The sequence below is a fragment of the Nonomuraea sp. NPDC049419 genome, from assembly GCF_040676995.1.
GTDB classification, from domain to species: Bacteria; Actinomycetota; Actinomycetes; order Streptosporangiales; family Streptosporangiaceae; genus Nonomuraea; species Nonomuraea salmonea.
Map to the genome: position 1 here is coordinate 1 of NZ_JBFAQB010000008.1, position 113,378 is coordinate 113,378.

Annotated in this window: 100 protein-coding genes and 3 tRNA genes (1 of these 103 running past the window's edge); 56 read left to right on the top strand and 47 right to left on the bottom strand. The window is 70.4% G+C overall.

Annotated elements, in window-relative coordinates; genetic code table 11:
• Positions 1-66 precede the first annotated feature (66 nt).
• Complete coding sequence (locus tag AB0K12_RS23690; RefSeq protein ID WP_364565037.1) at positions 67-3,090, bottom strand: ADP-ribosylglycohydrolase family protein; 3,024 nt, start codon at positions 3,088-3,090, stop codon at positions 67-69.
• A gap of 258 nt (positions 3,091-3,348) precedes the next feature.
• A complete protein-coding gene (locus tag AB0K12_RS23695) occupies positions 3,349-5,220 on the bottom strand; it encodes a DNA/RNA helicase domain-containing protein (protein WP_364565040.1) in 1,872 nt (623 codons plus the stop codon).
• Between the two features lie 297 nt (positions 5,221-5,517).
• Here AB0K12_RS23695 and AB0K12_RS23700 point away from each other — a divergent pair, with 297 nt between their 5' ends.
• Positions 5,518-6,063, top strand: a complete 546-nt coding sequence (locus tag AB0K12_RS23700) for a GIY-YIG nuclease family protein (protein WP_364565042.1) — start codon at positions 5,518-5,520, stop codon at positions 6,061-6,063.
• 139 nt (positions 6,064-6,202) lie between these two features.
• On the opposite strand, the gene AB0K12_RS23705 is transcribed toward AB0K12_RS23700, so the two are convergent.
• Complete coding sequence (locus AB0K12_RS23705) at positions 6,203-6,499, bottom strand: hypothetical protein (protein ID WP_364565045.1); 297 nt, start codon at positions 6,497-6,499, stop codon at positions 6,203-6,205.
• Positions 6,500-7,303: 804 nt separating this feature from the next.
• On the opposite strand from AB0K12_RS23705, the gene AB0K12_RS23710 reads away from it, so the two are divergent.
• The 3 genes from AB0K12_RS23710 to AB0K12_RS23720 are packed head-to-tail and all read left to right on the top strand — an operon-like array spanning position 7,304 to position 10,113.
• A complete protein-coding gene (locus tag AB0K12_RS23710; RefSeq protein ID WP_364565048.1) occupies positions 7,304-9,229 on the top strand; it encodes a hypothetical protein in 1,926 nt (641 codons plus the stop codon).
• Between the two features lie 25 nt (positions 9,230-9,254).
• Positions 9,255-9,809 carry a hypothetical protein gene (locus AB0K12_RS23715; protein ID WP_364565051.1) on the top strand — a complete coding sequence of 185 codons (555 nt, stop codon included), beginning with the start codon at positions 9,255-9,257 and terminating at the stop codon, positions 9,807-9,809.
• A 4-nt stretch (positions 9,810-9,813) separates the two neighbouring features.
• Positions 9,814-10,113, top strand: coding sequence for a hypothetical protein (locus AB0K12_RS23720; protein ID WP_364565053.1), 300 nt, complete (start codon positions 9,814-9,816; stop codon positions 10,111-10,113).
• 494 nt (positions 10,114-10,607) lie between these two features.
• Here AB0K12_RS23720 and AB0K12_RS23725 read toward each other — a convergent pair.
• A tRNA-Arg gene (locus AB0K12_RS23725) sits at positions 10,608-10,680 on the bottom strand.
• 986 nt (positions 10,681-11,666) lie between these two features.
• Between AB0K12_RS23725 and AB0K12_RS23730 the strand changes: the two genes are divergently transcribed.
• A complete protein-coding gene (locus AB0K12_RS23730; protein WP_364565056.1) occupies positions 11,667-12,647 on the top strand; it encodes a D-alanyl-D-alanine carboxypeptidase family protein in 981 nt (326 codons plus the stop codon).
• A 2-nt stretch (positions 12,648-12,649) separates the two neighbouring features.
• On the opposite strand, the gene mscL is transcribed toward AB0K12_RS23730, so the two are convergent.
• From mscL to AB0K12_RS23760, 6 genes are all read right to left on the bottom strand, one after another.
• Entirely contained in the window at positions 12,650-13,048 is a 399-nt protein-coding gene (gene mscL, locus AB0K12_RS23735; RefSeq protein WP_364565059.1) for a large conductance mechanosensitive channel protein MscL, read from the bottom strand.
• Positions 13,049-13,071: 23 nt separating this feature from the next.
• Positions 13,072-13,662, bottom strand: a complete 591-nt coding sequence (locus tag AB0K12_RS23740; protein WP_364565062.1) for a flagellar biosynthesis protein FlgA — start codon at positions 13,660-13,662, stop codon at positions 13,072-13,074.
• Entirely contained in the window at positions 13,659-14,465 is an 807-nt protein-coding gene (locus tag AB0K12_RS23745) for an S-methyl-5'-thioadenosine phosphorylase (protein ID WP_364565065.1), read from the bottom strand. The genes AB0K12_RS23740 and AB0K12_RS23745 overlap by 4 nt, the downstream gene beginning before the upstream one ends.
• A gap of 449 nt (positions 14,466-14,914) precedes the next feature.
• Entirely contained in the window at positions 14,915-15,244 is a 330-nt protein-coding gene (locus tag AB0K12_RS23750; RefSeq protein ID WP_364565068.1) for an FmdB family zinc ribbon protein, read from the bottom strand.
• A 69-nt stretch (positions 15,245-15,313) separates the two neighbouring features.
• Positions 15,314-16,819 (bottom strand): potassium/proton antiporter, encoded by a 1,506-nt coding sequence (locus tag AB0K12_RS23755; protein ID WP_364565071.1) that lies wholly within the window; start codon positions 16,817-16,819, stop codon positions 15,314-15,316.
• Positions 16,820-16,844: 25 nt separating this feature from the next.
• Positions 16,845-17,414, bottom strand: a complete 570-nt coding sequence (locus tag AB0K12_RS23760) for a 5-formyltetrahydrofolate cyclo-ligase (RefSeq protein ID WP_364565074.1) — start codon at positions 17,412-17,414, stop codon at positions 16,845-16,847.
• 25 nt (positions 17,415-17,439) lie between these two features.
• Here AB0K12_RS23760 and galU point away from each other — a divergent pair, with 25 nt between their 5' ends.
• From galU to AB0K12_RS23795, 7 genes are all read left to right on the top strand, one after another.
• Positions 17,440-18,342, top strand: a complete 903-nt coding sequence (gene galU / locus AB0K12_RS23765; RefSeq protein ID WP_364565077.1) for a UTP--glucose-1-phosphate uridylyltransferase GalU — start codon at positions 17,440-17,442, stop codon at positions 18,340-18,342.
• On the top strand, positions 18,329-19,516 hold the full coding sequence (gene glp / locus AB0K12_RS23770; protein ID WP_364565080.1) for a gephyrin-like molybdotransferase Glp: 1,188 nt from the start codon (positions 18,329-18,331) through the stop codon (positions 19,514-19,516). The genes galU and glp overlap by 14 nt, the downstream gene beginning before the upstream one ends.
• Entirely contained in the window at positions 19,513-19,989 is a 477-nt protein-coding gene (gene moaC, locus AB0K12_RS23775; RefSeq protein WP_364565083.1) for a cyclic pyranopterin monophosphate synthase MoaC, read from the top strand. Before glp ends, moaC begins: the two co-directional genes overlap by 4 nt.
• Positions 19,989-20,465, top strand: coding sequence for a MogA/MoaB family molybdenum cofactor biosynthesis protein (locus AB0K12_RS23780; RefSeq protein WP_364565936.1), 477 nt, complete (start codon positions 19,989-19,991; stop codon positions 20,463-20,465). Before moaC ends, AB0K12_RS23780 begins: the two co-directional genes overlap by 1 nt.
• A 51-nt stretch (positions 20,466-20,516) precedes the next feature.
• Positions 20,517-21,170, top strand: coding sequence for a GNAT family protein (locus AB0K12_RS23785; RefSeq protein WP_364565938.1), 654 nt, complete (start codon positions 20,517-20,519; stop codon positions 21,168-21,170).
• 127 nt (positions 21,171-21,297) lie between these two features.
• On the top strand, positions 21,298-21,882 hold the full coding sequence (locus AB0K12_RS23790) for a hypothetical protein (protein ID WP_364565086.1): 585 nt from the start codon (positions 21,298-21,300) through the stop codon (positions 21,880-21,882).
• A 49-nt stretch (positions 21,883-21,931) separates the two neighbouring features.
• Positions 21,932-22,005, top strand: a tRNA-Ala gene (locus tag AB0K12_RS23795).
• Positions 22,006-22,011: 6 nt separating this feature from the next.
• Here the strand turns inward: AB0K12_RS23795 and AB0K12_RS23800 are convergent.
• The 4 genes from AB0K12_RS23800 to AB0K12_RS23815 all read right to left on the bottom strand — a co-directional run bounded on the left by AB0K12_RS23800 (position 22,012) and on the right by AB0K12_RS23815 (position 24,038).
• Positions 22,012-22,989, bottom strand: a complete 978-nt coding sequence (locus AB0K12_RS23800) for a hypothetical protein (RefSeq protein ID WP_364565089.1) — start codon at positions 22,987-22,989, stop codon at positions 22,012-22,014.
• Positions 22,990-23,062: 73 nt separating this feature from the next.
• Positions 23,063-23,359 (bottom strand): hypothetical protein, encoded by a 297-nt coding sequence (locus AB0K12_RS23805; protein WP_364565092.1) that lies wholly within the window; start codon positions 23,357-23,359, stop codon positions 23,063-23,065.
• A gap of 131 nt (positions 23,360-23,490) precedes the next feature.
• The gene (locus tag AB0K12_RS23810; protein WP_364565094.1) at positions 23,491-23,688 is read right to left on the bottom strand and encodes a hypothetical protein; all 198 of its coding nucleotides are present in this window, start codon (positions 23,686-23,688) and stop codon (positions 23,491-23,493) included.
• Between the two features lie 80 nt (positions 23,689-23,768).
• Positions 23,769-24,038 (bottom strand): hypothetical protein, encoded by a 270-nt coding sequence (locus tag AB0K12_RS23815; protein WP_364565097.1) that lies wholly within the window; start codon positions 24,036-24,038, stop codon positions 23,769-23,771.
• 166 nt (positions 24,039-24,204) lie between these two features.
• Here AB0K12_RS23815 and AB0K12_RS23820 point away from each other — a divergent pair, with 166 nt between their 5' ends.
• Together AB0K12_RS23820 and AB0K12_RS23825 are read left to right on the top strand one after the other, a co-directional pair.
• The gene (locus tag AB0K12_RS23820; RefSeq protein WP_364565100.1) at positions 24,205-25,635 is read left to right on the top strand and encodes an XRE family transcriptional regulator; all 1,431 of its coding nucleotides are present in this window, start codon (positions 24,205-24,207) and stop codon (positions 25,633-25,635) included.
• 23 nt (positions 25,636-25,658) lie between these two features.
• The gene (locus tag AB0K12_RS23825) at positions 25,659-26,141 is read left to right on the top strand and encodes a hypothetical protein (protein WP_364565103.1); all 483 of its coding nucleotides are present in this window, start codon (positions 25,659-25,661) and stop codon (positions 26,139-26,141) included.
• A 486-nt stretch (positions 26,142-26,627) separates the two neighbouring features.
• Here AB0K12_RS23825 and AB0K12_RS23830 read toward each other — a convergent pair whose 3' ends face one another.
• Both AB0K12_RS23830 and AB0K12_RS23835 read right to left on the bottom strand, forming a co-directional pair.
• Positions 26,628-26,948 (bottom strand): hypothetical protein, encoded by a 321-nt coding sequence (locus AB0K12_RS23830; RefSeq protein WP_364565106.1) that lies wholly within the window; start codon positions 26,946-26,948, stop codon positions 26,628-26,630.
• Between the two features lie 36 nt (positions 26,949-26,984).
• The gene (locus AB0K12_RS23835) at positions 26,985-27,533 is read right to left on the bottom strand and encodes a hypothetical protein (protein WP_364565108.1); all 549 of its coding nucleotides are present in this window, start codon (positions 27,531-27,533) and stop codon (positions 26,985-26,987) included.
• Positions 27,534-27,763: 230 nt separating this feature from the next.
• On the opposite strand from AB0K12_RS23835, the gene AB0K12_RS23840 reads away from it, so the two are divergent.
• Entirely contained in the window at positions 27,764-28,318 is a 555-nt protein-coding gene (locus tag AB0K12_RS23840) for an RNA polymerase sigma factor (RefSeq protein ID WP_364565111.1), read from the top strand.
• Positions 28,315-28,905 carry a hypothetical protein gene (locus tag AB0K12_RS23845; RefSeq protein ID WP_364565114.1) on the top strand — a complete coding sequence of 197 codons (591 nt, stop codon included), beginning with the start codon at positions 28,315-28,317 and terminating at the stop codon, positions 28,903-28,905. Before AB0K12_RS23840 ends, AB0K12_RS23845 begins: the two co-directional genes overlap by 4 nt.
• Positions 28,906-29,113: 208 nt before the next feature.
• On the opposite strand, the gene AB0K12_RS23850 is transcribed toward AB0K12_RS23845, so the two are convergent.
• Both AB0K12_RS23850 and AB0K12_RS23855 read right to left on the bottom strand, forming a co-directional pair.
• Positions 29,114-29,431, bottom strand: a complete 318-nt coding sequence (locus tag AB0K12_RS23850; RefSeq protein ID WP_364565116.1) for a hypothetical protein — start codon at positions 29,429-29,431, stop codon at positions 29,114-29,116.
• A gap of 16 nt (positions 29,432-29,447) precedes the next feature.
• Positions 29,448-29,819 carry a hypothetical protein gene (locus tag AB0K12_RS23855; protein ID WP_364565118.1) on the bottom strand — a complete coding sequence of 124 codons (372 nt, stop codon included), beginning with the start codon at positions 29,817-29,819 and terminating at the stop codon, positions 29,448-29,450.
• A gap of 329 nt (positions 29,820-30,148) precedes the next feature.
• Between AB0K12_RS23855 and AB0K12_RS23860 the strand changes: the two genes are divergently transcribed.
• The 3 genes from AB0K12_RS23860 to AB0K12_RS23870 all read left to right on the top strand — a co-directional run bounded on the left by AB0K12_RS23860 (position 30,149) and on the right by AB0K12_RS23870 (position 32,101).
• On the top strand, positions 30,149-30,499 hold the full coding sequence (locus AB0K12_RS23860) for a PadR family transcriptional regulator (protein WP_364565121.1): 351 nt from the start codon (positions 30,149-30,151) through the stop codon (positions 30,497-30,499).
• Positions 30,496-31,515, top strand: a complete 1,020-nt coding sequence (locus AB0K12_RS23865) for a hypothetical protein (RefSeq protein WP_364565124.1) — start codon at positions 30,496-30,498, stop codon at positions 31,513-31,515. The genes AB0K12_RS23860 and AB0K12_RS23865 overlap by 4 nt, the downstream gene beginning before the upstream one ends.
• 109 nt (positions 31,516-31,624) lie before the next feature.
• Positions 31,625-32,101, top strand: a complete 477-nt coding sequence (locus AB0K12_RS23870) for an SRPBCC family protein (RefSeq protein WP_364565126.1) — start codon at positions 31,625-31,627, stop codon at positions 32,099-32,101.
• A 132-nt stretch (positions 32,102-32,233) separates the two neighbouring features.
• Here AB0K12_RS23870 and AB0K12_RS23875 read toward each other — a convergent pair whose 3' ends face one another.
• Both AB0K12_RS23875 and AB0K12_RS23880 read right to left on the bottom strand, forming a co-directional pair.
• Positions 32,234-33,220: a hypothetical protein gene (locus AB0K12_RS23875; RefSeq protein WP_364565128.1), complete on the bottom strand. Its 987-nt coding sequence runs from the start codon at positions 33,218-33,220 to the stop codon at positions 32,234-32,236.
• A gap of 4 nt (positions 33,221-33,224) precedes the next feature.
• Positions 33,225-33,722, bottom strand: a complete 498-nt coding sequence (locus tag AB0K12_RS23880) for a SigE family RNA polymerase sigma factor (RefSeq protein ID WP_364565130.1) — start codon at positions 33,720-33,722, stop codon at positions 33,225-33,227.
• Positions 33,723-33,889: 167 nt separating this feature from the next.
• On the opposite strand from AB0K12_RS23880, the gene AB0K12_RS23885 reads away from it, so the two are divergent.
• Complete coding sequence (locus AB0K12_RS23885) at positions 33,890-34,372, top strand: serine protease (protein ID WP_364565133.1); 483 nt, start codon at positions 33,890-33,892, stop codon at positions 34,370-34,372.
• 451 nt (positions 34,373-34,823) lie between these two features.
• Here AB0K12_RS23885 and AB0K12_RS23890 read toward each other — a convergent pair whose 3' ends face one another.
• On the bottom strand, positions 34,824-35,423 hold the full coding sequence (locus AB0K12_RS23890; protein WP_364565136.1) for a CGNR zinc finger domain-containing protein: 600 nt from the start codon (positions 35,421-35,423) through the stop codon (positions 34,824-34,826).
• Positions 35,424-35,483: 60 nt separating this feature from the next.
• Between AB0K12_RS23890 and AB0K12_RS23895 the strand changes: the two genes are divergently transcribed.
• The 6 genes from AB0K12_RS23895 (at position 35,484) to AB0K12_RS23920 (ending at position 39,875) form a co-directional block, all read left to right on the top strand.
• Positions 35,484-36,221 (top strand): metallophosphoesterase, encoded by a 738-nt coding sequence (locus AB0K12_RS23895; protein WP_364565139.1) that lies wholly within the window; start codon positions 35,484-35,486, stop codon positions 36,219-36,221.
• On the top strand, positions 36,218-36,823 hold the full coding sequence (locus tag AB0K12_RS23900) for a LysE family translocator (protein ID WP_364565142.1): 606 nt from the start codon (positions 36,218-36,220) through the stop codon (positions 36,821-36,823). Before AB0K12_RS23895 ends, AB0K12_RS23900 begins: the two co-directional genes overlap by 4 nt.
• Positions 36,824-36,902: 79 nt before the next feature.
• The gene (locus AB0K12_RS23905; RefSeq protein WP_364565145.1) at positions 36,903-37,964 is read left to right on the top strand and encodes a class I SAM-dependent methyltransferase; all 1,062 of its coding nucleotides are present in this window, start codon (positions 36,903-36,905) and stop codon (positions 37,962-37,964) included.
• A 166-nt stretch (positions 37,965-38,130) separates the two neighbouring features.
• Positions 38,131-39,009 (top strand): sigma-70 family RNA polymerase sigma factor, encoded by an 879-nt coding sequence (locus AB0K12_RS23910; protein WP_364565148.1) that lies wholly within the window; start codon positions 38,131-38,133, stop codon positions 39,007-39,009.
• 109 nt (positions 39,010-39,118) lie between these two features.
• Entirely contained in the window at positions 39,119-39,448 is a 330-nt protein-coding gene (locus tag AB0K12_RS23915; RefSeq protein ID WP_364565150.1) for a DoxX family protein, read from the top strand.
• 58 nt (positions 39,449-39,506) lie between these two features.
• Positions 39,507-39,875 (top strand): nuclear transport factor 2 family protein, encoded by a 369-nt coding sequence (locus AB0K12_RS23920; protein ID WP_364565153.1) that lies wholly within the window; start codon positions 39,507-39,509, stop codon positions 39,873-39,875.
• Here AB0K12_RS23920 and AB0K12_RS23925 read toward each other — a convergent pair.
• Entirely contained in the window at positions 39,853-40,293 is a 441-nt protein-coding gene (locus AB0K12_RS23925) for a hypothetical protein (RefSeq protein WP_364565156.1), read from the bottom strand. The genes AB0K12_RS23920 and AB0K12_RS23925 overlap by 23 nt on opposite strands.
• On the bottom strand, positions 40,266-41,219 hold the full coding sequence (locus tag AB0K12_RS23930; protein ID WP_364565158.1) for a DUF6461 domain-containing protein: 954 nt from the start codon (positions 41,217-41,219) through the stop codon (positions 40,266-40,268). The genes AB0K12_RS23925 and AB0K12_RS23930 overlap by 28 nt, the downstream gene beginning before the upstream one ends.
• A gap of 83 nt (positions 41,220-41,302) precedes the next feature.
• Between AB0K12_RS23930 and AB0K12_RS23935 the strand changes: the two genes are divergently transcribed.
• Entirely contained in the window at positions 41,303-41,851 is a 549-nt protein-coding gene (locus AB0K12_RS23935; RefSeq protein ID WP_364565161.1) for a GNAT family N-acetyltransferase, read from the top strand.
• A 45-nt stretch (positions 41,852-41,896) separates the two neighbouring features.
• Positions 41,897-42,337, top strand: coding sequence for a hypothetical protein (locus tag AB0K12_RS23940; protein WP_364565164.1), 441 nt, complete (start codon positions 41,897-41,899; stop codon positions 42,335-42,337).
• 39 nt (positions 42,338-42,376) lie between these two features.
• On the opposite strand, the gene AB0K12_RS23945 is transcribed toward AB0K12_RS23940, so the two are convergent.
• Positions 42,377-44,200, bottom strand: coding sequence for a rhamnogalacturonan lyase (locus AB0K12_RS23945; RefSeq protein ID WP_364565167.1), 1,824 nt, complete (start codon positions 44,198-44,200; stop codon positions 42,377-42,379).
• 287 nt (positions 44,201-44,487) lie between these two features.
• Complete coding sequence (locus tag AB0K12_RS23950; RefSeq protein WP_364565170.1) at positions 44,488-44,964, bottom strand: GNAT family N-acetyltransferase; 477 nt, start codon at positions 44,962-44,964, stop codon at positions 44,488-44,490.
• 127 nt (positions 44,965-45,091) lie between these two features.
• Here AB0K12_RS23950 and AB0K12_RS23955 point away from each other — a divergent pair, with 127 nt between their 5' ends.
• Complete coding sequence (locus AB0K12_RS23955) at positions 45,092-46,312, top strand: cytochrome P450 (RefSeq protein ID WP_364565173.1); 1,221 nt, start codon at positions 45,092-45,094, stop codon at positions 46,310-46,312.
• A gap of 5 nt (positions 46,313-46,317) precedes the next feature.
• Here the strand turns inward: AB0K12_RS23955 and AB0K12_RS23960 are convergent, their stop codons facing one another.
• Positions 46,318-47,109 carry a hypothetical protein gene (locus tag AB0K12_RS23960; protein ID WP_364565176.1) on the bottom strand — a complete coding sequence of 264 codons (792 nt, stop codon included), beginning with the start codon at positions 47,107-47,109 and terminating at the stop codon, positions 46,318-46,320.
• Positions 47,110-47,266: 157 nt separating this feature from the next.
• On the opposite strand from AB0K12_RS23960, the gene pip reads away from it, so the two are divergent.
• Entirely contained in the window at positions 47,267-48,217 is a 951-nt protein-coding gene (pip, locus tag AB0K12_RS23965; RefSeq protein ID WP_364565179.1) for a prolyl aminopeptidase, read from the top strand.
• Here pip and AB0K12_RS23970 read toward each other — a convergent pair.
• A complete protein-coding gene (locus AB0K12_RS23970) occupies positions 48,204-49,373 on the bottom strand; it encodes a Cmx/CmrA family chloramphenicol efflux MFS transporter (RefSeq protein WP_364565182.1) in 1,170 nt (389 codons plus the stop codon). The genes pip and AB0K12_RS23970 overlap by 14 nt on opposite strands.
• A 242-nt stretch (positions 49,374-49,615) precedes the next feature.
• Positions 49,616-50,482, bottom strand: coding sequence for an alpha/beta fold hydrolase (locus AB0K12_RS23975; RefSeq protein WP_364565185.1), 867 nt, complete (start codon positions 50,480-50,482; stop codon positions 49,616-49,618).
• 113 nt (positions 50,483-50,595) lie between these two features.
• On the opposite strand from AB0K12_RS23975, the gene AB0K12_RS23980 reads away from it, so the two are divergent.
• Both AB0K12_RS23980 and AB0K12_RS23985 read left to right on the top strand, forming a co-directional pair.
• Positions 50,596-51,006 (top strand): YciI family protein, encoded by a 411-nt coding sequence (locus AB0K12_RS23980; protein WP_364565188.1) that lies wholly within the window; start codon positions 50,596-50,598, stop codon positions 51,004-51,006.
• A gap of 11 nt (positions 51,007-51,017) precedes the next feature.
• Entirely contained in the window at positions 51,018-52,256 is a 1,239-nt protein-coding gene (locus AB0K12_RS23985) for a sigma-70 family RNA polymerase sigma factor (RefSeq protein ID WP_364565191.1), read from the top strand.
• 186 nt (positions 52,257-52,442) lie between these two features.
• Here AB0K12_RS23985 and AB0K12_RS23990 read toward each other — a convergent pair whose 3' ends face one another.
• The 3 genes from AB0K12_RS23990 to AB0K12_RS24000 form a co-directional block, all read right to left on the bottom strand.
• Entirely contained in the window at positions 52,443-53,378 is a 936-nt protein-coding gene (locus AB0K12_RS23990) for a DUF5996 family protein (RefSeq protein WP_364565194.1), read from the bottom strand.
• Between the two features lie 76 nt (positions 53,379-53,454).
• Positions 53,455-54,648, bottom strand: coding sequence for a hypothetical protein (locus AB0K12_RS23995; protein ID WP_364565197.1), 1,194 nt, complete (start codon positions 54,646-54,648; stop codon positions 53,455-53,457).
• Positions 54,649-54,760: 112 nt separating this feature from the next.
• Positions 54,761-56,389, bottom strand: a complete 1,629-nt coding sequence (locus tag AB0K12_RS24000) for a phospholipid carrier-dependent glycosyltransferase (protein WP_364565199.1) — start codon at positions 56,387-56,389, stop codon at positions 54,761-54,763.
• A 78-nt stretch (positions 56,390-56,467) separates the two neighbouring features.
• Between AB0K12_RS24000 and rsmI the strand changes: the two genes are divergently transcribed.
• Together rsmI and AB0K12_RS24010 are read left to right on the top strand one after the other, a co-directional pair.
• Positions 56,468-57,316, top strand: a complete 849-nt coding sequence (gene rsmI, locus AB0K12_RS24005) for a 16S rRNA (cytidine(1402)-2'-O)-methyltransferase (RefSeq protein WP_364565201.1) — start codon at positions 56,468-56,470, stop codon at positions 57,314-57,316.
• 10 nt (positions 57,317-57,326) lie between these two features.
• Positions 57,327-58,913 (top strand): phospholipid carrier-dependent glycosyltransferase, encoded by a 1,587-nt coding sequence (locus AB0K12_RS24010; protein WP_364565203.1) that lies wholly within the window; start codon positions 57,327-57,329, stop codon positions 58,911-58,913.
• Here the strand turns inward: AB0K12_RS24010 and AB0K12_RS24015 are convergent.
• Entirely contained in the window at positions 58,840-60,396 is a 1,557-nt protein-coding gene (locus AB0K12_RS24015) for a hypothetical protein (RefSeq protein ID WP_364565205.1), read from the bottom strand. The genes AB0K12_RS24010 and AB0K12_RS24015 overlap by 74 nt on opposite strands.
• A 99-nt stretch (positions 60,397-60,495) precedes the next feature.
• On the opposite strand from AB0K12_RS24015, the gene AB0K12_RS24020 reads away from it, so the two are divergent.
• From AB0K12_RS24020 to AB0K12_RS24035, 4 genes are all read left to right on the top strand, one after another.
• Complete coding sequence (locus AB0K12_RS24020) at positions 60,496-61,719, top strand: glycosyltransferase family 2 protein (RefSeq protein WP_364565207.1); 1,224 nt, start codon at positions 60,496-60,498, stop codon at positions 61,717-61,719.
• 113 nt (positions 61,720-61,832) lie between these two features.
• Positions 61,833-63,614: a methionine--tRNA ligase gene (gene metG, locus AB0K12_RS24025; protein WP_364565209.1), complete on the top strand. Its 1,782-nt coding sequence runs from the start codon at positions 61,833-61,835 to the stop codon at positions 63,612-63,614.
• A 117-nt stretch (positions 63,615-63,731) separates the two neighbouring features.
• Positions 63,732-64,586 (top strand): TatD family hydrolase, encoded by an 855-nt coding sequence (locus AB0K12_RS24030; protein WP_364565211.1) that lies wholly within the window; start codon positions 63,732-63,734, stop codon positions 64,584-64,586.
• An 83-nt stretch (positions 64,587-64,669) separates the two neighbouring features.
• Complete coding sequence (locus AB0K12_RS24035) at positions 64,670-65,584, top strand: ubiquitin-like domain-containing protein (RefSeq protein ID WP_364565213.1); 915 nt, start codon at positions 64,670-64,672, stop codon at positions 65,582-65,584.
• 145 nt (positions 65,585-65,729) lie between these two features.
• Here the strand turns inward: AB0K12_RS24035 and AB0K12_RS24040 are convergent, their stop codons facing one another.
• Together AB0K12_RS24040 and AB0K12_RS24045 are read right to left on the bottom strand one after the other, a co-directional pair.
• The gene (locus AB0K12_RS24040) at positions 65,730-66,923 is read right to left on the bottom strand and encodes a hypothetical protein (RefSeq protein WP_364565215.1); all 1,194 of its coding nucleotides are present in this window, start codon (positions 66,921-66,923) and stop codon (positions 65,730-65,732) included.
• Positions 66,920-69,190, bottom strand: a complete 2,271-nt coding sequence (locus AB0K12_RS24045; protein WP_364565217.1) for a protein kinase — start codon at positions 69,188-69,190, stop codon at positions 66,920-66,922. The genes AB0K12_RS24040 and AB0K12_RS24045 overlap by 4 nt, the downstream gene beginning before the upstream one ends.
• A gap of 70 nt (positions 69,191-69,260) precedes the next feature.
• Between AB0K12_RS24045 and rsmA the strand changes: the two genes are divergently transcribed.
• A complete protein-coding gene (gene rsmA, locus AB0K12_RS24050) occupies positions 69,261-70,121 on the top strand; it encodes a 16S rRNA (adenine(1518)-N(6)/adenine(1519)-N(6))-dimethyltransferase RsmA (RefSeq protein WP_364565220.1) in 861 nt (286 codons plus the stop codon).
• On the opposite strand, the gene AB0K12_RS24055 is transcribed toward rsmA, so the two are convergent.
• Genes AB0K12_RS24055 through AB0K12_RS24065 form a run of 3 tightly spaced genes read right to left on the bottom strand, consistent with a single transcriptional unit; the run spans position 70,118 to position 84,092 of the window.
• A complete protein-coding gene (locus tag AB0K12_RS24055) occupies positions 70,118-71,137 on the bottom strand; it encodes a pyridoxal-phosphate dependent enzyme (RefSeq protein WP_364565223.1) in 1,020 nt (339 codons plus the stop codon). The two genes, rsmA and AB0K12_RS24055, sit on opposite strands and share 4 nt — an antisense overlap.
• Positions 71,134-79,341: an amino acid adenylation domain-containing protein gene (locus AB0K12_RS24060; protein ID WP_364565226.1), complete on the bottom strand. Its 8,208-nt coding sequence runs from the start codon at positions 79,339-79,341 to the stop codon at positions 71,134-71,136. Before AB0K12_RS24060 ends, AB0K12_RS24055 begins: the two co-directional genes overlap by 4 nt.
• Positions 79,338-84,092, bottom strand: a complete 4,755-nt coding sequence (locus AB0K12_RS24065; protein ID WP_364565229.1) for an amino acid adenylation domain-containing protein — start codon at positions 84,090-84,092, stop codon at positions 79,338-79,340. The genes AB0K12_RS24060 and AB0K12_RS24065 overlap by 4 nt, the downstream gene beginning before the upstream one ends.
• A gap of 758 nt (positions 84,093-84,850) precedes the next feature.
• Between AB0K12_RS24065 and AB0K12_RS24070 the strand changes: the two genes are divergently transcribed.
• Complete coding sequence (locus tag AB0K12_RS24070) at positions 84,851-85,384, top strand: NlpC/P60 family protein (RefSeq protein WP_364565233.1); 534 nt, start codon at positions 84,851-84,853, stop codon at positions 85,382-85,384.
• Positions 85,385-85,784: 400 nt separating this feature from the next.
• Here the strand turns inward: AB0K12_RS24070 and AB0K12_RS24075 are convergent, their stop codons facing one another.
• Positions 85,785-86,741: an arginase family protein gene (locus tag AB0K12_RS24075; protein WP_364565236.1), complete on the bottom strand. Its 957-nt coding sequence runs from the start codon at positions 86,739-86,741 to the stop codon at positions 85,785-85,787.
• A 335-nt stretch (positions 86,742-87,076) separates the two neighbouring features.
• On the opposite strand from AB0K12_RS24075, the gene AB0K12_RS24080 reads away from it, so the two are divergent.
• Positions 87,077-87,979, top strand: a complete 903-nt coding sequence (locus AB0K12_RS24080) for a 4-(cytidine 5'-diphospho)-2-C-methyl-D-erythritol kinase (RefSeq protein WP_364565238.1) — start codon at positions 87,077-87,079, stop codon at positions 87,977-87,979.
• 101 nt (positions 87,980-88,080) lie between these two features.
• Here AB0K12_RS24080 and AB0K12_RS24085 read toward each other — a convergent pair whose 3' ends face one another.
• The gene (locus AB0K12_RS24085; RefSeq protein WP_364565242.1) at positions 88,081-90,318 is read right to left on the bottom strand and encodes an Orn/Lys/Arg decarboxylase N-terminal domain-containing protein; all 2,238 of its coding nucleotides are present in this window, start codon (positions 90,316-90,318) and stop codon (positions 88,081-88,083) included.
• A 159-nt stretch (positions 90,319-90,477) separates the two neighbouring features.
• Here AB0K12_RS24085 and AB0K12_RS24090 point away from each other — a divergent pair, with 159 nt between their 5' ends.
• Positions 90,478-92,292, top strand: coding sequence for an ABC-F family ATP-binding cassette domain-containing protein (locus AB0K12_RS24090; RefSeq protein WP_364565244.1), 1,815 nt, complete (start codon positions 90,478-90,480; stop codon positions 92,290-92,292).
• 33 nt (positions 92,293-92,325) lie between these two features.
• Here AB0K12_RS24090 and AB0K12_RS24095 read toward each other — a convergent pair whose 3' ends face one another.
• The 3 genes from AB0K12_RS24095 to AB0K12_RS24105 all read right to left on the bottom strand — a co-directional run bounded on the left by AB0K12_RS24095 (position 92,326) and on the right by AB0K12_RS24105 (position 94,165).
• A complete protein-coding gene (locus AB0K12_RS24095) occupies positions 92,326-93,261 on the bottom strand; it encodes a hypothetical protein (protein ID WP_364565246.1) in 936 nt (311 codons plus the stop codon).
• The gene (locus tag AB0K12_RS24100) at positions 93,258-93,590 is read right to left on the bottom strand and encodes a helix-turn-helix transcriptional regulator (RefSeq protein ID WP_364565249.1); all 333 of its coding nucleotides are present in this window, start codon (positions 93,588-93,590) and stop codon (positions 93,258-93,260) included. Before AB0K12_RS24100 ends, AB0K12_RS24095 begins: the two co-directional genes overlap by 4 nt.
• Positions 93,591-93,658: 68 nt before the next feature.
• Complete coding sequence (locus tag AB0K12_RS24105; protein WP_364371741.1) at positions 93,659-94,165, bottom strand: MarR family transcriptional regulator; 507 nt, start codon at positions 94,163-94,165, stop codon at positions 93,659-93,661.
• An 81-nt stretch (positions 94,166-94,246) separates the two neighbouring features.
• Between AB0K12_RS24105 and AB0K12_RS24110 the strand changes: the two genes are divergently transcribed.
• On the top strand, positions 94,247-94,993 hold the full coding sequence (locus AB0K12_RS24110; RefSeq protein ID WP_364565252.1) for a trans-aconitate 2-methyltransferase: 747 nt from the start codon (positions 94,247-94,249) through the stop codon (positions 94,991-94,993).
• A 63-nt stretch (positions 94,994-95,056) separates the two neighbouring features.
• Positions 95,057-96,529: a CYTH and CHAD domain-containing protein gene (locus AB0K12_RS24115; protein ID WP_364565255.1), complete on the top strand. Its 1,473-nt coding sequence runs from the start codon at positions 95,057-95,059 to the stop codon at positions 96,527-96,529.
• 3 nt (positions 96,530-96,532) lie between these two features.
• Here the strand turns inward: AB0K12_RS24115 and AB0K12_RS24120 are convergent, their stop codons facing one another.
• From AB0K12_RS24120 to AB0K12_RS24135, 4 genes are all read right to left on the bottom strand, one after another.
• Positions 96,533-97,372 carry an NUDIX hydrolase gene (locus AB0K12_RS24120; RefSeq protein WP_364565258.1) on the bottom strand — a complete coding sequence of 280 codons (840 nt, stop codon included), beginning with the start codon at positions 97,370-97,372 and terminating at the stop codon, positions 96,533-96,535.
• Positions 97,362-99,422, bottom strand: a complete 2,061-nt coding sequence (locus AB0K12_RS24125; RefSeq protein ID WP_364565261.1) for an RNA degradosome polyphosphate kinase — start codon at positions 99,420-99,422, stop codon at positions 97,362-97,364. Before AB0K12_RS24125 ends, AB0K12_RS24120 begins: the two co-directional genes overlap by 11 nt.
• A 118-nt stretch (positions 99,423-99,540) precedes the next feature.
• The gene (locus tag AB0K12_RS24130) at positions 99,541-100,404 is read right to left on the bottom strand and encodes a TetR/AcrR family transcriptional regulator (protein ID WP_364565264.1); all 864 of its coding nucleotides are present in this window, start codon (positions 100,402-100,404) and stop codon (positions 99,541-99,543) included.
• Between the two features lie 76 nt (positions 100,405-100,480).
• Positions 100,481-101,419 carry an acyl-CoA desaturase gene (locus tag AB0K12_RS24135; RefSeq protein WP_364565267.1) on the bottom strand — a complete coding sequence of 313 codons (939 nt, stop codon included), beginning with the start codon at positions 101,417-101,419 and terminating at the stop codon, positions 100,481-100,483.
• A gap of 252 nt (positions 101,420-101,671) precedes the next feature.
• On the opposite strand from AB0K12_RS24135, the gene AB0K12_RS24140 reads away from it, so the two are divergent.
• The 12 genes from AB0K12_RS24140 to AB0K12_RS24195 all read left to right on the top strand — a co-directional run bounded on the left by AB0K12_RS24140 (position 101,672) and on the right by AB0K12_RS24195 (position 112,887).
• Positions 101,672-101,743 (top strand) — tRNA-Gln (locus AB0K12_RS24140).
• A 141-nt stretch (positions 101,744-101,884) separates the two neighbouring features.
• Positions 101,885-103,333 carry a bifunctional UDP-N-acetylglucosamine diphosphorylase/glucosamine-1-phosphate N-acetyltransferase GlmU gene (glmU, locus tag AB0K12_RS24145; protein ID WP_364565270.1) on the top strand — a complete coding sequence of 483 codons (1,449 nt, stop codon included), beginning with the start codon at positions 101,885-101,887 and terminating at the stop codon, positions 103,331-103,333.
• Positions 103,330-104,307, top strand: coding sequence for a ribose-phosphate diphosphokinase (locus tag AB0K12_RS24150; RefSeq protein ID WP_364565272.1), 978 nt, complete (start codon positions 103,330-103,332; stop codon positions 104,305-104,307). The genes glmU and AB0K12_RS24150 overlap by 4 nt, the downstream gene beginning before the upstream one ends.
• 101 nt (positions 104,308-104,408) lie before the next feature.
• Positions 104,409-105,020 carry a 50S ribosomal protein L25/general stress protein Ctc gene (locus tag AB0K12_RS24155; RefSeq protein ID WP_364565275.1) on the top strand — a complete coding sequence of 204 codons (612 nt, stop codon included), beginning with the start codon at positions 104,409-104,411 and terminating at the stop codon, positions 105,018-105,020.
• Positions 105,021-105,087: 67 nt separating this feature from the next.
• Entirely contained in the window at positions 105,088-105,672 is a 585-nt protein-coding gene (pth, locus tag AB0K12_RS24160) for an aminoacyl-tRNA hydrolase (protein WP_364565278.1), read from the top strand.
• Positions 105,673-105,780: 108 nt separating this feature from the next.
• Positions 105,781-107,220 carry a sugar transferase gene (locus tag AB0K12_RS24165; RefSeq protein ID WP_364565281.1) on the top strand — a complete coding sequence of 480 codons (1,440 nt, stop codon included), beginning with the start codon at positions 105,781-105,783 and terminating at the stop codon, positions 107,218-107,220.
• Positions 107,220-107,999 carry a 3'(2'),5'-bisphosphate nucleotidase CysQ gene (locus AB0K12_RS24170; protein ID WP_364565284.1) on the top strand — a complete coding sequence of 260 codons (780 nt, stop codon included), beginning with the start codon at positions 107,220-107,222 and terminating at the stop codon, positions 107,997-107,999. The genes AB0K12_RS24165 and AB0K12_RS24170 overlap by 1 nt, the downstream gene beginning before the upstream one ends.
• A gap of 19 nt (positions 108,000-108,018) precedes the next feature.
• Positions 108,019-108,933, top strand: coding sequence for a sulfate adenylyltransferase subunit CysD (cysD, locus tag AB0K12_RS24175; protein ID WP_364565286.1), 915 nt, complete (start codon positions 108,019-108,021; stop codon positions 108,931-108,933).
• Positions 108,933-110,198 carry a sulfate adenylyltransferase subunit CysN gene (cysN, locus tag AB0K12_RS24180; protein WP_364565289.1) on the top strand — a complete coding sequence of 422 codons (1,266 nt, stop codon included), beginning with the start codon at positions 108,933-108,935 and terminating at the stop codon, positions 110,196-110,198. The genes cysD and cysN overlap by 1 nt, the downstream gene beginning before the upstream one ends.
• Positions 110,199-110,285: 87 nt before the next feature.
• On the top strand, positions 110,286-111,176 hold the full coding sequence (locus tag AB0K12_RS24185) for a sulfotransferase (RefSeq protein ID WP_364565292.1): 891 nt from the start codon (positions 110,286-110,288) through the stop codon (positions 111,174-111,176).
• Positions 111,173-112,075, top strand: a complete 903-nt coding sequence (locus AB0K12_RS24190; RefSeq protein ID WP_364565296.1) for a glycosyltransferase family A protein — start codon at positions 111,173-111,175, stop codon at positions 112,073-112,075. The genes AB0K12_RS24185 and AB0K12_RS24190 overlap by 4 nt, the downstream gene beginning before the upstream one ends.
• Positions 112,072-112,887: a WecB/TagA/CpsF family glycosyltransferase gene (locus tag AB0K12_RS24195; protein ID WP_364565299.1), complete on the top strand. Its 816-nt coding sequence runs from the start codon at positions 112,072-112,074 to the stop codon at positions 112,885-112,887. The genes AB0K12_RS24190 and AB0K12_RS24195 overlap by 4 nt, the downstream gene beginning before the upstream one ends.
• On the opposite strand, the gene AB0K12_RS24200 is transcribed toward AB0K12_RS24195, so the two are convergent.
• Positions 112,877-113,378, bottom strand: the 3' portion of a protein-coding gene (locus tag AB0K12_RS24200; protein ID WP_364565302.1) for a sulfotransferase. The gene runs 380 nt beyond the window's last position; only the last 502 of its 882 coding nucleotides appear in the window; its start codon lies off the right edge, out of view; it ends in the stop codon at positions 112,877-112,879. The genes AB0K12_RS24195 and AB0K12_RS24200 overlap by 11 nt on opposite strands.

Sequence of the window (113,378 nt, forward strand, 5' to 3'; positions counted from 1 at the left end):
CGACCCAGCCTTGGCATCCGCCACCGAGGCCGCCTAAGATCCACCCACGGCACCTACCTCGTCGAGCTATTTACACCGCTCCGGGGACGCGACCACCAGCTCACGGCGATACTGAACGTCGGTGGCGGGGACGCCCCAGCCGATGGGCAGGACGCGCATCATCGCGCCGTTGGTCGCTCCGCCGTCCGCCGTGACGGAACCGGTCGCCTCGAACCGGGCGACCGCTCGCCGAGTGGTGGGGCCGGCGCCGCGCATGGTGGGCAATGCCGCCGTGAGGGCGGTCAGGAAGGCATGTTCTGAGCCGCCGGTGCTGATCAGGTTCTCGGCGAGCAGGATGAGCTGTTCGGTGTCGTCCGAGGTGCTGCCGGTCGGCCATTCCCCGCGGGCGGTAAGGGTGTCCGTGAGAGCGATGTCCTGCGCCGGCTTGCCCTCCCATGGCACGCCCAAAGCGTCACCACAGCAGAACCCGACGAGTCCGTTCAGAATGCGCCCCGAAGGAGGGATGGCCTGGTCGGGGAACAACTGCTCCAGCACTCCGAACCCTCCCTGGACCGCGAGGCGTCGGCCGTGGTCGGCGTGGTGGACGCGCTCGCGACCCTGCGTGAGGCGGGCCAGAGAGAGGTGGGCGGAGGCCACGTCGTATGGAGTGCCATGGTGCTCGAACTCGGTCAGTGCCTGCTCAGTCAGTCGCCGTGCACTTGAGTGGTCACCGTTGGCCTGGTGGACGTCGGCCTCGCTGTGCGTGACCTTCGCCGCCAACAGGCCGTCTCCCAGATCGCGGGCCATCCGGCCTGCTTCGAGCAGGCTGTGAGTGGCCTCTTTCAGCAGGCCGAGGCCGCACTGAGCCTTACCCGTCCCGTGCAGGGACTGAGCGACTCCGCGGGCGTCCTCCGACGCTTTGCGGATCGCGAGCGCCTTGTTCTGACTGTCCAGCGCGGCACGCCAGGAGCCGGTGGCCTCGGCGACCAGGGCGGCATCCTGCAGAAGTCCCGCGTAGAGCACCTGATCCCTCAGGTGGTCAGGACGGGCCCCGACTTCCTGTAGTGCCTGGTTGATGAGCGCGTCCGCCCGGTCGACGTGGCCGGAGAAGTATTCGATCTCGCCGAGGAGCTTGAGCCACGGCGCCTGGTCTGCCGTGCTGTTCATGCCCTCGGTGGCGTGCCGGCGTCCGTCGGAGAAGCGCCCTCGGTACAGCTCGATCTCCGCCAGCCGGAACAGGAACCCTTGCCGCGCCTCTCCCTCCGCGAGGGCCAAGGCCGTCTGGGCGAGGTGCTCGGCTCGCTCGAAGTCTCCCCGGCAAAAGGCCACTTCGGCACGGACGAGCTCGGCATGCGCCGATCTCCGAGGTAGGTCGTCCAGCAGGGCTTCGGCTCGGTTCCAGTGCCCCAGCCCGAGATAAGCGCGGGCGACCCGGTACAGGCAACGACCACGATCCTCGTCACGGTCGATACGTAGTTCGCTGAGCAGTCCCGCGAGCGCGCGGCACCGGTCGAAGCGGCCGGTTGCAAGGCTGCGATCCATGAGCGCCACCCACGCCGTCACGCCCTGGGGTGATGAAAGATGGCTCAGATGGTAAGCCGCCTCCATCTCGGTGGTGAACTCCTCGCGCTCGCCGTAGTACCTGGCCAGGACCTCATGGGCGCGGCGCAGCTCGGCTGGCCGGACGTTCTGCAGCGAGCGACGCAGGATGTTGTGCATGGTGTAGGCGCCGGAGCCGCCGGCTGTGCCTCCTCGCAGCGGGGCGATGAAGGAGAAGGCCGTGAGTCTGCTGAACGCGCTGCGGTCGCAGGGGAAGTCCAGCTCCTGCCCGAGATGGCGGAAGGTCTCGGCGGTGAAGGCTCGGCACGCGCTGACCGCCAGGATCCCGTACTCGGCTTCGGCGGGCGTCCATTGCAACAACCGGTGGGCCAGGTCGCGTTCCTTGTCGACCAGGCCGGTGAAGTCGGCAGGGGTGAGGCGAGAGCCGGCGGCGAGTGCCACGTCCGCGCACAGGCCGAGGAAGTATGGGTGGACTTCGTCGGGGGCGGTGGAGGCGTACTCGACCAGCGCTTGGCGCATGGTTGGGTCGGTGATGCCGGCCATGCTGAGGTAGTGATGGGCGTCGATGCTGGTCAGGTGGCCGACCAACCGGAAGTCCAGATACCGGTCGGGGATCGGGAAGGCGGGAGCCGCCGACCATGGCGGCCGAGTCCGGCCCGCCAGGATGGCGATGATTCCGGCGCTCAGATCGAGATGCCCCAGAAGGCAGCGCAGCCACTCGTCCCGCATCAGCTTGTCAGCGTGGATCAAGCTGTCCGGGTCGCCGATCGCCTCGCCGAAGAAGGCCTCGTGGGTGTCGAAGAGCAGCACGATGCGTGGATGGTCGCAGGCGGCGTCGTTCAGGTCCTTGGCGAACAGGCGGGGAAGTTCGTGCAGAAGATCCGGCTCGGGGACGAGGGCGAGAATCTGCTCAGCGTCCTCCTGGGGGACGCGCCGCTGCATCCGCCTGCGGGTGAAGACCTTGTCCATCCGCACGTTGATCATCTGAAACAGTTGCTGACCCACCCGCAGGACCGGCAGCGTCATGATGGCGTCGGCGATGTCCAACGCGATGCCGGCCTCTCCTCGCGGGAACAACTCGGGCACGCGGTGGGCGATGTCGAAACCGAGTTTGTGGAGGTAAGTGATCGCGGCGAAGTCGAAGCGAGGGGTTGCGATGCCGTACTGGGCGAGCTGCCGCTTTAGCATGAACAACCCTGAGAACGCCTCTTGAGGGCGGTTCTCGCCCGCTGGCCGCGCGCCGAAGTCGAGCCTGGCCACCGGCACCACCTCGCCAAGCTCGGCCAGCCGATTCAACAACTCACCATCAGGAACGTCGCGAACGGATGCCCACTGGTTCGTCCGAAGGCAGCAACGCTTCTCCAGGTGCCGCAACAACAGCGACTTGCCGTTGCCGCCCAAACCGTGCAGGTAAAGGATCTGTTCTGCGGGCGGGTCCTCGTTCATCAGCGCGACGACATGCCGGGTCAGCTCGAAGCGGTTCGCGAACAGATCCAGCGAGCGGTCATGGGCAACTACGGACTTCGTCGGCCCCTCTTCGAAGATCGGCACCGCTAGCTCTGCATGGGCGTGAATCGCATGTGATTCCTTCGCTGAAGACGGAAATGGCGACAACTAGACAGGGCCGCACAGCAGCGGACGGCCCTTGGCCGGGTCACGCCATTGGTTCTACACCGAGGAGTTGTTCACATCCACCTTGTCGACCCAGAAGGCGCAGCAAAATAAGGCGTCTTCACCCCTGCCGCCTCCGAGCCGAGATCACCAGCAAGTGTCTTGGCTGGACTGCCCGTTGAGTACCAGGTGGGGCGATCAGGCACCAGTTGTGCGAATCAAGTTGGTGAGGAAACTTCGCAGCTCAGGATCAACCGCGTAGATCACTGTGCCGCGCATTCCTCGCGTCAGCAGGACCTTGTACACATTGCGCACAAGCTGGTCGAAGTCGCTATCGGGGACCGACTTGCGGCTCCTGAAGGAGGGATCCTTGTTCTCGCCGCGTACGGTGACCAACTGTCCATCTTGCACGGTCAGATCGGGGCCAAGGATGACACCGTTCCAGTCGTACTCGAACCCTTGGGCGGTGTAGACGCAGCCAACCTGCCCGAACCCGCTGGGCTCGCTGGCCCACAGCATGCTCGGCGGGTAGTCGCCGACAGCGCGGTCCTTCTTGACGTTCCACGGCCGTGCCCAATCGCCGATGACGACGTCCTTGACGAGGGTGTCATCGGGGCGAGGGTCGCTCCATGGCCAGCAGTAGCCGGCAGTCATGCGAGCCGTACCGGGCTTGGCGTGCAGGAAGGCTTCCAGCTCTTGCGGTGAGTCGGCGAGTCGTACCTCGAAGTCGTCGTCCCCGTCCCACTCCATCGGACCGCCGTCGGCCAGACCCAGCAGGCGCAGCACCCACTGCTCGTACTTGCGGCTGCCTCCGCAGCGGAACTGCTCGTCGAGGGAGACGAGCCGGACGTCGTACCCCTTGCTCCGCGCGTAACGTTCAATGCCGTCTGCGGTACCGAGTTCGCCGGGGCGTACCACTTGATGCTCATCGAGAAGGAAGACCGGCACCCGTGCTGCGGACAGCAGCTCGTCGAGCTGACTGCGCCCTGTTCGCTTCGCCGCCGGCGTGAAACGGTTGGTAGACGTTTCTCTGATTCGGTGAGCCTCGTCGCAGATGAGCACGTCCACGCCGTTCTGCTCGGCGTCGACGAAGCTGTTGAAGTACTTGAAGAGACCCTGGATCCGGCTGCTGCCGCGACCGGGATAGCGGCGCATGGTCTGGGTGAACGATTGCGATCCGGTGGCGTGCAAGGTAGAGCGGCCCTGTCTGAACAACTCGCCGAGCAGGGACAGGGCGATGACGCTCTTGCCGCTGCCAGGGCCACCGGTGACGATGACCACCTGCTTGGAGTCCGCTCGCCGTGCTTTGTCGACGGCTCGCATGACCAGCTCGTATGCGACTTGCTGCTCGTCCAGCAGCGTGAACTGCTCGCGCTCACGAATCTCTTTCGAGGCGTACGCCATGAGCTGCTTACTCGGAGCGACCGCGCTGTTCAGTAGCCGGTCGGCGGCATCTGCGCCAGGCTTGTCGGCCAGCCGCTCGCTTAGGTATCGGAGAAAGTCGCCACGTCGTTGCTTGGTGAACAGGCGGCTGCGCTCGTCGCGGACCTGCTCCGACAGGCCGTCGACGTCCAGGTCCATCGCGTTGTGCAAGTACGCCGCTCCGTACACGCCGTTCGGCTTGCCGTCGAACACGCCAAGGAAGTCACACATGTACTCGCAGTACCGGCGAACCTGCTCAGCCGGATTGAGTGTTTCGCCACCCGGCATGCCGTCCACGATGACCAGGTGTTCGCCGAGTTCGGAGGGTTCCGCTCGGCTCCACTGCTTGAGCTCAACGACCACGTACGAGTCTTCGCCGGTTCGGGGGTGGACACCCGCGAGGATCACATCCGCCCGTCTGCTGGTCAACGGAAGCTTGTACTCCACGAGCATCTCGACGCGGTGCAACCCGGCGTCCGCCAGGTCACGAGCCAGCACCGGCAAACTGCGCTGCCAGGACCTGAACTCGGAGGGCGACGAACGACGTCCGGTCGTTGCCTGTACGTGCTCGGCGATCGCTTCCGCCAGGACCGTCTCGTTGGGAGAGAGCGCTAGAACGTTTTCGACAGACAGCCGCAGAGCCGTCACGGATTGTCCCCCAGGCAGCACGAAGTAACTCGTGCGGGTGGGGGCCTATCCGCTCCGGCCGAGACCGTACGACCGCGGAAGCCCGTCGGGCCGCATCACATGGTCGTCCACAGAGTAGCGGGGGCGGTAACGCTGGGAAACAGGCAAAGCCAAGCAGAATCACGGACCTGAGGCGGGTACACGTCCAACCGCGATCACGGACGCCATATGCCTTGCGCGACGGGGTTCCGGAGCATCCTCGCCCACATTGTCGGAGGCGTGATCTAGCCTTCCTACACCACCAGACGGGAGGCAAGGATGAACGCTGCCGAGTTGGTAGAACCGGCCAAGCTGTGGGAAGCGGCCGAGGTTCTTGCTCGACCGAGTCCGGTGCCGGCGGCTCCTGGTATCTACGGGTGGTACTTCACCCAGACCTTGCATCGGAGCCTGCCTGCTGATCGCCTCCTCTACGTCGGGATTGCTCCTCGCCGTATGACGTCCCGAACGAGTAAGCAGAATCTGCGTACCCGGGTGCGCTACCACTTCCGGGGCAACGCTGAAGGGTCGACCCTGCGGCTCACCCTGGGCTGCCTGCTCGGGCTGGAGCTCCGCCGGGTGGGAAGCGGGAAGCGGCTGACGTTCGGACAATCCGGCGAGAAGGAACTGACGGACTGGATGGCCGAGTATGCCCGAGTCTGCTGGATTCAAGACGACGAACCCTGGGCTGGAGAATCCGAACTGATCGCTCGGTTGGACCTCCCGCTCAACCTCGACCAGAATCGCCGCCATGCCTTCCACGGTCACTTGAGTGCCCTTCGGGCCTCGGCACGCGACCGCGCTCGCAGCCTCCCGATCAGCTCTTGACGATCCCGGTGGGTACGACATCGAATCTCAGCTCCGCCATCTCGGGTAGCATCTTGTAGCGTTGCCCAATTAGCGATGCGCGACGTCGATAACGGAGTTCGCTGCCGTCGCTGATGGGGCTGCCCGGGACGCGCCAGTGTTAGTGGAGGCGACTCAGCCTGTCTTGTGCTCGTTGCCTGTCCTCGTCTGAGAACAACTCTGCGAACTCTTCTCTCAGGACGTGCGCCTCGACCGTGAGATCGAGACGTCCATGGCTGCGCAGGGTCTCGAAACCGTCCGAGATCTGGTCGCTCCACAACAGCTGCCTTGCGGTGGCGAGCCCGCCACGTTCGGACACCATTTGGATGAAACGGCTAGCGTTGTATCCGAGATCTCTTTTAGCGGTCTGATAGATGTCCACCATCGCGAGGTGGAAGCGGCGCTCAGTCTCGTTCAATTTCGTTCCTCCCGAGACGTGGCAGCGTGGAGGGGGGCTATCGACTTCGATCACTGCGAGGCCGTAGGACACACTCCTCGCAGGTCGAGCTGACTGGTCGGCCCTCAGCGTTAAGAAGGCCCAGTTTGCGAGCCCGTTCTTGCCGACCCGTGTCTCCTTGTCCTTGTCTCCAAGGGAGGCCGTCGATGAGGCGCCACCACATCATGCCGTCCTGGTCTGGGTATCGCTTGAGCCGGTTGGCAGGCGTGTCAACAAGGGATGAACATTCGGGTCGGTGGTGCAGTACGCTCCCTGCTCCTGCGCAGTAAACCTCGCCGTCGGACGGAACCAGTCCGAAAGCTTCGCCTTCGATATATTCCACTCTGACGATCTCAACCTCGAAGGGGGAGAGCGTCCCGCGGCTCCCACTCGATGGATGGAGGTCCACCTGCCCAGGCCGAGGCCGACAGAGTCCACAAGTTTCCAGTGTCATCTCGTGGATGCACTCGTCGGACACGAGCATATGTTGGCACTCCACGCTCGCTCCTGCCAAGCATTCGCGGTGGCAAGTGGTTTCGGACGTCCTCAATAACGGATACAGGAAACGCGGATGCGTAAGCGGGTCTCCACCACTCTCTTCCCGTCACAACGGCTCCAACCCACAGCCGCTGATCGATAGTTGAACCGCGAGCCCGTCGGCTCACGTACTCCTGGGCGCAACGGCGATCGCCATACCGGTACCGACGGAATGCTCAGCCAAATCTCAAGCCGAGGCTAAGCTGATTGGCGATCCGGACGTGTTCCCCAAGGATGCCGGAATTACCCATGACGCAGCCGACTGATCTGCCGTCGAAGCCGTTCGACGGTGAGTTCTCTGGGGTCAACCCCACGTGGATGGAACAGTTCGAGAAAGCGCTGGGGCGTGCTGGAGAGCTGTTCCGCAAGCACGAGCCGCTGGTGCGGCGTGTCATGGAGAAACTTGAGCTGGACGCCTCAGGTTTGAGCGCCTTACGGGAGGCAGAGGGCTGGATCCGTGCAAAAGTTCCCGAGCTTCGGCGGCGGAACGATGCCATCCAGGCGATGGACGGGACCTGGGGACCCGAGCAGTCGAACGGGCTCATCGCCTTCGACGAGGAACTGCACAAGAAGGTCTCGTACGACGCTGAGGCCTATGCAGCGGCGGCCTACCTCAACCAGGCAGCGGACGGTGCGGAAGTCGACGACAAGACCCTTGCCCAATTGGAAGAGCACGCAGGAGACGCGGGCTTCGCGCTCAAGCTGATGAACGCCATGGGGCCGGAGCGAGTTCGACGCCTCCTAGCGAGGACCGACCGGCAAGACAAGAAGTCCCAGCGCCTGCAAGTATCTCTGGGGAAGGCACTCGGCAGTGCCAGCGCTCAGCTGAGCACACAGTGGCGCAATGACTTGACCACCAATCTCTCCCGCACCACCCAGACAGGGATCGCCGCCGCCCTCAGACACGGCACCTACAACAGCTCCTTCCTACTGGAGGTGGCCAAGGCGCTGGATGCCGCTGAGCGGAAACAAGCCATGCACCATGGGGTCGGACGACACCCGATGGCGGATGTCATGGAGGCGTTGGGCAAGAATCCAGCAGCGGCTCAGGGATTCTTCGCCAGCGGAGACAGGCTCAAGTACTACGTGACCACGCTGCCCTTGGGGGATGGAGGGGCGGCAGTGGGCAGAGCGCTGGAAGCCGCCACGACGATCTACCGGGACCGCGCGGGTTCGGAAGCTCAGCCGTCATCCGGCTACCTGTCGGCTGACCTGGCCTCGAAGCTCATGGACCTCGAATACCAGCAGATTCACGCAGGAAGACGGCAAGAAGCCTTCGTAGCGCCCGCTTCCATCGGACGGATCCTTGCGACGTACGTGGTCGATATCAATCGGACAGCAAGAGGCGGAATCGAGCAACCGGGAGTCTACAAGCAAGACCATCCAAACCTGCCTGGCCAGGAGCCCTGGGGGGCGAAGTTCAATCGTGAAAACCTTCGTGAAGTGATGAAGGACGTATTCACCAAGGACGAGAAGGCCTTTGGGGTGGTCATGGCCGCGCAAGCGGCGATGAGCAGTAAATTGTTCGACTACGGCGCAGCGCAGCCGGCGGGGGAGGACCGTAAGAACGCTATGTCCGCCGCTGCGCTCGAAGCGGGGGCGGGTTTTGGGATACTTGCGCACGCCGCAGGAATCGGCAAGATCGAGGAAGGTCGCGAGTTGGATGAGGCGCAAAAGCGTAACTTGAAAATGCTCATGGCGATCGTTAACACGGGACTGTCCTTCCCCCAGACCGGAGGATGGCCGATCACGGCCGGAGTGGTGGGCTCTTGGAGCGGCATAATTGAGGACAGCGCCGCAGGCACGGCGGAGAAGGAGGCTGTCGCATCTGCAAACTTTGCTGCCAGCCAAACTCGTGAACTCGTTGGTCAACTGGCTGCCCAAGCCATGTTCGACCACGGCATCTTCGGCACAGCGGATCCCCCAGCGAAGACTCATCCCTGGTCGTCGCTGACCGATCTGAAACCCGGTGAAGACCCGCGCAAAGCAGACAACAATTTCCTTAGGGATGACGGCAGGACGCTGATGAGTCTGCAAGAGATGATGAAGTCGGATCAGGACGCTTACGATGCCTACAAGAGCTGGCTATCCCGCTCGAAGGACAACCCATGGTTGGACCTGGACATGCAGCAAACCTTGGATGGCGCCTTCAGGAACGGCTTCCCGGACTTCTAAGCCGATGAAGAGATCTGTTTTCCGGATGGCTAGCCAGCTGGCAAGTGCTCTGGCGTTGCTGACGGCATGCCAGCAACAAGCACCTGCGGTCGACATGGCCGCTCTGCCATCAGTGGCTAGCCCTCCCTACATCTGTGGCCATATTCCGAAGCGTGCGGCCGAGCTGATGACGGGGACGCACGAGCCCATCGTGGTCGGCTTTCTCAACGAGTGGCGCAACGGTGTGGGTTACGGCACGTGCGCTGCCTACGAGCCGACAGGTGAACGGGCACAACTGCTGCACGTGGTCCTCGATTCCGGAGGCGCCCGCGGTCAAGTCGACGAATATCTCAAGGACGGCGGGCACCTGCTACAGGAGATCGTGACCAGGGGATACGGCGCCTACATAACGGACCCTGAGCGGGAGACCCGGGTGGCTGCGTTGGTCGTCATGGGCAAGGCTCGGTTGTCCGTCGAACTTGTACGGGGCGTCAAAGGGCGAGACAACGCAGCGGACTTGGTGGCGCTGGTGAAACTGATAGCGCCTAGGCTCCTGGCCGGCGCTGCGTCTCCCAGTCCAGATACGAAGACCGGGGGCTGAACCGATGCCTGAGATGGTGCCGAACCCATTGCGTGAAGCACTGCGGGATGCGCTGAAGACGATCGAACCTCTGCTGCATGAGATGAGAGACGGGCTCGACGCTCCCTTCAAGAACTTCCACACCGGCAGAGTCTGGACAGGTCCAGTCGCCAAGGGCTTCGACGGGGAGCTTGATCGACACAACGGACGGGTTCAATACGCGAGCGAGACCATCCTGAACGATCTACGTTGGCTGATCACGCGGACTGCGGCCGAGGTCACAGAGCAGCAAGCGCAGGAGATTAGCCGCCGATACGGTTTGTAGCGGAGTCGAGCGACGGCGGCAGCCCCTCTTTCGAGAGAACGCTTCCGTCAGCTGACGAGCGATTCAGCCCTTGGCATCTTAGGTACATGCAGAGGCTGTAAGAGGCCGCAGGCGGCAGCGAGCGCCTGCTTCGCCTGGCCGGGCATGGCCGCCGCGTAGTGGGTGTCGAGGTGGTCAGCCACGCCTTCAAGACTTGGGTTCCATGGGGGTACCACTACGACGTAGGCGCGCCATCCGCGGACCGCTGATGATGTACCCGCAAGGGCAGCACGTCCCGCGGTGGCCACGGGGACAGCCTGCAGGCTGAGCCGAGCGGTTTCCCGAAGCGCCCACGAGCAGGGGGAACACGTCCAAGATCATCCCGCATATATCCCGTGATCAAGGTCCTACAGCTGCATACGGGTGCCTGCTGCTACCTATCCGGAGTCTGGAAGGCAAAAGACCTGCGGCAGAGAAACCGCAGGTCAGAGGCTGAAATACCTGGTCGAGATACGTGCCCCCGGCAGGATTCGAACCTGCGGCACCCGCTTTAGGAGAGCGGTGCTCTATCCCCTGAGCTACGGAGGCGGACTCTCGTAAGCCTAGCGAAAGACTGGCACTGCGTGCGACGTCAGGGGGCGATCAGTTCGGTGGCGTTGGTTATGGGTGCTCTGAGCTGCGGTAAAGGCATGACAAGTGATCAGAATCGGGGTGTTCGGGGGTGGATAGCTTCTGCCTGTGACTCGTAGGCGTGGTGCTCAGGTCCGTAGAACGCAGGCTCGGCGGCGGCCTGTGGTGTTGTTCGGTGCGTTGCTGGCGCCGGCGATTCTTGCGGGTGGGTTGTTGGCGGGGGAGGTCCAGGGGCTGGAGGTGGAGGTGCCGTGGGTCGCGCCGCCTGCCCGGAAGGTCAGTGCTGCTGTGGTTTGGGAGCCGCGGCTGGTGCCGGCTCCGGAGGTGCCGGAGCGGAGGTATGAGGGGCTTGTGCGGGTTCGGGTGCGGGAGGAGGTCGCTGCGCCGGTTGTGCCGGGGCCTCGGGTGCCGGAGCGGTCTGGTGAGGAGGCTCGGGAGGAGGCCGCTGCGGAGCAGGAGGTGGAGTTGGCTCCGGGTGGGTGTGCGGGGGAGTGGGTGGATACGTGGTTGGGGGATTTGTGTCGGGATTGGGAGAGTGAGCAGCGGGCTCGGGAGTCCGGTGATGGCCGGGAAGAGGAGGCGGCCGGCGGGGAGAGTTGGGTGCCGGGGGTGTGAACCTCTCCGGGTGGGGTGGCGTACCTCCTGATGAGGCCACGCGCTTCCTCATGAGGCCACGCGGTGGTCGTGCATCCTCGGGAGGTTTGTGGGTGGAGGGCTGTACAAAGGGGGCTATTTGTCTCATAACAGCTCTTCGGAGTTCGGTCCGGGCACTCGGGGGGCTGTAGTAACGTGCGTGCCTGACCCGGGTAACGAGTTTGCAAACGGAGGAGTCGAACGTGCCAGCCCCTCGATCAGCGGGTCTGATCGCGGTCGTCATGGCGGTGGCTTCTCTCCTCACGCCCGGAGGGCAGACGCCTGCGCAGGCCCACACGCAGGTGAAGCAAGTGCGGCTGAAGCCCGATCCGTCCAGCCTCACGGAGTTGCGGAAGGAAGCCGAGCGGTCCGCCAAGGAGCTGGAGGACGCCACCAAGGCCCTGGAGAAGCGGCGAGCCGACATCGCGGCCTCCGAGAAGACGCTCAAGAGCAAGCTGACCGCCCTCCAGAGCCTCGAGAACCGGCTCTCCGTGATGCGGCAGCCCGTCTCGCAGATGGCCGAGCTGCTCTACCAGCAGCCGCTGCTGGCGGGCGGGATCATTCCGTTCGTGTCGGGCAGCGCGGATGAGAAGACGCTGCGGGCGCTCATGGACGCGAACCAGATCGTGTCGGTGCGCCAGCGGGCCGTCGAGCAGACCAGCGCGCTCTACCAGGAGGCCGAGCGGCTGGCCGCCGAGGCACAGGAGCTGCGGGCCGGCAACCTGCTGGCCGAGGCGCAGCTGGCCGCCGAGGTGGACACGTTGCGGCAGCGGTCGGACAAGATCGTGAAGTCGCTCACCGCGGCGTTGGTGAAGCTGGGCATCAAGATCGACAAGGTGGGGCGGGCGGCCCTGGGGTGCAACCCGCTCAAGGCGGCCAACGCCGACCATTATCCGAACGGGCTCATCCCCCAGAGCATGCTCTGCCCGCTCCAGCAGAAGGGGCACAGTCTCCGGGCGGACGCCACCATCGCGTTCGTCAGCCTCAACGAGGCCTACCGGCGGCGGTTCGGCAAGCCGATGTGCGTGACGGACGCGTACCGGAGCCTGGGCGAGCAGCAGTCGGTCTATTACCGGCGGCCCGGGTTCGCGGCGGTGCCGGGGCGGAGCAACCACGGGCTCGGGCTGGCCGTGGACCTCTGTGGAGGGGTGGAGAGGTCAGGGTCGGCGGAGTTCGTGTGGATGGAGAAGAACTCCAAGCGGTATGGGTGGTTCCATCCTTCCTGGGCCTACAGCAGCCCGTTCGAGCCGTGGCACTGGGAGTACGACCCCAAGATCGACACCCTGCTCTGACGTCAGATCACGGGCACGTCGGCGCTGCAGAAGGCGCAGCGGGAGGCGGCCTTGGGGATCTCTGACAGGCACTCGGGGCAGTCGCGCGTCATGGCCTCGATCTTGGCGGCGTTGCGCTCCCTGATGTGGGTGTACGGCTTCACGATCAGGAAGTAGACCACCGCGGCGACCATCAGGAACGACACGACCGAGTTGATGAAGTTGCCGTACATGAAGTTGGACTGGCCGACGGTGACCTTGAGCGAGGAGAAGTCGGGCAGCCCGCCGAACGCTGAGATCAGCGGCGTGAGCAGGTCGGCCACGAACGACTGCACGATCGCGTTGAACGCCGCCCCGATGATGACCGCCACCGCCAGGTCGATGACGTTGCCCTGCATGAGGAACTTCCGGAAACCTGTCATGGCAGGGAATCGTATCCGAATGATTACTCTAAGTTAGTGCGCAGGGTGATCGACAGGCGGGCATGGGCCTGGGCAGTCGCCAGCTCGGCGGCCTGGGACGGGGTGGTGGCCAGGACGAGGAGGGCGCCTTCCTGGGATGCACTTGAGCGCGCCGGTTTCGGGATGGTGATCACCGTGGTGTCCGTGGCGATCTCGCGGGCCGGCGCCGTCTGGTCGCGGGCGGCTAGGACGGTGATGGTCGAGCCGGGGGCCAGGAGAGAGGCCGTGGCGGGGTCGGCGATGCGCACAGGGGTCGCCACCAGGCCGGGCGGCAACGGGTAGGTGGACAGGAGGCGGACGTCGGTCAGCGGTTCGCCGCGGCGCATGGGAGTGGCCAGGGTCTGGCCTCGGGGGAGGGTGCGTACGGCTCCGGCAGGCGGGGGGTCGAGGGCGGCGGGGCGGAAGTCGGCGGCGCTGAGCGGGCCCGGGCGCAGGTCGCGTACGGCCACCAGGACCGTGGAGGCGGCGGGCGCCGGGCGGGTGGCGAGGTAGGCGGTCACGACGGAGACGGCGGCGAGCGCCGCCGCGATGAGGCGGCGGCGACGGCCGTAGCGGGACAGCCAGGCTCCGATCACGGCAGCTCGAACGGGAGCTTGATGCCGTCGAGCGCCTGGCCGCAGGAGCACGTGCGCTCTTCGGGCAACGACTCGACGGTCTGCGCGATCAGGGTGCGCATGCGCGTGACGTTTTGGGCGAAGAACTCGAGGACCTCGTCGTGGGTGACGCCCTGACCCGCCTCGACACCGGCGTCGTGGTCGGTCACCAGGGAGACGGAGGTGTAGCAGAGGGCCAGCTCGCGGGCCAGGATCGCCTCGGGGAAGCCGGTCATGCCGACGATGGACCAGCCGTTGGCGGCGTACCACTGCGACTCGGCGCGCGTGGAGAAGCGCGGGCCCTCGATGACGACCAGCGTGCCGCCGTCGACCGTCTCCCAGCCGCCGGAACGGGCGGTCTGTACGGCGATCGCGCGGCCCGACGGGCAGTAGGGGTCGGCGAACGAGACGTGGACGGCGCCGTCGATGTCGTAATAGGTCTGGGCGCGGCCGGAGGTGCGGTCGACGAGCTGGTCGGGGACCACGAGGGTGCCGGGGCCGTATTCGGCCTTGAGCGACCCTACGGCGCTGGGCGCCAGCACCTGACGGACGCCGAGCGAGCGCAGCGCCCACAGGTTGGCGCGGTAGGGGATGCGGTGGGGCGGGAAGCGGTGATCTTTGCCGTGGCGGGGGATGAACGCCACCGTGCGGGAGCCGATGCGTCCGATGGTGACGACGTCGCTCGGGGGGCCGTAGGGGGTGGCGAGCTCGACCTCCTCCGCGTCGTCGAGCAGGGAGTAGAAGCCGGAACCGCCGATGACGCCGATGTCTGCGCGAGTGACCATGGCGCTGAGAGTAGCCGCAGTGGCCGGCGGCGATGGAACCCGAACGGGGTTCTGTGGATAACGCGGCCGCGGGGTGATTTTGCTGGCTGGTGCGAAGAATGTGTGGGGGCGTGGGCGACCGGTGCATCCATATGTGGACGTGCGCGACCGGTGTGGCTTCAGGGCGAACGAGCGGGTTCCGCTCCAGGCACGGGCAAGTGAACGGAGGCGGGCAAGCGGCCAGGCAGGGGTTAGCGGCCAGGCAGGGGTTAGCGGCCAGGCTGAGGTATGCGGCCAGGCAGAAGTAAGCGACCAGGCTGAGGTATGCGACCCGACTCGGGTAAGTGATCGGGCGCAAGCGAGCGACCGGGCGCGGGCGAGCCACGCCGCGCGGGATCATGCGCGGAGGTTCAGCTGACCTGCGGCCGGCAGGGGACGCGGGCGACGGCGGGTCAGCTGACCTGCGGCAATCAGCTGGATGCGGCGGCGGGAGCGGGGGTGCTGGTCGAGGACGAGCTGGACGACCCCGACTCCGACGACGACTTGCTCTCCCCGGACTTCGACGAAGAAGACGAAGAAGACGAAGAAGAGGACGGGGAAGAAGAAGAGGCCGTCGAGGACGACGAGCGGTTGTCGGTCCGGTAGAAGCCCGAGCCCTTGAACACGATGCCGACCGCGGAGAACACCTTCCGCAGGTTCCCCTGGCAGCTCGGGCAGACCGTCAACGCATCGTCTGTGAACTTCTGGACCACCTCGAGCTGCTCACCGCAGTCGTTGCAGGCGTACTGATAAGTCGGCACGCGCTCCTCCTTACAAGCTTTGGCACTCGAGCGATGCGACTGCTAATGGTAACCGATAGGTCCAAACACCTATTCCAGCCCCCGCTCTCCGTACCAGCCGGCCAGCTTGCCGCGGCGGTTGACCGCGCGCAGGCGGCGTTCGACCTGGTCGCGGCAGGTGGCGGTGGCGACGATGAGGAGCTGGTCGTCGGTACGCAGGCGGGTGGAGCCGGTGGGGACGAACGATCGGCCGTCCCGTACGACGAGTGTCACGGCGGCGCCGGCGGGCAGCCGCAGCTCGAAGACCTCGACCCCGTGCAGCCGCGACTCCGGAGGGATCTTGACCTGCAGCAGGTCGGCGTGCAGTTCCTCGAGGGGCGCCGACTCGACGGACAGATCGTGCGCCTCGGCGGGGGCGCTCACCCCGAGCAGCCGCGCCGCGTACGGCAGCGTCGGCCCCTGGAGCAGGGTGAACACGATGACGATCACGAAGACCTGGTTGAAGATGTCCTTGGAGCCCTCGATGCCGGCCGCCCAGGGGATGGTCGCGAGGACGATCGGTACGGCGCCCCGCAGACCGGCCCACGACAGGAACGCCTGCTCGCGCCAGGTCACGCGGTCCAGCCGCAGCACCCGGGCGAGCAGCGAGGAGGCGGCGACGGACAGCGGGCGGGCGACGAGCGCGAGGACGGTGCCGATGATCAGCCCGGGTGCGATCGCCGACGGCAGCTCCTCGATGTGGGCCAGCATGCCGAGCATGACGAACAGCCCGATCTGCGCCAGCCACGCGGCCCCTTCGGCGAAGCTCCTGGTCGCGGCGCGGTGGGGGAGGCGCGAGTTGCCGAGGATGAGCGCGGTGAGGTAGACGGCCAGGAAGCCGGAGCCGTGGAGGAGGACGGCGCCGCCGTACGAGACGAAGGTCAGGGCCAGGACGGCGATGGGGTAGAGGCCGGAGGCGGGCAGGGCGACGTGGCGCAGCGCGTACGCGCCGGCGGGGCCGACGGCCAGCCCGACCGCGGCGCCGATGACCAGCTCCAGGGCTGTCTCGAGAAGGAACGTTCCAAGACTCGCCGACGCCTGCGAAGCGCCGGTGAGCAGGACGACCGCGATGACCGTGGGAGCGTCGTTGAAGCCGGACTCCGCCTCCAGGACGCCGGCCAGGCGCGGCGGCAGCGGCAGCCTGCGCAGCACGGAGAAGACGGCGGCGGCGTCGGTGGAGGCGAGGACCGCGCCGACGATCAGCGCGGTCTTCACGTCGAAGCCGAGCGGCCCCTGGATGGCGAACGCGACGATGAGGATGCTCACCGCCACGCCCACGGTGGCCAGTACCAGGGCCAAGGGGACGGAACGGCGTACATGCGACCAGTTGGTGGTGAGCCCGCCCTCGGCGAGGATCACGGCCAGTGCCCACAGGCCGATCTGCTGGGCGACCTTCGGGTTCTCGGTGGGGAAACCGACCCCGGAGAGCTCCAGGGCCAGCCCGAAACCGAGGAAGACCAGGAGGCTGGGAAAGCCGGTGCGGTGCACCAGCCGTACAGACGCGATGGCCGCGATGACGACGGCGGCGCCGATGAGGAGCGAGACGTCAAGCGTCATCCGGCCCCCTCCTCTTGCACCGCCGTCAGATAAGCCTAGTGATGCCCGAGGGCGTGGCGGCGTAGCGTACGGGCTGGTCATGGGGCTCGTGTGGGATGCCGTCGATCAGCTCGCCGTCGTGCAGCAGCGCCACGGTCGGGACGTTGGGGCCGACGCGGGCGAGCGCGCGGTCGTACGAGCCGCCGCCCCGCCCCAGGCGGACGCCGGTGACGCGGTCGACGGCCAGGGCGGGGACGATGACGAGCGCGGCGGTGCGTACGGCGTCGACGCCGCGCCGCGTGTCGACCGGCTCCATGATCCCGTAGCGACCGGGCGCGAGCGTGTCGGGTCCGTCGTAGACCGCCCAATCCAGGTCATTGTCGGCACGCAGGACCGGCAGGATGACGGTGGCGCCATGTTTCCAGAGAGCGAACACCAGCCCGTGCGTCTCCGGCTCCTGCCCCGTTGACCAGTAGCAGGCCACCAGGCCGGCCATCTGCACCCACGGTTGTTCGAGCAGCGTTTCGCGGACCTTGATGGCGTTTGCCCGCACTTGATCGGGGGAGAGTGCGATACGCGCCGCGTTCAGCTCGCGACGGAGGTTCAACTTGTCCACAGATCCCTCCACTAGGGTCTAACTCATGGCTGACTTCGACCCTGTGACGAAAGCCGTCGTGCCCGCCGCGGGTCTGGGCACCCGGTTCCTTCCGGCGACCAAGGCGACACCCAAAGAGATGCTGCCCATCGTCGACAAGCCCGCGATCCAGTATGTCGTCGAGGAGGCCGCCTCCGCCGGGCTGCTCGACGTTCTCATGGTCACCGGCAAGAACAAGCGCTCGATCGAAGACCACTTCGACCGGGCCTTCGAGCTGGAGGAGGCGCTGGAGGCGAAGGGCGACGAGCACCGGCTGTCCCAGGTCCGCGAGCCGGCCTCGCTGGCGACGCTGCACTACGTACGCCAGGGCGAGCCCAAGGGGCTCGGCCACGCCGTGCTGTGCGCCAAGCACCACGTGGGCGACCACCCGTTCGCCTGCCTGCTCGGCGACGACCTCATCGACTATCGCGACAACCTGCTGCGCCGCATGATCGAGGTGCGCGACACGTTCGGCGGAAGCGTGATCGCGCTGATGGAGGTGCCCAAGGAGTCGGTCTCCCTGTACGGCGTGGCGACCATCGAGGCGACCGCCGAGGACGACGTCGTCCGCGTGACCGACCTCGTCGAAAAGCCGCCGGCCGACGAGGCGCCGTCCAACTGGGCGATCATCGGCCGCTACGTCATCGACCCCGCGGTCTTCGAGGTCCTGGAGAACACGCCCCCCGGGCGCGGCGGCGAGATCCAGCTCACCGACGCGCTGCGCACGCTGGCCCAGCGCGACCGCGACGAGGGCGGTCCGGTGCACGGCGTGCTGTTCAGGGGACGCCGCTACGACACGGGCGACAAGCTCGACTATCTGCGGACGGTGGTGAAGTTCGCGGCGGACCGGGAGGACCTGGCGCCGGAGTTCGTGCCGTGGCTGCGGGAGTTCCTCGATGAAATCAGTTGACGCGCATCTGGCCGAGATCCTGGCCACTGTACGTCCGCTGGCCCCCCTTGAGCTCGAGCTGGAGCAGGCGCTCGGCACGACGCTGGCCGAGGACATCTCCTCGCCGGTGCCGCTGCCGCCCTTCGACAACTCGGCCATGGACGGCTACGCGGTGCGGGCCGAGGACGTCGCGGGCGCGCCGGTGACGCTGCCGGTGATCGACGACGTCGCGGCGGGGTCGCTGGAGCTGCGGGCCGTGGGTCCTGGCCACAGCGTGCGCATCATGACCGGTGCTCCGCTGCCGGCGGGCGCCGACGCGGTGGTGCCGGTGGAGTGGACGGACGGGGGCACGGTCTCCGTACGCATCGACCGCGCCGCCGAGCCGGGCAACGCCGTGCGGCGGGCGGGTGAGGACGTACAGGCCGGCGAGGTCGTGCTCAAGGCCGGCACCGTGATCGGCCCCGCCCAGCTCGGCATCATCGCCGGGGTGGGGCGGCGGCGGGTGCGGGCGCGGCCGCGTCCGCGCGTGGTCGTCATCTCGACGGGCGCGGAGCTGGTCGAGCCGGGCGGCACGCTCGCGCCCGGCCAGATCTGGGACTCCAACAGCTACACCCTCACCGCCGCCGTACGCCAGGCCGGAGCCGACGGCTTCCGTGCCGGCTCGGTCGGGGACGATCCTGGCATCCTGCTCGACCGGCTCGACACCCATCTCGTACGCGCCGACGCGATCATCACCAGCGGCGGGGTGTCGATGGGCGCGTACGAGCCCGTCAAGGAGGCCCTGGCGCCGCTCGGCACCGTCCGCTTCGAGAAGGTGGCCATGCAGCCGGGCATGCCGCAGGGCTTCGGCGTGCTGGGGGAGGACCAGGTGCCGATCTTCGCCCTGCCGGGCAACCCGGTGTCGTCCTTCGTGTCGTTCATGCTGTTCGTCCGCCCGGCTCTCGACAAGATGCGCGGTCTGCCCGGCGGAATGCCGCGCACGCTGACCGCGCGCACCGCGGGGCCGCTGCGGTCGCCGTCCGGGCGGCGGTCCTATCTGCGCGGTGTCCTCTCCGACGACGGCACGGTGGCGCCCGCCCACGGGCAGGGCTCCCACCAGCTCGCCGCGCTGGCCGCGGCGAACGCGCTGATCGTGGTGCCGGAAGACGTGACCGAGGTCGACGCAGGGTCCTCGGTGGAGGTGATCAGGCTGTGAGCGAGCTGACCCACATCGACGAGACCGGCGCCGCCCGCATGGTCGACGTCTCGGCCAAGGACGTCTCCGCCCGTACGGCCGTCGCCAGCGGACGCGTGCTGCTGACGGCCGAGACGGTGGCGCTGCTGCGGTCGGGCGAGGTGCCCAAGGGCGACGCGCTGGGCGTGGCCAGGATCGCCGGGATCATGGGGGCGAAACGTACGCCCGACCTGATCCCGCTCTGCCATCCCATCGCGCTGCACGGCGTGAAGGTGACGCTCGACGTCGAGGACTGGGGCGTGGCCATCACGTGCCGGGTGAAGACGGCCGACCGCACGGGCGTGGAGATGGAGGCGCTGACCGCGGTGTCCGTGGCGGCGCTCGCGCTGATCGACATGGTCAAGGCGGTCGATCCCGGCGCGGTGATCACCGACGTGCGGGTGGAGGAGAAGCTCGGCGGCAAGACCGGCCGGTGGACGCGGGACGGGGCATGATGCGCGCCTTGGTGATCACGGTGTCGAACCGGGCGTCGGCCGGGATTTATGCGGATAAATCCGGGCCGTTGCTGGCGTCGTTGCTGCGTGACGAGGTCGGCTGCGAGGTCGAGGGGCCCGTGGTGGTGCCCGACGGCGAGCCGGTGGAGGCTGCGCTGCGTGACGGGGTCGCGGGTGGTTATGACGTCATCGTGACCACCGGGGGCACCGGGTTGACGCCGATGGATCTGACGCCGGAGATGACCTCTCGGGTGATTTCTCGAGAAATTCCCGGTATAGCGGAGGCAATTCGTCAGGCTAATCGCGAGAAGGTGCCGACCTCGATCCTCTCGCGCGGATTGGCCGGGCAGGCAGGGGAAACCTTGATCGTAAATTTGCCTGGATCCTCCGGCGGCGTACGCGATGGCGTCGCCGTACTCGCGCCCATTCTCCGTCACGCCGTCGATCAGATCCGCGGCGGTGATCATCCGCGCTGACCGGGATTCGGCCGGTCACCCCGTGGCGACATCGAGCCCGATAGGGGGATGATGAGAGATGTGGATCGACTTCGTGGCTGGCCGGCGACACTCAACGAAGGTCCGGTAGGCCTCCGGCCGCTACGGTTGGGCGACGTACGCGTATGGCGCGAGACGCGAGTCCGCAATGCCGACTGGCTGCGCCCGTGGGAGCCGAGCAACCCCGAGACGCCCCTGTTCAGGACCGGTCTCGGCCCCTACGTCTCCATGGTCGGCACCCTGCGGCGCGAGGCCAGGCAGGGGCTGGCGCTGCCGTGGGTGGTGACGCACAACGGGCGCTTCGCGGGCCAGCTCACCGTCGGCGCCATCGTGTGGGGATCCGCCCGTTCTGCCCAGGTCGGCTACTGGATCGACGGCGCCCTGGCCGGCCGCGGCATCACCCCCACGGCCCTCGCTATGGCCGTTGACCACTGCTTTTTCACCACCGGATTGCATCGGCTCGAAGCGAACATCCGCCCCGAGAATCACGCCAGCCGTAGGGTGGTTGAGAAGCTCGGTTTCAGGGAAGAAGGCATTCGGCGGCGCCAACTCCACATCGACGGAGCCTGGCGCGACCACATTTGCTACGCGTTGACCGTCGAGGACGTTCCCGGCGGGCTGCTCGTGCAATGGCGTCGCGCGCGTGAGTCAGCGGCTCACGGGGGGTCCTCCGTCGAAGAGGTTTGACGATCTCGCGACACACCGCACCGAATGCTCGTCAATCAGTGACACGCGGTCTTACGGTGCGTGACGTGAGCACATTCAAGGCGCGACGAGCACAACCGCGTCTTTGTGCTGCCCGGAGGTGGTGGTCGTGAGCCCCGTCCTCCTCTATCTCGCCATCGTCGTCATGTGGCTCTGCGTCCTGATTCCGATGTGGCTGCGCAGAGACAAGACGAATCTCGCCGAGCTGGCCGAGCTCGAAGAGTATTACACCGGCGAGCACCAACTACCCGATCTCGACAACCTCGCCCCATCCGATCCCGATGAGGACGACGGCACACCGCCGGTCGAGATCGAGAAGGTCGACGTCCGCCAGTTCCGGCTCCGGCGCCGCGCCATCATCGTCGCCCGCCGGCGCCGCCTGCTCTTCTTCACCGCGCTGCTGGTGCTGGCCTCCATCGTGACGGCCGCGGTCGAGATGATCCCGTGGTGGGGGGTGGCGCCGTCCGTCGTCGTCATGCTGACGTACATGGCGTTCCTGCGCATCGCCGTACAGGTGGACAGGGAACGCCGCGAACGCGCCCGCCAGGCGCGCGCTGAGCGCCGGCGGCGGCTACGCGAGCAGCGCCAGGCCGCCGCCGAGGCGGAGGCCGAAGTCATCGACTTCACGCCGATGCACGCCGACGTCCTCTTCGACCAGTACGCCGAACCACCCAAGCGGGCGGTGGGCGACTGAAACGGTGGCGCGAGGACCCTCTGGAGTTTGCTAATCTAGTCGAGTCCTTGGGGATGTAGCGCAGTCCGGTAGCGCACTTCGTTCGCATCGAAGGGGTCAGGGGTTCGAATCCCCTCATCTCCACCCAAGTCAGAGGCCGTTTCTCCTTAGCTGGAGAGGCGGCCTCTCTCCGTTTTTGGGAGGTTTCTGGGAGATCAGCGGAGTGACCACGCTGTCCCTGTAGACCCCGAGCGCCGCGTCGAGCACCGGAACGAGCGACCGCGGGGAGAGCTCGAACCTCCGTTGGAGGGACTCCGCCCATACGCGGGTGAAGAGGTCGAGCCCCTCGGCGATCATCTCCGGCGTGCAGTGGCCGTAGTTCGCCGACATTGACCCGTCGGTGTGGCCCATGCGGGGCACCTTGAACGCCTTCTCAAGGTGGCCGTTGTCCATCATCGTCTGATGGCCATGGCGGAACCCGTGGAAGGTCAGGTCGGGCAGCACGGGAGTCCACGAGCACAGCGCGTCCGGGCACGGGCGCACGTAGGCGTCGAGCAGTGCCCCTCGGCTCATGCGCGCGACGATCGCCGCGTCCGCGCCCTGGGCGACCGCGTGCGCGGCCAGCTCGGCGCGCGTGGACCGGCTGTTGACCTCGGTAGGCCCCCAACCCTGCCGGTAGAGCAGCAGCTTGGGCCGCTCCCACGGCTTGCCCGCCTCGGCCGCCGGCCAGGGCGCGAGCGGTACGCCCGGCCAGTGCCGCGACGCGTCCACGAGTACCTGCTTGCGGTCTCGCCCGTACTTCCCACCGCGCTCCGGATACCAGCCGTCGGCGGCTGGCCGGAGGTAGAGACGGCGGAAGTCCGAGCGGGAGTGGTGCCGCGTCGAGGTGAGGAACAGCATTCGGCGCTGCCCCTTGCACCATGGCGCGGACGGGTCCTCGGGCAGGCCGTCGGGGACGGTGCAGCCGCAGGGCCGCGCCTCGGTCGCCGCGAGCTGGAGCATCTCCCACAGCCACATGGGCACATGCACGGTCCTGATAGAGCCGTCCTTCGGCCGGCCCCAGTAGAAATCGCCTTCCTCGGTCTCGTAGATCTTCCAGTGGAGATGCACGAGCCCCTTGTCCGCCACGGCTCGGGGGTGAGGGCGAGGATCTCCGACCAGCGACCGCCCGTGTAGAACGCGGCCAAGACCGCCAGGAAGTTTAGTCGAGCTTGCGGAGGCGCCACGACAGTTTCGGTGCCCAGTGACGTGTCTCCTGGGCGCGCTGCTTATCGCCAACCTGCGCCGCCTCCACCACGGCGAGGCACTCCGGGCATGCCACCCCGGCCGCCAGGAGGTTGAACGGAATCACGCTGCCCGCGATCACGTGCACCCACACGCGCGTCGAGCGCGAGCAGACTGACGTTCCCCAGGTGCCCGGTATGCCGTTCTCCACGGCGTGCCGCTCCTCCGGTTCGCCCGGGGTCTGTCGCTCGCCAAGCGCGTACATCGCGTACATCTCCACTCATGCAGTGATCTCTATGGCGCGACGGCCGGACGCGGTTGCCTTGTTCTGTGCCCCCGGTCTCTCCATCGGGACACGCTCATCTGCGGGCCGGCCAGCCGCCGCGCTTGTCTAGGGGCGGCTCGCTACAGAATCGAGCCGAGTATCCGCCACTCGTCGGCGGGCCGGCGGATCTCGCCGCCGTTGCCCGGGTCGTGGTCGCGCACGCTGTAGGCGTCGTGGTCGTTCACCTTGGCGTACTCCAGCCCCGTGCCGGTGACAGGCGCCCATGCCTGGTCTCTGATGGGCAGGGTTTGGAGGTCGGGCTCGATCACTGGTGCCATCGTGTGTTCCTCTCTCGGATTGGTATCGGTTGGGACCCCGGCCCTCCGCGCGCCGAACTCGCACGACGAGCCGGGGGGCTTCAACGTCGAGGCATGGCAAGCAGGACGGACATTTGGCGGCTGAGGTCCGCCATGAGTGCAACGGGATTGCTGCGCTCCAGCCTCGGTCGCACGCCGGCCGCCGCCTGGCCCACCGCGACTTGCCAGGACGGGACAGCGCGCCACAGCAGGCCGCGCGGCGTGGGGATGTACTCGATGTGCCACTGCGGGTAGGTCAGGCGCAGCACGGCGAGATGACGGTCTGTCGGGCTCAACTCCAGCCACGCCGATATGGAGGCCATCTCACGCACCGCCGATGACGTAGGTCAGCCCGCCGGGCAAAGCCCAGGAGCAGAAGCGGGTTCCGTCCGGATGCACATGTTCATCACAACGGTCAGTAACGGAGCGCGGACAGGTGCGGTTGGGGGAGGCTGGGTGATGCAGCGTGTCACCTTCTCCGCGATGAGGTGCGACGGCATGACGGATGAGACCAGCCCCAGAGCGCTCCCGGCGTACGCCGAACGCATCCGGCACGAGCGTCGGCGGCGCGGCTGGTCTCAGAAGCAAGTCGCTCTCCACCTGCTCAAAGCCGCTGGCAATGAAATCGGGATGGCCGAGTTCGAGTCGGTCCTGCGGAGGGTTAAAGACCACGAAGCGGGCAAGGGTCGTCCTCGTGACCCGTATCCCCTTCTGTACTGCCGTGCGTTCGAGATCCCAGAGGCTAGGCTGTTCGAGGCCCCGGCATCGCTGGAGGCCGCAGCCGACCAGAGCGCCGACGATGCCGCGACCTCGGTCACTTCGCCCTCACTCCCTTGGATCTGGGAAGCGGCACCGACCGCCGATGCCCTCTACGACATCACCAAGAGTGACCTCATGCTTGACCGCCGCCGAGCCGTGAAGACCCTGGCCATCACGGCAGGGGTGCCGCTCGTTGACCCCGTGCAACGCTGGCTTGCCGCCGAGCAGCCAGAGCCGGCCGAGACCCACACGGGCCGGATCGGCATGGATGAGGTCGCCCAGCTCGAACGGGCCGTGACGGTCTTCCGCGAGTGGGACAACCAGCACGGCGGCGGCCTCGCGCGCAAGGCCGTTATCGGGCAGCTCAACGAGGTCGCCGACCTGCTACGCGACAACCACCCGCGCGCGATCCGGGGCCGTCTGTTCCATGTCATGGCGCAGCTCTCGAAGATCGCCGCCACGATGTCCTGGGACTGCGGGATGCAGACCGCAGCGCAGAAGTACTACGTCATGTCGTTGCAGGCGTCCAAGCCCGCCGGCGACCGGCCGTTCGGCGCGAGCGTCCTCGCGTCCATGGCTCGGCAACTCCTGTACCTCGACCAGCCCCAGGACGCTGTCGAGTTGATCAGGCTCGCGCTCGATGGGGTCAGGCAGTCGGCCACCCCGCGGCTGAGGGCGATGCTGCACACGCGTGAGGCGTGGGCGTACGCCAAGATGGGCCGTCCGGAGTCTTTCAAACGGGCCACGGGCGCCGCTGAGGAGGCGTTCACCGAGATCAGCGCCGACGATCCTGACCCGGAGTGGATCGCGTACTTCGACGCCGCCGAGCTGGCCGGCGTGACCGGAGGCCGATACCTCGAACTGTCTCGACAGGCCAACAAGTTCGCGAGCGACGCCCTCGACTACATCCGGCAGGCGGTGGCCCTGCGGCAGCGCACCAGCATGAGAAGCCTCGCGCTCGATCAGGTGGGGCTCGCCTACGCGCACCTCATCAGCGGCGACATCGACGAGGCGGTCACGGTCGGGAGCGCCGCCGCCGACACCGCCGGGCAAGTGCAGTCCGATCGGGTACGCGTGCAGCTCCGCGAGTTCTACCTTGAGATCGAGACCAGGAAGGATCCCGCCGTGGCCCTGCTACGGCAGCACATCCGGGACACACTGGCACGGTAGACCCACCGCAGGAAAGGGGCGCGATGATGCGCATCGGCGTGACAGGCCACATGAACCTCACCTCGGATACTGCTCGGCTCGTCTCCGATGCGCTGCGTGCGCATCTCAAGGGAGTGGACGGCGAGCTTGTCGGTGTGTCCTGCATCGCTCGCGGCGCTGACTCGCTGTTCGCTGACGCGGTGCTCGCGGCGGGCGGTGCGCTGGAGGTGGTGTTGCCGTCCAGGGACTATCGCGCTGTGAAGGTGAAGCTGGACCACGCCGAGCAGTTCGACCGGCTGATGGCGGCGGCGTCCACGGTGCGGGTCATGGACTTCGACCAGGCGAGCCGGGAGGCGTACGAGGCGGCGAACGAGGCCGTGCTGTCGTCGATCGACGAGCTGGTGGCCGTGTGGGATGGCCAGCCCGGTACGGGGCGCGGCGGCACGGCCGAGGTAGTGGCTGAGGCGCGCGAGCGTGGCTTGGTCGTGACCGTCATCTGGCCGGCCGGGGCGGCGCGGGGTGATTGAGCGTCGGTCCTTGCCGAATCGGTCATCGTCGCAGGCCGGGACGGGGAGAAGTTGTGGAGGTTTTTGGGAGGTGCGATCTTGTCTGAGATGCGCTCGGATGCGCTGGATGCGCTCGAATAGGCCCACCCTAAGACGCATGATGCGTCCGACCAGCAAAGACGCTGCTTATGCCGGTCGGACGCATCAATACCACACCGTTCGCATCGAAGGGGCCAGGGGTTCGAATCCCCTCATCTCCACCCAGGGCCGTTCTTGAGACGGCTGGACTGAAGTTGACGGGATCCCGTCTGATCTTGATGATCGGGCGGGATATCGTCGTTTCAGGAGTTTCCGAATCGAGTTCGTCCTGGTTTGGGAACTGCGGAACGGGCGTCTGGGAAGGCCCGAGTGGCGTCAGGCCGCTGGTGGAGGACCGAGATCCGGCCGTTGGGCATGGCTAAGCCGACGGTGGGCTGGGCGCTGCGGCGGGGTGGCGGGTTGTGCGGCTTATGGGGTGGGTGGTGGCCTGCTCTGGCCTGCGGGTGGTGTGCCGTCGAAGGTCCCGGCTGGAGTCTGCGGAGTGTCGGCGAGTGTGACGGGCGCGTCTTGGGGCTCGTGGACATGGCGCCACTGATCGAGGAGATGGTCGTTGGCGACCGCGACGAGCAACGCGACCAGGATGGTCTGGGCGACGCGTCCGTGGGCGAGCCGGTTCTTGGGATCGCCGAGATCAAGATCATGTCCCTTGATCCTGCCGTTGAGGCCGCCCTCGGTGTTGGCCCGGACGGACTTGTAGGTTCCGATCCAGGCAGGACTGAGGTAGGCCACGTCCTGGCGAAACTTGTCGAGGTGGCCGGGGTCGTCCTAGCGGACGGTGATGGTGTGCTGGTGGCAGATCCTCGGCAGGTCGCCGGCCTTCAGGTCGGGCTCTGGGGGAAGGACGCGGGGTTTGGCCGCCGGGTGAGCGGCTCGTTGCCGGGTGTCGGTCAGGTCGACCGCGGCGGGCCGGCCGGGTCTGCGCTGGTGGAGGCGGTTGAAGCGGGGGCAGGTGACCGATGGGGAGGTGCCTGCTGCCGGGCATCGCAAGCGGATGGCGCCGCCAGCGTTCGCGTTTTGTTTGAGGCGCAGCAAGTACGGCTCTCGCGCGCTGATGAGCGCGGTGAGTTCTTGCGATGGGGTCCGGATGGCGGCGTCGTCCAGACCGGTGGTGGCCTGAGCGAGCCGGTCGGGCACCAGAGGGCAGGCCAGGCCGCCGTCGATGAGCAGGGTGCCGTGGACGCTGCCCTGCACCCCTCGTTGATTCACTTTGCCGTCGAGTGCGAGTCGGTAGCTGAGTTCGCGTGCGGGTTGGGCGAAGTGGCTGGGTTGCTGGTCGGTGTAGGCGCGGTCGACGACGGCGAACGCTGCGGGCAAGTCGAGGGTGGGCAGGGGCTTGAGGGTAGTGATGGCGTTTTCGCCGATGCGTCTACCCGGCCTGTCCAGGACCAGGCCGAGCGCCAGTTGCGGAAAAGACCCGCGCGCAGCGCTGCCCTAGCGAGCGCTTGCCACCGCTCGTGCGACTCACACGTCGAGGGCGTCGGCTTGTAAGGCTTTGGTCGGTTTCTACCAAGTATGGGTGTAGATCGACGAAGGGAGCATGGCCGGTGCGTCGTAAACAGGCGGAGTTCGCCACAGACTCTGTGGCGTTCGAGGCCTTCTACCGGCGGCACATCGAGGGAGTCACGCGATTCCTGGCCCGCCGGGTCGATGACCCTCATGCGGTCGCGGACCTGGTTGCGGATGTGTTCCTTGCGGTGATGGAGTCCGCTCACAGCTACCGGCCGAGACGGGGCAGCGAGGTCGCGTGGCTGTATGGCGTAGCACGCAACACGCTCTCGGCCGAGCGGCGCCGGGCGTTGCGGGAGTCCCAACTGAGCGACCGCGTAAGCAGGCGGCGGCCACTGGACGGCGACGACATTGCCCGGCTGGAGGAGCGGATCGACGCGGAGCAGCCCGCTCGGCGGGCTTTCCAGGCCATGGCCGACTTGCCTGAGGGGGAACGCGCTGTGTTGGAGTTGGTTGTCCTGGACCAGCTGACAGTTACCGAAGCTGCGAGGTCCCTCGGTATCCGGTCGGGGACCGCCATGGTGCGGCTGCATCGCGCGCGCCGGACGCTCAAGGAAGTGCCCTTCGTCGTCATGGAAGGAAACGGCACATGAGTTTCGAGGAGCAGCTGCTGATGGATCTGAAAGTCGAATTCGCCGCGCGGGACGAACGCCGTCGCCGTACTGTTCGCCGTATTTCCGTGGGAACGGCGGTGGCCGGCCTCGCCGCCGCGGCGGCCATCTCCGTACCGCTGATGACCGGCACGGAGAGCTCGGCGTACGCGGTGAGCAAGAAGGCGGACGGCACGGTGGGGGTCGAGATCCGTGAGTTGAAGGACTCCGACCGGCTGGAGCGGGACCTGCAGGCGGCGGGCGTCAGAGCGGACATCACGTACCTCGCGTCCGGCAAGCAGTGCCAGAAGAACAGAGGAGCGAGCGTCCTGGCCCCGGACGGGCTCGTCACCATGCGGCAGGGCGGGCTGGATATCAAGCCTCGGCTCATCGGCAAGGACAAGACATTGGTGTTGGAGTTCTCCGGCAAACAGGACGATGAGAAGGAGCCTCCCGTAACCGGAAAGGTGTTCTGGAAGATCGCCACGCTCCTGGTCCCCGGCGATGTCGGCCCGTGCGTCGTCATCGACGACCCACAGTGGGACGATGACGGCAGCGACACATCAGGACGGCCGCCTGCGGGGAGCTAGTCGTCCGATACGGCGCCGCCCGCGTTACCGTCCAGTCCGGCAACCACGACCCAGGGCGCAGGCTTGTCCAGAGGCAGCGACGACGAGCCTGTCTTATCGCAGGCCAGTCACACTCGTGAACACCCCACCCAGGGCTGTTCTTGCAACGGCCGAGATCCCGTCCGATCATCGCGATCGGGCGGGATCTCGTCGTTTCGGAGGATTTCGGTCACGAGGCTCGGCTGCGCGGAGCCTGATCAGCCGGCTGCGTCCGGCTCGTGTGGTTGGCGGCATGGGCGGTGAGGGTGTCGATCGCACAGATGAGTCCGAGTCCGAACAGCATGTACCGTGCCGCGTCGAGCATCGAGTCCCCGCCGAGGTTCATCAGCATCCCGGCCACGGCTGTGCCGAACGCGATCGCCAGGCTCGTCACGGTGGCGATGCCCGCCGCGGCCCGCCCGCCCTTCTCCGGATTCTGGGTGCTGGACATCGCCCTCACGGACAGGTGCGGATAGGCGGGGCCGATTCCGGCCCCGGCGGCGAACACACCGGCACCCAGACGATCACCAGCTAGATTGGCGTGTCCGTACGCTGGAGCAGCCCTTGAAGGAGGAGGCAGGCGGCGAGCAGCAGTGGCCCGAGCGCGCGCAGCCGGCGAGGTAGGCGCCGACGTTGCCCCACCGGGTCAGGAACCGGCCGGTGAGCATCGTCGTGACCACCATGGCGACGATGTAGACGGTCATGGTCCAGGCATAGAAGCTCGCTTCGCCTAGCTCGGCCGCCGCGGTCGGCAGCAGGCTTGCGGGCAGGTAGAGGTTGATAGCGCCGACCAGCACCCCGCCGGCCAGCACGATTGCCCGAGATGCTCGCGGCCCCATAGCTCCCGCCAGGCGGGCGGGGATGGAGGGCGGGGTGGCGGGCGGAATGGCGTTCACCGGCTTTCCTCCAGGACGCTCCGCGCTCCTCCACAGATCGAGAGGGAGTTGCGCTCGTCTCCTGGCGGCTGGACGGATGACGGGCCGCCGAACCTTTCGTAGTGGTCAGCACTCATGCGTTCCACGATGTCGTTGAACCGTCGCCGGAAACCTTCGCGCCGTTCACCGCTCGCAGCCAGGACGGCGGGCGGGCAGGCCTCAACGCGTGATCCACCCCTGGACCTCGCTCATCATCGGCAGGGCGCTACTGAGAACCGTTCGCGATGCCTTGCCAGGGCCACATGGTTGAGCCTATATCTTGTGTTACAGGTTATGCTGATGGAATGACTATGACGGAGCCGATGTTCTTGGCCTTGACGGCACTCCTGGACGAGCCGCGGCACGGCTACGGGATCGTGCAGGAAGTGGACCGGCTGTCTGCAGGGACGGTGCAGCTCAAGATCGGTTCCTTGTATGGCGTCCTCGACCGGTTGAGCGCCGACGGCCTGGTGGAACTCGACCACGAAGAGGCGCACTCGGGACGTCTGCGCCGCTACTACCGCATCACCGACGCGGGGGAAGAGGCCCTTGCGGCGGAGCTTGCCAGGCTGAACAGCACCCTCCAGATCGCCGTCGAGCGACTCGGTGCCCGCCGGAGCAGCCTCACCAGCCGGCCGTCGATCGCTGGAGGTTCGGCGTGAGCCTGCTGGAGCGGCGCTACCGCCTCATCCTCAGGATGCTGCCCGCCTCCTACCGGGCCGAGCGTGAGGAGGAAATGGTCGAGGCATTCCTTCAAGGCGCCGGGCAAGATCGCGACGAAGACAACGCGCGGCCGAGCTGGAGAGAGACCGTCTCCATCGCCGCGCTGGCGGTCAGGAGCAGGCTCGGCGGTCTCGGCGCCGCACCCCGCTACCGCGCCGTCGGTGACGCGGTCAGGCTGGTGGCCCTGCTCGGGTTGGGCTACCAGGCTGTGATCGGCTGGATCGACGTGCTCTTCTCGCTACACGCCCTGGGCTACCTGCCGGGACGATCGCCGGTCGTCGCCCCTGGCCGGCAGGTGCCGCAGCTCCTGGCGATGGCGGAGGGCCTGGCCCAGGTCGCCGCCTTCGCCGCGCTCGCGCTCGGCAAGGTGCGGGCAGCCAAGCTCCTGGCCGTGCTGGGCCTGGTGTACGTGCTGGTCATGGTCGGGATCGCTGCCCTCACCTGGCCTCGATCGGTCATCGACTCCGCACCTCACGTCCTGGGCGCCATGGTGCCCGTCCTGGCGCTGCTGACCGCCTACCACGTGGACGCGCCGGTGCGGCGCTCCCTGCCGATGACCGCCCTGCCGCTGGGGCTGACCGTGGCGTACATCGCCATCGCGCTCGCCTTCGCCGACATCACGGGCACGGATGTCGCGCCTGGTCACCCGACAGCGTGGGTTGCCATGTGGATCGATCCGCAGGGCGTGACCGTGGCGGTGCTCCTGATGGCAGGCCTGCTGTGCCTGGTGCGCGACGCCACGCCGGCCTGGCGATTGGGTCTCGCCATCGTCGCGGCGTCGATGGCCGTTGAGCGGTCACCGGTCTTTCTGATCGGTGTCGAAAGGCCCGTACAGTCGCTTGCCATCACTGCGATCGTTCAGTCTGCGGCGTTGTCGACGCTGTGTCTGGCGCTGATCGTTGCGGGGCTGCGTGTCCTGCCCCGTCCGGCTGTTCCCCTTCGAGACGGCAGCTAGCGTCCCGGCGGTCTCGGATACTCCAGGGGCGTGGTGAGCTCGCTCTCTCCCGTGGAGGCGACGGTGACCCTTCGCGGGCCACCGGCCGGGCGGCGGTTAGGATCCGCGCATGTCTCGTTTCGAGGTGGCTTCCCTGGTTCTCGCGCCGCCGCCGGTCGTCTTCGATGCGTCCTTGTCAGTCGAGCTGCACGCCTCTTCCATGCGCGACTCGCGCGAGCAAGCAGTCGCAGGGGTCACCTCCGGACGGCTCTCCCTGGGCGATCGGGTCACGTGGCGAGCGCGGCACTTCGGCCTCACCTGGCACCTGACCTCGACGATCAGCGCCTATGTCCGGCCCTCGTACTTCGTCGACGAACAGGTACGCGGCCCCTTTCGGCATTGGCGCCACGAGCACACCTTCGAATCGGCACACGACGCCGACAGCGGCGTCGAAGCGACCCTCATGAAGGACATCGTCGACTTCGCAGCGCCCGCCGGCCCCTTGGGCACGCTTGCTGAGGCTCTCGTCCTGCGCCGTTACATGACCAAGCTGATCCTGCTGCGTAACGAGCACATCAGGCGGACGACCGAGACCACCATGCAGTGATCGCCTGCTTCCTGCGCGTACGGTGGCGAGCTTCCTTGGCTGAGATCGGGCTTGCCACCGCCGTACCGGCTGAGGACGCTGGTGGCGACCATGCGCCCTCAGCCCGTGACCGCTTGGTGCGATCATGCCCCGTCACATGTCGCCGGCATAAACGGCCACCGTCAGGGTTCCGGGGCGTCGCAGGTATTCGGGGATGGACGTCTCCAGCCGGACCCTGATCGTGGTCGTCTTCCCGCTGAGCAGCCGTTTGCCCAGGTAGAGGAAGCCGTCCCCGCCCGGCGAGGAGCAGTCGATGCCGCCCTTGGTCAGGCGTCCGTTCACCCATACCTTCTGGCTGAGCCGGTCGCCGAGGCCGTCTCCGCAGGAGGTGGCGACGGCCAGGCCGAGGCCCTTGTTCGGCACGGTGACCGTCACCTCGCGGCTGTCGGGCCAGGTGGTGGTGGCCTTGGCGGCCAGGTTGAGCTCTTTCCCGATCTTCGCGGGCGGCTCGGCCGGAGGCGAGGCGGGCTTCACTGTGGACGGCGGCGTCCACTCGTACACGCCGAACCGCCACTCTCCCGGAGCCGTGCGCCCGGGGGAGCCGTTGACGGTGAATGTCACTGTTCGCGTCCCGGCGGGGAAGGGCTGCAGGTCGACTGCTCTGCCGCGCTCGCACGCGTTCATCAGGAAGGGCGCCGGGGACAGCGTGAAGGTCTTGTCCAGGCCGGGCACGTTTGCGATGACCTGCGGTGGCGCCGCTTTGGGAGACGGGCAGTCGGGCAGGATGGCCACCGGCTTGCCGCTCACCTCGACCTCGAAGAGCACCGAGGACTGGCGCGCCGGGTCGAAGGTTGCGGTGGCGAGCCTGCGGTAGACGGTGCCGTCGGACTCCTCGTACCGGCTTGGGAGCTTTTCGGTCACGTTCGCAGTGGTCGGCTGATCCGGCCCGCGCAGGCTGACGACCGTGCCGCCGGCGACGACCGCGACGGCGAACGTGCCGGCGGCGGCGAGGGCCGACAAGCGGCGCCGTCGCGCGACGCGCGTCCTGGCGCGCAGTGAGTGCCAGGGGATCGGGCGGTCGAGGGCGGGGCTGCTGCGTTCGTCGAGCAGGTCGCGGAGTTCTCGCTGGTCGATGGGCATGGCGCTACCCCCTCCTGTCGTACGTGAACGACTTGTCCACCCGAAGCTTGGCCAGCGCCCTGCTCGCCTGGCTCTTGACCGTCCCGACGCTGCAGCCGAGCGTCTCAGCGGTCTGGGCCTCGCTCAGGTCCTCGAAGAACCGGAGCACGATGACGGCCCGCTGCCGGGCCGGCAGACGGCCGAGCGCCTGCCAGACCAGCTCGCGATCGTCGGCCTGTCCCATGTGGTCGGCCGTCTGCGCCTGGTCGGGCGGCGACTCGCTGGTCATCTCGGCCCTTCTCCAGCGCCGCCGCCACCAGGAGACGTGCAGGTTCACCATGATCTTGCGGACGTACGCCTCGCGCTCGTCGCCCAGACGCGGCCAGGCCTGCCACGCCTTCAGCAGTGCCGTCTGCACCAGGTCCTCGGCCGCTCCCCAGTCACGGGCGAGCAGGTAGGCGGTGCGGAGCAGCCGGTGCCACGACGCCTCGACGAACGCGTCGTACTCCGATCCATCCGCCATGTACGGTCCTTCCTCAAGCGACAGTCACCCGTCCTTACGCCGCCGGAGGAACGGAAGGTTGCTCAGGCCCAAGAAGCGGTTGTCTCTGGGAGGATCCTGCAAGATTCACGCTGTCTCGGCGGACCCCATGAGAGGAAGTGGCGAGGCGTGCTGCGCTGGTCATCCCGGTGTCCGTCCGCGTCACGGCTGCTGACGGTGAGGTCTATAAGGGGCGTGTCGTGGCGTTTGATCCTGATATGGACGTCGCTGTTCTCTACGTACCTGATCTGCCTGCGCCTGCACTCTGGCTGGACGTGCCCGGAGGGTCGCTCGGCGATCCACGCTTGCTCAGCTATCCGGTGAGGGCGGAAGGCGTCGTCGCGCAGCCGGTCGAGATCCTCGATCGATCCGAGGGGGAAGGGCAGGACATCTACAAGAGACGTCAGGTCACCAGGATGGTGCTCGAGCTCGCCCTCGACGTGCGCCCGGGTATCAGCGGCGCCCCGCTGCTCGTGGAAGGCGGCACGGCCGCGGGGATGGTCGTCGCCGTGACTCAGCAGGATCCGAAGCGCGGGTACGCGCTGGCCGCCGAGGAGATCCTGCCCATCGCCAAGCGCGCTGCCAAGGCCACGAAGCATGTGTCGACACGTAAGTGCGATGCAGGTCCGTGATGAACGAGGGGCCACCTGACGAAAGTCGGAGGGCAGGCCAGACGGTCGTGTCCTGTGTGCTGCCTGCACGGACCGCCGCGGTGTTCCGTCCGCTCGGCATGACGTCCACCACGACCGTGGACACCACCAGGGAGCTCCCCGATCAGGGCGCGGGCTACAGCCGGGCCTATGGCCGCCTCCTCGAACGCTCACATCCGAAGTGCTTGGTGCATCTCGGTCGCGTCCGTAGATGCCGAGAAACGGCCGTTCGAAGCTGTCGGGAAACGGCCGGCGGCCACGACCCCTGGCGAGCGGGCTCCGCACGATGGGGCCGCCGAAGGGAAAGGGGGAGCGCGATGACCAAGGTGGCGGCACAGATGTCGGTGTCGCTGGACTTCGAGGCGGCCGGTGCACATGGGACGACCGGGGAGCGGCGAAACGATGGCTTGAGGGCGTGACGGATGAGGAGAGCTCAAAGTTCTCCTGTGTGGTGGCGTTGGTAGTGGCGGGCGGCGCGGGCGCGGTTGGCGCAGGAGGGTTTGCACCATTCCTGGCGGCCGTGGGTTTTGACGAAGTAGCGGACGCAGCGGGGTGCGTGGCAGGCGCGCAACTGCTCGCGGTGCGGGCCGCTCAGGAAGTCGATGGTGGCTCGGGCCAGGGCGGCGATCAGGCGGACGTTCCCGTCGGGCTCGGTTGACAGCGCGTCCGTACGCGGAGTGCCGCCTTTCGGCCAGGTCAGTTGCGGGACGATCGCCTCGCGGGCGGCTGCCGCGTTGAGGTGGGTCAGGGCCTGGTCGAGGGGCATCAGGCGGTTGGCGTCGGCGCGGCTGGGAGGGGCGGGGCTGACCGCGTGCGCGAACAGGGCTCGTATAGCGCGGCGCAGCTCGACGAGTTCGCTTCTGAGCTGCTCGTCCACGGTGATGTTCACGGCATCGACCTGCTGGTGGAGCCAGTGGGTCGCGCCCTCCAGGGTTGCCAGGTCGTCGGCGACGCCGCCGTTGCCGTCGTGGCGGATCGTGCTCGCCAGTTCCAGGGCCGGCCAGCGCTCCACTCGAACCTCCCGGTTGCTCATGCCGTCCTTTGTAGCTTATGGTCCCTAACGCTAAATGCGAATTTAACCGTTAGGAGCCTGATGAGACTGCTGCTGGCCCAGATCAGCGACCTGCACCTCGACGGCAGCGACAGGGCGACCCGGCGCGCCACCCAGGTCATGGACTATCTGCGGGCGCTGCCTCGCCCGGTCGACGCCGTGCTGGTCACCGGGGACATCGCCGACCATGGCGAGGAGGCCGAGTACGAGGAGGCCGCCCGCATCCTGGACGCGCCCTTCCCCGTGCTCACGTGTCCCGGCAATCACGACGTCCGGGCGGCGTACCGGAAGGCGCTGCTGGGTCGGCCGCCCGCCGACGGGCCCGTCAACGAGGTGCACCGCATCGGCGGCGTCGCCATCCTGATGTGCGACGCCACCATCCCCGGCCGCGACGAGGGCCGGCTGGACGCCGAGACGCTCGCCTGGATGCACGACGTCCTCGACCCTGACACGCCCGCGCTGATCGCCTTCCACCAGCCGCCCGTCGTGCTGCATCACCCGTTGCCCGACTCGGGCCGGCTGGAGTCGCCCGGCGACCTCGCCGCGCTGCTCGACGCCCATCCGCAGGTCGTCGGCGTGCTCACCGGTCACGCGCACACCGCGGCCGCGTCCGCGTTCGGAGGACGTCCGCTGGTCGTCGGGCCGGCCGTCACCTGGACGTTGCGCCTGCCCTGGGAGGGTGACGGGCCCGCCGACCGCGAGCAGCCGCCCGGGCTCGCGTTTCACATCCTGGACGACGACCTCCGCCTCACCACGCACTACCGCGTCGTGTTGCCGTGATCCATCCGTACGCGGTCGCCGGGTTCCTCCTGGCGATCCTGCCGATCATCGCCACGCCGGGTGCCAGCCTGACCCTGCTGATCCAGCACGTCACGACCGGCGGCCGCCGTCAGGCCGTACCCGTCGTCCTCGGCACGATCAGCGGCCTGTGCGCGCACGCGGCCCTCGCCGTCGCCGGGCTGTCGGCGCTCGTCATGCACTCCAGCCAGGCCTTCACCGTGGTCAAGCTCGCCGGTGCCGCCTATCTCATCGGCCTCGGGCTGTGGACCTGGCGTTCCCGGCCTCCCGCACCGGATGATCCGCCGAAGCGCACCGGTTCCGTCTACACCCAGGCCCTGCTCGCGAACGTGCTCAACCCCAAGGCGGCCTCCATCTACCTGACGCTGGTGCCGCAGTTCCTTGCGCCCGGACGTCCCCTCGGCGGGCAGATCTTCGCCCTGGCCGGCGCCCATGCTCTGCTGATGGTCGTGTGGCTGATGGGGTGGACGGTGCTGCTGCATCGAGGGGCGGGCATCCTGCGTAGGGCCCGGCTCCGGCGCGTGATGGGCAAGGTGACGGCGGTGGTGCTCATCGTGCTCGGGGTTCGGGCGGCCACGACTTAGGGGAGTAGAACGTTCGGTCTTGACCGAAGGTGAAGATTGGGGCTAGCCTCCTCCACCGAGGCATACATGGGGGATCAGGATGAACGACGAGCTTGGTGCCGTACAGGCCGCCTTGGGGGCCCGCGCGCGGCTGCTGCAGTGGGCGGACGGCGGGCTGGTGGTCGATCTGCTGCGTGCGGCGTCCGGAGAGGGGTGGCTGGACCTGCTGACCACGCCGACGACCGTCGAGGCGCTGGCCGAGGCCGGTGGGGTGTCCGCCGAGCGGGCGCGACGGGTGGTCGAGGTGTTCGTGGCCGCGGGGGTCGTACGTGCTGGGGAGGGGCCTGCTTACGTCCTCACCGAGGAGTTCGCGGCGCTGAACGGGGCTCCCGCCGGCGTGCGGCTGGACGACGCGATCGACATGATCGCGGCGGCTCGCGGCCGGGTGCGTTCGGCGGTCTCGCCGGACGTGCGGCGGACCTGGGAGCAGGACGCGCTGGTCGTCGCCCGTAACTGGGGCATGCTGCCGACCGCCGCCACGCGGGCGATCTTCTCGATGGCGTACGACGCGGTGCCCGCGTACCGCGACCGGCTGGCCGCGGGCGGTCCGCTGCTCGACATCGGCAGCGGCATCGGGGGAGCGCTGCTGACCACGCTGACGATGTTCCCTGAGCTGCGGGCGGTCGGGGTCGAGCGGGCCGAGGACGTGGTCAAGGAGCTGCGGGAGCGGGCCGAGGCGGCCGGCGTGACGTCCCGCCTGGAGATCCGGTGCGCCGACGCCCGGGAGATCGACGACGAGGCGGCGTACGAGGTGGCGTACTGGGCGCAGGCGTTCTTCCCGGACGACGCCCGCGCGGTCACCCTCGCCACCGCGCGGCGCGCGCTGGTCCCCGGCGGCCTGCTCCTGGTGCAGGAGCTGGCGCCCCCGGCACAGGACGCTCCGGAGGCCCGCCTGCACTCCGCCCTGGACGCGCTCGTCGCCGACTCCCGGGGCGTGCCGCCCGTCCGTACGGCGGAGGAACTCGCCGCGGAGCTGCGAAACGGCGGCTTCGAGGACGTCCAGGTGACGACGACGCCCATTGGCCGCCTCGTCCTGGGCCGGCGCGTGCTTGACCAGGGCCCATGGGCCGGGCCAGGGCGCCGCAGGAGAGGAAGCGCCTGAGCTTTCGGAAGGTCGTGGTGCTGCCCGTGGCCTTCTCGGCCGTCGTGCTCCTGGTGGTGGCTGCGCTGCGCTTACAGTACGCCCGCCACAACGGCACCACCGGCACGTAGCCTCGCCTCCGGCGCTTGCGAGGATGAGTGTGCTCACCTCGCCTGACGGAGGAAACATGGACGGACAGCAGTGGCTGGCGGAGCGGTTCGCCGAGCATCGGGGGCATCTGCGCGCAGTGGCGTACCGGATGCTCGGCTCGCTCAGCGAGGCCGACGACGCGTTGCAGGAGGCGTGGCTGCGGGCCGGCCGCGCCCACACCGCGGAGGTGCAGAACCTCGCGGGCTGGCTGACCACCATCGTGGCCCGGGTGTGCCTGAACATGCTGCGCTCCCGCGCCCACCGCCAGGAGGAGCCGCTGGACATGCAGGCGGCCGACCCGCTGCTCGGCCCGGCGGCGGTGGGAAACCCCGAGGCCGAGGTGGAGATGGCCGACTCGGTGGGGGTGGCGCTGCTGGTGGTGCTCGACACGCTGAGCCCGGCCGAGCGGGTGGCGTTCGTGCTGCACGATCTGTTCGCGGTGCCGTTCGAGGAGATCGCCCCCTTGCTGGAACGCTCACCCGAGGCGACCCGGCAACTGGCCAGCCGGGCGCGTCGCCGGGTCAAGGGGGCGCCCGCGCCGCACCGTGAGCCGGGCCGGACGCGGGAGATCGTCGAGGCGTTCCTGTCGGCGACGCGGGGCCAGGACTTGCGGGCGCTGATCACATTGCTGCACCCCGAGGTCGTCCTGCGGGCGGACGCGGCCGTCATGCTCACCGCCGCGCCCGTCACCGTCCAGGGGGCCGAGGCCGTCGCCAAGGGCGCGATGGCCGCCATGCAGCGGGCCAGGTTCACCGGTCTCGCGCTGCTCGACGGCGCGGTCGGCCTGGTCATGGCGCCGCAGGGCCGGCTGCGGGTGGCGCTCACCTTCACCATCGACGACGGGCTCATCACCGCCGTCGACGTCGTCGCCGAGCCCGAGCGGCTCGGCCTGCTCGACGTCGCGGTGCTCGACTGATCGTGTGACGTACATCACTCCCGCCGCCGGTCACATCACCGTCCGGCGGCGGGTCAGGGCGGTGACGGGCGCTACCGGCCCGGCGTCATTCGAGAGCAAGGAGCATCCGATGGTTCCGCAGATCGTCACCGTTCTGGCCGCCGCGTGGGTGGGTTTCTCCGCGTACGCGATCCTCACCCGCGCCGCGTGGGTCGTCGAACCGCTGCGGACGTACGGGGTGCCCGCCTCGTGGTGGCCCTGGCTGGGCGCGGCCAAGGCCGCGGGGGCGGCGGGGCTGCTGGCCGGCCTGGCCGTGCCGGTGATCGGCGTGCTGGCCGGGATCGGGCTGGTGGTGTACTTCCTCGGGGCCGTCGTCACCGTGCTGCGCGCCCGGTCGTACAAGACCGTCGTCTTCCCGATCCTGTACCTCGTTCCCGTGGCCGTCACCCTCATGATCTGAGGAGGATGTCGAGAACGCTCCGGCCGCTCCGACTCGCCTACGGAGAAAAGGAGCAGCCATGTCACGCAACATCGAGACCGTCAACACCTACCTGGACGGTTTCCGTAAGAACGACCACGAGCAGATCCTGTCCTGCCTGACCGACGACATCGAGTGGACCGTCTTCGGCGCCTTCCACCTGACCGGCAAGGACGCCTACGACCAGGCCATCGACGGCCCGCCCGAGTTCGTCAACCCGCCGCACCTGGAGGTCGTGCGGATGGTCGAGCAGGGTGACGTGGTCATGGCGGAGCTCACCGGACGGGTGCGGCGCGCGGCCGGCGGTGAGATGCGGATGTCGATGGCGGAGGTGTTCGTCATGCGGGACGGGAAGATCGCCGAGCGCCGCGCCTGGGTCATCGAGCTCAAGGAGAACGAGCACCGCTGAGCACGCCGGCGCCCCGCACCTCCATGTCACCCGCCGGCGTGAAGGGGGTGACGCCGAAGGTGGCGGCGATGCGCGGGGCCAGATCGAAGGCGTCCTCCGTCCCCTGCGACCGTTCGCAGCGCCGAAATCGGCTGGCGGACGATGCTTGGGAGCGGGCAGCATGGCCGTTGATGGACGAACGGCGGCTGATCCGCGTTTCCAAATATCTGGCCCGGCACCTGCGCCACGACCCGGGCCGCATCGTGATCCTGTCGCCTTCGATCGTGTAGCGGCGCGTGTCGTTGGCCGCGACGACCTCCCGCAGCTCCTCTGGCGTGATCGGGAAGCCGTGCGCGGCGGCGGCCCGCAGCAGCTCCCTGCCGCCGTCCTGTCTCAGGTTCCCCTCCTGAGCTATTCCTCGTCGGGGAGCGTCACCCACATGCCGGCCTCCTCGGTCAGCGAGCGGGCGTCGGACGGCAGCAGGCCCGCTCCCGCGTAGCAGTAGGCCACGGCCGCGCCCTGGTAGAGGCAGGTCCTGAGGATCTCCTCGGCGGAGTCGTCCGCCGAGACGCTGCCGCCGCCCGGGTGGGTGTCCCAGGCGACGGTCTCGCCGTCGCGGATGACGATGCCCTGGTTGCCGCTCTTGGGGTTGGCGAACAGGCCGTAGCAGACCGTGCCGGCCGACAGGGGCTCCATGACGTGCGGGTCGGCGGCGCGGTAGCCCCACGGCTGGACGACCACGCAGCCGCCGGGCACGTCGGTGATGCCGATGAGGTCGTCGTACTCCCCCGACCACATGTCCTCCATGGCCTCCTCGATGTCGACGTCGTCGGCCGGCACGGCACCGAGCCTCCTGGCGGCCTCGGCGGCGGTGACGCCGGCCACGCAGGCGACGCTGTAGCCGTCGTCGTCGAAGCACTCGACGGTGTCGATCAGCTGCCGCGACGCCGCGACGGCGGCCTGCTCGTCGTCGGTCAGGCCGGCCTCGCCGTCGCGCGGCGCGAACAGGTCAGGAGTGGGCGTGGCCAGGCTGAGGCGGCCGGGTGACCAGCCGTTCATCATCGGCCGCCACGGGTCGGCTCCGGCGGCGGCCAGGGCGCGGGCGTTGTCGGGGCGGTGGTGGAAGACGGCCGTCCATAAGGCCGTGCGGCCCTCGTGCAGCGCGTCGACGTCGGTGACCCGGCGGGCCAGCTCGGCCACCACCTCGGGCGAGCCGTGCTCGGCCGCCTCGTGGAGGGGGCATCCGAAGGGGAACACGCCCGCATCGGGGTCGGCGCCCGCGTCGAGGCGGGCGCGGATGGCGGGGAGGTTCGTCCAGCTGTCGTAGGTGATGCCGGACCAGTCTGATGCGCCGGTGGCGGCCATGATGCTCCTTGGGGGGTGTACGGACGTCGCAGGAGGCCGATCATGGCGTACGGGACCGACAGAATCGACGACGGGAGAAGCTCGTGCGTGACTCCTTGATCAGGGCGGGACGGCTGACGTTACGGCCGTTCACGACCGACGACATCGCCTGGGTCTATGAGGTGTCGCAGGACTCCGACCTGCGGCGATGGGTCGAGCTGCCGTCCCCCTACCGGTGGGAGAACGCCGCGTACTTCGTGGAGCACCTCGCCATCGAGGGGCGGGAGAGCGGGCAGCGGATGGAGTTCCTGGCGGAGGACGACGGGGTCAGGTCCGGCCGGGTGGGGGTGTGGCTGGGGACGAACGGGATCGCCGAGGTCGGCTACTGGGTGGACCCGCGGGCACGCGGGCGCGGAGTCGCGACCGCCTCGGTGCGGGCCGCGTGCGAATGGGCCTTCGCGACGTTCGGCCTGGAGATCATCGAATGGCGGTGCGAGGTCGGCAACACGGCGTCGCGGCGGGTCGCGGAAAAGGCCGGGTTCGTGGTGGAGGGGACGCTGCGCAGGCGGCTCTTCCACCGGGGGAGGCGGGTCGACGCCTGGGTGGGCTCCATGACGCGGGACGAGCTGGGTGACGGCTTCGCATCGAGCTGATCTCCGTCATGGTCGCCGCGCATCACGACATGTCACCATGCGGAAATGGACGGCTTATCCATGACCGAGGGCCGACGCCTCCTGCTCGGCGCTCTGGCCGGATTCACCCTGACGGCCCTGCTCGCGGTGGGCGTGGTGCTGATGGTTCGCCTCTTCCCCGACTCCCGGTACTGCGGCGAGTACTTCGGCTGTCTGGGGCTGCTCGTGGAGTCGTTGCGGACAGGCCGCTGGGCCATGACCCTGCTCGCCTGGCCGCTGCTGCGCCTCCTGGGCTTCCGCCCGGCCTGGCCGACCGCCGTGCTCGGCCTGTTGCTGCTGATGGCGCTCTGGGCGCTCGGGCGCTTCTCCTTCGAGGTGTACGCGCTCAGCGGCGTCATCGCGTACGCGGTCGCCGCCTGGGCCTCCGCCCCCGGCCGCCTCCGCCTGTGGGTGGCGACCGCCCTGTCCTCCCTCACCATCTGGGCCGTCATGCTGCTCCTGGCGTGAGGGAGGTGGCACCGGACCTGGCCGGTGCCACCCCTCTGGTCAGCGGACGTAGATGTCGGGGCGGGGGGCGGTGGGCATGCGGTCGCCGAGGAAGAAGCTCGTGTGCGGGGGCTGGTTGTACGCGGTGTTCTGCCAGGCCACCGAGACGCGGTAGAGCGGGTCGTGCATCAGCGTGTAGATGCGCCGGTCCGTGGGCGTGGGGGTGGAGTAGATGCGCAGGGCGCGGTTGTCGCTGGTGGGCCAGATGACCTCTTCGCGCCAGTCGCCCAGGATGTCGCCCGACAGGGACGGGGTGGCCTTGGTGCCGTTGTTGGAGTGGACGCCTGAGGCGGTCAGGAGGCGGGTGTCGCCGTCCGTGCCGTACTTGTCGATGCGGGTCTGGTCGAGCAGCTCCCTGACGGGGTCGGCGTCCCACCAGACGAGGAAGTTGATCGAGGAGGGCTTGCGGCCGGCGTTGTTGCCGGTGACGCTGCGCAGGTTCGAGTCGGCGGCCGACCAGAACTCGCTCGCGACCCTGACCGTGGAGATGTCGCCCGCGACGCCGCGGCCGTTGTCAGAACCGGACGGAGAGGACCAGAGGATCTGGCCGTTGCGGGGATCGATGTAGAGCGAGCCGGGCTGTGAGGTGGACTCGCTGACCTTGAAGTATTCGAGGCCGGACCTGGCGGGGTCGAAGTCGCCGAGGTGCTGGGCGTCGCCGTGGCCGGTGCGGGTGGACCACAGGCCGGCGCCGTTGTCGTCCACGGCCATGGCGCCGTAGACGATCTCGTCGCGGCCGTCCTGGTCGACGTCGCCGACGGACAGGCTGTGGCTGCCCTGGCCGGCGTACTGGGAGCCGGCGTTGTTGCTGTCGAACGTCCAGCGCTTGGTGAGGGAGCCGTTGCGGAAGTCCCAGGCGGCGATGACGCTGCGGGTGTAGTAGCCGCGCGCCATGATCAGGGACGGGCGGGAGCCGTCCAGGTACGCCGTCCCTGCCAGGAAGCGGTCCACCCTGTTGCCGTAGTTGTCGCCCCAGGAGGAGACGGTGCCGCGGGGCGGGTCGTAGTTCACGGTGGACGTCGCGGCGCCGGTCTGGCCGTTGAACATCGTCAGGTACTCGGGGCCGGACAACACATAGCCGCTGGAGTTGCGGTGGTCGGCGCCGGCGTTGCCGATCACCGTGCCGCGGCCGTCCCTGGTGCCGTCGGCGGTCTTCATGGCGACCTCGGCCGTGCCGTCGCCGTCGTAGTCGTAGACCTGGAACTGCGTGTAGTGCGCGCCGGCGCGGATGTTGCGGCCCAGGTCGATGCGCCACAGGCGGGTGCCGTCGAGGCGGTACGCGTCCACGAGGACGTTGCCGGTGTAGCCGGACTGGGAGTTGTCCTTGGCGTTGGACGGGTCCCACTTGAGGACGATCTCGTACCGGCCGTCGCCGTCGAGGTCGCCCACCGAGGCGTCGTTCGCGCTGTAGGAGTAGGAGACGCCGTCGGGGGTGGTGCCGCCGGACGGCGGCTGGATGGGGACGTCCAGGTAGGAGCCGCCGGTGAAGCGGAGCGAGGCGGGGGAGGCGGCCTGCTCGCTGCCGCCGACGACGGCCCGCACGGTGTACGAGGCGTCGCCGGCCGCGCCGTTGTCGAGGAAGTTGGTGCCGCCGCTCAGGCCGGAGGCGATCCGGGTGGAGCCGCGGTAGAGGTTGAACGTGACGCCGTCGGGGTCGGTGCCGAGCAGCCGCCAGGAGACGAGGTTGCCCGACCCGGAGCGTACGCTGATCAGCCCCCGGTCCAGGTCCTCCATCTGCTTGGCGGGAGCGGCGTGGGCGGGGGCGGCGACGGCGGTGGAGGTCAGTGCTAGGACGGCGGCCGCGGCGGCCAGGCTCAAGCGCATGCTGGAGTCCTTTGCAGCTCGGGGTAAGCGCTTTCCCAATGGGCGAGAAGAAACTTTCATGCGGCGGTACGGCGGCGTGGTAGCGCTAACACACTGGCGCCGACGATCTCAGGGGTTCGCTGACCTGGGGAGACGTTCACAGCTGCTCCTCTTCTGTCAGGGTGACGGGCGGGGTGGAGCCCGCGCGTATTAAAGCCATCAGCCGCCCCCGTCTCAACCCCTGTCCGCAAGTTCGCGACTGCCCCGTCTCAGCTCCCGGTCGGCGGCTCGCAGCGGACCTCCCCGTCTCACCTTCTGGTCGGCAGCTCCCAGCGGACCTCCCCGTCCTGCCATTGCGACGTCGCCCGCAGGCCGGCCGCGGCGGCGACCGCCTGTGAGGCCGCGTGCTCCGGGTGGATGTGCGCGATCACCGTGTCCACCTCGCCCGCGAGCCGCTCGACCAGCGCCACCGCGGCCTCCCTGGCCAGGCCGCGGCCCTGCCACGCGGTGCCGACCACCCAGGCGACCTCCGCCGTACGTCCCGAGACGGTCGCCTGCACGTACCCGACCAGGCAGTCCTCGGCGCGCAGCCGGAGCACCCAGTTGCGCCACCCGGGCGGTCCGGCGGCCAGCCGCTCGTAGCGGGCGCGCAGCTCCACGGCGCTGAGCGGCGCCCCGCCGGTGAACGCGTGCAGGGCCGCGTCGGCGAGCACCCCGGCCATCTCGGAGGCGTGCTCGGGGCGCAAAGGTACGAGTGTGAGCCGGGAGGTCTCGATGGCGTCCATCCCGTCACCTTAGGGGGATGTGTCCGGATCGGCAGGTGTTGACCGCCCCGGGGTGACAGCGCAGAGGTCTTGGCCGGTGGCGGGCGGCGGCGGATGGTGGAGTGACGTCGCCCATGGGGAGGTCCCAGTGGAACCACGGCAGCTTCCTGTCCCCGGTGAACGCACCTCGGAGACGCTCAGCCGGTTCAGGGACGAGAGCGGCCCCGTCGTCCGCATCGAGCTGCCGGGCGCGGTCGAAGCCTGGATGGTGACGTCGTACGACACCGTGAACGAGGTCCTGACCGGCGACGGCACGCTCTACGGCAAGAACCCGGCGGCCTTCACCGCCCTGCACGACGGCACCATCGCCCCAGACTGGCCGCTGCGCCAGCTCATCGAGGGCGACCACCTGCTGACCAAGGACGGTGAGGACCACCGGCGGCTGCGCGGCCTGGTCAACAAGGCTTTCACTCCGGCCAGGGTGGCCGCCATGGAGCCGCGCATCCGGCAGCTCACCGACGACCTGCTCGACCGGCTGGCGCGCGCGGGCGAGGAGGTGGACCTGGTACGCGAGTTCGGCGAGCCGCTGCCGATCGCGGTGATCTGCGAGCTGCTCGGGGTGCCGGAGGACGAGCGCTACCGGATCAGGGAGTGGACGAACGTGCTGCTGTCGCACGTCGCCGAGCCCGCCGAGGCGGCGGCGGCCGGTGGTGGGCTGCTGGCGTACCTGGGCGAGTTCATCGGGCGCAAGCGCGGCGACGGCGACGGCGACGACCTGACGACGGGGCTCATCCGCGCCCAGGAAGAGGAGGGCGACCGCCTCTCCCACGAGGAGATGGTGGGGCTGCTGTGGCTGGTGCTCATCGCCGGGCACGAGACGACCGTGCATCTCATCGCCAACACCGTGATCGCCCTGTGCGCCGACCCGGCCCAGCTGGAGCGGGTACGGGCGCACGGCTCATGGGAGCAGCTGGTCGAGGAGGCGCTGCGCTGCCGCAACTCCGTGCTCACCGTGATGTTCCGTTACCCGCGCGAGGACGTGCGGGTGGCCGGGACGGCGATCAGGGCCGGCGAGCCCATCGCGGTCGCGCTCTCGGCCGCCGGTACGGACCCGGCCAGGTACGGCGGCGACGCGGCCGCCTTCGACGCCTCCAGGGAGCCCGATGCGCACCTCGGCTTCGGCCGCGGCCCGCACTTCTGCCTGGGCGCCCCGCTGGCCAGGCTGGAGCTGCGGATCGCGCTGTCGTCCTTGTTCGCCCGCTTCCCCGGGCTGCGGCTCGCGGTGCCGCCCGACAAGATCGCGTACACGTCCTCGCTGATCACGGAGGGGCCGCTGGAGCTGCCCGTGCTGCTCGGCCCGCCCGCCTGACCGGCTCAGCCCGCGAGCAGTTCGTCGAAGGCGTGGATGATGCCGAGCGTGTCGAGGACCGACTCGGTGGCGCTGTTCGCGTCGGCCGGGCGGACGCAGAACAGCGGGCTGGACAGCACGGTGTCGAGCAGGCGCGGCACGCCCAGGACGTCGAGCAGCGTGGCCGGGGTCTGCATGGGCGCGGGCGCCGGGTTGCCCGCGCACACCGGCTTGGTGACGAGCGCTTCGAGGTAGCGGGTGACGGTCTCCGGGGTCTGCGCCTCCTGGGTGCTCGGGGTCCTGGTGCTGCGGGCGCAGGCGATGGCCCGGTCGACGAGGGCTTCGAGCATGGTCTCGACGGGCGAGGCGGGCGAGGCGGGCGAGGCGGGAGTGGCGGCCGCGGCGGGGCTCGTCCCCGGTGACGGGGTGACGCTGGGCGAGGGGAAGGGCCAGGGCAGCGGCGGCAGGTCGGGGATGGGCGGCAGGGTCGGGCCCGCGGCGGACAGCGGCGTGCGGTCAGTGGCGGCCTCAGTGGCGGCCTCAGCGGCGGCCTCGCCGGCGGCTTCGGCCGCGTTCCCCGGCGCGAAGAAGCCCTGCAGCGAGCTGCCGGCGACGATCGACTCCATGAGCACGCGGATGTCGTCGGCGGTCACCGTCCCTGTGAAGGGTGGTGGCGGCTGCACATTGATCTTGATGCCGTCGACGTCGCTGCATCCCGTGCGGGTGACGGCCGGTTCGTCCTCCGCGTGTGCGGTCGCGGCGGGCGCGAGCAGGGCGGCGGACGTGGCGGTCAGTACGGCGATGGCCTGCCTGTACATGTTGCTCCCCATGAGTGATGATCGACTTACTGTTGCGATCATTACCCTTAGTGGTGGTTCGATTACTCCATAGTTGGATCTAGCCCTCTTTACCGGTGATCGGGGACTCGGCGACGGCCGATATATTGAAGCGCTGTTATATCTGAGAGGAGCCCCCTTGCGTCCCGCGATCGAACCGTACGAGCACGGCATGCTCGACACCGGCGACGGAAACCTCGTCTACTGGGAGACCTGCGGCAACCCGGACGGCAAGCCCGTGCTGGTCGTCCACGGCGGGCCGGGGGCGGGCTGCTCGACCGGCGCGCGGAGCAGGTTCGACCCGGAGCGGTTCCGTACGGTCCTGTTCGACCAGCGCAACTGCGGCCGCAGCCGCCCGCACGCCGCCGAGCACGACACCGACCTGACCACCAACACCACCCAGAACCTGATCGCCGACATGGAACGGCTGCGCGAGCACCTCGGCATCGACGAGTGGCTGCTGTACGGCGGGTCGTGGGGCTCGACGCTGATCCTGGCCTACGCCGAGACGTACCCGGAGCGGGTCTCGGAGATCATCATCACCGGCGTCACCATGACCCGCCGCTCCGAGATCGACTGGCTCTACCGGGGCGTCGGCCGCTTCTTCCCCGAGCAGTGGGAGCGGTTCAGGCAGGGCGTGCCGCCGGAGGACCGCGACGGCGACCTCGTGGCGGCGTACGCGCGGCTGCTGTCAGGGCCCGACCCCGAGGTCAGGGAGCGGGCCGCCATTGACTGGGTCACCTGGGAGGACGCGGTGATCTCGATGGAGGTCAACGGCGCACCCGGTGCCTACAGCGACCGCCCGCCCGCCGCCGTGCTGGCCCTGACCAGGATCTGCTCCCACTACTTCGCCCACGCCGCCTGGCTGGAGGAGGGCGTGCTGCTGCGGAACGCGCACCGGCTGGCCGGCATCCCCGGCGCGCTCATCCACGGCCGCCTCGACCTGAGCAGCCCGCTCAACACGGCCTGGGAGCTGACCCAGGTCTGGCCGGACGCCGAGCTGACGGTCATCGACGACTCCGGCCACACCGGCAGCGGGACGTTCAGGAAGGCCGTGGACGCCGCCATCCAGCGCTTCACGCCTCGCTGATCGGACGCGCCGGGGCGGGCTCCGCCTGGTGGTACGGGCGCGTGGCGGCGGCGACCGCCAGGGCCAGCGTCACCAGGGCCGCGCTCACCCACAGCGGCGAGCGGAAACCGAGGCCCGCGCCGATCGCCAGGCCGCCCAGCCAGGGGCCGAGCACCGCGCCCACGTTGAGCGCCGCCGTGGCGAAGCCGCCGGCCAGCGTCGGTGCGGTGGTGGCGGCGTACAGGACCTGGGAGATGAGCGTGGAGCCGACCGCGAACGACAGCGTCCCCTGGACCAGGACGAGCGCCACCGCCGCCACCGGCACCCCCGCCACCAGCCCGAAGAGCGCCCAGCCCGCGGCCAGCGCGAGCCCGCCGGCCACCAGCAGGACCTTGGGCCGGGTGTCGGCCAGCCGGCCGCTGATCGTCACCCCGGCGAACGAGCCCAGCCCGAACAGCGCGAGCAGGCCCGGCAGCCAGACCTGGGCGATGCCGGTGACGCCGGTGAGGAGCGGCGCGAGGTAGGTGAACGTGCTGAAGGTGGCCCCGTTCACCAGCGCGCCGAGCAGCAGGAGGACGAGGAGCCTGGGGTGACGCAGGGCCCGCGCCTCGCCGCGTGCGGTGCCGCCGGGAGCGCCGCCCGGCACCGACCGCAGCACCGCGACGATCGCCGGCACCAGCGCCAGGGCCACCGCCCAGAACGCCGAGCGCCAGCCCCACAGCTCACCGAGCAGCGCGCCGCCCGGCACCCCCGCCACGCACGCGATCGTGACCCCGCTGAGCAGGATCGACGTGGCCCTGCCCTTGGCGTCGGGCGGGGCCAGCGCGATAGCCGTGGCCATGGCCACCGCCAGGAACCCGGCGTTGGCCAGCGCCGCCACGACCCGCGTGGCGAGCAGCACCGGGTAGTCGGTGGTGACCGCGCCGACCACATGGGCGATCAGGAACGCGACCAGGAAGGACAGCAGCGCCGACCGCCTGGACCAGCGCAGGCTCAGCACCGCCATGAGCGGCGCGCCCACCACCATCCCGGCGGCGAAGGCCGAGGTGAGCAGCCCGGCGGCGGGAATGGACACGCCCAGCTCACGGGCGATCCCGGGCACCAGCCCGGCCAGCATGAACTCGGACGTCCCTTGGGCGAAGACCGCCAGCCCGAGCAGATACACAACGAAAGGCATGAGAACTCCACGACCCGGACATGGGCCGGCACAGGTGAGCGCGCGGGGACTCCCCGCGCGGATGAAGGAACCCAGGGCGCACCTGGGTGGGGACCTGTGTCGTCGGTGGTCCGGATGGCGGGCGCGATCAGCCGAGATCAGGCGGAGCCGGACGGGCGCGAGATCAGCGGCCCAGCGTCAGGAGAAGCCGGGGGGATCGGGCCATGCCGCAGTGGCCCCTTCACAGGGAGGGGTGGTGCGGGTCAGCCACCGGACGACCGGTGGCTGGCGTCTTGATGCCTCGGGGCCGGCCATGAGCGGCACCGTAGCAACGCCGCGCCCCGATCGTCCACTCGATAAGCGGCCAGGAAGTCCAGCACCATCGGGCTCGCGACGTGCCGGAACTCCTCGAAGTAGGCATGCCTGGCGCCCTCGATGAGCTGGAGCGAGGCGCCGGGGACGCGCTCGGCCAGCAGGGGCGCGTTGGCGGCCGGGTTGAAGACGTCGTCGGCGCCGTGGACGACGAGCGTGGGCGCGGTGATGCGGGGCAGCGCGTCCCAGGCGTCGTGGCCGGCGCTGGCGGCCAGGTGGCGGCGGCGGGCGTGGGCGGGCATGCCGGGGTCGCCGATCGTGAAGTAGGGGCCGGGGTGCCCGGCCAGCCAGGCGGGCGTGTACATGAGCTCCAGCAGGGCCCGCTCGGCGGCGGCGCGGTCGGGCTGAGCGAGCGACCTGCGGACGTCGTTGCTCCGCTCGACGCCGTGGGCGCCGCCGGGTGAGCTGCAGCCGAGCACGAGCGCCCCGACCCTGCCGGGGTGGTCGGCGGCCAGCCACTGGGCGACCCGCCCGCCCATCGAGGTGCCGTACACGTGCGCCCGCGGCACCCCGGCGTCGTCGAGCACGGCCAGCACGTCGCCGGCGAACCCGCGCGTCGTGTACGGCTCGTCCGGCTTGTCGCTGCCGCCCGTGCCCCGCCAGTCGAGGGTGATCGTGCGATAGGCGGCGAAGTCGTCCCGTACGGAGTCCCACCAGCGGTGGTCGTTGGCCTGCCCCTGCAGCAGCACGAGCGGCTCCCCATGGCCGCGGACCTGGTAGGACAGCTTCACCCCGTCGGGCGTCGTCGCGTATGGCACGCCTCCGATACTGCCGCAAGGAAAGTCGCGGAGAAAAATTCGCGGCATCATGTCCGGTACGCGGTCCCGGCTCCGACGTCTCTGCTGAAGGCACCAGAGAGAGGGCGAAACCGATGAAGTTCATGATCCTTTCGTACGCGTCCCAGCGGAGCTACGACGAGATGGCCGGCAAGGACACCGGCGGCGTCGCCTGGAAGCCCGAGGACGTGGCCGCCATGCACGCGTTCATGTCGGAGGTCAACAAGGAGCTGGAGGACTCGGGCGAGCTGGTCGAGACGCGCGGCCTCGCGGCCCCGGTGCACACCCGCAGGGTGGGCCTGCGGGGCGGCGCCCCGTTCGTCACCGACGGCCCCTACGCGGAGACGCAGGAGGTGCTGGCCGGCTACTGGGTGGTGGAGTGCGCGAGCTACGACAGGGCGACCGAGATCGCGCTGCGGCTGGGCCAGTGCCCGTCGCCTGACGGCGCCGACGCGTTCGCCGACATCAGGCCGATCGTCGAGTCGGTCGAGGACCTGGCGTTCTGAACGGCGGGGCGGTGCCCGAGCACCTGCTGCGCGAGCTGGCGCCGCAGGTGCTCGGCGCGCTCGTGCGCCGCTACGGCCATTTCGCGACCGCCGAGGACGCCGTGCAGGAGGCGCTGCTCGCGGCGGCCACGCAGTGGCCCGAGCAGGGCGTGCCGGACGACCCGCGCGCCTGGCTGATCACGGTGGCCGCGCGCCGCCTGACCGACCTGCTGCGCGCCGAGCAGGCGCGCCGCCGCCGCGAGGACGCGGTCGCCGCCCGCGCGCTGCCGGACGAGTGGCTCTCACCCCCCGCCGACCGGCAGGAGGCGGCCGGTGACGACACGCTGATCCTGCTGTTCCTGTGCTGCCATCCGTCGCTGACGCCGCCCGCGCAGGTCGCGCTCACGCTCCGGGCGGTGGGCGGTCTGGGCACGGCGGAGATCGCCCGGGCGTTCCTGGTGCCGGAGTCCACGATGACCCGCCGCATCACCCGGGCCAAGCAGCGGGTCAAGGACAGCGGGCAGCCGTTCCGGCTGCCGGGCGAGGCCGAGCGCGAGGAGCGGCTGGTCGCGGTGCTGCACGTGCTCTACCTGATCTTCAACGAGGGGTACGCCAGCACGTCCGGCCCCGAGCTGCACCGCGCCGAGCTGGCGGACGAGGCCATCAGGCTGGCCCGCGTCGTGCACCGGCTGCTGCCGGACGATCCAGAAGCGGCCGGGCTGCTGGCGCTCATGCTGCTCACCGACGCGCGCCGCCCGGCGCGTACGGGGCCGGCCGGCGAGCTGGTCCCCATGGCCGAGCAGGACCGGTCGAAGTGGCACGCCGCCTCCATCGCCGAGGGCACCGAGCTGGTGACGAAGGCCCTGCCCATGGCGCCGCCGGGGCCGTACTGCCTCCAAGCCGCCATCGCCGCGCTGCACGACGAGGCGCGCACGCCGGAGGAGACCGACTGGCCGCAGATCACCGCCCTGTACGAGCTGCTGATGCGCATCTCCGACAACCCGGTCGTCGCGCTCAACCACGCCGTCGCCGCCGCCATGGCCCGCGGCCCGAGCGTCGGTCTCGAACTGCTCGACCGGCTCCGGGACGACGAGCGGGTGGCCGGCGACCACCGGCTGTTCGCGGTGCGCGCGCACCTGCTGGAGATGTCGGGCGACCTCGCGGGGGCGCGGGAGGCGTACGAGGAGGCGGCCTCGCGGGCCATGAGCCTGCCCCAGCAGCGCTACCTGCGCGGCAGGGCGTCGAGGATCGACCGGCGCGGCCGGGAATGATGCGGCCCCAGGTGTGGTTACATACATCGTGGCCGGTGTGCCCAGTGTCCCCGGGCCTCACCTATTGCCTTCGCGGACTACCGTTCGGCTGGAGCCGCGTTGTGCCTTTCGCCGAGAGGCGACACGCACACCGGTACGCACACGTCGGGCGCCCGCCCTCCTCGGAGGACGGGCGCTCACGTGTGTTCAGGGCCGCTGCCCGTAGTAGGGGTCGGTGACGCCGCCAGGGCAGGCCAGCGCCGCCATGTCGAGCCCGGTCAGCCGGGCGCCCGCCTGGTAGGCGCTGTCGAGGAACTCCAGCACGGCCCCCACGGGGTCCTCCATGACCCGCACGTCGTCGTAGCGCAGGACGGCCAGGTGGCTGCCGCGCGCCAGGATCCACTCGGCCTGCGCGGGCCGCAGCGGCTCGCGGGCCAGCCCCTCGGGCTCGGGCGCGGTGTAGGAGTAGAACGCCGGCCAGGGGCGTTCCTTGTCGCCGAACCAGAACCCCGAGCTGATCACCTCCCAGCTGTACGCCTCCCGCGTGACCGGGTCGGCGTCCGGCGAGACCTTGACGACCCGCCCGGTGAACCTGGTCACCGCGATGTCGAAGGTGTGCCAGTAGTGGTGGACGGGGCTGGTCTTGCCGGCGTAGTCGGCGGCGTACCGGTCGAGCAGCTGCACGACCTGCGAGAGGATCCGCCAGTAGCGGTTGATGAGCATCGGGTCGTAGCGGGCGTGCAGGGTGTCCTCGGCGAACGGCGTGTCGTCGCCGAGGTCGAACGGCACCGCCCAGATCTCCGGCCGGATCCCCAGCCCGGCCAGCGTCTCGAAGAGCCGGTCGTAGAAGGAGGCGACGCTCCTGCCGATCAGGCTGAACTCGGCGCTGCGGCCGTCGAACACGTCGATGACCAGGCGGTGGCGTACGAGGTCGAAGTCGACGCAGAACAGCGGCTGCTCGCCGAGCCCGCCCATGGGGCGGGTGGTGAGCCCGCGCCCGGTCGGGTGGAACGGCACCTGCCACCAGTGGTTGCGCCGGTTGCTCGACGCCAGCCTGATCTTTCCCACGATCTGTGCGAACCTGTGGAAGGTCTCCTTTGCCTCGGTCCATTCCGCCAGCGGCATGGCCGGGAACAGCTCCATGACGGTCCCCCTCCGACATAGGGCATTTCCCGACAATCGTAACTACCCGGAGTATTCGCCCAGATGCCAGGGGTCGTCACCCGGAGCTGACGTACTTCCTCGGCCGCAGCGCGTGGGCCCGCAGCGCCGCCAGCGCCGCGAGCTGGCCGGGGCGGTCCATCCGCACCGCCAGCTCGTCGCTGAACGCCAGCCCCAGCGCCGTGAGCTGGGCCACCAGGTCGGTCACCGGGCCCGTGACGTCCTCGACGCTCGTCGCCGGATGCCAGCCCTCGCCGCCCACCACCTCGGCCACCCGCTCGATCAGCTTGGCCGGCGACATCAGCGTGCCGTCGGCGAGCAGCATCAGCGCGGCCTCCCTGGCCGACACCTCGAACTCGTGCTCACCCCGCGCGAGCAGCAGCCGGGTGACCGCCGACCACATGGCCGACCTCGAATGCAGCAGCCGCAGCCCGTAGTCGGTGATCGACAGCTTGGCGCCGTCGCGGCGGATCGCGCCCAGCTCGCGCTCGGCCAGGTCGCGCAGCCGCAGCGCCTCGGGCGACGGCGCGAGCCGCAGCGGCAGCGTCTCGCCGGAGGCGGCGACCGACAGCAGCCGGTGCAGGGCGGGCAGCGGCTGCGGCGAGACCGGCGCGTGCAGCCGCACCTCGAACGGCTGCGCCAGCTCCCGCCGCGCCGGGCCGCGGCCCAGCACCCAGCGGTTGAGCCGCTCGCCGTGCACCCGGTTGAGCCAGCTGTCGCCGCCCAGGTCGGCGCGCGGCTCGGTGAGCCAGCGCCGGGTCAGCGCGGTGCGATCGACGTCCTCGCCGGCCACGATGGCCAGCTCAAGGGCCGCTGAGCAGGCGATGTGCGCGCCCAGCTCCTCCGGCCCCATGATCATGCTCCACTGCAGCTCGGGAACGTCGGGCGGGAGCACGCCCGTGGCCTCAAGGGCTTGCTGGTAGGCGCTGGTGCCGGCGTCCTCGCCCTCGCGGGCGTAGGTGCGCAGGATCTGGACGGTGGTCGGTGACACGCACAGCTCGGCGTAACGGTCGAGGCCGCCGAGCCGGAGCAGCTGCCCCAGCGAACGTGCCAGCCGCTCGTGGTCGCCACCCTGCGGCCCGACCTTGAGCGGCAACGTGTACCAGAGGAACTCGCAGACGTCGAGCTGGGTCACCGTCTCCAGTGGCTCCCCACCCGTCAACCATTCGACGGCGGTCCTGGCCTCCTCGGCCAGATCCGGCTGAGATCGCTCCAACTCGGCGAGAAGGGCGGTGACATCCGGTGCACTCATGCCTCGAAGTTTGCCGTATCGACCCCGGGCCTGACGATGACCGAAACCGGTGCGTATTGGGTCTTGCACAGCGACTACCTAAGAAATCCCTATCGAGCCGACTGTAACGTGATCATATCCACCGTTTCTCGAAGAGCATGCGGGCCTTCCACTCCGTGTACGAGAGCAACTCGCCGGTCAGTACGGGATGCAGCCACCAGAAGTTGATCAGCGCGAGCAACGCGAACGCGCCGACCACGGCGGCACCGACGGTACGCCGCAATGGCATGGCGCCGGAGGCCGTCGGCGTGGCGGGCCCGATGAGCAGCCCCGCGCACAACGTGATGGCCAGCACCATGAACGGCACCATCGGCATGGCGTAGAACAGGAACATCGTCCGGTTGTCGGCGATGGCGAAGTAGAACCACGGCAGCCAGCCCATCGCGTAGCTGAGCAGCACCGCCCCCGCCCGCCAGTCGCGCGAGGAGACGTACCACGCGATGAGGGCCACCAGCGCGGCCAGCGCCCCGAACCAGATCACCGGGGTGCCGACGCCGAGCACCGCCTCGGAGCAGTCGGTGGCGCCGCAGCCGCCCTTCTTGCCCTCGTAGTAGAAGGCGACCGGGCGCAGCAGCAGCGGCCACGACCACGGCTCCGACATGTAGTTGTGCGGGGTCTCCAGGCCGCTGTGGAAGGTGAAGACCTGCCACTGGTAGTGGATCCACGAGCGCATGGAGTCGACCAGGAAGAACAGCGGGTTGCCCGACGAGGTGGCCTGGTCCCAGTTGCGGCCGTAGCCGGTGGCGGTGGCGAACCAGCCGATCCAGGTCGCCATGTACGCCACGAACGGCACCACGCCGAAGGCCAGCGTCGCCTGCGGCAGGTCCTTGTTGAACGCCCCGACGTACGGCCGGCGCAGCCCCAGCGCGCGGCGGGCCCCGGCGTCCCACAGCAGCGACATGGCCGCGAACGCCACCAGGAACGCCAGCCCCGACCACTTGACCGACATCGCGAAGGCCAGGCACACCCCGGCCGCGATCCGCCACCACCTGATGCCGAGCGACGGGCCGTACACGGAGACGGGCGAGTGCTCGTACCAGGTGACCAGCCGTTCGCGCGCCTGGTCACGGTCGGCCACCAGGCAGGCGAACGCCGCGAGCACCCAGAACATCAGGAAGATGTCGAGCAGCGCGGTGCGCGAGAGCACGAAGTGCAGGCCGTCGAGCGCCAGCAGCAGGCCCGCGAAGCAGCCGAGCAGCGTGGAGCGGGTCATCCTGCGGGCGACCCTGGCGAGGATGAGGATGGACAGCGTGCCGATGAGGGCGGCGGCGAAGCGCCAGCCGAACGGGTTGAGCCCGAAGATCCACTCGCCGGCGCCGATCATCCACTTGCCGAGCGGGGGGTGCACGACGTAGGAGGCGCACTTGTCGATCTCCTGGCCGCACGCCTGCCAGATGTCGGTGCCGCCGGACATGATCGTCTTGTCGGCGTCCTTGATCGTGACGTGCTCGACCCCGTGGGTGATGAGCGAGAAGGAGTCCTTCATGTAGTACGTCTCGTCGAACACCACGGCCTTGGGCTCGCCGAGCTGCAGGAAGCGCAGGATCCCGCCGAACAGGGTGACCAGCAGCGGCCCGATCCATCCCCAGAGCACGCTGCCCCGCATGGGAGGCACGACACGATCGCGTACGGACCGAGCCTCGGAAGGGCCGGGGTCCTTCGGCTGCTCGTAGGCCTGGTACGGAGAATCGGTCACCGCCATTCGGACATCGTACGGGCCCCAGAGCGGTGGTTACCCAAGAAACACGGTCTAATTGGGATGCCCTGCCACAATGGTCAGGTGACAGGGAACGGCAGGTTGGTGCTGGCAGGAGCCCCCATAGGCCAGGTGGGTGACGTCTCCCCACGGCTGCGCGACGCGCTGGCGGACGCCGACGTGGTGGCGGCCGAGGACACCAGGCGGCTGCGCAGGCTCGCGGCCGACCTCGGCGTCGAGCTGACCGGCCGGGTGGTGTCCTACTACGACCAGAACGAGGCGGGCCGCGCGCAGGAGTTGCTGGAGACGCTCAAGCAGGGCCGCACGGTCGTGGTGATCACCGATGCCGGCATGCCGGGCGTGTCCGACCCCGGCTACCGCCTCACCAGCCTCGCGGTCGAGGCCGGCGTGCCGGTCACGGCGCTGCCAGGGCCGAGCGCCGTCACCACCGCGCTCGCGATCTCCGGCCTGGCCAGCGACCGGTTCTGCTTCGAGGGCTTCCCGCCGCGCAAGCCGGGCGACCGGGCCCGCCGGCTCAAGGCGCTCGCCACCGAGGAGCGCACGATGGTCTTCTTCGAGGCGCCGCACCGGCTGGCGAGCAGCCTGGCGGCGATGGCCGAGGCGTTCGGGCCCGATCGCCGGGCCGCGGTGTGCCGCGAGCTGACCAAGACGTACGAGGAGGTCCGCAGGGGCGGGCTCGGCGAGCTGGCCACGTGGGCGGAGGGCGGCGTCAAGGGCGAGATCACCGTCGTGGTGGCCGGCCACGTGCCGGGCGACGTCGAGCTCGACCCCGAGGCGCTGGTCGCGGAGGTCGAGCGGCGGGTCGCCGAGGGGGAGCGGCGCAACGCCGCGGTCGCCGGCGTGGCCAAGGAGGCGGGCATGCCCAAGCGGGAGCTCTACGACCTCGTGCACAGGAAGACCCCCACCCCGTAAGGTGCGCAGGGTGCGTAATTGGGGGTTATCACCGGGCCGGCTGGTGCCGCCGTTCCAGGGTGGCGCGCTCGCCGGCTGGCTGGGGCCGCTCGCGGTGGCCCTCTTCGGCGGCCTGCTCCGCTTCATCGACCTCGGGAGGCCCAAGGCCGTCGTCTTCGACGAGACCTACTACGTCAAAGACGCCTACTCGCTGCTGGTCGAGGGCGTCGAGCGCACCATGCTCGGCGACGCCAAGAACCCCATCGCCGACCGGCGGCTGCTGGCCGGCGACCTCGACATCTTCAAGCAGTGCCCGCAGCCCGACGACTGCGCGTCCTTCGTGGCGCACCCGCCGCTCGGCAAGTGGATGATCGCGGCCGGCGAGTGGATGTTCGGCATGAACCCCTTCGGCTGGCGCTTCGCGGCGGCCGTGGCCGGCACGCTGACCATCCTCATCCTCGCCAGGGTGGCGCGCAGGATGACCCGCTCGACCCTGCTCGGCTGCCTGGCCGGGCTGCTGCTGGCGCTCGACGGCCTGCACCTCGTGCTCTCGCGCACGGCGATCCTGGACATCTTCCTCGCGTTCTGGGTGCTGGCCGGGTTCGCCTGCCTGGTGGCCGACCGCGACGACATGCGGGCCCGGCTGGCCGACCGTCATGACGCCGCGCTGTTGCGCGGGCCCCGGCTGGGGCTGCGGCCCTGGCGGCTCGCGGCCGGCGTGTGCCTGGGCGCCGCCTGCGCGGTCAAGTGGTCGGGGATCTTCTTCCTGCTGGCCTTCGCGCTGCTGTCGCTCGTGTGGGACGCCGGGGCCAGGCGGGCTCTGGGGGCGCGCGAGGCGTACAGGGGGACGCTGGCGTACGACGGGCCGGGTGCGGCCGGGGCCTTCGCACTCGTGCCCGTCCTGACGTACGTGGCCTCGTGGAGCGGCTGGTTCGCCACCTCGCGCGGCTGGGGGCGCAACTGGGACCAGGCCACCTCCTCGGGCAACCCGCTGTTCTTCGCCTTCGACTCCGTCCGCTCCTGGCTCGACTACCACGTGCAGGTCCTCGGCTTCCACAGTGGCCTGGAGACGCCGCATCCGTACATGTCGGAGCCGTGGTCGTGGCCGCTGCTGCTGCGCCCCGTCGCCTTCTTCTACAAGGGCGAGAAGTCCGGCTGCGGCGCCGCCGACTGCGCCCAGGCCGTGATCGGCGTCGGCACCCCCGCCCTCTGGTACGGCTCCGCCGTCGCCCTCGTCGCCCTCGTCGCGTGGTACGCCGCCACCCGCGACTGGCGGGCGGGCGCCGTGCTGCTCACCTACGCCGCCGGGTGGCTGCCGTGGTTCTACTACGCCGTCGCCGACAACCGCACGATGTACCTGTTCTACATGGCGCCCGTGCTGCCGTTCATGGTGCTGGCCGTCGTGCTGGTGGCCGGGCTCGTCCTCGGCAGGCGCGACGCGCCGCCCGCCCGCAGGGCCGTCGGCGCCGCCGTCGTCGGCGCCTTCGCGCTCATCGTGCTCGTCAACTTCTGGTGGCTGCAGCCCGTGCTGAGCGCCGAGACCATCAGCTACGCGCAGTATTGGGCGCGGATGCTGCTCTCCTCTTGGGTGAGTACTTCGACCACTTCGCCCACGTGACGCCGCGGCGCAGCGTGATCGCCGCCGCGATGCAGGCCAGCGGGACGGCCGGCAACACGTAGCGGTAGTCGAACTCGGCCGTCGCCGCGGGCGCGAGCAGCAGGCCCACCGCGCCCAGCCACGGAAGCACCACGGGGCCGCCGAACTTCCGCCAGCGCACGACCACGCCGTACAGGCCGATCAGCAGGATGCCGCCGAGCATGATGCCGCGCAGGTAGAACACCTTCTGGTAGCCGCTCATGATGTCGGCCCACGGGTGCACGACGCGCGTCTCGGGCGGGCCCTGCTCGTAGGCGAACGCGTCGGTGTCGGTGCGGCCGCCCGCGTAGGAGGACCACTTCGGCAGCCGCTTGGGCTGCCCGTTGCCGTCGATCTCGACGTACGGCTTGAACTGGTACATGTTGTACGTCGACTCGTCGGGGAAGCGCGGCCTCGCCCAGTGGAACGAGCGGAAGAAGTCACGCGCGACCACCTTCAGATAGTCGCCGGGCTGCGACAGGATCGCCCGCGTGGCGAACGCGCTGGCCGCGTCGTTGGTGATCTCGCTCCACTTCTTGTTGGCGCCCCACCGGTGCAGCACCTCGCCGGTGCCGGTGCCGTCGCCGTTGCCCTGCCCCCACAGGTACCACTGTGCGTAGTCCTTGCGCTGGCTGACCGGGTCGTTGATGCACAGCAGCAGAAGCTGGACCTCTTTGTACTTGTCGATGTCCATCTTGTTGCAGTCGGCGAAGATGGCCGTGCGCATGTAGAGGATCAGGCCGTCGCTGTTGGTCATGGCGAACTTGCCGTACGCGGAGGCGAACCACCCCATGTACGCCATCACCGGCACCGCGCACGCCGTCACCACCGCCACGATCGGCCGCCACCCCGTGCGCTTGACGATGAGATAGAGCACCACGAGCGCCAGGATCGGCAGCCCGATCGAGCGCGTCAGCCAGGTCAGCGCCAGCAGGAAGCCGACGACCGCGCCCGCCTTCCACGACAGGCGCCGCTTCCACAGCACCAGCGTGATCACGCCGACCACCAGCAGCGTGAACTGCGTGTCGGACATCACGAGCTGCTCGAGCTGGATCTGGTAGGCGTCGAACAGCACCGGCGCGGCGGCCAGCGTGGCGCCCCACTTCGGCAGCCTGAACTTGATCCGCAGCAGCGCGTAGATCAGGCAGGCCGTGGCCAGGCCCATGAGGTGCTGGGTGAACACCACCAGCGAGAAGCTGTGGAACGGCTGCAGCAGCATCAGCCAGAAGCTGTAGCCGTCGGGCCTGATCGGGTGCGGCCGCGGGTGCAGCGCCACCGAGACGTACTCGTAGGAGTCGTTGAACCACATGGCAGGCCCGTAGCCGAGCATGGTGATCAGCCGCAGCACGGCACCGATGCCGAAGGCCGCGGCGAACACCCGATGCCTGCGCACCATGGACAGCAGACGTGCTGCTCGACCTGGGGCGGAGTGGTCCGCAGGGGTTATCTCCGCGACGCTCACCATGTTGTAAAGAATGCCAGTCGTTTCCGGGTCCGTGCCCGACCACCGTCACGTTCAGGGCATCATGGTTCACTGGAAGAGCCTTAACTGAAGGGTAGACACGTGGAACTGACGGTGGTCATGCCCTGCCTCAACGAGGCGGAGACCGTGGAAGTCTGTGTGCGCAAGGCCCTGGCGTGCATGGAGGAGCACGGCATCGAGGGCGAGGTCCTGATCGCCGACAACGGCAGCACGGACGGCTCGCAGCAGCTCGCCCGCGACGCCGGTGCCCGCGTGGTCCATGTCGATGAGAAGGGCTACGGAAACGCCCTTATGGGCGGCATCCGGGCGGCTCGCGGCAAATACGTCATCATGGGCGATGCCGACGATTCCTACGATTTCACCGCGCTGCTGCCGTTCGTCGAGCAGTTGCGCGACGGCGCCGACCTGGTGATGGGCAACCGCTTCAAGGGCGGCATCGCGCCCGGCGCCATGCCGCCGCTGCACCGCTATCTCGGCAACCCGGTGCTGTCGTTCATCGGGCGGCTGTTCTTCCCCTCGGCGATCGGCGACTTCCACTGCGGGCTGCGCGGCTTCCGCCGCGACTCCATCCTGCGGCTGCAGTTGCAGACCGGGGGCATGGAGTTCGCCTCGGAGATGGTGGTCCGCTCGACGCTGTCGGGTCTCGACGTACGCGAGGTGCCGACCACGCTCTCGCCCGACGGCCGCTCCAGGCCGCCGCACCTGCGCTCCTGGCGCGACGGCTGGCGCCACCTGCGCTTCCTGCTCCTTTACAGCCCCAAGTGGCTGTTCTTCTACCCCGGCGTGCTCATGATGGTGATCGGCCTGGTGGCCGGCACCGCGCTGACGTTCGGCCCGGTCGAGATCGGCGAGCTGGCCTTCGACGTCGACACCCTGGTCGGCTCGTCCGCCCTGGTGGTGATCGGGTTCCAGGCGGCGCTGTTCGCCGTCTTCACCAAGGTCTACGCGGCCGAGGAGGGCTTCCTGCCGGAGTCGCCGCGCATCAGGCGGCTGATCGACATGGTGAGCCTGGAGAAGGGCCTCATCGCGGGCGGCCTGCTCGCGGTGGCCGGCCTCGTCGGCCTGGTCATGTCGCTGGTCCACTGGCAGGTGCGCAGCTTCGGCGAGCTCGACCCGCGCGAGTCGCTGCGCCTCGTCGTGCCGTCGGCCACCGCGCTCGTCATGAGCTTCCAGACCATCTTCGCGGCGCTGTTCATCAGCATCCTGGGCATCCGCCGCACCCGCGAGACCTCCGTCGACAACGCCGCCGCCGCGGCCGAGGAGGCCGCCGCCAACCTCTCGCTCGAAGAGACCACCAAGCACTAGACCCGCCCGCGCACACCGGCGGGGCCACCAGGCTCCGCCGGCCCGCGCGTGTCCCTTCGCGAGGGGGGAGTCGCGGAACAAACGATCGCCAACGACCCCGTAGGCTTGGAACCATGTCCCAGCACATCTTGACCGCCGTTGCGTGGCCCTATGCCAACGGCCCCCGTCACATCGGGCACGTGTCCGGATTCGGCGTGCCGTCCGACGTCTTCAGCCGCTACCAGCGGATGGCGGGCAACAAGGTGCTGATGGTGTCAGGCACCGACGAGCACGGCACGCCCATCCAGGTGCAGGCCGACAAGGAGGGCGTGACGGCCAAAGACCTGGCCGACCGCTACAACCGCGTCATCGCCGAAGACCTGACCGGGCTCGGGCTGTCCTACGACCTGTTCACCAGGACCACGACGAAAAACCACTACGCCGTCACGCAGGAGATCTTCAAGGGCCTCCACGCCAACGGCTACATCTTCCCGCGCACCACGATGGGCGCGATCTCGCCCTCCACCGGCCGCACCCTGCCCGACCGCTACATCGAGGGCACCTGCCCCATCTGCGGCTACGACGGCGCGCGCGGCGACCAGTGCGACAACTGCGGCAACCAGCTCGACCCGATCCAGCTGATCAACCCCAAGAGCCGCATCAACGGCGAGACGCCGACGTTCGTCGAGACCGAGCACTTCATGCTCGACCTGCCCGCCTTCGCCGAGGTGCTGGGCTCCTACCTGCAGTCCAAGCAGGGCGAGTGGCGGCCCAACGTGCTGAAGTTCGCCCTCAACCTGCTCGGCGACCTGCAGCCGCGGGCCATCAGCCGCGACCTCGACTGGGGCGTGCCGATCCCGCTCGACGGCTGGCGCGACCAGCCCAACAAGCGCCTCTACGTGTGGTTCGACGCGGTCATCGGCTACCTGTCCGCCTCCATCGAGTGGGCCAGGCGCTCGGGCGACCCCGATGCCTGGCGCCAGTGGTGGCAGAATCCCGACGCCCGCGGCTACTACTTCATGGGCAAGGACAACATCGTCTTCCACGCCGAGATCTGGCCGGCCATGCTGTTCGGCTACAACGGCATCGGCGCCCGTGACGGCTCGCCGGGCTCGCTGGGCGCGCTCAACGTGCCGTCCGAGGTGGTCTCCAGCGAGTTCCTCACCATGGAGGGCCGCAAGTTCTCCTCCTCGCGGCAGGTCGTCATCTACGTCCGCGACTTCCTCGCCCGCTACGACGCCGACGCCCTGCGCTACTACATCGCCGTCGCCGGCCCCGAGAACCAGGACACCGACTTCACCTGGCAGGAGTTCGTCAACCGCAACAACGGCGAACTGGTCGCCGCGTGGGGCAACCTGGTCAACCGGTCGATCTCCATGGCGGCGAAGAACTTCGGGGCGGTGCCCGAGGCGGGCCACCTGACCGACGCCGACCGGGCGCTGCTGGAGCGCTCGCGCAACGCGTTCGGTCCCGTGGGCGCCGAGCTCGGCCGCTCCCGCTTCAAGAACGCCATCACCGAGGCGTTCGACGTCGTCCGCGAGGCCAACAAATACCTCGCCGAGCAGGAGCCGTGGAAGCTCAAGGACGACCCCGAGCGGCAGAAGTCGATCCTGCACGTCGCCCTCCAGGTCGTCGACGACGCCAAGACCATGCTGACGCCGTTCCTGCCCAGCTCCTCCAACAAGGTCTTCGCGATGCTGGGCGGCGAGGGCGTGTGGTCCGGCATGCCGGAGATCCGCGAGGTCGACGAGGACGGCGGCACGCCCTACCCCGTCATCACCGGCGAATACGACGGCGCCGCCCGCTGGGAGCACCGGCCGATCAAGCCGGGCACCCCGCTCGCGCCGCCGTCGCCGCTGTTCAAGAAGCTCGATCCGAAGGTCGTCGACGAGGAGCTGGCCCGGCTGGCCGATTGAGAGGCGCCGCGCGGCGTGGCCCACCGGCGGGCCGACTTCTTGCACACGACCTTGCCGGATCGCCTGCGAAGCAGGCAAGAGAATCAATGAGATTCTCCGAACGGCTACCGTAGATCCGTGAGCAAGCTTCCCGCCGCGCCTGAGCCGCTTTCCTCGCCCGTCTTCGACAGCCACTGCCACCTCGACATCATGGTGGGCAACCGGCAGGCGTCATCGGGCGACCCGGTGGCGCAGGCCGCGCAGGCGTCCGAGGCCAGCGTGCGCAGCATCCTCGCCGACGCCCGCGCGGTCGGGGTGACGCGGCTCGTCACGATCGGCTACGACCTCGCCTCCTCGCGCTGGAACGCCGACGCGGCTGCCGGGCACGACGACGTCCACGCCGGGGTGGCCATCCACCCCAACGAGGCCCATGCGGCCACCCCTGAGGTGCTCGCCGAAATCGAGGCGCTGGCCGGGCGGCCCGAGGTGCGGGCCGTCGGCGAGACCGGGCTCGACTACTACCGCGACTGGGCGAGCAAGGACGACCAGCACGCCAGTTTCCGCGCGCACATCGAGATCGCCAAGCGGACGGGCAAGGCGCTGGTCATCCACGACCGCGAGGCGCACGACGACGTGCTGAAGGTGCTGGCCGAGGAGGGGGCGCCGGACGTCGTGGTGTTCCACAGCTTCTCCGGGGACGCCGAGATGGCCAAAAAGTGCGCCGAGGCCGGATATTTCATGTCTTTCTCCGGGCCGGTGACGTACAAGAACGCCTCCTACCTGCGCGAGGCCGCCGCCGTCGCGCCCGCCGAGCTGATGCTGGTCGAGACCGACGCCCCCTACCTGCCGCCGGTCCCGCACCGCGGCAAGCCCAACGCCCCCTACCTCATCCCGCTCACCCTGCGCTGCCTCGCCGAGGTCAAGAACGTCCATCCTGACCGGTTGTGCGAGGCGATCAGCGGCAACGGAGTCACGGTCTTCGGCGAGTGGTGACCATCTTTCGGTGAAGCTTTCCGGGCGCTCGCGCCGCGCCCGTTAGCGTTCGGGCCGTTTCCGGTTACTCGGAGGTGGCCCCGTTGCGAGGAAAGAGGCGTGCGCCCCGTCCGCCGATCCCGTGGCGTTCCCCGTGGACGCCCGTCGTCTGCGCGGCAGGCGCGGTGGCCGTCGGCGCGCTCGTCACCGTGTCGATGCTCGTCAAAGAGGTGACGGTGATCGTGGACGGCGAGCGCAGGCCCGTCCACGCCATGGCGGTCACCGTCGGTGAGGTGCTCGACGACACCGGCGTGTCGCTGGGCTTCGGCGACGTCGTACGCCCCGCCGCGCACAAAGAGGTCGCCGACGGCGCCACCATCGAGGTACGCCGCGCGCGCCCCATCACGCTGACCCTCGACGGCCACACCAGCAGGCACCTCGTCACCGCCACCAACGTCGGCGACGCCCTCGCCGAGCTCGACCTCACCCCCGCCGCCGGCCGGCTGTCCGCGCCGCCCGCGTACGAGGTGCCGCTCGAAGGCATGTCCCTGACCTTCTACACGCGGCGCAAGGTGCACGTGATGACCGGTAACACCCGGCGCACCTCCCGCACCACCGCGAGGACCGTGCGCGGGGTGCTGCGCCGGCAGGGCATCCCGGTGCGGCGCGGCTACCTGGTCGATCCGCCGCTCGACAGCTTCCCCAAGGACGGGACCGTCATCACGGTCACCCCGCTGCGCACCGTGACGATTCCGCGCGACGTGGCCAGGCTCGACTGGAAGGCGCTGGCGGACTGCGAGTCGCACGGGGATCCGCTGGCGTACAACGCGGACGGGCCCTACTACGGGATGTACCAGTTCAGCCTGCCGGTGTGGGAGTCGGTGGGCGGGATGGGGCTGCCGTCGGAGTGGCCGGAGGAGGAGCAGACGTACCGGGCCCAGGTGCTCTACCAGCAGGTGGGCGGGCGGTGGCAGGGGCAGTGGCCGGCCTGCGGCGACCGCCTCTTCCCCACCACCTGACCACCATCTGCTCCCCGCCTGCTCCCCGCCTGTTCCCCGCCGGATCCCCGCCTGCTCCCCGCCGGATCCCCACGGCCGGTCGACCGGCCGTGGGGATCCTGAGAAGGAGCGCTTCAGCCGGCGTCGCCTCCTGAGAAGGGGCGCTTCAGCCGGCGAGGGAGACGCCGAAGTCGGCGCCCTTCGCGGGCTGGAGCGGCTGGAGGGTATCGGCGTTCCTGCCCGCCACCGCGACCCGGCCGTACGGCTGGGCGTCCGGCTGCCCCACGTACAGCCTGTTGCCGCTGAACGCCACCGCCGAGCCGAACAGCCCGTCCGCGTCCTCCAGCCGCCGGTCCTCCTCCGCGTCCGTCCAGGAGACCACCCGCACGCCGCCCCCGTAGGGAGCGCCGATCGCCAGCCGGCCGTCCGCCGAGGCGGCCATCGAGAACCCGAACGCCTCCTTGCCCCCTTGCTCCACCCGCCGCACGGGCTTCCTGTCGGGGCCGAGCAGGTCGACGTAGCCGGGGCCTGGGGAGCTGATCGCGTACCCGGAGCCCTCGGAGTAGGCGACGGCGTAGCCGTACCGGTCGCCGGAGGCGCCGGTCGGGGAGTCGATCTTGACCGTGGTGAGCTTCGCGGCCAGCACGTCCTCGATGAACACCACCGACCCCGAGTCGATCTTCCCGTCCTCGACCTGGCGGCCCAGGCCGTCGTCGTTCTCGTACGGGACGCCGACGACCAGCGCGTTCTCCGGACCGAACGCCAGCGACCAGCCGAACTGGTCGCCGACCTCGCTGTTGCCCCGCACGTCCACGCTCTCCTGGCTGATGCGGCGCAGCTCGCCCGGGCCCTTGCGCACGTAGACGGCGCCGGTGTCGGGCAGGTCGCCCTCGTCCTCGTACGGCGCCCCGATCGCCACCAGGTCGCCCCGGGCCGCCACTGACCAGCCGAAGTGCCCGAACCGCTGCGGCTGCGCCGCGGTCAGGCGGAGCGGGGGAGCGGCCCGGCCGCCGTAGATCACGTACGCGGCGCCGGCGTCCTCGACGCCGTCCACGTCCGCGTACGGGGCCCCGACCACCAGGTCGGCGCAGGCGTCGCCGTTGACCTGCGCCAGGCGTACGGACCAGCCGAACCCGTCGCCCTTGGCCGGGCCCGGCACCGCGACCGGCACGACCTTGCCCGCCGACAGGACGTGCACGGCCCCCTTCTGCTCGTCACCGAACGGATCACCGACGACGACGTCGTCCACCCCGTCGCCGTCGAAGTCCGCCGCACCCGCGCACGCGGCCGTGCCGGCGACGGCCGGAACTCCCGTCATCGCCGCCAGCAGCCCGATGAGCAGCACCAACGCCCTGATCATCCCAGCGCCACCTCGATCTGCTGCCCGTTCTCGAGCATGGTCGCCGTCATCGTCACCGGCTTGCGGTAGGCCGCCATGTCGAACACGAACGCGCTGTCCAGCCGCCCGCCCGGCAGGATGGCCGGGGGCAGCGTGAGCGCGGCCGCGTCGTGCTCGGCGCCCCGGTCGTCCACCATCGTCACCACGGGCTGGACCAGCTCGCGCCGCTCGCCGCCCAGGTTGATCATCGTCCAGCGGACCACGCAGAGCTGTCCCTTGGTGGCCGGCATGTCCTGGTAGGTCTTCAGCCCGCACTCCGGCGCCACGGCCACGATCGCCACCGGGTCGTCGAAGTTCGGGCCGAGCGCGAACCTGCGGCCCACGTCGTTGGGCTTCGCGCTGCCGGCGACCTGGGAGGGGGTGGCCTGGTTCGCGGTGATGGGCGTGTTACGCCCGGACGTCACGATCAGCACGGCCATCGTCACCACGATCGCCGCCACGGCCGCCACGGCGGCGATGAGCCACCGCGTGCCCGGCGTGCGAGTCCCGTTGAGCGTGTCGGGCTCGTCAACGGGCGTGCCCAGCGGAGTTCGCGTCCCGGGCTGCGTCTCCGCGCTTAACTCCCGCCCAGGCAGAACACCCTCCGGCAGAGGCTTAGCGCCCGGCAGAGATTCAGCGCGCGGCAGAGAATCAGCGCCCGGCGGAGATTCAGCGCCCGGCAGGGGACCGCCACCTTGCCTGGCTTCACCGCGCGGGACCGGCCCGCTGTCCGACGTGGCTCCGCCGCCCCGGGACGGGGACCCATCGCGCTGCGCGGGCCCACCGGCGAACGCCGCCGGTGCCGACTCGCCGCCTCCTTGCGCCGTCCCGGCGTCTTGGCCGGCGTCCGGCTGGGAGGACGCACCGTCCTCCTGGCCGGCTCCACGCGACCGCTTGCCGTAGGAGAAGAGCCCCAGCGCCCGGCCGGCACTCGCGGGGGGTTCTGTCTGGCCGGGCACCTTCCAGCGGGCCAGCTCCTCCTTGGCCGCCTCTTCCTCCCGCCGCGCCCGCTCTTCGACGGACGCCTGGTCGTGTTCCGGCACGTTCGGCGAGGGAACCGCCGCACCAGCGCCGAAGGCCGCAGGCGGAACCCCCAGCTGCCGGCCGGCCCTCGAGCCGGTAACGGCGCCCGAGCCGGCACCCGGTCCGGTCGCGACCCCTGAGCCGCTGCCCGGCCCGGTAACGGCCCCCGAGCCGGCACTCGGCCCGGTTGCGGGGCCCGAGGCGTTGCCCGGCCCCGTAACGGCCTCTGGGGCGACGGCCCCACCCTTCACCCCGGTCGCGTCGCTCGGGGGTGGGGTGGTGAAGGTGGCGGTGATGTCGGGTTCGTTGACGACGTTCTGCGGAGGCTCCCATTCGCCGAGCATCTCGGTGGCCACCAGCGTCGGCGGGTCGGCGACCGGAGCAGCAGTCGCGGGGGCGGGCGCGGTGCCGCCCACCAGCGCGATCAGCAGGTCCTGGGCGCTGGGCCGGAGGGCGGCGTCCATGGAGGTGGCCCGGCGTACCAGCTCGTTGAGCGGTGCGGGCAGCGCCCCCAGGTCGGGCGGGTTGTTGAGCACGCGGGTGGCGAGCGTGATGGGGTCACCGCGCCCGAACGGATGCCGCCCGTTCCCGGCATAAGCCACAAGACATCCCCACGCGAAGATGTCGGCCGCCGGACTGACGGCCTCCCCGCGTACCTGCTCGGGCGCCCACCACCCCGGACTGCCCAGCAGCTCGCCGGACATCGTGAACCCCGTCTCACGATCGAGCGCCCGTGCGATCCCGAAGTCGATCACGCGCGGCCCGGAGATGGACAGGATCACGTTCGCCGGCTTGAGGTCCCTGTGCACGAGCCCGGCGACGTGGATCGCCGCCAGCGCCGCCGCCACCCCCAGCGCCACGCCGTGCAGCGGCCCGGGATCGAGCGCCCCGTAGTTCGTGATCTGCGCGGACAGGGGAGTGCCCGCGATGTACTCGGTGACCATGTACGGCCGCCCGTCGCCGGTGTTGCCGTTGTCCAGCACCTGGGCCGTACAGAACGAGGCCACCCGCCGGGCGTTCTCGACCTCGGCGTGGAAGCGCGCCGCGAACCCCTCCTGGTTGGCGAACTCCGCCTTCACCACCTTGAGCGCGACGAAACGCCCCGTCGGCGCGCGGGCGAGGAACACGGTCCCCATGCCGCCCTCGCCGAGGCGGCCCAGCAACCGGTACGGCCCGATCTCCCGCAAGTCGGTCGGCCGGAGCGGCGCGGCGCCCGTTGGCTCCATGAGGGACGTTCCTTCCTGTTCCACGCCATCCTCTCCTTTGATCTCCCCGTACGCCATCACACGTTCTTCGATGCGGGAGACTGGTTGGATGATGAGGCTGTTGGGCCCTGCAGAAATACGTATTTTGGCGGACAAGCTAGATCTTCGTCCGACAAAAAAGCTCGGGCAGAACTTCGTGATCGACGCCGGAACGGTCCGGCGCATCGTCCGCGTCGCCGATCTCTCCCCTGACGACGTGGTCATAGAGGTCGGGCCCGGCCTCGGCTCGCTCACCCTCGCGCTGCTGCCGTCGGCCGCTCACGTGGTCGCCGTCGAGATCGACCCGGTGCTCGCCACCCAGCTCCCGCTCACGGTCGCCGACCGCGCCCCCACGGGTGACCTCACGGTGGTCAACGCCGACGCGATGAAGGTCACACCCGACGACCTGGCCGGTCACGAGCCCACCGCGCTCGTGGCGAACCTGCCGTACAACGTGGCCGTCCCCGTGGTGCTGCACCTGCTGGAGGTGCTGCCGTCCCTGCGCAAGGGGCTGGTCATGGTGCAGTCGGAGGTGGCCGACCGCCTCGCGGCCGGCCCTGGCTCCAAGGTGTACGGCGTGCCGTCGGTCAAGGCCGCCTGGTACGCCGACGTGCGCAGGGCCGGGCCGGTCGGCCGCAGCGTCTTCTGGCCCGTCCCCAACGTCGACTCAGGGCTGGTGTCCCTCGTCCGCCGCGACCCGCCGCCCACGCCGGCCACCCGCGAAGAGGTCTTCGAGGTCGTGGACGCCGCTTTCGCCCAGCGCCGCAAGACCCTCCGCGCCGCCCTGGCGACCTGGGCCGGCAGCCCCGCCGACGCCGAACGCACCCTCCGCGCCGCCGGCGTGGACCCCTCAGCCCGCGGCGAGCAGCTCGACGTCCACGCCTTCGCCCGCATAGCCGAACACCGTCCCTAGCCCTGCTCGACGACCTCAGGCCGCATCAGCGGCTGCGCGCCGGTGGCGACGTCGCCGCCGGGCAGGACCGCCGGCGGCGTGCCGGTCGCGACGTTGCCGCCCGACAGGACCGCGACGACCGGTCCAGGCGGCAGGTGAGCCCGGTGGGCGAGGTAGGCGGCCGTGGCGACCGCGCCGCTGGGCTCGGCGCGTTCCCCCAGCTCCCGCTGGAGCAGGCGGGCGGCGGCGTCGATGGCGTCCTCGGTCACGGTCACCATGTCGTCCACGTACCGGTGGATGTGCTCCCAGGCCAGCGCCCCCAGCACGGGAGCGCGCAGCCCGTCGGCCCGCGTGCGGTAGGTCAGCTCCACCGGCCACGCCGTCCGCGTACCCGACCGGAAGCTGGCCGCCCCGTCGGCGGCCAGCTCGGGCTCGACGCCGATCACCCGGATCGCCGGGTCGGCGGCCTTGACCGCGACCGCGATCCCGGCCAGCAGCCCGCCGTTGCAGACGGGCACCAGGACGGACCCCGCGTCCGGCAGGTCGGGGACGATCTCGGCCCCCGCGCTGCCGTGCCCGGCGATGACGTCGAACGCGTCGGAGCCGATCACCGTCGCGCCGAACCGGTCGGCCAGCGCCAGGCAAGCCTCCTCCCGCAGGGCGGGCGGCACGATCACCACCTCGGCGCCGAGCCGGCGCGCCGCGCTCACCTTCAGCTCGGGGGCGGTGTCCGGCAGCACGACGGTCGCCCGCAGCCCCTGCTCGGCCGCCGCGTACGCGATGGCCTGGGCATGGTTGCCCGACGACTGCGCGATCACGTGCCGTACGCCCTGCCGGGCCAGCCGGACGACGGCGTTGACCGCGCCGCGCACCTTGAACGAGCGGGTCGGCTGCCGGTTCTCCGGCTTGACCCAGAGCCGCTCGCCGGCCAGCCGCAGCAGGGGCGTGCGCCGCACGTACGGCGCGATGCGGGCCGCCGCCGCCCGGACGTCGGCGGCGGTGACCAGCGTCGTGCGCAGCACGTCTTCCACGCTCACGCGCTCAGCACCCTCTCCTGGATGGCGTCCAGGTCGGCGGCGGCGGCCTCAGACGGCGGCGCGGCGTCGGGGACGACGTCCTCCAGGTGGTGCAGCGGCCGGTAGCGCAGCCCCAGCAGGCCCCACGCCACCAGGAACACGCCGCTGGCCAGCAGCACCGCCCCCGCGCCTCCGCCGGGCCCGTCGGTGAACCGCCCGGCCCACTCCGCGAGCGGGTCGGCGGCGAGGAAGCCGATCGGCTGCATGGCCGTGGCGATCATGATGTTCACCGCGAGCACCCGGCCCTGCAGCTCGGGACCCACCTTGACCTGGATGATCGACAGCCAGTGCGCGTTGCCGATGCTCATGCACGCCAGCCGGATGAACAGCCCGGCCGCGACCAGCCACACGACCGGCCACACGCCCATGAGCACGACGCCGATCCCCGACCCGGCGACGAAGCCGATCATGCCGGTGGCCCGCCGCCTGGTGCCGCCCCACACCAGCACCACGCCGGTGCCGAGAGCCGCGCCGACGCCGCCGACGGCGGTCACCACGCCCAGGTCGGCGGAGTCGCCGATGGACAGCACGACCGGGGTGACGAGCACCCACATGAGGGCGGTGCAGAAGTTCACCACCGCGAAGTAGAGCGCCATCACCAGCAGCGGCCGCCGCCTGCGCAGGAACCGCCAGCCGCCGGTGAGCGCCGCCGTGAACGTCTCCTCGCGCCGGTGGAACAGCCGGTCGGGGAAGCGCACCAGCAGCAGCGTCACCACGCCGACCACGAACGTGGCGACGTCCACGGCCACCACCGCCGACAGCCCGAACAGGCCGATCAGCGCGCCGCCCGCGAGCGGCGCGACCACGTTGCCGATGCCGAAGCCCACGTTCGCCAGCGCGTTGGCCTGCGGCAGGAACGGCTTCGGCACCAGCTGCGCCACCGCCGCCAGCCACGCGGGCTGCTGGAACGCCGTCACGACCGAGGTCACGCCCACGATGGCGCAGACGTTCCAGAACTGCAGCTCGCCGGTCATCAGCAGCAGCACCAGCGCCACCATGGCGAGCCCGGACAGCGCGTCGCAGGCCAGCATGATCTTGCGCCGGTCGACCCGGTCGGCCAGCGCGCCGCCCAGCGGGGTGAGCAGCACGGCCGGGATCTGCGCCAGCATCGTGACCAGCGCCAGGTCCAGGATCTCGCCGCTGAGCTGGTAGGCCCACACGCCGAGCGCGAACGAGCTGAGCGCCGTGCCGAGGCCCGAGACGATCTGCCCGGCCGCGACCGTGTAGAAAGGCCACAGCCTGGTGGGCTCCGGCGGGCGTACCGGATCGGGCAGTGTGCCCGCCGACCAGCGCGTCAGGCGCTCCAGCACCAGGGCGGCCAGCGGCTCGGCCTGGTGGCGCAGGAAGTAGTGGCCGGCCCTGGGCAGCACGGCCCGCTCCACCCGGGGCGAGAAGGCGGCCCACTCGGCGTAGCGCTCCTCGTGCAGCTCGGTGGCGCGGTCGCGCTCACCGACCAGGCTGAGAATCGGGGCGCGCAGCGGCGCACCCTCGCCGGCCAGCTCGCGGGTGAACCACTCCTGCGCCTGGTCGGCGTCGTGCCGCATCGCGCGTACGGCGGTGCGCTTGGCGTCCTCGTCCATGTCGTCGAGCAGGCCGCCAGAGGCGCGCAGCGCGTCGCGGAACATCCGGTCCGACACCCAGCGGTCGCCGCCGAACAGCCGCTTGATCGCGCCGGGCAGCCGTGCGGCGGGGAAGCTCGCGGCGGCGATGACGCCCAGCACGGGCACGCCGTCCGCCTCCAGCCGGCGTGCGAGCGCGACGGCGGCCGCCGAGCCCACGCAGTGGCCGTAGATCGCGACCGGCCCCGACGCGCTCGCCGCCACCTCGGCGGCCAGCACGTCCACCAGCTCCTCCAGCGGCAGCGGCGGCTCGTCGGGGCGGGCGGGGTCGTGGCCGGGCAGCTCGGCGGACAGCACTTCGACCCGGTCGCCCAGCGCCTTGGCCAGCGGCTGGTAGACCACCGCGGAACCGCCGCCGTACGGCACGCACACCAGCGTGAACTCGCTGGTCCGCCCGCCGCCCAGGCGGTGCAGCAGCCCGCCCCGCCCCTCGGCGCCGTCCTCGCGGCCGAGGAAGGCGGCCAGATCGGCCACGGTCGGCCGGGTGAACAGGTCGATCACCCGCAGCCCGCGGCCGATCTGGGTGACCGCGCGGACCGCGGCGAACGAGTCGCCGCCGAGGGCGAAGAAGTCGTCGCCCGCCCCCACCCGCTCCACGTCGAGCACCTGGGCGAAGACCCCGGCGACCAGCTCCTCGTCCGGCGTCGACGGCGGCGCGTACGCGGCCTGCTCGGCCACCGGCTCGGGCAGGGCAGCCCTGTCGATCTTCCCGTTCGGGTTGAGCGGCAGCCGGTCGAGCGCCACGACGTGCGCCGGCACCATGTAGTCGGGCAGCCGTTCGCGCAGCGCCGAGCGTACGGCCGCGGCCTCCACGGTCGCGGGCGTCACCCACGCGGCGAGCTGCCTGGCCCTGCCCTCGCCGACGGGCAGCACCACGGCCTCGGCGACCTGGGGCAGCGCCCGCAGCGCGGTGGTGACCTCGCCCAGCTCCACGCGGTAGCCGCGGACCTTGACCTGGTCGTCCACCCGGCCGCGGAACTCGACGTGCCCGTCGGAGGTGACGCGCAGCAGGTCGCCGCTGCGGTAGCAGCGTCCGTCCCCGGTCAGCGGGTCGGGGACGAACCGCTCCGCGGTCAGCTCGGGCCGGCCGATGTAGCCGCGGGTGACGCCGGGACCGCCGACCACCAGCTCACCGGGCACGCCGGGCGGCACGGGGCGCAGCGCCGCGTCCACCAGGTGGCCGTACACGCCGGGCAGCGGACGGCCCAGTGGCACGATGCCGGTCCGCCGGTCGGCCGGGATCTCCTCGGTGTCGCACACCAGGCAGATCATCGTGGACTCGGTGTGACCGTAGTGGCTCTGGAGCCGCAGCCCAGGACGAGCCGCCCTGGCCCGCTCCACCAAGTCCCACGGGCACGCCTCGCCCGCCAGGATCAGCAGCTCGCGCGGCAGCACGGCGGCCAGGTCGCCGCCCGAGGCCAGCAGCTCCAGGTGGCTCGGCACGCATTTGACGACGTCCACCCGGTGCTCGGCCAGGTAGCCGGCGAACGCGGCCGGGTCCATCGCGGTCTCGCGCGGCACCAGGTGCACCGTCCCGCCCGTGGTCAGCGCGCCGAACACGCAGGTGAGGCCGAAGTCGGCGGCGGGCGTCGAGACCACCGCGAACGACCCGCCTGGCACGCCGATGCGCGGCAGCATGCCGCCCAGGTAGTTGAGCACGCCGCCGTGCTCGGCGGCCACCGCCTTGGGCGTGCCGGTCGACCCCGACGTGAAGATCACGTGGTGCAGGTGCTCGGGCCGTACGTCCACGTCGGGGCGGGTGTCCGGCAGGGACGGCGGCCGGTCGAGCGCCAGCACCCGCCTGCCGTCCCCGATGAGGGGCGCGAACTCGCTCACCGTCACCACGGCCCGCACCCCGGCCGCCTCCAGCATCGCGGCGATCCGCGCCGCCGGGTACGCCGGGTCCATCGGCAGGTAGCCGCCACCCGACTTCTGGATGCCGAACAACGCGCACGCCAGGTCGGCCCCCGGTTCGAGCAGCACGCCGACCGGCTCGTCCGCGCGTACCCCGGCCTCAAGGAGCCAGTGCGCGATCCGGTTCGCGGCCGACTCCAGCTCCCCGTACGTCAGGGCCCGGTCGCCGCCCACCACCGCGGGGGCGCCGGGGGTCTCGTCCACCCAGCGCTCGATCAGGTGGTGCACCGCCCCGGCGGGCGGCTCGGGCGGCGGCCCGCCGTCCACGACAGGCCCGGTCACCGGCTCCAGCGGCACCGCGCCCACCGGCGCGTCCAGGTCGGCGAGCAGCCCGTCGAGCAGGGAGACGTACCAGCGGGTCAGCTTGTCCGCCGTTCCAGGCTCGAACAGGTCCGTCCGGTACGCGAGCCCGCCCCGCAGCGGCGCGCCAGGCCCTTCGTCCACGACGTGCCAGCTCAGGTCGAACTTGGTGGTCAGCTCCGGCAGCTGGATCTCGGACGCCTCCAGACCCGGCAGCTCGGGCCGGGCCACGCCGGAGATGTAGTTGAGCATCACCTGGAACAGCGGCGTGGCCGCCAGGTTACGCTCCGGCCGCAGCCGGTCCACCACCCGGTCGAACGGCGTGCCCGCGTGCGCGAGCGCGCCCAGCGCGGACTCCCGCGCGCGGGCCAGCAGGTCGCGGCCTGTCGGGTCGCCGCCCACGTCGGTCCGTACGACCACGGTGTTGAGGAAGCAGCCCACCACGCCTTCGGTGTCCGGATGGTCGCGGCCGGAGACCGGCACGCCGACCGCGATGTCCGCGCTCGCCGACAGCCTCGCCAGCAGCGCCTGCAGCCCGGCCAGCAGCACGATGAACGGCGTGGACCGGTAGGCGGTGGCCACCGCCCTGACCCGCTCGCTCAGCGCGGCCGGCAGCTCCACATCCAGCGCGGCACCACCGGGGTCCGGAACGGCGGGGCGCGGGCGGTCGGTGGGCAGGTCGAGCACCGGCGGCAGGCCGTCCAGGTGCCCGGCCCACCAGTCCAGGTCGGCCGGGTCGGGGACCGGCGACACCTCGGCGTACTGCGCGGGCGGCGGGTCCAGCGGGGGGCGCAGGCCGAGGCGGGCGGCGTACAGGCTGGACAGCTCGTCGAGCAGCAGCCCGCGCGTCCACGCGTCGGTGGCGATGTGGTGGAAGGTGAGCGACAGCACGTGCTCGCCGTCATCCCCGGCTTCGGCCCCCGCGTCGGCTCCGGCCCCGGCGTCGTCCACCTCCAACAGCACCGCGCGCATGGGTGGCTCGCGGTCCAGGGCGAACGGGGTCGCGAGGTGCGCGGCCAGCACGTCCTCGACCTCCGGCCGGGCCACGCGGGCGGTGGACACGGGCACCTCGCCGGCGTCACGTACCACCATCACGGGCTCGGCGCCGGAGGCGTCCACCACGCTGCGCAGCACGTGGTGCCGCTCGGCGAGGTCGCGCACCGCGCCCAGCAGCGCCTCCGCCCGCAGCGGGCCGCGCAGCCGCACCGCCACCGGGACGTTGTACGCGCTGCTGTCCGGTTCGAGTTGCGCCAGGAACCACAGCCTGGCCTGCACCCCGGACAGCGGCACCGGCCCGTCCACCGGCGCCCGCCGCACCCGCTCGGCGCCCGCCGGGCGGGGGAGCGCGGCGGCCAGGTCGGCCAGCACCGGGTGCTCGAACAGCAGCCGCACCGGCACCGCCGCGCCCAGCCGCTCCCGCAGCCGCCCGGCCACCCTGGTCGCCGCGAACGAGTGCCCGCCGAGCGCGAAGAAGTCGTCGTCCGCCCACACCTCGGCGAGCCTGAGCACGTCGGTCCAGACCTCGCCCACCAGGCGCTCCGCCGGAGTGCCCAGCGGCACCCGCACCGCGGGCCCCGCCTCGGGCTCGGGCAGCGCGGCCCTGTCCACCTTGCCGTTCGGGGTGAGCGGCAGGGACTCCAGCACGCCGATCGCGGCCGGCACCATGTAGTCGGGCAGCCGCTCGCGCAGCGCCGCCCGCACCTCGGCCACGTTCACGGTCGCCGGCGTCACCCAGGCGGCCAGCCGCCGCTCCAGGCCGGCGCCGACCGGCTGCACGTACGCCTCGGCGACCTGCGGCAGCGCCCGCAGCGCGGCGGCGACCTCGCCCAGCTCGACGCGGAAGCCGCGGACCTTCACCTGGTCGTCGATCCGGCCCAGGAACTCGACCAGCCCGTCACCGGTCACCTTGACGCGGTCGCCGGTGCGGTACCAGCCGCCGGTGAAGCGCTCCGCGGTGAGGTCGGGGCGGCCCAGGTAGCCGCGCGCCACGCTGGGCCCGCCGATCCACAGCTCGCCCGGCACGCCGGCCGGCAGCGCCCGCCCCGACGGGTCGGCGACCCGGCACACGACGTCGGGCAGCGGCCGGCCCAGCGGCGCCCGCCCGGGGGCGCTCTCGCTCGCGTCGCAGGCCAGCACCGACACCGTGGTCTCGGTGGGGCCGTAGTGGATCTGCACCTCCAGGCCGGGCCGCGCCTCGCGGACCCGCGCCACCAGGTCCGCCGGCACCGCCTCACCGGCCAGGATCAGCAGCTTCCGCGGCAGCGCGGCGGTGCCGAGAAGTTCGAGCTGGCTGGGCACCATCTTGATCGCGTCCACCGGGTGCGCCGCCAGGCGGGCGGCGAACGCGGCCGGGTCGGTGGCCGTCTCGTGGTCGATCAGGTGGAGGGTGGCGCCCGTGGTCAGCGCGCACCACACGTTCGTCATGCCGAGGTCGGCCGCGGCGGTGGACACCAGCGCGAACGAGGCCAGCCCCTCGGGGAGCGCCTCGGCCACCGCGCCGAGGTAGTGCGTGACGTGCCGGTGCTCGACCGCGACCCCCTTCGGCCGCCCGGTCGAGCCCGAGGTGTAGATCACGTACGCCAGGTGCTCAGGCCGTACGGCCACGTCGGGACGTTCGCAGGACGCGTCCGCCGCGGCGGCGAGCTCGGCGTCCGTGAGCACGATCCGCGCCCCGGCGTCGGCCACCACCGCCTCGTTGCGCCGCTCCGGATAGACCGGGTCGAGCGGCAGGTAGGCGGCGCCCGCCTTGAGCACGCCGAGCATGGCGACCACCAGCTCGGGCCGCCGCTCCAGCAGCACGCCGACCGGCTCGTCCGGGCGCACCCCGCGCGCCAGCAGCCACTGGGCCACCTGGTTGGCGCGGCGGTCCAGCTCCGCATAGCTGAGCGAGCCGACCGCGACCGCGTCGGGGCGGGCGTCGGCCACCCGCTCGACCAGCGCGTGCAGCGGCACGTCCACGGGCAGGTCCGTGGCGGGGCCGCGCAGGTCGTCGCCGGCCGGCAGCCGCACCGGCGCGCCGGGGTCGGTGAGCATGCCGTCGAGCAGCTCCAGGTACCAGGCGACGAGGCGCCGCACGGTCGCCTCGTCGAACAGGTCGGTGCGGTAGCGTAACTCGCCCGAGAAGCCGGTGCCGTCGTCGCCGAGCTCCAGGTTGAGATCGAACTTGGCGGTCGGCGCGGCCGTCGTCCCTGCCTCGACCTCCAGCCCGGGCAGCGACACCGGCGCGCCGGTCTCATAGACGTTCAGCATCACCTGGAACAACGGCGTGACCGCGAGGTTCCGGTCCGGCTGCAGCCGCTCCACGACCCGCTCGAACGGCGTGCCGGCGTGCGCGTACGCGTCCAGCGCCGCCGTACGCGCCCGGGCCAGCAGCTCGGCGCCGGTCGGATCGCCCGAGGTGTCGCCGCGCACCACCAGCGTGTTGACGAAGCAGCCGACGACCCGCTCGGCGTCGGGGTGGTGACGTCCCGCGTGCGGCACGCCCACGGCGATGTCGTCCACGCCGGACAGGCGGCTCAGCAACGCCTGCAGACCGGCCAGGAACACCATGAAAGGCGACGTCCCCGCCACTGCGCGCACCTTCGCCGCCAGCGGCGCCGGCACCTCCACCGGCACCGCCGCGCCGTCCCACCTGGGGACGGACGGGCGTGGGCGGGCGAGTGGCAGGTCGAGCACCGGCGGCAGGCCCGCCAGATGCCCGGCCCACCAGTCGAGGTCGGTGTCGGGCCGGTCGGCCTCCCACGCGGCGACGTCCGCGTACTGCAGGGCGGGGGGAGCGGGAGGCGGCTCCAGGCCGAGGCGGGCGGCGTACAGGCGGGCGAGGTCGTCCAGCAGCACGCGCTCCGACCAGGCGTCGGTGGCGATGTGGTGCAGGGTGAGCGCCAGCACGCACTCGTCGTCGGCGACCCGGAACACCGTGGCGCGCAGGGGCGGCTCGGCGTCCAGCAGGAACGGCCGCCAGGCGTGCTCATGGAGCTCGCGCTCCAGGTCGGCCGGGTGCACGACGGGCACGTGCACGTCACCGATGGGGCGTACCCGGCCGTCGTCGATCACGCCGCGCAGGATCCAGTGCCGCTCGGCCAGGTCCGCCACCGCGCCGGTGAGGGCGTCGACGTCCACCGGGCCGCGCAGCCGCAGCGTCAGCGGCACGTTGTACGCCGGCGTGTCCGGCTCCAGCTGGGCCAGGAACCACAGCCGCTCCTGCGCGGGCGACAGCGGCATGTCCGTGGCCGACGTCGCCGGGATGCCGGGGGCCTTCTCCGCCTGCTTCAGCGCGGCCGCGAGCCTGGACCGGACCAGGCCGGCGATCCGGTCCTCACGTACCTCGGTCATCCCTCGCTCCCCTCCATCAGCTCCGCGGCCAGCAGCTCCTCAAGCGCGGCGGCGAAGCCGGCCAGCACCGGGCGGTCGAACAACAACCGCACCGGCACCGCGACCTGCAACATCTCGCGCAGGCGCGCGGCCACCCTGGTCGCGGCGAACGAGGCGCCGCCGAGGGCGAAGAAGTCGTCGCCCGCCCAGACCTCGGGCCGTTCGAGCACCTCGGCCCAGACGGCGGCCACCAGCAGCTCGGCGTCGGTGGCCGGCGCGACCCGTGCCGGGTCGGGGCCGGTGTCAGGCTCGGGCAGCGCGGCGCGGTCCACCTTGCCGCTGGACAGCGTGGGCAGGGCCGGCAGGGCGACCCAGCGGCGCGGCACCATGTGGCCGGGCAGCTTGGAACGGGCGTGCCGCTCGATCGCGGCCAGATCCGCCGTCTCCGGCGTGACGTAGCCCACCAGGTGGGCGTGCGCCTCCGCGCCCGCCACGGTCACCGCGGCCTCGGTGAGCTCGCGCAGCACGGCCTCGATCTCGCCCAGCTCGATCCGGTAGCCGCGGACCTTCGCCTGGTGGTCGCGGCGGCCGTGGAACTCCAGCGTCCCGTCCTGCCGCCAGCGCGCCAGGTCGCCCGTACGGTAGCAGCGGCCGCCCGGCGTGAACGGGTCCGCCACGAAGGCGGCCTCGGTCAGGTCGGGCCTGCCCCGGTAGCCGCGCGCCACGCCGGCCCCGCCCAGCAGCAGCTCGCCGACCGCGCCCGGCGGCACCAGCCGCAGGCGCGCGTCCACCACGTACGCCCGCTCACCCGGCATCGGCGAGCCGATCGGCACCCGGTCGCCCTCGTGCGGGCGCACCCGGTGCAGCGTCGAGGTGATGGTGGTCTCGGTGGGGCCGTACGCGTTCCACAGCTCGCCGACGCGCAGCAGGATCTGCTCGGCCAGCGCCGGGTCCAGCGCCTCACCGCCGGCGACGGCGCGCAGCCCGGGGCCGCCCGTCCAGCCGGCCGCCAGCAGCATCCGGTACGACGTCGGCACCAGGTCGACCACCGTGGCCCCGCTCGTGGTGATCAGCTCAGCCAGCGCGTGCCCGTCCTCGGCCGTGGTCCTGTCCACCACCACGGACGTGCCGCCGGCGGTCAGGACACTCCACAGCTCGGAGGCGAAGGCGTCGAAGCTCAGCGGCGAGACCGCGGGCTGCACGTCGTCCGGGCCGAGCCGGAGCGTCTGGATCATGCCGGCCACGAGTGCGGCCAGGCCGCCGTGCGTGACCTCGACGCCCTTGGGTGCGCCGGTGGAGCCGGAGGTGTAGGTGAGGTACGCCAGGTCCTCGGCACCGACCTCCGGCAGCTCCGCGCGGGGACCCGCCGCAAGCCGATCCGCATCGAGCATCACCGGCGCTTCGGACGGCGCTTCGGACGGCGCTTCGGACGGCGCTTCCGAGGGCGTACCGCTGCGGGTGAGCACCACGCGGGCGCCCGCGTCCGCGGCCAGCAGGCGCAGGCGCTCGGCCGGGTGGTCCAGGTCAAGCGGCAGGTACGCCGCCCCCGCCCGCCACACGCCCAGCAGCACCGCGGGCAACATCAGGTCACGCGGCACGCGGACGCCGACCACGTCCCCCCGCGACACCCCGTGCGCCAGCAGCCCCGCCGCGATCCGGTCGGCGCGGTCGTTCAGCTCGGCGTGGCTCAGGGCCGCGCCGTCAGGCCCGACCACCGCCGTGCCCGTCGTGTGCGCGGCGAGCGCCACCGGCACCGGCGGCACGTCGTCGGGCAGCCGCGGCCCGGCCGCGCGGGCCAGCAGCGCGGCGCGCTCGTCCGGGGTGACCCGTTCGAACGCGGCGATCCCCAGGTCAGGCTGGGCCACGGCGCTCCGCAGCAGGTACAGCAGCCGGTCGAGGTACGCCTCGGCCATCTCCCTGCAGAGCAGCGCGACCGCGTACTCCAGGTGCAGCTCGAAGCCCTCCACCGTACGGTTGACGAGGACGCTGAACTCGTGCACCGCCGCGCCCGAGCCCACCTCGGTCAACAGATCGAGACAGCCGGCCCGCACCGGCACCTCGGCGTGCTGCATCGCCAGCAGCACGGGGGAGCGGGGCAGCTCGGCGGGCGGGATCTCCTGATGGACCAGGGCCCGCGTCGCGGCCTCCCCGGCCTGCCTGACCAGGTCGCGGAAGGTCGGCGCGGCGTCCGGCCGCAGCCGTACAGGAACGGTGTCGATGAGCGGCCCGACGATCCTGGCCAGCTCCGGCTCGGCGCGCCGCGCCGCGACCATGCCGACCAGCGTGTCGGGCTCTCCGGCGGCCAGGGCGAGAGCGGCGAGGTACACCGCGTACGGGGTTGTGCCGCACGCTCGGGCCAGCGCCGCCACGCCGTCCGTGAACTCCTCGGGCAGCGCCCTGATCACCCGGCCCGTCGTCAGGTCGGCGGGTGGCGGCCCCGCCACCGGCGCGCCCGCCAGCTCGTCCCGCCAGAACTCCCGCAGCCGCTCAAGGTCAGGGCGGTCCTCCTGCTCGCGTACCGCCACGTCGCCGAGCTGCACCGCGGGCTCGGGAACGTGCTCTCCCGCCAGCTCGGCGGCCAGCTCCTCCATCAGCACGCCCACGGAACCGCCGTCGAAGGCGAGGTGATCGGTCACGAGCACCAGCTCGGCCACGTCGTCCCCCGCGGGGCAGAGGCTCGCGCGCAGCAGCGGCACCTCGCTCGTCACGTCGAACACGTGCTCCGCCGCCGTCCGCGCCACCTTCACCGGGTCAGCGCCCGCCGGGTGCTCGACCAGGGGGACGGCGACGGGCGGGTGCACGACCGCGTACGGGACACCGTCCTCGCCGACCGCGACCGTGCTGCGCAGGGCCTCGTGCCGGCGCAGCACCGCGTCGAGCGCCGAGCGCAGCGGCGCGCTCCCGCCGAGACCGCGCACGCGCAGCCGGACCGACACGGTGGTGACCGGGCTGTGCGGGTGCAGCTGGCGCAGCGTCCAGAACTCGCGCTGCGCGGCGGTGAGCGGGTGCCGGGTCGCGCCGGTCCGCCGCAGCGGCGCCGATCCTGGCTCGCGCAGGCGCGCCGCCAGCCCCGCCGCGGTCGGCTCGATCAGGAACGAGGCCAGCGGCACGGTGTGCCCGAGCCGCTGGGACAGCTCGATCACCACCCGGGCGGCGGCCAGCGAGTGCCCGCCCAGGTCGGCGAACCGGTCGTGCACGCCCACCTCGGGCAGGCCGAGCACGTCCGCGATCACCTCGGCCACCAGGCGCTCGTCGTCCGTGCGCGGCGCGACAGGCGCCTCGCTCCCCGTACGGGCGGGACGCAGCTTGGGCAGGGCAGCCCGGTCCACCTTGCCCATGGGGGCGATCGGCAGCTCGTCGGCCACGCCGATCCTGGCCGGGACCAGGTGGTCAGGCAGACGGTCGCGCAGCCACTCGCGCAGCTCGGGCTCGCTCACACCCGGGGCCTCCACGTGCCCGACGAGGTAGGCGATGCCGTCGTCGTCGGTGTGCGCGAGCACGACCGCGCGGCGCACGGAGGGGTGACGTTCCAGCGCCGACTCGACCTCGCCGAGTTCCACCCGGTAGCCGCGGATCTTGACCTGGTCGTCGGCGCGGCCCACGTACCGCAGCTCGCCGTCCACCCACCGCACCAGGTCGCCGCTGCGGTAGACGCGGGAGCCGTCCGGCTCGGTGCGGAACGCCTGCGACTCGTGGCCCAGGTAGCCGCGGGTGACGCCGGGGCCGCCGATCCACAGCTCGCCCACTTCTCCGTCCGCGACCGGCCTGCCGTCGGCGTCGCGGATGCTGAGCAGCGCGTTCGCCATGGGGCCGCCCAGGGGCGGGTCGCCCTCGTGGCCGCGGCGCACGTCGTGCATGGTGCTGCCGGTGGTGCACTCGGTGGGGCCGTACATGTTGAGCACGCGGCGCACGCCCGGGTTCGCGAACGCGCGCTCGACCAGGGAGGCGGTCAGCCGCTCGCCGCCGGACAGCACCATGCGCACGCCCTCCGGCAGCGGCTCACGCAGCAGGACCGACAGCGCGGACGGTACGCCGAAGACCGTGCGTACCTCGTCGCGGGCCGGCAGCGTCGGCAGCGCCAGGATGCTGTCCGCCATGATCACGGTCCCGCCCGCGGACAGCGGGGTGAAGATCTGCGTGATCGAGGCGTCGAAGCAGATGGAGGAGCCGGCCAGCATGCCGCTCAACTCCTCTGCCGTGTAGTTGGCCGCCTCCCAGCGCACCAGGTTCAGGGTGTTGCGGTGCTCGACGACCACGCCCTTGGGCCGGCCGGTGGAGCCTGAGGTGTAGATGACGTACGCGGCGTCACCCGGTTCGCCCGGCACCTCGGGGCCGTGCTCGGCGGGCGTCGTGTCGTCGACGAGCACGGTGGCGGCGCCGGTCAGGGACGCGGTGTCGCGCTTGACGGCCGAGGTGACCACCACCTGCGCGCCTGAGTCCTCGGCCATGAAACGTAACCGCTCCGCCGGGTAGGCCGGATCGAGCGGCACGTACGCCGCGCCCGCCTTCAGCACTCCGATCAGCGCGGGCACCAGCCACTCGTCTCGGTCCAGGCAGATCCCCGCCAGGTCGCCGCGCCCGACGCCCTGAATCTTGAGAGCGTTGGCGATCCCGTTGGCCATGCGGTCGACCTCGGCGTAGGTGAGCCGCTTCGTGCCCGCGACGACGGCGACGCGATCGGGCGTGCGCCGGCGCTGCTCTTCCAGGGCCTCGTGGAGCCGGCCGGGCAGGCCAGTGAGGGGGCGGTTCGCGCCCGTCGCATCCGTGTTCATCTGTCCTTCTCTCGAGCAAGGGTCAAACGTGCCCTGGTGGGCGGCTGGGCCCGCTCCTCTAGAGCGGCACGCGGGCCCCGGGCGAGGTCGTCGCTGGGCGCGCGGGATCGCGCGGGCGGTTCACCGTCGCCTGATAGGCGCGGTCGTTCGCCGCGCGAGGTCGTTCTCCTTTAGGTCATTTTGTCCGCAGAAGATCATTATGCTCCGCAAGCAGCATCGGTGATCCGCCTTGCCGTTCACTTGGAATTCGCCGATATGCCGCTTGCACCTCCTATCACCCCAACCCCGGCAAACCGGTCCCAACTGGACGATTGTCGAACGCCGAGGAACCCCCGCACCCCGATCTCCCCGTCCCGCCACCCTCACCGCCAGAAACCCGCTCCGCAGTTCCCTCGGTGACAGGACCACCCACCCCACTGGACGCCGAAACCAACATCGCCGGCGCCCGCGCCGGTGTCACCGCCGGTCGAGTTGGGGTCGTCCCCCCCGAGCCGTGTCACCGGCGGTCGAGTCGGTGTGCCGTCCGCCGCCGAGCCGGTGGGTTCGCGGCCGTGCGGCATCGCTGGTGGCGAGGTCGGTGTTGCCGGTGGCCGCGATAGTCACGACCGATCCCGGCTTCCAAGAGGCGTGGTCTACGGCCGCATCCACAGGCGGCCTTCCTCGCGCCCCGCTGTCCCCAGAACCACGTTCGGGCCAATCCCGATCACGATCAGCCCCGCATCCTGGCCTCCCACCCCCGTTCATCCTGGGAGGCACCGATGACCAAGCACTCCGTGTTCCTCTGGCTCACCCTCCACCCCGCCCTGCTCATCTCCTTCGTCACAGCCCTCCTGACCACCGCCACCACCCCCGCCCAAGCGGCGGCCACGAAAAAGGCCCTGACAAGAGGACAGATCGCCGCCGCAGCCGCCCTGACCCAGGTGGGCGTCTCCTTCTCCTGGGGCGGAGGCTCCTCCAAAGGCCCCACCCTGGGCATAGGCCGGGGCTCGAGAACCCGAGGCTTCGACTGCAGCGGCCTGACCCTCTACGCCTGGTCCAGAGCCGGCGTGCGCCTCAGCCACTACACAGGAGCCCAATACCGCCAAGGCCGCCGCATCCCGCTGGCCGCCCGCCGCACCGGCGACCTGCTCTTCTTCGGCGGCGGCACCGGCGCCCCCACCCATGTCGCCCTCTACCTCGGCCGCGACCTCATGATCCACGCCCCGAAAACCGGCGACGTGGTCAGAAAGACCCGCTTCCTCAACATCCCCTACTACCGCGCGACATTCAGAGGCGCCGTCCGCCCAGGCTGACCCCGCTCCTAGTCCCACGGGCTCACGGCACACTCCGGCCCGACTCACCCGCCACGCACCGCCATCCAGCTTCGGTTCGAGAGAGGCAGCGGGGTGCGGTCAGCCGGCCTCGGTCCGGGGGCAACGGGGTGCCATCAGCCGGTCACGCGGCTGTCGGCTGCCGGGCGAGTCACACGGTCGTCGGCTGCTGCGGCCGTGTGGCCGCCGGCGCCCCTCGGCATTCGATCATCCTCGCTCCTCCGCCGGTCCACCACAACGCCTGGTTTCCCGGCCGGCTCCTCGGCGGCGGCGCCCTGGTGCTCGGGCCGCTCCTGTGGTTCGCCGGGCTGGCGGCTCGAACAGGTCGGCCCGCCCGCCGAGGTGTCGGGTGTCTGCAAGACGGTCGGGTGTCTGCAAGGACTCACGCGTGGCCGCAGGCCGCCATCAGGTCCGTCACCAGAGAGGACAGCAGCTCTTGATCCTCCTTGCGAGCGGGCTCGTACTCCATGAGCCCGAGCCCCACGACGTCGAACCGCTCGCCCACCGCACGCACCAGCGATAGGAGTTCCTCGGGTCGCAACCCCCCGGGCGCCGGCGACCCCACACTCGTGAAGATCTCCGGATCCAGCACGTCGAAGTCGATGTGCACATACACAACGGTGCCGCCGCCCCCTGCCGCCATCCTCCGCGATGCCGTGGTCCCGGTGCGTGGGTCGCGTGCCGTCGTGTCCTGACGCTGTGGCGTTGCCGGGCCGGTCGAGTGGGGTGGTGTCGTTCCGGGGGGAACTTGGTGGGGTGGTGTCGTTCCGGGGGGAACTTCGTGGAGGCGTTCAGTGCCGCAGAGCTCGATGGCCTCGATCAAGGCCGTTGCGTCCGGCCCGGGGACGTGGCGGATCCCGGCGGCCTTGATGAACGACTCTTCCGCGGCGTCCAGGTCGCGGGCTCCGGTCAGGACGATCTGGCGTGGCGTCAGCGGGTCGCCGGCCACCAGGTCCACCGGGCCGTCGCCGGTGAGGGCGCGCAGGACCATGCCGTGGTAGGCGCCGGAGGGCGAGGAGGCAGGGGTGTTCAGGTCGCCGTGGGCGTCGAACCAGACCACCACCAATCGGTCTCCGTAGCGCCGGCGGGGCGCCGCCACCGGCTCCAGCTCGACCCCGCAGTCTCCGCCGGTGGTGACCACGAAGTCCCCGGACGCCTCTTCAAGGGCCGTACGCACCCGGGCTGCCGTGGTGACGAGGTCGTCCTCCACCGCAACCCGTACGCGTTGCCCGGCTCCCACCATGTCGGCGAGCAGTCGTGCCCCTTCCTTCAGGCGTTCCGCCGTGGGGGCTCCCGACCCCCGCCACTGCGGGACCTCCACCACCGTCACCACGTTCATCGCTCCTCACCTGGGCGGCCATCACCCCGACGCACTCACCCTGGCAAGCGCGGAGACTCCTGTCCAACCTCCGCCTCGTGCCCCGACGTGCAGTTCGTCCGACGTGACCGCGATGCGTTCGGGAGCCTGCTCCGAACCTTTCCGGAGGGGCGGCGGAAAGGGGCGCATCTCCATTAAGCAGGGGGATCGGGGGAAATGGTGACCAACTTGACTCTCTGTGGTGAGGAGGCGGCAGAGGTCGGCGTCATATTTCGAGAACCGCATGTCAGGGCTCCGTGCCCCGATAACATCGAGTGTCCTTGACCCCGGCAAGTAATGAGAGTGGCAGAAGATCGATGAGTTCGGTGACCGTACGTGTGCCCGCGAAGGTCAACGTGCAGCTTTCTGTCGGCCCGCTCAGGGAAGATGGCTACCACGACCTGGTCAACGTCTTCCACGCCGTGTCGATCTTCGATGAGGTGGTGGCCAAGGAGTCGGAGGGGATCACCGTCCAGGTGAACGGCAAGTGGTCCGACCAGGTGCCGACTGACGACAGCAACCTCGCCATCCGAGCCGCTCGCGCCCTCGCCAAACACGCCGGTCGCAGCTACGGCGCCGAACTCGTCATCCACAAGAGCATCCCCGTCGCGGGCGGCATGGCGGGCGGCAGCGCCGACGCGGCGGGCGCGCTGGTCGCCTGCAACGAGCTCTGGGGTCTGGGGCTGCCCATGGACGATCTCATGGAGATCGCCGGTGACCTCGGCAGCGACGTCCCGTTCTCGCTGATCGGCGGCACGGCGGTCGGCACCGGGCGCGGTGAGCAGCTGAGCGAGCTGCCTACCGGGGGCACGTTCCACTGGGTGTTCGCGCCGGCCAATGGGGGTCTGTCGACGGCCAGCGTGTACGCCGAGTGCGACCGGCTCCGGGCGGCCTCCAGCGCCGAGGTGCCGTGGCCCACGCTCAATGACTCCCTCATGGAGGCGCTCGGCACCGGCGACGCGTACGCGCTCGGCACCCACCTGAGCAACGACCTCCAGCCCGCCGCGCTCAATCTCCGCCCCGAGCTCGCCCCCACGCTCGAGTCCGGCCGCCAGCACGGCGCCCTGGGTGCGATCGTCTCGGGCTCGGGCCCGACGTGCGCGTTCCTCGCCATCGACGCCACCCACGCCCGCGACCTCGCCCACAGCCTGACGACGACGGGCGCCGCCCACACCGCCGTCGCCGCCCACGGCCCCGTTCACGGCGCGACCTTGATCTGACCCGCCTGACCCGGCCCCGCGTTCCGGCCCCGCGTGATCCGGTCTCGTGTAGGTCCGGCGCCGCATGACCCGACCCTGCGTGGTCTGATCCGCGTGGGCGGTCAGTGCTTGAGGACCTCTATCCAGTAGCGGCCGTCGGTGTCGCGATGAGCGCCGTGGATGTCGGTGGCCAGGTCGGGGAAGGTCCGGTCGAAGTCCTCCAGGACGCGCAGGTAGGTCAGCAGCGGCCCGTCGGCGGGACCGGTCGCCTCGCCGGGCATCAGCATGGGGATGCCCGGTGGAGTGACGACCACCGGGGCCGCGGCGACCCGGCCCGGCAGGCGGCTCAGCGGGACGCGTTCGGTGCGCGACCGGATCATGGCCTGGTAGCAGTCGGCCGGCGTGGTCACGGGCTCGGGCAGGAAGGTGAAGACCTGGTCGAGGAGCTTTCCGACCTCGCAGTCGCGCAGCTTGCCGTGGACCAGGGTGCAGAGCTCGCGCAGTGAGATCGCGGACGGGCCGAAGCCCGGCAGAACCTCCGACAGGGGGAGGCCGGCGTCGTAGGCGTTCTTGAAGTCGGTGAGGGCGTCGATCAGAGTGCCCCACTTGCCCTTGGTGATCCCCATCGAGAACAGCACCAGCAACGTGTGGTCGCCGGTCTTCTCCACCACGATGCCGCGTCGTTGCAGGTAGGCGGCCACGACACGGGCCGGGATGCCCCAGTCGAGCGTGCCGGTGGCGGCATCGGCGCCCGGACAGGTGATCGTCACTTTGATCGGGTCGAGCAGGCAGTAGCCCTCGGACATGCCGTCGAACCCGTGCCAGCCGGCGCCCGGCTCCAGCGTCCAGCATCGGGGCTCCGAGCACAGCAGGGCCGGGTCGGCGTCGGCGAACGGGACGGTGCTCCCGGTGCGCGGATCGGTGACGACGGGAGGCTGCCACACGCCGAAGAACCAGCAGGGCCGCGTGCCGTCGTCGCGGATGCGAGCGGCCAGGCGCGTCATCGCCTGCCGGAACCTGACGGCCTCGGTGATCGCTTCCCCGGTGAGGAACGCTCCCGACGGGCCGTCCATCATCGCCGCTGCGACGTCGAGCGAGGCGATCATCGGGTAGAGCGGCGACGTGGAGGCGTGCATGAGGTAGGTCTCGTTGAGCGCGTCGTAGTCGACCGGCGCCCGCTCCGAGGAGCGGACGTGCAGCATCGCGGCCTGCGACAGCGCCGCCAGCAGTTTGTGCGTCGACTGGGTGGCGAACACGGTGGGACGGCCGGGACCGGGCAGCGTGTGCTCGTCGACGGCCATGCCGTAGCGGCCGGCATAGAGCGGGTTGAACCGGGCGTAGGCGAACCACGCCTCGTCGAAGTGCAGGCGAGGCACGCCGGCGCCCAGCAGCTCGCCGACTCGCACCGCGTCGTAGCACACACCGTCGTACGTCGAGTTGGTGATCACCGCGTAGGTCGGGTCGCCGGAGGCGAGGGGATGGGCGGCCACCTGGGCCCTGATCGCGGCCGCCGCCAGCGCGGCGGGCGGGATCGGGCCGGCCAGCCCCAGCCCGTTGCGCTCGGGCACGAGGTAGACCGGGCGGGCGCCGCTGATGGCGAGCGCGTGCTGGACCGACTTGTGGCAGTTGCGGTCCACGAGGACGGTGTCGTCGCGGGCGATGGCGTGGTGTCCGACGATGCGGTTGGCCGTGGAGTTGCCGTTGACCACGAAGAACGTGCGGTCGGCGCCGAAGACGCGGGCGGCGTTGCGCTCGGCTTCGCCGATGGGACCGGTGTGGTCGAGGGGCGAGCCCAGTTCGGTGACCGAGATGGACAGGTCGGTGCGCAGCAGCCGTTCGCCGTAGAAGTCGAAGAATGCCCGGCCCACAGGCGATTTGAGGAACGCCACGCCCCCGGCGTGCGCCGGGGTGTGCCAGGAGTAGTGATGATGGTCCTGCAGACGGCGGAGCGCGCCGAAGAAGGGCGGGAGGATCTTCTCGGCGTACTGGTCGGCGGCGTGGGCGATGCGCCCGGCGATGAACCGCGGGGTGTCCTCCAGCGGATAGACGTAGCCGTGGATGACCTCGTAGACCCACAGCGGAAGCTCCTGCTCCTGCGCCATCAGGAAGACGGGCAACCCGCGGAACCGTTTGGCGACCGCGCCCAGCAGGTGTTCGGCGCCGGGCGCGTCCCATGAGGCCAGCACCGCCGTGAGCGACGCGTCCGATCCGATCACCGCCAGGGCGTCGTGGTCGCGGTGGGTCCAGCGTACGGGGAGTCCGAGCTCGTCCATCGCGGCGCAGACACGGCGGAGCTGCTCGGCGAGCGCCGAGTCGGCATCGGGACGTTCGGTGACGGCGACCAGAACCGTTCGCTCCATGCGGCACTCCGTGATCGGGGGGAAGCCGGGGAAGGTCACACCGGTCACTCATGATGGTAACGCCGGGAAGCCGAATGGCAACGGTGTGTAAGGGCCAGGTTGGGGCCGGACGAGGAGGAAGCGAGGAGACGGGCGGGAAGCCGATACTCTGGGAAGGCCATGAATCTGGTCAATCTCGAGTCCGTCTCCCACGCCTACGGCCCCAAGCCGCTCCTCGCCGACGTCTCGCTCGGCGTCGAGGCCGGCGATCGCATCGGTGTCGTCGGCCGCAACGGCGGCGGCAAGACGACGCTGCTGTCGCTGCTGGCGGGCACCGTACGCCCCGACAGCGGCCGCGTCACCCACAACCGCGGCCTGCGCGTCGGCTGGCTGTCGCAGCAGGACACCCTCGACCCGGCGAGCACCGTGCGCGAGACGGTCCTCGGCGGGCTGGCGGAGCACGAGTGGGCGGGCGACCAGCGCGTACGCGAGATCCTCACCAACCTGATCGGCGACCTCGACCTCGGCTCCAGGACGGGCGACCTGTCGGGCGGCGAGCGCAGGCGTACGGCGCTGGCCAAGCTGCTCATCGACGACCATGACCTGATCATGCTCGACGAGCCCACCAACCACCTCGACATCGAGGCGATCGCGTGGCTGGCCGGGCACCTGGCCGACCGCAAGAGCGCGCTGGTGGTCGTGACGCACGACCGGTGGTTCCTCGACGCGGTCTCGACCCGTACGTGGGAGGTCGTGGACGGCCGGGTCGAGCGCTACGAGGGCGGATACGCGGCGTACGTCCTGGCGAAGGCCGAGCGGGCCCGCATCGCGCAGGCCGCAGAGGAGCGCCGCCAAAACCTCATGCGCAAGGAGATCGCCTGGCTGCGGCGCGGCCCGCCTGCCCGTACGTCCAAGCCGAAGTTCCGCATCGAGGCCGCCCAGGCGCTGATCGCGAACGAGCCGCCGCCGCGCGAGACCGTCGAGCTGATGCGCTTCGCGGCGGCCCGGCTCGGCAAGACCGTCTACGACCTCGAAGACGTCACCCTCCACGCCGGCGGTCCCGGTGCGGGCCCGCTCGTGCTCGACCACCTGACGTGGCAGTTCGGGCCGGGTGACCGGATCGGGCTGATCGGGGTGAACGGGTCCGGCAAGTCGTCGGTGCTGCGCCTGCTCGCCGACACGATCAAGCCCGACTCGGGGCGGGTGGTCAGGGGCAAGACCGTCCGCCTCGCGCACCTGTCGCAGGAGCTGGCCGAGGTCGATCCGACGCGGCGCGTGCTGGAGTCGGTGGAGGAGATCCGCAAATATCTCCAGGTCGGCAAGCGCGAGTGGACCGCGTCCCAGCTGCTCGAACGCCTCGGCTTCCGTGGCGAGGCGCAGTGGAAGGTGGTCGGCGACCTGTCCGGCGGCGAGCGGCGGCGGCTGCAGCTGCTGCGGCTGCTGATGGACGACCCCAACGTGCTGCTGCTCGACGAGCCCACCAACGACCTCGACATCGAGACCCTCAACGAGCTCGAAGACCTGCTGGACGCCTGGCCCGGCACGCTGATCCTGGTCAGCCACGACCGCTACTTCCTAGAGCGGGTCACCGACAAGTGCGTGGCGCTGCTGGGCGACGGCAAGCTGTCGCTGCTGCCGGGCGGGGTGGACGAATACCTCGAACGCCGCGCCGCCGGCACGGCCGTGACCGCCCGCCTCGGACTGGGCGCCCCAACGGCGGCCCCCGAGCCGGCCGCCCCGCAGCCGAGCGCCCCGAGTGCGCCGGGCGGGCTGTCGGCCAAGGAGGAACGCGAACTCCGCAAGGAGCTCAACCGCCTCGAACGGCAGCTCGACAAGCTCAGCGACCAGGAGTCGCGGCTGCACGCCGCCATGGCGGAAGCGGCCAGCGACTACGCCAAGCTGGGCTCACTCGACGCCGAACTCCGCGAGATCGCAGCCCAGAAGGAAGCGGTGGAGGCGGAGTGGCTCGATATGGCTGACCGCCTGGGCGACTGAGACCACGCAGAAACGCGGGCCCCCGCCCGCCTCTTAGGCGGGGGCCCGCCTTCGGGAACTGCCCAGCCAGGCCGCAGCGGTGAAGGCCAGGGCTGTGCAGCCGAGTTGTGCGAGGGCCGTTGAGGTGGGGACGAACGGCAGGTCGCCGAGGTCGCCCAGGGCCGCCGCGGGCACGAACAGCAGCAGCGCCGCTCGCCGTCCCACGGCGGAGCGGCACGCGTACCCGGCCGCCAGCGCGAGCACCACCAGCCACGGCACCGGCTTCCACGACGTGAGGACGTGGTCGGCGATCGCGTCCACCCAGCGCGCCCGCACGATGGCCTTGCTGACGATGAGCCCCACCAGGGCGAGCGCCCCCCACAGCAGGAGGGCGCGCCAGGGGACCATCCGGAGCGCCCGGTGGGTCGCCGGCAGGAAGGCGATGGCCAGCGCCACCATCTCGGCCAGCACAAGCAGGCCGTAGTTTGGGAAGAGCAGGCGGTCCAGGGCCAACTCAGGAACCGGTAGCGGGCCGGCCTGATACAGCGCGAACGCGACCACGCCGAGCACCGCGATCCACCGGCGGCCGGACAGCACGGCCAGCGCGGGCAGGGCCGCGAGCAGGGCAGGTGCGGTCAGGAGCCAGATCGAGCGCGGTTCCGCCAGGAAGGCCGTGCCCCAGCGCAGGGATTCCGCGAACCGCAGCGACACTGTCGCCACCTCGGCGACCACCATCAGCAACGGCCACAGCGCCACGGCGGCGGCCAGCCCGTCGCGCCAGGCGCTCGCCGAGCCAGGCCCGAAGGCCCGCCAGGCGTGCATCCGCACCGCGCCCCGCAGCAGATCGGCCACGTCGGCCAGGTCGGGACGGGTCTGTCCTGGGCGTGCCCCCGCCAGCAGCACTCCCACCATCTCCGCCTCGTGCCGCGCCCGGTGGTCGTGGGGGTAGCAGGCGAGCAGCCGTCGGTAGTGGGCTTCCAACGGGCTCATGCCGGCCCTCCTGCGCCGATGACGCGCAGGCGTTGGGTGGCCGCTGCGGCGTGCCTGCGCAGCCGTTCTGCCTCGGCCGCCAACCTCGTCACGCCGTCGCCGGTCAGCCGGTAGTAGCGGCGTACCCGGCCGTCCACGATCTCCTCCCGGTCCTCGGCGATCAGGCCCTCTGCCTGGAGCCGGTCGAAGGCGGCGTACAGGGTGCCGGCGCGCAGGCGGACCTGGCCGTCGGAGATGCGCTCCACGTCGGTGATGACGCCGTATCCGTGCTGTGGCCCGGCGGCCAGCGCGGTCAGGATGAGGAAGGTCGGCTCCTGCATCTGTCTCATGCGATCAATATATATCGATCATCTGATTATGAAGGGCGGCCGGTCCGAGGGGCTCGGTGCGCGAAGGGTCAGAGGGGGGAGTCGAAGGGGGTGAGGAGGGTGCGGAGGAGGGCGGCGAGAGTGCGTTGGTCGGCGGGGCCGAGGCCCGAGAGGAGTTCCCGTTCACGCCGCAACAGGTCGGAGAACGCGGCGTCCACCCGCGCCAGCCCCGTCTCCGTCAGTGAGACGAGCACGCCGCGCCGGTCCTCGGGATCGGGGCGGCGGCGTACGAGACCGGCCTGCGCGAGGCGGTCGATGCGGTTGGTCATGGTGCCCGACGTCACCAACGTGGCTCGCAGCAGGGCGCCGGGGCTCAGCTCGTACGGCTTGCCGGCCCGCCGCAGCGCGGTCAGCACGTCGAACTCCCACGGCTCCAGATCGTGCTCGGCGAACGCGGCCCGCCTGGCACGGTCGAGATGCTTGGCCAGTCGTGACACCCTTGAGAGCACCTGGAGCGGCTCGACGTCGAGGTCGGGGCGCTCCGTCCGCCACGCCGCGACGAGGCGATCGACCTCGTCTCTAGCATCCTCCGTCATGACACACAAGTGTACTGTCTTGACATCGAGATATATCTCTCGATATCAATTATCTTCATGTCAAGAGATATCTGGGACCCCGTGACATACGCGGTCTACGCGGACGAGCGGTCGCGGCCGTTCATCGAGCTGATCTCCAGAGTGGGGGCGGTCGAGCCCGATTATGTCGTGGACGCGGGCTGCGGCAGCGGTGAACTCACCGTCGAGCTGGCCAGTCGCTGGCCCAATGCGACGATCGAGGGCTTCGACTCCTCGCCTGCGATGATCGGCAAGGCCAGGAAGCTGGGGTCGGACGTCAGGTTCCAGGTCGCCGACGCCTCCACCTGGCGCCCCGACCGGCCCGTGGACGTGATCGTCTCCAACGCGCTGCTGCAGTGGGTGCCCGACCACCACGCGGTGCTGGAGCACTGGATGGAGGAGCTGGCCCCGGGCGGCTGGCTGGCCTTCCAGGTGCCGGGCAACTTCGACGCGCCCAGCCACGTCGCCATCCGCGAGCTGTGCGACTCGCGCGCCTGGTCCGACCGGCTCGGCGGCTTCACGCGGGGCACGCCGGTGAGCGAGCCGCTGGAATACGTCGACCTGCTCAACCAGGGCGGCTCGATGGTGGACGCCTGGGAGACGACGTACGTGCACGTGCTGCAGGGCGAGAACCCGGTGCTCGACTGGGTCTCCGGCACCGCCCTGCGCCCGATCCTGGACCGGCTCGACCAGGACGAGCAGCGGCGGTTCAAGCACGACCTGGGCAAACTGCTCGCCGAGGCGTACCCGGCGCGGAGTTACGGGACGCCGTTCCCGTTCCGGCGGATCTTCGTCGTGGTGCAGAAGTGACGAAGCGGCCGCACGGCCCGTGAAATGGCATGATGGTGCGAGACCGGACTTTTGCGAGGTGCGGTGGGCATCGAGATCGAGGACAAGTTCGACGTCTCTCCGGAGTACGAGCTCCCTGACCTCAGCGCTCTGGCCGAGGTCACGGGCCCGGAGAGCCGGCACCTCATTGCCCTTTACTACGACACTCCGGATCTGCGGCTGGCCGCTCGCGGCGTGACGCTGAGGCGGCGGCGCGGCGGCGCCGACGCGGGCTGGCATCTGAAGCTGCCCCAGGCCAGGGGCGTCCGCCAGGAGATCACCCGCCCGCTGACCCGCAAGACGGTCCCGGCCGAGCTGGCCGAGCTGGTCCGCGCCTACACCCGCGGCGCCGAGCTGGTGCCGGTGGCCGAGCTCGACACCCGCAGGAACGTCACCGTGCTGCACGAGGACGGCACCGGGCTCGTGGAGATCGCCGACGACCGCGTCAAGGGCACCGTGCTGGGGGAAGAGCCCAAGGTCGTGCGCTGGCGCGAGGTCGAGGCAGAGCTGCTCGAAAGCGGCACGAAGAAGCTGCTGGCCAAGGTCGGCAAGCGGCTGCGCAAGTCCGGCGCGACCCCGTCGCAGGCAGGCAGCAAGCTGGCGAAACTGCTCGAACCCGCCCCCATCCCCACGGCCGCCACGAAGCCGGGCAGCGCCGGCGAGGTCGTGCTCGCGTACCTGTGCGATCAGGTCCAGGCCCTGCTGGCGCAGGACCCGCGGGTGCGCCGCGCCGAGGAGGACGCCGTGCACCAGATGCGGGTGGCCGCCCGGCGGCTGCGCAGCGCGCTCAAGGCGTTCAGGACCGTGGTGACCGGCACCCGCGCGATCCAGGACGAGCTGCGCCGCCTCGGCGACGTCCTCGGCGAGGCCCGCGACCTGGAGGTGATCAGGGCCAGGTTCACGAAGGAGCTGGACGGCCTCGCGCCCGAGCTGGTCGTCGGCCCCGTCCGCGCCAGACTGGGCGACGACCTGCGAGAACGCGAGCGGCAGGCGTATGGGCGGATCGGGGAGGCGCTCAGCGACGAGCGCTACTACCGGCTCCTCGACGACCTGGACGCCCTGGTCGCCGCCCCGGAGTGGGGCAAGGCGGCGGACAAGCCCGCCCAGGAGGAACTGCTCAAAAGCGCCAGAGCCGCCTGGGAGCGGGTGACCCGCGCGTACGACCGCGCCCAGGCCATCGACGACCCGGGCCGCCGCGAGATCGCCATGCACGACGTGCGTAAGGCCGCCAAACGCGCCCGCTACACCGCAGAAGCCCTCATACCGTGCCTGGGCGCCGGCATGGCCGAGCTCGCCGGGCCGGCGGAGGACGTCCAGGAGGCGCTGGGCGCCTACCAGGACGGCGTGGTCGCCCAGAGGCTGCTGGCCGAGGAGGCCGCGCGCGCCCGAAAGGCAGGCGCGGACACCTTCACCTACGGCCTGCTCATCGGCATCGAACGCGGGGCGGCCGAGCGCGCGCACGCCGGCTTCCCCAAGGTGTGGAAGAAGACCTGCAAGGCGGTCGCGAAGGTGCTGTGACCGTCAGGTCGCGTGCCGCTCGACGGCGACGACCCGCTCGCCGGCCCGGTGCAGCACCGCGAGGCCGCCCTTGGGCAGCCGTACGTCCTGCCCGGCCAGCGCCTGGACGAGGCCGGGCAGCACCTTGCCGTGGCTGCACACGACGGCGTGCGGGGACAGCGCGGCCACCAGCTCAGGCGTCCTGCGCGGGTCCTGGTCCTCCTCGCTGAGCAGCGGATCGACCTCGATCGCGGCCCCGCAGACCCGCGCGTACGGCTGCAGCGTCTGCACGCAGCGGGCACTGGGAGAGCTGAGGAGACGACTGGGCCGGTAGGCGGGCAGCACGGTGGCGAGGACCGCCGCCTGTGCGGCGCCGCGCTCGTCGAGCGGGCGGGCCTCGTCGTCACCGTCCCACTCGTCGCGCGAGCCCGCCGAACCGTGCCGGACGAGCACGAGCGGCACGGTGTCGAGCGGCGCGTCACCGAGTGAGCGCAGCAGCGCGACATCCCACGTGTACGACAGCAGCCTCTCCGCCTCCTCCACCGGCACCCAGCGCAGCTCGTCGACCTCGTCATCAGGCATCGACCCGGCGTCATCGGCCACCCGCCCCGCCCAGTAGTCGACCCGCTTGAGCCGCCCGGAGCTGCGGTAGTGGACGGGCGGCAGCGGCCGGCCGAGCACGACGGTCAGCCCGGTCTCCTCGCGCACCTCGCGCAGGGCGGCGGCGACGACGTGCTCGCCAGGATGGAGCTTGCCCTTGGGGAACGTCCAGTCCGCGTAGCGCGGCCGGTGCACGACGGCCACCTCGGACGAGCCGCGCAGGATCACCGCACCCGCCGCCCTGATGAGGTCGTCAGTCGTCAACGGTCCTCCAGCGGCGCGTGCCGATGAGGTGGCTCTGCAGGTCCGCGCCGGGGTGGTGGGTCCAGGTGCCGTCGGAGTTGAGCCACCAGGTGCTGGTCTCCTCGTCCATGGCCCGGTCCATCAGCTCCATCAGGTACGCCTTGTGCTGCTGCGAGGTCACCTTGACCAGGGCCTCGACGCGGCGGTCGAGGTTGCGGCGCATGATGTCGGCGCTGCCGATCCACACCTCGGGACGGCGGCCGAGGCCGAACTCGTAGACGCGGGAGTGCTCCAGGAAGCGCCCCAGGACCGAGCGGACCCTGATGTTCTCCGACAGGTCGGGGATGCCGGGTCGCAGGGTGCAGATGCCGCGTACCCAGATGTCCACCTGCACGCCCGCCCTGGACGCCCGGTAGAGCGCGTCGATGAGCGGCTCGTCCACCATCGAGTTCGTCTTGATGCGGATCCGCGCGGGCCGCCCGGCCTGCTGGTGGGCGATCTCCCGCTCGATCCTGGCCATCAGGCCGCTGCGCATGGAGTGAGGCGCGACCAGCAGCCGCCGGTAGGCGGAGTGGTGGGAGTAGCCGGTCAGGTGGATGAACAGGTCGGTGACGTCCTCGCCGACCAGCGGGTCCGCGGTCAGCAGGCCGAAGTCCTCGTACTGGCGGGCGGTCTTGGGGTTGTAGTTGCCGGTGCCGATGTGGCAGTAGCGGCGCAGCTCGCCCGAAGCCTCCTGGCGGACGACGAGGGCCAGCTTGCAGTGGGTCTTCAGGCCGACCACGCCGTAGACGACGTGGCAGCCGGCGCGTTCGAGCTTGCGCGCCCAGGAGATGTTGGCGTGCTCGTCGAAGCGGGCCTTGATCTCGACGACGACCACGACCTGCTTGCCGGCCTCGGCGGCGTCGATGAGGGCGTTGACGATGGGGGAGTCGCCGCTGGTGCGGTAGAGGGTCTGCTTGATCGCCAGCACCCTGGGGTCCTCGGCGGCGACCTCGATGAAGCGCTGCACGCTGGTGGCGAAGGAGTCGTACGGGTGGTGCAGCAGCACGTCGCGCTCGCGCAGGATCGCGAAGATGTCGTCCTCGGCGTTGATCACCTCGGCCGGCACGAACGGCCGGTAGCACAGCTCGCCCCGGTCGAGGTCGGCGATGGCGTGCAGGCCCGACAGGTCGAGCGGGCCCGGCAGCCGGTAGACCTCGTGCGGGGCCAGCTCCAGCTCCTCGATGAGCGGCGCCAGCACCTCGGGCGTGATGCTCTCCTCGACCTCCAGCCGCACGGGCGGCCCGAAGCGCCGCTTGAGCAGCTCCTTCTCCAGGGCCTGCATGAGGTTCTCGGTGACGTCCTCGTCCACGTCGAGGTCCTCGTTCCTGGTGACGCGGAAGACGTGGTGCTGGAGGATCTCCATGCCCTTGAAGAGCTGCCCGAGGTGCGCGGCGATGACATCTTCAAGGGGGACGAAACGGTCTTTGGACGCGGGGACGAACCTGGGCAGCTGCGACGGCACCTTGACCCGGGCGAACACCGTGTGGTTCGTCGCCGGATTGCGCACCAGGACGGCGAGGTTGAGGCTGAGCCCGGAGATGTAGGGGAACGGGTGCGCGGGGTCCACGGCCAGCGGCGTCAGCACCGGCCTGATGCGCTCCCTGAACAGCTTGCGCAGCTCCGTACGCTCCTCGCGCCCGAGATCCGCCCAGCGCACGATCTCGATGCCCTCGGCGGCGAGCTGCGGGCGGATCTGCCGGTGATAGGCCTCCGCGTGCCGCCTGGCCAGCCCGTCGGCCACCGCGGCGATCTTGATCAGCTCTTCCTGCGGCTTGAGCCCGCTCTTGGTCCGCAACAGCAGGCCGGTCGCCATCCGCCGCTTCATCCCGGCCACCCGGACGCGGAAGAACTCGTCGAGGTTGCTCGCGAAGATCGCGAGGAAGCGGACGCGTTCGAGCAGCGGCAGCGAGGGGTCCTCGGCGAGTGCGAGCACCCGCTCGTTGAACTGGAGCCAGCTCTCCTCGCGGTTGAGGAACCGCTCCTGCGGGAGGGGCAGGTCATGGACGGACGGGAACGGTTCCGCGGACATATGGCGTATGTTGCCCCGTTCGGTTGAACAGCACGTTAACGTCGCCGCAACGGCTCACCCCAGAGGGTCGGTGCAGCTCCACACCATCGTCACCCCGAGTGCCCGCGCCGTTCAAGGCTCACTCCGGATGATCTACCTGCTCCAGCCGCGCCGCACGCTCGGCCAGCCGCGCCTCCCGCTGACGGATCTTCTCCTCCCGCTCGCGGGCCTTCTCCGCCTCCTTCAGCAGCCGCTCGCGCTCCTTCAGCTCGCGTACGCGGGCCTTCTCGGCCTCCTTGAGCTCCCGCTGGCGGATCTTCTCCGCCTCCTTGAGCTCCTTCTCGCGGGCCTTCTCCAGCTCGCGCAGCTCCTTCTCGCTGGCCGCGCGCGGCTTGGCCGCCAGGGCGCGCCCCGAGACGGTGAGCGACGGGTTGGGGTCGAGCGCGGTCAGGCCGTTCCAGGCCAGGTTGACCAGGTGGGCCGCGACCTCCTCGCGACCCGGCTTGCGCACGTCGAGCCACCACTGCCCGGTCAGCGCCACCATGCCGACCAGCATCTGCGCGTACATGGGGGCCAGCTTGGGGTCGTAGCCCCTGGCCGCGAACTCGTCGGCCAGCACGTCCTCGACCTGACTCGCGATCTCACTGATCAGGCTGGCGAACGTGCCGGTGCCCGACGCGGCGTGGGAGTCGCGGACCAGGATGCGGAAACCCTCGCTGCTCTCCTCGATGTAGCGGAGCAGGGCCAGCGCGGCCCGCTCCAGCTTCACCAGGGAGTGCGCGGCCGACAGCGCCTCGGTGATCATGCCGAGGAGCTGTCGCATCTCGCGGTCCACGACGACCGCGTAGACGCCTTCCTTGCCACCGAAATGCTCGTACACCACGGGCTTCGACACCTGTGCGGTAGCTGCGATCTCTTCGATAGAGGTCCCGTCGAACCCCTTCTCCGCGAAGAGGGTGCGGCTGATGCGGATCAGCTGCTCTCTTCGCTCGCTACCGGACATGCGCCTGCGAGATCGGGGTTCGGTCACGGTTCCCATAATGACGGCCACGGCTGTGCCGCCGCTCATCGGCTGATCGTCAGGCAATGCGCTTCGCCGCCAGACGCTCAGGCGTCGGCCAGCGGACGTCGTACACCCAGCCCAGCTTCTCGAAGATGCGGATGAGGCCGGCGCTCAGGTCGATCTGGCCCTTGAGCGCGCCGTGACGGGCGCAGGTCGGGTCGCTGTGGTGCAGGTTGTGCCAGGACTCGCCGAAGGAAGGGATGGCCAGCCACCACACGTTGCGCGACTTGTCGCGTACCTGGAAGTCCTCCTCGCCGAAGACGTGGCAGATCGAGTTGATCGACCAGGTGACGTGGTGCAGCAGGCCGATGCGGACGAGCGAGCCCCAGAACAGCGCGGTCAGTCCGCCCTGCCAGGACCAGGTGAACAGCATGCCCAGCACGCCGGGCAGCAGGATCGAGGTGAGCGCGAGGGCGCCGAACCACTTGTGCAGCTTGAGGACGTCATCGTCCTTGCACAGGTCGGGGGCGTACTTCTCCCTGTTGGTCCGCTCGCTCTCGAACAGCCAGCCCATGTGGGCGTAGAGCAGGCCCTTGGCCATGTTCTTGAAGCCGGGGCCGAAGCGCCACGGCGAGTGCGGGTCGCCCTCCTTGTCGGAGAACTTGTGGTGCTTGCGGTGGGTGGCCACCCAGTCGAGCACCGACATCTCCAGCGACAGGCTGCCCGCGATGCCCATCGCGATCTTCAGCGGCCGCTTGGCCTTGAAGGAGCCGTGCGTGAAGTAGCGATGCAGGCCGACGGTGACGCCGAGACCGGAGACCACGTAGAAGACGAAGGCGATGGCGATGTCCGTCCAGCCGAGTCCCCATCCCCATGCGAACGGCACGGCCGCGGCGATCGCGACGAGAGGCAGGCCGACCACCAGGCCGAAGGTGACGAGTTCCGACTTTGACTTGGGTTCTGGTTCGAACTCCGGCTTGGGGGCAGGGGTGGAGCGCTCGGCGACAACGGTCATTGGCTACCTCCAACGACATGTATGAGATTGAATGTCCGGGCTACGCAACCGTAACCTACGCCAGCGTAGGTTCGGAAGAGCTAAGCCCGTAATGTCGATAACGTGAAGCGGAGCCGGACGAGTCGCGGAGGATCCGTGTCTTGCGCCCCTCCCGGGGCTCTGTTATGGGGCGGACGAGAGGGGAATACGGGCGCGCGGCGGCACGTGGGGTCGGTATCGTAGGGGAGTGCCGGACATCACGTGTCCGATCTGTCCCGGATCGTCTAATCGGCAGGACAAGTGGTTTTGGTCCACTTTGTAGGGGTTCGAGTCCTCTTCCGGGAGCCTTGAGGTGCTCCCCCCGGAGAGAAGTTCGGGGGGAGGCCAGGTATCCTCACGGTGTCGGGGGGGTAGCTGCACAATGTGCAGCGGTGCGGTTGACGTACCGAACGCCCTGATCCGTCCAGTCACAGGGAGCCTCAGTCCGTGAGTGTGCCGCGCCCGGCAGCCGTCATCGTCCTCGCCGCCGGCGAGGGCACCCGGATGAAGAGCCAGACCCCGAAAGTCCTGCACGAGCTGTGCGGCCGCGCGCTGGTCGACCACATGCTCGGCGCCGCCCGCGACCTCGGCCCTGAGCGGCTCATCGTGGTCATCGGCCACGCGCTCGAACGGGTCGGCGGCCATCTGTCCGCCACCAGCCCCGACGCGCTCGCCGTCGTCCAGCGTGAGCAGCGCGGCACCGGCCACGCCGTACGCACGGTGCTCGAAGAGGTCGGCACGATCTCCGGCACCGTCCTCGTCACCTACGGCGACGTGCCCCTGCTGCGCACCGAGACCCTGGCGGGGCTGCTCGACCGGCACGCCGCCGAGGGCAACGCGGTCACCGTGCTGACCGCTGAGGTGCCCGACCCGACCGGCTACGGCCGGATCATCCGCGACGACGGCGGCGCCGTGCTGGAGATCGTCGAGGAGAAGGACGCCTCGCCCGAGCAGCGCGCGATCAAGGAGATGAACTCCGGCATCTACGCCTTCGACGGCCTGCTGCTGGCCGACGCCGTCAAGCGCGTCTCCACCGACAACGCCCAGGGCGAGGAATACCTCACCGACGTCCTGTCCATCCTGCGCCGCGACGGCCACCGCGTAGGCGCGTGCGTCGCCGCCGACCACGTCGAGGTCGAGGGCGTCAACGACCGCGTGCAGCTCGCCGCCGCCCGCAAGATCCTCAACCGGCGCCTGCTCGACGCGCACATGCGCGCCGGCGTCACGATCATCGACCCCGACAGCACCTGGGTCGACGTCGGCGTCCGCATCGAGGCCGACGCCGTCGTCCACCCCGGCACCCAGCTCCACGGCGAGACCGTCATCGGCGCCGGCGCCGAGGTCGGGCCCGCCACCACGCTCACCTCCACCGTCGTCGGCGCGGGCGCGGTGGTGCGCAACGCCGTCTGCGACCACGCCGAGATCGGCCCGGAGGCCAACGTCGGCCCCTACGCCTACCTGCGCCCCGGCACCGTGCTCGGGCACAAATCCAAGGCGGGCACCTTCGTGGAGATGAAGAACACCAAGGTCGGCGAACGCTCCAAGGTCCCGCACCTGTCCTACGCGGGCGACGCCACCATCGGCGACGACGTCAACATCGGCGCCTCCACCGTCTTCGTCAACTACGACGGAGTGGAGAAGAACCACACCACAGTGGGCGACGGCGCATTCGTCGGCTGTGACACCATGCTCGTCGCTCCGGTGACGGTCCACGACGGCGCCTACACCGCCGCCGGCTCGACCATCGTCGACGACGTACCCCCCGGTGCCATCGGCGTTGCACGAGCGCGGCAGCGCAACATCGAGAAATGGGTCTTGCGCAGGCGCGCGGGCACGAAGTCGGCCGCGGCCGCCCAGCGGGCGCTGACCGAGCGAGAGCAGGAGAACAGCAAGTGACCAGCATCAAGCAGCCCGGGGAGAAGAACCTCATGCTCTTCTCCGGGCGGGCACACCCGGAGCTGGCCGAGGAGGTCGCCGAGCATGTCGGAGTCTCCCTCACCCCCACCAAACTCATCGACTTCGCCAACGGCGAGATCTACGCCCGCTATCTGGAGTCCGTACGCGGATGTGACGCCTTCGTCATCCAGAGCCACACCGGGCCCATCAACAAGTGGATCATGGAACAGCTCATCATGGTCGACGCGCTCAAGCGGGCATCCGCCAAGCGCATCACCGTGGTCATGCCGTTCTTCGGCTACGCCAGGCAGGACAAGAAGGGCCGCGGCCGCGAGCCGATCACGGCCAGGCTGATGGCCGACCTGTTCAAGACCGCGGGCGCCGACCGGCTCATGTCGATCGACCTGCACACCTCGCAGATCCAGGGCTTCTTCGACGGCCCCGTCGACCACCTGTTCGCCATGCCGGTGCTGGAGAGCTACCTCAAGAACAAGCTCGACCTCGCCAACACCACCGTCGTCTCGCCCGACACCGGCCGCGTGCGCCTGTCGGAGCGCTGGGCCGACACCCTCGGCACGCCGCTGGCGTTCATCCACAAGCGGCGCGACCTCGACGTCGCCAACTCGGTCAAGGTCAACGAGGTCGTCGGCAAGGTGCGCGGGCGCACCTGCGTGCTCATCGACGACATGATCGACACCGCCGGCACCATCTGCAAGGCCGCCGACGCCCTCTACGAGCAGGGCGCCACCAACGTCATCGTGGCGGCCACCCACGCGGTCTTCTCCGACCCGGCCGTCGACCGGCTGAAGAACTCCCGCATCTCCGAGGTCATCGTCACCAACACGCTGCCCCTGTCGCAGGAGAGCCGCTTCGACAAGCTCACCGTGCTGTCGATCGCGCCGCTGATCGCGCGCGCCATCACCGAGATCTTCCAGGACGGCTCGGTCACGAGTCTGTTCGAGGGAGACAGCTGAGCCCCTTAGACTGAACAGGTTGCGCTCGTAACGCCTTCCGCTAGGGCGGGTGAGGGAGAGCGCGCGACCAGCCGTCCACACTCACATCCCTAGGAGATGTCGTGTCTGAAGTACGTATCGCCGCCGAAGAGCGCACCACCTTCGGCAAGGGCGCCGCTCGCAAGATCCGCCGCGCCGACAAGGTGCCCGCCGTTCTCTACGGGCACGGCATCGACCCCAAGCACCTCACCCTGCCCGGCCACGAGGTGCTGCTCGCGCTGCGCACGCCCAACGTGCTGATCCGCCTCCAGGGTGACGGCGTCGACGAGCTGGCGCTGCCCAAGGGCGTCCAGCGCGACCCGATCAAGGGCTTCGTCGAGCACGTCGACCTGCTCCTGGTCCGCCGCGGCGAGAAGGTCACGGTCGAGATCCCGGTCACCACGGTCGGCGACGTGCACTCCGACGGCCTGCTCGACCAGCAGCTCGTCTCCATCGCCGTGGAGGCCGAGGCCACCCACATCCCCACCGGCGTCGAGGTCGACGTCGAGGGCCTGGAGATCGGCACCGTCGTCACCGCCGGGCAGCTGCAGCTCCCGCAGGGCAGCACGCTCGCCGCCGACCCCGAGGCCGTCGTGCTGCAGGTCATCAACAAGCCGGTCGAGGCCGCCGCCGAGGGCGAGGGCGAGGGCGAGGCCGCCGAGGGCGAGGCCGCGGAGGCTCCCGCCGCCGAGTAGCGACGGGTTCATTCGTGAACGGGGCGGCCGGACTCGAGCCGTCCCGTTCCGCTGTGAGGGGACTCTCATGGATCGCTGGCTGATCGCCGGACTGGGCAATCCGGGGCCCGAATACGCGGGCAACCGGCACAACGCGGGCTTCATGGTGCTCGACGAGCTGGCCGCCAGGGCGGGCGGGCGGTTCAAGGCGCACAAGAGCCGGGCCGAGGTGTGCGAGACGCGCGCCGCGGTGCTGGCCAAGCCCCTGACGTACATGAATCTGTCCGGCGGGCCCGTCAAGGCGCTCTGCGACTTCTACAAGATCGGCCCTGAGCGGCTGATCGTCGTGCACGACGAGCTCGACGTGCCCTACGGCGCGCTGCGCGCCAAGCTGGGCGGCGGCGACAACGGCCACAACGGGCTCAAGTCCATCACCAAGGTCCTCGGCACCCGCGACTACCTGCGGGTGCGCTTCGGCATCGGGCGCCCGCCCGGCCGCATGGACCCGGCCTCCTTCGTGCTCAGAGACTTCGCCACCATGGAGCGCAAGGACCTGCCGTTCCTGGTCGACCGGGCCGCCGACGTGGTCGAGTCGCTGATGACCCGCGGCCTCGACGCCACCCAGAACGACTTCCACCGGGCTGATCTCCACATTTCCGGCCCTCCTCGCTGATCGTCTCATTGCTTCGTTCGCCGGTTCCGGGGACGTAGCGCGGCTACGATCGGTCACTGTCCGTTCAGGAGTGGTCACCTGGAGGCACGCGTGCGCGGTGAGGGGCTCATGGCTGTGAGGACCGGCCATGGGGGCTGCTGGGGGAAGGCAGCACCGCGCACGCGCTCCTGGGTGCGTACATATCGGTTGTGGGCGGTGCTGGGCGATTTGTGCGGCGCCGGCCTCGGAGCCGGGGTCGCGTTCGCCGTCAGGTTCGGCGGGCCCACCCCCTACGTCCTTCCCTATCTCCTGGTCTCGCTCGCACTGCCGGTCGTGTGGTGCGGGGCCGTGGCGCTCAACCGGGCGTACGAGCCGCGCATGCTCGGCGACGGCCCCGAGGAGTTCCGCCGGGTCGTCCAGGCCGGCGTGGCGCTGACCGCCGCCACCGCCATCGGCTCCTACGTCACCAAGACCGACGTCGCCCGCGGCTACGTCGTGCTGGCCTTGCCCCTGGTCACCCTGCTCACCCTCGCCGCACGCTACGCGCTGCGCCGCAACCTGCACCGGCGCAGGGCGGCCGGCGCGTGCACGCGCCGCGTGGTCGCCGTCGGCCACGCCGCCTCCGTCGCCGAGCTGGTCCGCCTCTTCCGCAGGGAGCGCCACCACGGCATGCAGGTCGTCGCCGCCTGCCTGCCCGGCGGGCACCACGGGCAGCGCGTCGCCGACGTGGCCGTGGCCGGCGACCTCAGCGACGTGCCGCTCGCGGTCGAGCAGCACGACGCCGACACCGTGGCCGTGCTGGCCTGCCCCGAGATGGACGGGCAGGCGCTGCGCCGGCTGGCCTGGCGGCTGGAGCGCACGCTCACCGAGCTGGTGGTGGCCCCGGCGCTGATGGACGTCGCGGGCCCGCGTACCATGATCAGGCCGGTCGCCGGGATGCCGTTGCTGCACGTCGAGCATCCCGAGCTGGCCGGTGCGCGGCAGCTGGTCAAGAACGTCTTCGACCGCCTGGTGGCGCTCGCGCTGCTGGTGCTGCTCGCGCCGCTGCTGGCCGGGCTGGCGGTGGCCGTACGCGCGACGAGCCCGGGCCCGGCGCTGTTCCGGCAGACCCGGGTGGGCAGGGACGGGAGGCTGTTCACGATCGTGAAGTTCCGTACGATGCGGCGCGGTTCCGAGCAGCAGAAGGTCACTCTCGTCAGCGACCGCGACGGCGTGCTGTTCAAGCTCAGGAACGACCCGCGGGTCACGCCGCTGGGCGCGTTCATGCGCCGCCACTCACTCGACGAGCTGCCTCAGCTCGTCAACGTCGTGTTCGGACACATGTCGCTCGTCGGCCCACGGCCGCCGCTGCCTGAAGAGGTGGCGCGCTACGGTGACGACGTGCGCAGACGACTCCTCGTACGCCCTGGGTTGACCGGGCTGTGGCAGGTCAGTGGCAGATCTGACCTATCGTGGGAGGAATCTGTCCGTCTCGACCTGCGCTATGTGGAGAACTGGTCCCTCATGTTGGACCTCCAGATCCTGTGGAAGACTTGGTCGGCCGTCGCCCGCGGGCAAGGAGCATATTGATGACGATTCGCGACGACCACGCCCTCGCCGCAGACCTGGCGACCGAGGCAGGAGAGCGGCTGCTGCGGGTGCGCGAGCGGGTGGGCTATTCCGACCCCGCCGCGCTGCGCGCCGAGGGCGACAGGTCCTCCCACCTCCATCTCATGGAGTGCCTGGCCCGGCTGCGGCCGTCCGACAGCGTGCTGTCGGAGGAGGCCACCCGCGAGGAGCGGCTCGACCCGCGCAGGCTGAGCGCCGACCGGGTGTGGATCGTCGATCCCCTCGACGGCACCCGCGAGTTCTCCGAGCAGACCCCCGAAGGCGAGGGGCGCGCCGACTGGGCGGTCCACGTGGCGCTGTGGGAGCGCGGGCGGCTCAGCGCCGGCGCCGTGGCGCTGCCGTCCCAGGGCCGTACGCTGACGACCGCCGACCCGCCGAAGCTGCCCACCTACGACAAGGGCCGCTTCCGCATCGCGGTGAGCCGCAGCAGGCCGCCCGAGTTCGTCCAGAAGCTGGCCTACCTCGTCGGCGCCGACCTGGTGCCGATCGGCTCGGCCGGGGCCAAGATCTCCGCGGTGCTGACCGGCGAGGTCGAGGCGTACGTCCACGCCGGCGGCCAATACGAGTGGGACTCCGCCGCGCCGGTCGCCGTCGCGCTGGCCGCGGGGGCCCACGCCAGCCGCATCGACGGCTCCGAGCTGACCTACAACCAAGCCGACCCGTCCCTACCGGATATCCTGGTTTCCCTACCAGAGCTGGCGGCATCCCTGCTCGCCGGCATCCGCGACCTGCACCGCTGACCCGCCGGAGGAAGCTTCCATGCTGCAGCGCGACTACACGACGTCGCAGCTCGACGTGCTCGAGGCCGAGGCCATCCACATCATGCGCGAGGTGGCCGCCGAGTTCGAGCGTCCGTGTCTGCTCTTCTCCGGGGGTAAAGACTCGATCGTCATGCTCCGCATCGCGGAGAAGGCGTTCTGGCCCGCGCCGATCCCGTTCCCGCTCATGCACGTCGACACCGGGCACAACTTCGACGAGGTCATCGAGTTCCGCGACCGGCGCTCGGCCGAGCTGGGCGCCCGGCTGATCGTCGCCAGCGTCCAGGACTCCATCGACCAGGGTCGCGTCGTCGAGGACACCGGCCGGCGCGCCTCGCGCAACCGGCTGCAGACCACGACGCTGCTCGACGCGATCGAGGAGCACGAGTTCGACGCGGTCTTCGGCGGCGCCAGGCGCGACGAGGAGAAGGCGCGGGCCAAGGAGCGGGTGTTCTCCTTCCGCGACGACTTCGGCCAGTGGGACCCGAAGAACCAGCGGCCCGAGCTGTGGAACCTCTACAACTCCCGCATCCGCAAGGGCGAGCACATCCGGGTCTTCCCGCTGTCCAACTGGACCGAGCTCGACATCTGGGACTACATCAGGCGCGAGGGCATCGAGATCCCGTCCATCTACTTCGCCCACACCCGCAAGGTGTTCGAGCGCGACGGCATGCTGCTGCCCGACGCCGAGGTGGTGCCGCGCGGCGAGGACGAGCCGCTGTTCGAGGCGGTGGTGCGCTACCGCACCGTGGGCGACATGACCTGCACGGGCGCCGTGCAGTCCAAGGCCACGACGGTCGAGGCGATCATCGAGGAGATCGCGGCCACCAGGATCACCGAGCGGGGGGCCACCAGGGCCGACGACCGCTCGTCCGAGGCCGCCATGGAGGACCGCAAGCGAGAGGGCTACTTCTGATGGACATTCTGCGCTTTGCCACCGCAGGAAGCGTCGATGACGGCAAGTCCACCCTCATCGGGCGCCTGCTGTACGACTCCAAGGCGATCTTCGAGGACCAGCTCGAGGCGGTCGAGCGGACCTCGCGCGACCGGGGCACCGAATACACCGATCTGTCGCTGCTGACCGACGGCCTGCGGGCCGAGCGGGAGCAGGGCATCACGATCGACGTGGCGTACCGGTATTTCGCGACCCCGCGCAGGAAGTTCATCATCGCCGACACGCCGGGGCACATCCAATACACCCGCAACATGGTGACCGGCGCCTCCACCGCCGACCTCGCCATCATCCTCATCGACGCGCGCAAGGGCGTGCTGGAGCAGTCGCGGCGGCACGCGTTCCTGACCTCGCTGCTGCGGGTGCCGCACCTCGTGCTCGCGGTCAACAAGATGGACCTCGTCGACTACTCCCAGGAGCGCTTCGAGGAGATCCGCGAAGAGTTCACCGCGTTCGCCTCCAAGCTCAACGTCACCGACCTGACGTTCATCCCGATCTCGGCGCTCAACGGCGACAACGTCGTGTCGAGGTCGGAGAACATGCCCTGGTACCTCGGCACGTCGCTGCTGCACCACCTGGAGAACGTGCACATCGCCTCCGACCGCAACCTGACCGACGTGCGCTTCCCCGTGCAATACGTCATCAGGCCGCAGCGCGCCACCGACCCCGCCTTCCACGACTACCGCGGCTACGCGGGCCAGGTGGCGGGCGGCGTGCTCAAGCCGGGCGACGAGGTCGTGCACCTGCCGTCGGGCCTGACCACCCGCATCGCCTCGATCGACACCTTCGACGGGCCGGTCGAGGAGGCGTTCCCGCCCATGTCGGTGACGCTGCGCTTCGAGGACGACCTCGACATCTCGCGCGGCGACATGATCGCCAGGCCCAACAACCAGCCGCAGTCGGCGCAGGAGCTGGAGGCGATGGTCTGCTGGATGGCCGACGGGGTGAAGCTGACGCCGCGCTCCAAGCTGACCATCAAGCACACCACCAGGACCGCCAGGGCGCTGGTGCGCGACCTGCACTACCGGCTCGACGTCAACACGCTGCACCGCGACGAGGAGGCGACCGCGCTCGCGCTCAACGAGATCGGCCGCGTCTCGCTGCGGGTCACCCAGCCGCTGTTCGTCGACGACTACGCGCGCAACCGGCTGACCGGCGGATTCATCCTGGTCGACGAGGCGACCAACGGCACCGTCGGAGCCGGCATGATCATCGACTCGGCAAGGTAGATCTTTTCGGGTTCCTTGACCTGACGATTACCGAGGGTTGTAGGGTCGTCGCGTTCGGTGTCCATCGATGCGAAAGCCCTGCCTTCCGTGACAGATCGCGCTACTCCCAGGGTCGTCTACCTGGGCGGCCTCGGCCGCAGCGGCACCACCCTGCTTGAGCGGCTCCTCGGTGAGCTGCCCGGGGTGGTGGCGCTCGGCGAAGTGGTGCATCTGTGGGAGCGCGGGGTGCTCGCCGGTGAGCCGTGCGGGTGCGGCACCGCCTTCCCCGCCTGCCCCTTCTGGCGGCGAGTGGGGGAGCGGGCCTTCGGCGGGTGGACCCGTCCGCTCGCCGAGCGCGTGCTGGCCCTGCGCGGGCGCATCGACCGCACCCGCAGGATCCCCCGCATCGGCCATCCCGACCTGGCCGAGTACACCCGGGCCTACCTGCGGCTCTACTCCGCCGCCGGCGCTCCCGTCGTCATCGACTCCAGCAAGCACGCCTCGCTGGCCTGCTGCCTCGTCGCCGGAGGGGCCGACGTCCACGTCGTGCACGTCGTACGCGACCCGCGGGCCGTCGCCCACTCCTGGAGCAGGACCGTGCACCGGCCCGAGGACGGGCGGCCGATGACCCGGTGGAGCCCCGCCCGCACCGCCGTGCACTGGTCGGCACAGAACGCCGCGCTCGAGCTGCTCGCCCGGCGCGGGGCGCGCGTCACCAGGATCCGGTACGAAGACCTGCTCGCCGACCCCGGCCCCGCCCTGACCTCGCTGGCCGGGCGGCTCGGCCTGCCCGGGCCCCGCTTCCTCGACGGCCGCACCGCCTGGCTCACCGCCTCCCACACGGCCTCGGGCAACCCCATGCGGTTCCGGGTCGGGGAGGTGGAGCTGCGCCGCGACGACTCCTGGCGCTCGGCCCTGCCCGACCGCGACCGCCGGCTGGTCGACGCGCTCACCTGGCCCCTCCGCACCCGCTACGGCTACGGCGGCGTGGCCGCATGACCCGTCTCCCGTCGGTCGGCGTCATCATCCCCACCCGCGGCGACCGCCCCACCGAGCTGCGCGAGGCCGTGGAGGCGGTGCTGGCCCAGCAGTACGCCGGCCCCCTCGACGTCGTGGTGGTCACCGACGGCGACGCGACGCTCCCGCTTCAGGCGGGGCGGTCGTTGCGGGGGTTGCCGTTACGGGTGCTGGGAAACCGGCGGACGCCGGGGCTGCCCGGGGCGCGGAACACCGGGATCGATGCCTGTGAGACCGAGCTGGTCGCGTTCTGTGACGACGACGACGTGTGGCGTCCGGGCAAGCTCGCAACGCAGGTGGAGGCGCTGACGCGGGCCGGGGGTGAGTTCGCGAGCTGCGGGATCGAGGTGGAGCACGGGCGGCGGCGGGTCGCCCGGCTGGCCGGCACCGACACGGTGACCGCGGCCGACCTCACCCGGTCGCGCATGATGATGGTGCATTCGTCGACGTTCCTCTTCCGGCGCGGCGCGCTGCGTCCCGACGAGAGCGCGCCCTCAGGACAGAACGAGGACTGGGATCTGGCCCTGCGCGCCGCCAAGCGGCGGCCGCTCGTCCACGTCGACCGGCCGCTTGTGCTGGTGCGCTGGGCGAGGTCCCACTACGCGGCCCGCTGGGCCGACCGGATTGCCGGGCTGGAGTGGATGCTCGCCCGGCATCCCGAACTGGCCGTGGACCCGTGCGGCGCGGCACGGGTCTACGGCCAGCTGGCCTTCAGCCACGCGGCGCTGGGGCAGCGGCGGGCGGCCCTGCGGTGGGCGGCCCGCACCGTCACCACCCGCCCGCTGGAGCCGCGCGGCGCGATCGCCGCCGCGGTGGCGGCCGGGCTCGTCCCCGCCTCCGCCGTGCTGGCGGCGCTGCACCGACGAGGGCACGGCATTTGACCGCGCTGACCACGGCCGCACCACCCTCTCCGGCGACGCCGGGGCGGGTGCGGGTCGGCGGCGTCGAGGTGGACGCCGTACGCGAGGAGGAGGTCCTCCAGCGGGTGGGGACGGCGCTGGAGGCGGGCCGGGGCGGGCGCATCGTCACCCCCAACGTGGACATCTGCCGCGCCGCAGCCACGAACCCCGCACTGCGAGCCCTCATCGGGTCGGCCGATCTGGTCGTCGCCGACGGCATGCCGCTGGTGTGGGCGGCCAGGCTGCTCGGCACCCCGCTGCCCGAGCGCGTCACCGGGGCCGACCTCATCTGGTCGCTCAGCGGGCTGGCCGCCCAGCGGGGCTGGCCGGTGTACCTGCTGGGCGGCGGCTCGCCCGGGGTGGTGCACCGGGCGGCGGACCGGCTCGCCGACGCCTGCCCCGGCCTGCGGGTGAGCGGGGCGCACGCGCCGCCGTACGGGTTCGACGGCACGCCCGGCGGGGTGGCGAGGGTCATGGGGAAGGTGGCGGCGGCGGCGCCGCGGCTGGTGTTCGTCGGGCTCGGGTTCCCCCGCCAGGACCTCCTCATCACCGAGTTACGGCGGGAGCTGCCCGAAGCCTGGTACGTCGGCTGCGGCGCGGCCATCGCGTTCGCCGCCGGCACCGTGGCCAGGGCGCCGGGCCGGCTGCGGCAGGCGGGGCTGGAGTGGGCGTACCGGCTGGTCAGCGAGCCGGGACGGCTGGCGCGCCGCTACCTCGTGGACGACCTGCCGTTCGCGGCCCGCCTGCTCGGCGGCTGCCTGGCGAAGAGGCTGACCCGCCGCCTCACCGGGTGAGGGCGCGGATGCGCTCGACGTCTCCGGAGGAGAGGCCGCGGGCCGGGTTCGCCAGGGCGAGGCGAGAGTCCATGCGGCGGTAGGCCGTGCGCGACAGCCCCGACCAGGCGAACGCCGCCGCCCGCCCGTCACCGGTGCAGGCCCGCGTGATGCGGCGCTCGGCGGCGCGGGACCAGCGCAACCCCGCGTACGCGTACAGCTCGCGGAAACCGGGCACCGGGTCGGCGGCGAGCGACTCGTACGAGACGACCAGGATGCCCGGAGTGCGGCGCAGGACGCCCGTCGTGACCCGCCACAGCGCCGCCGCCGTGGCCACCCGGTCCGGCGAGCCGGCGAGCCCTCGCAGCTCCAGCACCTCGGGATGGTCGCGGACGAGCAGCGGCTGGGTGAGCAGCTCGTCCAGGGAGACGGACCAGCCGAGCCGCTGCCAGCTCGCCACGAACGACACCGGATCACGGACGAGAGCGATCACCCGGCATTCCAGCCGCCGC

What these genes read in the sequence shown, in the direction of transcription:
- AB0K12_RS23700 (WP_364565042.1), top strand. Translation starts at nt 5,518, where the DNA reads ATGAACGCTGCCGAGTTGGTAGAACCGGCCAAGCTGTGGGAAGCGGCC.
- AB0K12_RS23710 (WP_364565048.1), top strand. Translation starts at nt 7,304, where the DNA reads ATGACGCAGCCGACTGATCTGCCGTCGAAGCCGTTCGACGGTGAGTTC.
- AB0K12_RS23715 (WP_364565051.1), top strand. Translation starts at nt 9,255, where the DNA reads ATGGCTAGCCAGCTGGCAAGTGCTCTGGCGTTGCTGACGGCATGCCAG.
- AB0K12_RS23720 (WP_364565053.1), top strand. Translation starts at nt 9,814, where the DNA reads ATGCCTGAGATGGTGCCGAACCCATTGCGTGAAGCACTGCGGGATGCG.
- mscL (WP_364565059.1), bottom strand. Translation starts at nt 13,048, where the DNA reads ATGACAGGTTTCCGGAAGTTCCTCATGCAGGGCAACGTCATCGACCTG.
- AB0K12_RS23745 (WP_364565065.1), bottom strand. Translation starts at nt 14,465, where the DNA reads ATGGTCACTCGCGCAGACATCGGCGTCATCGGCGGTTCCGGCTTCTAC.
- AB0K12_RS23755 (WP_364565071.1), bottom strand. Translation starts at nt 16,819, where the DNA reads ATGACGCTTGACGTCTCGCTCCTCATCGGCGCCGCCGTCGTCATCGCG.
- galU (WP_364565077.1), top strand. Translation starts at nt 17,440, where the DNA reads ATGGCTGACTTCGACCCTGTGACGAAAGCCGTCGTGCCCGCCGCGGGT.
- glp (WP_364565080.1), top strand. Translation starts at nt 18,329, where the DNA reads ATGAAATCAGTTGACGCGCATCTGGCCGAGATCCTGGCCACTGTACGT.
- AB0K12_RS23780 (WP_364565936.1), top strand. Translation starts at nt 19,989, where the DNA reads ATGCGCGCCTTGGTGATCACGGTGTCGAACCGGGCGTCGGCCGGGATT.
- AB0K12_RS23785 (WP_364565938.1), top strand. Translation starts at nt 20,517, where the DNA reads ATGAGAGATGTGGATCGACTTCGTGGCTGGCCGGCGACACTCAACGAA.
- AB0K12_RS23805 (WP_364565092.1), bottom strand. Translation starts at nt 23,359, where the DNA reads ATGTACGCGATGTACGCGCTTGGCGAGCGACAGACCCCGGGCGAACCG.
- AB0K12_RS23810 (WP_364565094.1), bottom strand. Translation starts at nt 23,688, where the DNA reads ATGGCACCAGTGATCGAGCCCGACCTCCAAACCCTGCCCATCAGAGAC.
- AB0K12_RS23820 (WP_364565100.1), top strand. Translation starts at nt 24,205, where the DNA reads ATGACGGATGAGACCAGCCCCAGAGCGCTCCCGGCGTACGCCGAACGC.
- AB0K12_RS23825 (WP_364565103.1), top strand. Translation starts at nt 25,659, where the DNA reads ATGATGCGCATCGGCGTGACAGGCCACATGAACCTCACCTCGGATACT.
- AB0K12_RS23845 (WP_364565114.1), top strand. Translation starts at nt 28,315, where the DNA reads ATGAGTTTCGAGGAGCAGCTGCTGATGGATCTGAAAGTCGAATTCGCC.
- AB0K12_RS23860 (WP_364565121.1), top strand. Translation starts at nt 30,149, where the DNA reads ATGACGGAGCCGATGTTCTTGGCCTTGACGGCACTCCTGGACGAGCCG.
- AB0K12_RS23870 (WP_364565126.1), top strand. Translation starts at nt 31,625, where the DNA reads ATGTCTCGTTTCGAGGTGGCTTCCCTGGTTCTCGCGCCGCCGCCGGTC.
- AB0K12_RS23875 (WP_364565128.1), bottom strand. Translation starts at nt 33,220, where the DNA reads ATGCCCATCGACCAGCGAGAACTCCGCGACCTGCTCGACGAACGCAGC.
- AB0K12_RS23880 (WP_364565130.1), bottom strand. Translation starts at nt 33,722, where the DNA reads ATGGCGGATGGATCGGAGTACGACGCGTTCGTCGAGGCGTCGTGGCAC.
- AB0K12_RS23890 (WP_364565136.1), bottom strand. Translation starts at nt 35,423, where the DNA reads ATGAGCAACCGGGAGGTTCGAGTGGAGCGCTGGCCGGCCCTGGAACTG.
- AB0K12_RS23895 (WP_364565139.1), top strand. Translation starts at nt 35,484, where the DNA reads ATGAGACTGCTGCTGGCCCAGATCAGCGACCTGCACCTCGACGGCAGC.
- AB0K12_RS23905 (WP_364565145.1), top strand. Translation starts at nt 36,903, where the DNA reads ATGAACGACGAGCTTGGTGCCGTACAGGCCGCCTTGGGGGCCCGCGCG.
- AB0K12_RS23910 (WP_364565148.1), top strand. Translation starts at nt 38,131, where the DNA reads ATGGACGGACAGCAGTGGCTGGCGGAGCGGTTCGCCGAGCATCGGGGG.
- AB0K12_RS23915 (WP_364565150.1), top strand. Translation starts at nt 39,119, where the DNA reads ATGGTTCCGCAGATCGTCACCGTTCTGGCCGCCGCGTGGGTGGGTTTC.
- AB0K12_RS23920 (WP_364565153.1), top strand. Translation starts at nt 39,507, where the DNA reads ATGTCACGCAACATCGAGACCGTCAACACCTACCTGGACGGTTTCCGT.
- AB0K12_RS23930 (WP_364565158.1), bottom strand. Translation starts at nt 41,219, where the DNA reads ATGGCCGCCACCGGCGCATCAGACTGGTCCGGCATCACCTACGACAGC.
- AB0K12_RS23940 (WP_364565164.1), top strand. Translation starts at nt 41,897, where the DNA reads ATGGACGGCTTATCCATGACCGAGGGCCGACGCCTCCTGCTCGGCGCT.
- AB0K12_RS23945 (WP_364565167.1), bottom strand. Translation starts at nt 44,200, where the DNA reads ATGCGCTTGAGCCTGGCCGCCGCGGCCGCCGTCCTAGCACTGACCTCC.
- AB0K12_RS23950 (WP_364565170.1), bottom strand. Translation starts at nt 44,964, where the DNA reads ATGGACGCCATCGAGACCTCCCGGCTCACACTCGTACCTTTGCGCCCC.
- AB0K12_RS23960 (WP_364565176.1), bottom strand. Translation starts at nt 47,109, where the DNA reads ATGTACAGGCAGGCCATCGCCGTACTGACCGCCACGTCCGCCGCCCTG.
- AB0K12_RS23970 (WP_364565182.1), bottom strand. Translation starts at nt 49,373, where the DNA reads ATGCCTTTCGTTGTGTATCTGCTCGGGCTGGCGGTCTTCGCCCAAGGG.
- AB0K12_RS23980 (WP_364565188.1), top strand. Translation starts at nt 50,596, where the DNA reads ATGAAGTTCATGATCCTTTCGTACGCGTCCCAGCGGAGCTACGACGAG.
- AB0K12_RS23990 (WP_364565194.1), bottom strand. Translation starts at nt 53,378, where the DNA reads ATGGAGCTGTTCCCGGCCATGCCGCTGGCGGAATGGACCGAGGCAAAG.
- AB0K12_RS23995 (WP_364565197.1), bottom strand. Translation starts at nt 54,648, where the DNA reads ATGAGTGCACCGGATGTCACCGCCCTTCTCGCCGAGTTGGAGCGATCT.
- AB0K12_RS24000 (WP_364565199.1), bottom strand. Translation starts at nt 56,389, where the DNA reads ATGGCGGTGACCGATTCTCCGTACCAGGCCTACGAGCAGCCGAAGGAC.
- AB0K12_RS24015 (WP_364565205.1), bottom strand. Translation starts at nt 60,396, where the DNA reads ATGGTGAGCGTCGCGGAGATAACCCCTGCGGACCACTCCGCCCCAGGT.
- metG (WP_364565209.1), top strand. Translation starts at nt 61,833, where the DNA reads ATGTCCCAGCACATCTTGACCGCCGTTGCGTGGCCCTATGCCAACGGC.
- AB0K12_RS24040 (WP_364565215.1), bottom strand. Translation starts at nt 66,923, where the DNA reads ATGATCAGGGCGTTGGTGCTGCTCATCGGGCTGCTGGCGGCGATGACG.
- AB0K12_RS24045 (WP_364565217.1), bottom strand. Translation starts at nt 69,190, where the DNA reads ATGGAGCCAACGGGCGCCGCGCCGCTCCGGCCGACCGACTTGCGGGAG.
- rsmA (WP_364565220.1), top strand. Translation starts at nt 69,261, where the DNA reads ATGCGGGAGACTGGTTGGATGATGAGGCTGTTGGGCCCTGCAGAAATA.
- AB0K12_RS24060 (WP_364565226.1), bottom strand. Translation starts at nt 79,341, where the DNA reads ATGACCGAGGTACGTGAGGACCGGATCGCCGGCCTGGTCCGGTCCAGG.
- AB0K12_RS24065 (WP_364565229.1), bottom strand. Translation starts at nt 84,092, where the DNA reads ATGAACACGGATGCGACGGGCGCGAACCGCCCCCTCACTGGCCTGCCC.
- AB0K12_RS24070 (WP_364565233.1), top strand. Translation starts at nt 84,851, where the DNA reads ATGACCAAGCACTCCGTGTTCCTCTGGCTCACCCTCCACCCCGCCCTG.
- AB0K12_RS24075 (WP_364565236.1), bottom strand. Translation starts at nt 86,741, where the DNA reads ATGAACGTGGTGACGGTGGTGGAGGTCCCGCAGTGGCGGGGGTCGGGA.
- AB0K12_RS24080 (WP_364565238.1), top strand. Translation starts at nt 87,077, where the DNA reads ATGAGTTCGGTGACCGTACGTGTGCCCGCGAAGGTCAACGTGCAGCTT.
- AB0K12_RS24085 (WP_364565242.1), bottom strand. Translation starts at nt 90,318, where the DNA reads ATGGAGCGAACGGTTCTGGTCGCCGTCACCGAACGTCCCGATGCCGAC.
- AB0K12_RS24090 (WP_364565244.1), top strand. Translation starts at nt 90,478, where the DNA reads ATGAATCTGGTCAATCTCGAGTCCGTCTCCCACGCCTACGGCCCCAAG.
- AB0K12_RS24095 (WP_364565246.1), bottom strand. Translation starts at nt 93,261, where the DNA reads ATGAGCCCGTTGGAAGCCCACTACCGACGGCTGCTCGCCTGCTACCCC.
- AB0K12_RS24100 (WP_364565249.1), bottom strand. Translation starts at nt 93,590, where the DNA reads ATGAGACAGATGCAGGAGCCGACCTTCCTCATCCTGACCGCGCTGGCC.
- AB0K12_RS24105 (WP_364371741.1), bottom strand. Translation starts at nt 94,165, where the DNA reads ATGACGGAGGATGCTAGAGACGAGGTCGATCGCCTCGTCGCGGCGTGG.
- AB0K12_RS24125 (WP_364565261.1), bottom strand. Translation starts at nt 99,422, where the DNA reads ATGTCCGCGGAACCGTTCCCGTCCGTCCATGACCTGCCCCTCCCGCAG.
- AB0K12_RS24130 (WP_364565264.1), bottom strand. Translation starts at nt 100,404, where the DNA reads ATGTCCGGTAGCGAGCGAAGAGAGCAGCTGATCCGCATCAGCCGCACC.
- AB0K12_RS24135 (WP_364565267.1), bottom strand. Translation starts at nt 101,419, where the DNA reads ATGACCGTTGTCGCCGAGCGCTCCACCCCTGCCCCCAAGCCGGAGTTC.
- pth (WP_364565278.1), top strand. Translation starts at nt 105,088, where the DNA reads ATGGATCGCTGGCTGATCGCCGGACTGGGCAATCCGGGGCCCGAATAC.
- AB0K12_RS24165 (WP_364565281.1), top strand. Translation starts at nt 105,781, where the DNA reads ATGGCTGTGAGGACCGGCCATGGGGGCTGCTGGGGGAAGGCAGCACCG.
- AB0K12_RS24170 (WP_364565284.1), top strand. Translation starts at nt 107,220, where the DNA reads ATGACGATTCGCGACGACCACGCCCTCGCCGCAGACCTGGCGACCGAG.
- cysD (WP_364565286.1), top strand. Translation starts at nt 108,019, where the DNA reads ATGCTGCAGCGCGACTACACGACGTCGCAGCTCGACGTGCTCGAGGCC.
- cysN (WP_364565289.1), top strand. Translation starts at nt 108,933, where the DNA reads ATGGACATTCTGCGCTTTGCCACCGCAGGAAGCGTCGATGACGGCAAG.
- AB0K12_RS24190 (WP_364565296.1), top strand. Translation starts at nt 111,173, where the DNA reads ATGACCCGTCTCCCGTCGGTCGGCGTCATCATCCCCACCCGCGGCGAC.